99 protein-coding genes (2 of these 99 cut by a window edge) are annotated in these 115,343 nt (G+C 37.8%); 49 read left to right on the plus strand and 50 right to left on the minus strand.

Annotated features, from left to right (window positions below; all coding sequences use genetic code 11):
* Window positions 1–416: the final stretch of an alpha-amylase family glycosyl hydrolase gene (locus WBF63_RS08450; protein WP_424369274.1), read on the plus strand. 1,018 nt of this gene lie to the left of the window's left edge; 416 of the gene's 1,434 nt are visible here — the last part of the coding sequence; its start codon lies beyond the left edge, outside the window; the stop codon is at window positions 414–416.
* A 149-nt stretch (window positions 417–565) separates the two neighbouring features.
* Here WBF63_RS08450 and cmk read toward each other — a convergent pair whose 3' ends face one another.
* Window positions 566–1,255 (minus strand): (d)CMP kinase, encoded by a 690-nt coding sequence (gene cmk / locus WBF63_RS08455; protein WP_424369275.1) that lies wholly within the window; start codon window positions 1,253–1,255, stop codon window positions 566–568.
* Between the two features lie 174 nt (window positions 1,256–1,429).
* Complete coding sequence (gene porQ / locus WBF63_RS08460; RefSeq protein ID WP_424369276.1) at window positions 1,430–2,452, minus strand: type IX secretion system protein PorQ; 1,023 nt, start codon at window positions 2,450–2,452, stop codon at window positions 1,430–1,432.
* Between the two features lie 183 nt (window positions 2,453–2,635).
* Here porQ and WBF63_RS08465 point away from each other — a divergent pair, with 183 nt between their 5' ends.
* Window positions 2,636–3,052, plus strand: coding sequence for a CBS domain-containing protein (locus WBF63_RS08465; RefSeq protein ID WP_424369277.1), 417 nt, complete (start codon window positions 2,636–2,638; stop codon window positions 3,050–3,052).
* Window positions 3,053–3,142: 90 nt separating this feature from the next.
* On the opposite strand, the gene lpxB is transcribed toward WBF63_RS08465, so the two are convergent.
* The 3 genes from lpxB to WBF63_RS08480 form a co-directional block, all read right to left on the minus strand.
* The gene (gene lpxB / locus WBF63_RS08470; RefSeq protein WP_424369278.1) at window positions 3,143–4,255 is read right to left on the minus strand and encodes a lipid-A-disaccharide synthase; all 1,113 of its coding nucleotides are present in this window, start codon (window positions 4,253–4,255) and stop codon (window positions 3,143–3,145) included.
* Between the two features lie 122 nt (window positions 4,256–4,377).
* A complete protein-coding gene (locus WBF63_RS08475) occupies window positions 4,378–6,684 on the minus strand; it encodes a VPS10 domain-containing protein (RefSeq protein ID WP_424369279.1) in 2,307 nt (768 codons plus the stop codon).
* Between the two features lie 106 nt (window positions 6,685–6,790).
* Window positions 6,791–8,413: a tetratricopeptide repeat protein gene (locus tag WBF63_RS08480; protein WP_424369280.1), complete on the minus strand. Its 1,623-nt coding sequence runs from the start codon at window positions 8,411–8,413 to the stop codon at window positions 6,791–6,793.
* Window positions 8,414–8,489: 76 nt separating this feature from the next.
* Here WBF63_RS08480 and WBF63_RS08485 point away from each other — a divergent pair, with 76 nt between their 5' ends.
* A complete protein-coding gene (locus tag WBF63_RS08485) occupies window positions 8,490–8,996 on the plus strand; it encodes a DUF2480 family protein (RefSeq protein WP_424369281.1) in 507 nt (168 codons plus the stop codon).
* Window positions 8,997–9,048: 52 nt separating this feature from the next.
* Here WBF63_RS08485 and WBF63_RS08490 read toward each other — a convergent pair whose 3' ends face one another.
* Window positions 9,049–10,260 carry an endonuclease gene (locus WBF63_RS08490; RefSeq protein ID WP_424369282.1) on the minus strand — a complete coding sequence of 404 codons (1,212 nt, stop codon included), beginning with the start codon at window positions 10,258–10,260 and terminating at the stop codon, window positions 9,049–9,051.
* A gap of 85 nt (window positions 10,261–10,345) precedes the next feature.
* On the opposite strand from WBF63_RS08490, the gene WBF63_RS08495 reads away from it, so the two are divergent.
* From WBF63_RS08495 to WBF63_RS08505, 3 genes are all read left to right on the plus strand, one after another.
* Entirely contained in the window at window positions 10,346–13,195 is a 2,850-nt protein-coding gene (locus WBF63_RS08495; RefSeq protein ID WP_424369283.1) for a carboxypeptidase-like regulatory domain-containing protein, read from the plus strand.
* 29 nt (window positions 13,196–13,224) lie between these two features.
* Window positions 13,225–15,207, plus strand: a complete 1,983-nt coding sequence (locus WBF63_RS08500; protein WP_424369284.1) for a DUF5689 domain-containing protein — start codon at window positions 13,225–13,227, stop codon at window positions 15,205–15,207.
* Window positions 15,208–15,291: 84 nt separating this feature from the next.
* Window positions 15,292–15,726 carry a hypothetical protein gene (locus WBF63_RS08505; RefSeq protein WP_424369285.1) on the plus strand — a complete coding sequence of 145 codons (435 nt, stop codon included), beginning with the start codon at window positions 15,292–15,294 and terminating at the stop codon, window positions 15,724–15,726.
* Window positions 15,727–15,816: 90 nt separating this feature from the next.
* Here WBF63_RS08505 and groL read toward each other — a convergent pair whose 3' ends face one another.
* From groL to WBF63_RS08550, 9 genes are all read right to left on the minus strand, one after another.
* Window positions 15,817–17,445: a chaperonin GroEL gene (gene groL / locus WBF63_RS08510; protein WP_424369286.1), complete on the minus strand. Its 1,629-nt coding sequence runs from the start codon at window positions 17,443–17,445 to the stop codon at window positions 15,817–15,819.
* A 97-nt stretch (window positions 17,446–17,542) separates the two neighbouring features.
* Window positions 17,543–17,821, minus strand: a complete 279-nt coding sequence (locus WBF63_RS08515; protein ID WP_424369287.1) for a co-chaperone GroES — start codon at window positions 17,819–17,821, stop codon at window positions 17,543–17,545.
* A gap of 135 nt (window positions 17,822–17,956) precedes the next feature.
* Window positions 17,957–19,363: an exopolysaccharide biosynthesis polyprenyl glycosylphosphotransferase gene (locus WBF63_RS08520; protein ID WP_424369288.1), complete on the minus strand. Its 1,407-nt coding sequence runs from the start codon at window positions 19,361–19,363 to the stop codon at window positions 17,957–17,959.
* Between the two features lies 1 nt (window position 19,364).
* A complete protein-coding gene (locus WBF63_RS08525; protein ID WP_424369289.1) occupies window positions 19,365–20,105 on the minus strand; it encodes a WecB/TagA/CpsF family glycosyltransferase in 741 nt (246 codons plus the stop codon).
* Window positions 20,102–21,928 carry an asparagine synthase (glutamine-hydrolyzing) gene (gene asnB, locus WBF63_RS08530; protein ID WP_424369290.1) on the minus strand — a complete coding sequence of 609 codons (1,827 nt, stop codon included), beginning with the start codon at window positions 21,926–21,928 and terminating at the stop codon, window positions 20,102–20,104. Before asnB ends, WBF63_RS08525 begins: the two co-directional genes overlap by 4 nt.
* A 2-nt stretch (window positions 21,929–21,930) precedes the next feature.
* The gene (locus tag WBF63_RS08535) at window positions 21,931–23,058 is read right to left on the minus strand and encodes a glycosyltransferase family 4 protein (RefSeq protein ID WP_424369291.1); all 1,128 of its coding nucleotides are present in this window, start codon (window positions 23,056–23,058) and stop codon (window positions 21,931–21,933) included.
* The gene (locus WBF63_RS08540) at window positions 23,055–24,281 is read right to left on the minus strand and encodes an O-antigen ligase family protein (protein WP_424369292.1); all 1,227 of its coding nucleotides are present in this window, start codon (window positions 24,279–24,281) and stop codon (window positions 23,055–23,057) included. Before WBF63_RS08540 ends, WBF63_RS08535 begins: the two co-directional genes overlap by 4 nt.
* Window positions 24,241–25,269 carry a hypothetical protein gene (locus WBF63_RS08545; protein WP_424369293.1) on the minus strand — a complete coding sequence of 343 codons (1,029 nt, stop codon included), beginning with the start codon at window positions 25,267–25,269 and terminating at the stop codon, window positions 24,241–24,243. Before WBF63_RS08545 ends, WBF63_RS08540 begins: the two co-directional genes overlap by 41 nt.
* Complete coding sequence (locus WBF63_RS08550) at window positions 25,259–26,026, minus strand: hypothetical protein (RefSeq protein ID WP_424369294.1); 768 nt, start codon at window positions 26,024–26,026, stop codon at window positions 25,259–25,261. Before WBF63_RS08550 ends, WBF63_RS08545 begins: the two co-directional genes overlap by 11 nt.
* A 486-nt stretch (window positions 26,027–26,512) precedes the next feature.
* Here WBF63_RS08550 and WBF63_RS08555 point away from each other — a divergent pair, with 486 nt between their 5' ends.
* Window positions 26,513–28,333, plus strand: a complete 1,821-nt coding sequence (locus tag WBF63_RS08555; protein ID WP_424369295.1) for a heparinase II/III domain-containing protein — start codon at window positions 26,513–26,515, stop codon at window positions 28,331–28,333.
* Window positions 28,334–28,376: 43 nt separating this feature from the next.
* On the opposite strand, the gene WBF63_RS08560 is transcribed toward WBF63_RS08555, so the two are convergent.
* The 7 genes from WBF63_RS08560 to wecB all read right to left on the minus strand — a co-directional run bounded on the left by WBF63_RS08560 (window position 28,377) and on the right by wecB (window position 38,848).
* Window positions 28,377–29,144 (minus strand): T9SS type A sorting domain-containing protein, encoded by a 768-nt coding sequence (locus WBF63_RS08560; RefSeq protein ID WP_424369296.1) that lies wholly within the window; start codon window positions 29,142–29,144, stop codon window positions 28,377–28,379.
* A 217-nt stretch (window positions 29,145–29,361) separates the two neighbouring features.
* Window positions 29,362–31,200 (minus strand): heparin lyase I family protein, encoded by a 1,839-nt coding sequence (locus WBF63_RS08565; protein WP_424369297.1) that lies wholly within the window; start codon window positions 31,198–31,200, stop codon window positions 29,362–29,364.
* A 7-nt stretch (window positions 31,201–31,207) separates the two neighbouring features.
* Window positions 31,208–33,994 (minus strand): MGH1-like glycoside hydrolase domain-containing protein, encoded by a 2,787-nt coding sequence (locus WBF63_RS08570; RefSeq protein ID WP_424369298.1) that lies wholly within the window; start codon window positions 33,992–33,994, stop codon window positions 31,208–31,210.
* A gap of 4 nt (window positions 33,995–33,998) precedes the next feature.
* Window positions 33,999–35,300: an MOP flippase family protein gene (locus tag WBF63_RS08575; RefSeq protein WP_424369299.1), complete on the minus strand. Its 1,302-nt coding sequence runs from the start codon at window positions 35,298–35,300 to the stop codon at window positions 33,999–34,001.
* On the minus strand, window positions 35,301–36,494 hold the full coding sequence (locus WBF63_RS08580) for a glycosyltransferase (RefSeq protein ID WP_424369300.1): 1,194 nt from the start codon (window positions 36,492–36,494) through the stop codon (window positions 35,301–35,303).
* A gap of 10 nt (window positions 36,495–36,504) precedes the next feature.
* Window positions 36,505–37,725 carry a UDP-N-acetyl-D-mannosamine dehydrogenase gene (wecC, locus tag WBF63_RS08585; RefSeq protein ID WP_424369301.1) on the minus strand — a complete coding sequence of 407 codons (1,221 nt, stop codon included), beginning with the start codon at window positions 37,723–37,725 and terminating at the stop codon, window positions 36,505–36,507.
* Window positions 37,715–38,848 carry a non-hydrolyzing UDP-N-acetylglucosamine 2-epimerase gene (gene wecB, locus WBF63_RS08590; protein ID WP_424369302.1) on the minus strand — a complete coding sequence of 378 codons (1,134 nt, stop codon included), beginning with the start codon at window positions 38,846–38,848 and terminating at the stop codon, window positions 37,715–37,717. The genes wecC and wecB overlap by 11 nt, the downstream gene beginning before the upstream one ends.
* A 165-nt stretch (window positions 38,849–39,013) precedes the next feature.
* On the opposite strand from wecB, the gene WBF63_RS08595 reads away from it, so the two are divergent.
* Window positions 39,014–40,048 (plus strand): hypothetical protein, encoded by a 1,035-nt coding sequence (locus WBF63_RS08595; RefSeq protein ID WP_424369303.1) that lies wholly within the window; start codon window positions 39,014–39,016, stop codon window positions 40,046–40,048.
* A gap of 14 nt (window positions 40,049–40,062) precedes the next feature.
* Here WBF63_RS08595 and rfbD read toward each other — a convergent pair whose 3' ends face one another.
* The 11 genes from rfbD to WBF63_RS08650 form a co-directional block, all read right to left on the minus strand.
* Window positions 40,063–40,842, minus strand: coding sequence for a dTDP-4-dehydrorhamnose reductase (gene rfbD, locus WBF63_RS08600; RefSeq protein WP_424369304.1), 780 nt, complete (start codon window positions 40,840–40,842; stop codon window positions 40,063–40,065).
* Window positions 40,839–41,393 carry a dTDP-4-dehydrorhamnose 3,5-epimerase gene (gene rfbC, locus WBF63_RS08605; protein ID WP_424369305.1) on the minus strand — a complete coding sequence of 185 codons (555 nt, stop codon included), beginning with the start codon at window positions 41,391–41,393 and terminating at the stop codon, window positions 40,839–40,841. Before rfbC ends, rfbD begins: the two co-directional genes overlap by 4 nt.
* Before the next feature lie 82 nt (window positions 41,394–41,475).
* Window positions 41,476–41,994: an OmpH family outer membrane protein gene (locus WBF63_RS08610; RefSeq protein WP_424369306.1), complete on the minus strand. Its 519-nt coding sequence runs from the start codon at window positions 41,992–41,994 to the stop codon at window positions 41,476–41,478.
* 26 nt (window positions 41,995–42,020) lie between these two features.
* On the minus strand, window positions 42,021–42,677 hold the full coding sequence (locus WBF63_RS08615) for an OmpH family outer membrane protein (RefSeq protein ID WP_424369307.1): 657 nt from the start codon (window positions 42,675–42,677) through the stop codon (window positions 42,021–42,023).
* Window positions 42,678–42,733: 56 nt separating this feature from the next.
* Entirely contained in the window at window positions 42,734–45,289 is a 2,556-nt protein-coding gene (gene bamA, locus WBF63_RS08620) for an outer membrane protein assembly factor BamA (protein ID WP_424369308.1), read from the minus strand.
* A 28-nt stretch (window positions 45,290–45,317) separates the two neighbouring features.
* Window positions 45,318–46,067 carry an isoprenyl transferase gene (locus tag WBF63_RS08625; RefSeq protein WP_424369309.1) on the minus strand — a complete coding sequence of 250 codons (750 nt, stop codon included), beginning with the start codon at window positions 46,065–46,067 and terminating at the stop codon, window positions 45,318–45,320.
* An 8-nt stretch (window positions 46,068–46,075) separates the two neighbouring features.
* Window positions 46,076–46,912 carry a DUF6089 family protein gene (locus WBF63_RS08630; protein WP_424369310.1) on the minus strand — a complete coding sequence of 279 codons (837 nt, stop codon included), beginning with the start codon at window positions 46,910–46,912 and terminating at the stop codon, window positions 46,076–46,078.
* 142 nt (window positions 46,913–47,054) lie between these two features.
* Window positions 47,055–47,930, minus strand: a complete 876-nt coding sequence (locus tag WBF63_RS08635) for an NAD kinase (RefSeq protein WP_424369311.1) — start codon at window positions 47,928–47,930, stop codon at window positions 47,055–47,057.
* A 9-nt stretch (window positions 47,931–47,939) separates the two neighbouring features.
* Window positions 47,940–48,605 (minus strand): hypothetical protein, encoded by a 666-nt coding sequence (locus WBF63_RS08640; protein WP_424369312.1) that lies wholly within the window; start codon window positions 48,603–48,605, stop codon window positions 47,940–47,942.
* 95 nt (window positions 48,606–48,700) lie between these two features.
* Entirely contained in the window at window positions 48,701–49,846 is a 1,146-nt protein-coding gene (locus tag WBF63_RS08645; RefSeq protein ID WP_424369313.1) for a DUF3078 domain-containing protein, read from the minus strand.
* A 76-nt stretch (window positions 49,847–49,922) separates the two neighbouring features.
* Complete coding sequence (locus tag WBF63_RS08650; RefSeq protein ID WP_424369314.1) at window positions 49,923–50,495, minus strand: nitroreductase family protein; 573 nt, start codon at window positions 50,493–50,495, stop codon at window positions 49,923–49,925.
* A 46-nt stretch (window positions 50,496–50,541) separates the two neighbouring features.
* Here WBF63_RS08650 and WBF63_RS08655 point away from each other — a divergent pair, with 46 nt between their 5' ends.
* From WBF63_RS08655 to WBF63_RS08665, 3 genes are read left to right on the plus strand one after another with little or no spacing between them, the layout of a single operon-like run.
* On the plus strand, window positions 50,542–51,297 hold the full coding sequence (locus WBF63_RS08655) for a hypothetical protein (RefSeq protein ID WP_424369315.1): 756 nt from the start codon (window positions 50,542–50,544) through the stop codon (window positions 51,295–51,297).
* Window positions 51,298–51,300: 3 nt separating this feature from the next.
* Window positions 51,301–52,257 carry an aminodeoxychorismate synthase component I gene (locus WBF63_RS08660; RefSeq protein WP_424369316.1) on the plus strand — a complete coding sequence of 319 codons (957 nt, stop codon included), beginning with the start codon at window positions 51,301–51,303 and terminating at the stop codon, window positions 52,255–52,257.
* Window positions 52,241–52,840, plus strand: coding sequence for an aminotransferase class IV (locus WBF63_RS08665; protein ID WP_424369317.1), 600 nt, complete (start codon window positions 52,241–52,243; stop codon window positions 52,838–52,840). Before WBF63_RS08660 ends, WBF63_RS08665 begins: the two co-directional genes overlap by 17 nt.
* 9 nt (window positions 52,841–52,849) lie before the next feature.
* On the opposite strand, the gene WBF63_RS08670 is transcribed toward WBF63_RS08665, so the two are convergent.
* Genes WBF63_RS08670 through WBF63_RS08685 form a run of 4 tightly spaced genes read right to left on the minus strand, consistent with a single transcriptional unit; the run spans window position 52,850 to window position 55,495 of the window.
* Window positions 52,850–53,827: a hypothetical protein gene (locus WBF63_RS08670; RefSeq protein ID WP_424369318.1), complete on the minus strand. Its 978-nt coding sequence runs from the start codon at window positions 53,825–53,827 to the stop codon at window positions 52,850–52,852.
* A gap of 52 nt (window positions 53,828–53,879) precedes the next feature.
* Window positions 53,880–54,287: a hypothetical protein gene (locus WBF63_RS08675; RefSeq protein WP_424369319.1), complete on the minus strand. Its 408-nt coding sequence runs from the start codon at window positions 54,285–54,287 to the stop codon at window positions 53,880–53,882.
* Window positions 54,287–54,490 carry a hypothetical protein gene (locus tag WBF63_RS08680; protein WP_424369320.1) on the minus strand — a complete coding sequence of 68 codons (204 nt, stop codon included), beginning with the start codon at window positions 54,488–54,490 and terminating at the stop codon, window positions 54,287–54,289. The genes WBF63_RS08675 and WBF63_RS08680 overlap by 1 nt, the downstream gene beginning before the upstream one ends.
* Before the next feature lie 9 nt (window positions 54,491–54,499).
* Window positions 54,500–55,495 carry an NAD(P)H-dependent glycerol-3-phosphate dehydrogenase gene (locus WBF63_RS08685; RefSeq protein ID WP_424369664.1) on the minus strand — a complete coding sequence of 332 codons (996 nt, stop codon included), beginning with the start codon at window positions 55,493–55,495 and terminating at the stop codon, window positions 54,500–54,502.
* Between the two features lie 763 nt (window positions 55,496–56,258).
* Here WBF63_RS08685 and WBF63_RS08690 point away from each other — a divergent pair.
* The 9 genes from WBF63_RS08690 to WBF63_RS08730 all read left to right on the plus strand — a co-directional run bounded on the left by WBF63_RS08690 (window position 56,259) and on the right by WBF63_RS08730 (window position 66,102).
* Window positions 56,259–57,710, plus strand: a complete 1,452-nt coding sequence (locus WBF63_RS08690; RefSeq protein WP_424369321.1) for a lipopolysaccharide biosynthesis protein — start codon at window positions 56,259–56,261, stop codon at window positions 57,708–57,710.
* Window positions 57,711–57,774: 64 nt separating this feature from the next.
* Window positions 57,775–58,209 carry a dUTP diphosphatase gene (gene dut, locus WBF63_RS08695; RefSeq protein WP_424369322.1) on the plus strand — a complete coding sequence of 145 codons (435 nt, stop codon included), beginning with the start codon at window positions 57,775–57,777 and terminating at the stop codon, window positions 58,207–58,209.
* A 24-nt stretch (window positions 58,210–58,233) separates the two neighbouring features.
* On the plus strand, window positions 58,234–59,259 hold the full coding sequence (locus tag WBF63_RS08700; RefSeq protein WP_424369323.1) for a sugar nucleotidyltransferase: 1,026 nt from the start codon (window positions 58,234–58,236) through the stop codon (window positions 59,257–59,259).
* On the plus strand, window positions 59,252–60,058 hold the full coding sequence (locus WBF63_RS08705) for a DUF4292 domain-containing protein (protein ID WP_424369324.1): 807 nt from the start codon (window positions 59,252–59,254) through the stop codon (window positions 60,056–60,058). The genes WBF63_RS08700 and WBF63_RS08705 overlap by 8 nt, the downstream gene beginning before the upstream one ends.
* Window positions 60,055–61,662, plus strand: coding sequence for a murein hydrolase activator EnvC family protein (locus WBF63_RS08710; RefSeq protein WP_424369325.1), 1,608 nt, complete (start codon window positions 60,055–60,057; stop codon window positions 61,660–61,662). The genes WBF63_RS08705 and WBF63_RS08710 overlap by 4 nt, the downstream gene beginning before the upstream one ends.
* 34 nt (window positions 61,663–61,696) lie before the next feature.
* Window positions 61,697–61,876, plus strand: a complete 180-nt coding sequence (tatA, locus tag WBF63_RS08715; protein WP_424369326.1) for a twin-arginine translocase TatA/TatE family subunit — start codon at window positions 61,697–61,699, stop codon at window positions 61,874–61,876.
* 118 nt (window positions 61,877–61,994) lie between these two features.
* Complete coding sequence (locus WBF63_RS08720) at window positions 61,995–62,603, plus strand: DUF4254 domain-containing protein (protein WP_424369327.1); 609 nt, start codon at window positions 61,995–61,997, stop codon at window positions 62,601–62,603.
* Window positions 62,604–63,025: 422 nt separating this feature from the next.
* A complete protein-coding gene (locus WBF63_RS08725) occupies window positions 63,026–65,854 on the plus strand; it encodes a choice-of-anchor J domain-containing protein (RefSeq protein WP_424369328.1) in 2,829 nt (942 codons plus the stop codon).
* Entirely contained in the window at window positions 65,851–66,102 is a 252-nt protein-coding gene (locus WBF63_RS08730; protein WP_424369329.1) for a hypothetical protein, read from the plus strand. Before WBF63_RS08725 ends, WBF63_RS08730 begins: the two co-directional genes overlap by 4 nt.
* Window positions 66,103–66,728: 626 nt before the next feature.
* Here WBF63_RS08730 and WBF63_RS08735 read toward each other — a convergent pair.
* Together WBF63_RS08735 and WBF63_RS08740 are read right to left on the minus strand one after the other, a co-directional pair.
* The gene (locus tag WBF63_RS08735; protein WP_424369330.1) at window positions 66,729–67,004 is read right to left on the minus strand and encodes a hypothetical protein; all 276 of its coding nucleotides are present in this window, start codon (window positions 67,002–67,004) and stop codon (window positions 66,729–66,731) included.
* A 2-nt stretch (window positions 67,005–67,006) separates the two neighbouring features.
* On the minus strand, window positions 67,007–70,327 hold the full coding sequence (locus WBF63_RS08740) for a T9SS sorting signal type C domain-containing protein (protein WP_424369331.1): 3,321 nt from the start codon (window positions 70,325–70,327) through the stop codon (window positions 67,007–67,009).
* Window positions 70,328–70,752: 425 nt separating this feature from the next.
* On the opposite strand from WBF63_RS08740, the gene WBF63_RS08745 reads away from it, so the two are divergent.
* The 20 genes from WBF63_RS08745 to WBF63_RS08840 all read left to right on the plus strand — a co-directional run bounded on the left by WBF63_RS08745 (window position 70,753) and on the right by WBF63_RS08840 (window position 91,180).
* A complete protein-coding gene (locus WBF63_RS08745; protein WP_424369332.1) occupies window positions 70,753–72,270 on the plus strand; it encodes an oligosaccharide flippase family protein in 1,518 nt (505 codons plus the stop codon).
* A 1-nt stretch (window position 72,271) separates the two neighbouring features.
* A complete protein-coding gene (locus tag WBF63_RS08750) occupies window positions 72,272–73,300 on the plus strand; it encodes a nitroreductase family protein (RefSeq protein ID WP_424369333.1) in 1,029 nt (342 codons plus the stop codon).
* A 42-nt stretch (window positions 73,301–73,342) separates the two neighbouring features.
* Window positions 73,343–73,594: a hypothetical protein gene (locus WBF63_RS08755; protein ID WP_424369334.1), complete on the plus strand. Its 252-nt coding sequence runs from the start codon at window positions 73,343–73,345 to the stop codon at window positions 73,592–73,594.
* A gap of 15 nt (window positions 73,595–73,609) precedes the next feature.
* A complete protein-coding gene (locus tag WBF63_RS08760) occupies window positions 73,610–74,596 on the plus strand; it encodes an acyltransferase (RefSeq protein WP_424369335.1) in 987 nt (328 codons plus the stop codon).
* Window positions 74,593–75,720 (plus strand): polysaccharide pyruvyl transferase family protein, encoded by a 1,128-nt coding sequence (locus WBF63_RS08765; RefSeq protein WP_424369336.1) that lies wholly within the window; start codon window positions 74,593–74,595, stop codon window positions 75,718–75,720. The genes WBF63_RS08760 and WBF63_RS08765 overlap by 4 nt, the downstream gene beginning before the upstream one ends.
* The gene (locus WBF63_RS08770) at window positions 75,720–76,673 is read left to right on the plus strand and encodes a glycosyltransferase family 2 protein (RefSeq protein WP_424369337.1); all 954 of its coding nucleotides are present in this window, start codon (window positions 75,720–75,722) and stop codon (window positions 76,671–76,673) included. The genes WBF63_RS08765 and WBF63_RS08770 overlap by 1 nt, the downstream gene beginning before the upstream one ends.
* Window positions 76,666–77,640, plus strand: coding sequence for a glycosyltransferase family 2 protein (locus WBF63_RS08775; RefSeq protein ID WP_424369338.1), 975 nt, complete (start codon window positions 76,666–76,668; stop codon window positions 77,638–77,640). The genes WBF63_RS08770 and WBF63_RS08775 overlap by 8 nt, the downstream gene beginning before the upstream one ends.
* 70 nt (window positions 77,641–77,710) lie before the next feature.
* Window positions 77,711–78,742 (plus strand): acyltransferase family protein, encoded by a 1,032-nt coding sequence (locus tag WBF63_RS08780; RefSeq protein ID WP_424369339.1) that lies wholly within the window; start codon window positions 77,711–77,713, stop codon window positions 78,740–78,742.
* Window positions 78,739–79,815 (plus strand): glycosyltransferase family 4 protein, encoded by a 1,077-nt coding sequence (locus WBF63_RS08785; protein ID WP_424369340.1) that lies wholly within the window; start codon window positions 78,739–78,741, stop codon window positions 79,813–79,815. The genes WBF63_RS08780 and WBF63_RS08785 overlap by 4 nt, the downstream gene beginning before the upstream one ends.
* Window positions 79,816–81,024: a glycosyltransferase gene (locus WBF63_RS08790; RefSeq protein WP_424369341.1), complete on the plus strand. Its 1,209-nt coding sequence runs from the start codon at window positions 79,816–79,818 to the stop codon at window positions 81,022–81,024.
* A gap of 41 nt (window positions 81,025–81,065) precedes the next feature.
* A complete protein-coding gene (locus WBF63_RS08795; protein WP_424369342.1) occupies window positions 81,066–82,166 on the plus strand; it encodes an EpsG family protein in 1,101 nt (366 codons plus the stop codon).
* A gap of 2 nt (window positions 82,167–82,168) precedes the next feature.
* A complete protein-coding gene (locus WBF63_RS08800; RefSeq protein ID WP_424369343.1) occupies window positions 82,169–83,089 on the plus strand; it encodes a glycosyltransferase family 2 protein in 921 nt (306 codons plus the stop codon).
* Window positions 83,086–84,123, plus strand: a complete 1,038-nt coding sequence (locus WBF63_RS08805) for a hypothetical protein (protein ID WP_424369344.1) — start codon at window positions 83,086–83,088, stop codon at window positions 84,121–84,123. Before WBF63_RS08800 ends, WBF63_RS08805 begins: the two co-directional genes overlap by 4 nt.
* Window positions 84,124–85,074, plus strand: coding sequence for a polysaccharide deacetylase family protein (locus WBF63_RS08810; RefSeq protein WP_424369345.1), 951 nt, complete (start codon window positions 84,124–84,126; stop codon window positions 85,072–85,074).
* On the plus strand, window positions 85,071–86,453 hold the full coding sequence (locus tag WBF63_RS08815; RefSeq protein WP_424369346.1) for a phenylacetate--CoA ligase family protein: 1,383 nt from the start codon (window positions 85,071–85,073) through the stop codon (window positions 86,451–86,453). The genes WBF63_RS08810 and WBF63_RS08815 overlap by 4 nt, the downstream gene beginning before the upstream one ends.
* A 143-nt stretch (window positions 86,454–86,596) precedes the next feature.
* Complete coding sequence (locus tag WBF63_RS08820; protein WP_424369347.1) at window positions 86,597–87,808, plus strand: ATP-binding protein; 1,212 nt, start codon at window positions 86,597–86,599, stop codon at window positions 87,806–87,808.
* A gap of 1 nt (window position 87,809) precedes the next feature.
* Complete coding sequence (locus tag WBF63_RS08825; RefSeq protein WP_424369348.1) at window positions 87,810–88,994, plus strand: glycosyltransferase family 4 protein; 1,185 nt, start codon at window positions 87,810–87,812, stop codon at window positions 88,992–88,994.
* Window positions 88,995–89,249: 255 nt separating this feature from the next.
* Complete coding sequence (locus tag WBF63_RS08830) at window positions 89,250–89,651, plus strand: endonuclease domain-containing protein (protein WP_424369349.1); 402 nt, start codon at window positions 89,250–89,252, stop codon at window positions 89,649–89,651.
* A gap of 312 nt (window positions 89,652–89,963) precedes the next feature.
* On the plus strand, window positions 89,964–90,569 hold the full coding sequence (locus tag WBF63_RS08835) for a sugar transferase (protein ID WP_424369350.1): 606 nt from the start codon (window positions 89,964–89,966) through the stop codon (window positions 90,567–90,569).
* Window positions 90,570–90,577: 8 nt separating this feature from the next.
* Window positions 90,578–91,180, plus strand: coding sequence for an acetyltransferase (locus WBF63_RS08840; RefSeq protein ID WP_424369351.1), 603 nt, complete (start codon window positions 90,578–90,580; stop codon window positions 91,178–91,180).
* A gap of 29 nt (window positions 91,181–91,209) precedes the next feature.
* On the opposite strand, the gene WBF63_RS08845 is transcribed toward WBF63_RS08840, so the two are convergent.
* Window positions 91,210–91,353, minus strand: a complete 144-nt coding sequence (locus WBF63_RS08845; protein ID WP_424369352.1) for a hypothetical protein — start codon at window positions 91,351–91,353, stop codon at window positions 91,210–91,212.
* Between the two features lie 262 nt (window positions 91,354–91,615).
* Between WBF63_RS08845 and WBF63_RS08850 the strand changes: the two genes are divergently transcribed.
* The 3 genes from WBF63_RS08850 (at window position 91,616) to WBF63_RS08860 (ending at window position 96,836) form a co-directional block, all read left to right on the plus strand.
* A complete protein-coding gene (locus WBF63_RS08850) occupies window positions 91,616–92,725 on the plus strand; it encodes a DegT/DnrJ/EryC1/StrS family aminotransferase (protein ID WP_424369353.1) in 1,110 nt (369 codons plus the stop codon).
* The gene (locus WBF63_RS08855) at window positions 92,712–94,637 is read left to right on the plus strand and encodes a polysaccharide biosynthesis protein (protein WP_424369354.1); all 1,926 of its coding nucleotides are present in this window, start codon (window positions 92,712–92,714) and stop codon (window positions 94,635–94,637) included. Before WBF63_RS08850 ends, WBF63_RS08855 begins: the two co-directional genes overlap by 14 nt.
* A gap of 912 nt (window positions 94,638–95,549) precedes the next feature.
* Window positions 95,550–96,836, plus strand: a complete 1,287-nt coding sequence (locus tag WBF63_RS08860; RefSeq protein ID WP_424369355.1) for a nucleotide sugar dehydrogenase — start codon at window positions 95,550–95,552, stop codon at window positions 96,834–96,836.
* 283 nt (window positions 96,837–97,119) lie between these two features.
* Here the strand turns inward: WBF63_RS08860 and WBF63_RS08865 are convergent, their stop codons facing one another.
* Window positions 97,120–97,458: a T9SS type A sorting domain-containing protein gene (locus WBF63_RS08865; protein ID WP_424369356.1), complete on the minus strand. Its 339-nt coding sequence runs from the start codon at window positions 97,456–97,458 to the stop codon at window positions 97,120–97,122.
* Window positions 97,459–97,525: 67 nt separating this feature from the next.
* Here WBF63_RS08865 and WBF63_RS08870 point away from each other — a divergent pair, with 67 nt between their 5' ends.
* On the plus strand, window positions 97,526–99,433 hold the full coding sequence (locus tag WBF63_RS08870) for a tetratricopeptide repeat-containing sensor histidine kinase (RefSeq protein WP_424369357.1): 1,908 nt from the start codon (window positions 97,526–97,528) through the stop codon (window positions 99,431–99,433).
* Entirely contained in the window at window positions 99,414–100,013 is a 600-nt protein-coding gene (locus WBF63_RS08875) for a response regulator transcription factor (RefSeq protein WP_424369358.1), read from the plus strand. The genes WBF63_RS08870 and WBF63_RS08875 overlap by 20 nt, the downstream gene beginning before the upstream one ends.
* On the opposite strand, the gene WBF63_RS08880 is transcribed toward WBF63_RS08875, so the two are convergent.
* From WBF63_RS08880 to radA, 3 genes are all read right to left on the minus strand, one after another.
* Window positions 100,010–100,411, minus strand: coding sequence for an acyl-CoA thioesterase (locus WBF63_RS08880; protein ID WP_424369359.1), 402 nt, complete (start codon window positions 100,409–100,411; stop codon window positions 100,010–100,012). The two genes, WBF63_RS08875 and WBF63_RS08880, sit on opposite strands and share 4 nt — an antisense overlap.
* Window positions 100,412–100,471: 60 nt before the next feature.
* Window positions 100,472–100,672, minus strand: a complete 201-nt coding sequence (locus WBF63_RS08885; RefSeq protein WP_424369360.1) for a dodecin family protein — start codon at window positions 100,670–100,672, stop codon at window positions 100,472–100,474.
* A 68-nt stretch (window positions 100,673–100,740) separates the two neighbouring features.
* Window positions 100,741–102,096, minus strand: a complete 1,356-nt coding sequence (gene radA, locus WBF63_RS08890; RefSeq protein WP_424369361.1) for a DNA repair protein RadA — start codon at window positions 102,094–102,096, stop codon at window positions 100,741–100,743.
* A gap of 95 nt (window positions 102,097–102,191) precedes the next feature.
* Here radA and WBF63_RS08895 point away from each other — a divergent pair, with 95 nt between their 5' ends.
* Window positions 102,192–102,521, plus strand: coding sequence for a hypothetical protein (locus WBF63_RS08895; RefSeq protein ID WP_424369362.1), 330 nt, complete (start codon window positions 102,192–102,194; stop codon window positions 102,519–102,521).
* On the opposite strand, the gene WBF63_RS08900 is transcribed toward WBF63_RS08895, so the two are convergent.
* Genes WBF63_RS08900 through panC form a run of 3 tightly spaced genes read right to left on the minus strand, consistent with a single transcriptional unit; the run spans window position 102,508 to window position 104,730 of the window.
* Window positions 102,508–103,500, minus strand: coding sequence for a lysylphosphatidylglycerol synthase transmembrane domain-containing protein (locus WBF63_RS08900; protein ID WP_424369363.1), 993 nt, complete (start codon window positions 103,498–103,500; stop codon window positions 102,508–102,510). The genes WBF63_RS08895 and WBF63_RS08900 overlap by 14 nt on opposite strands.
* The gene (gene panD, locus WBF63_RS08905) at window positions 103,500–103,850 is read right to left on the minus strand and encodes an aspartate 1-decarboxylase (protein ID WP_424369364.1); all 351 of its coding nucleotides are present in this window, start codon (window positions 103,848–103,850) and stop codon (window positions 103,500–103,502) included. The genes WBF63_RS08900 and panD overlap by 1 nt, the downstream gene beginning before the upstream one ends.
* A 37-nt stretch (window positions 103,851–103,887) precedes the next feature.
* On the minus strand, window positions 103,888–104,730 hold the full coding sequence (gene panC / locus WBF63_RS08910; RefSeq protein ID WP_424369365.1) for a pantoate--beta-alanine ligase: 843 nt from the start codon (window positions 104,728–104,730) through the stop codon (window positions 103,888–103,890).
* A gap of 110 nt (window positions 104,731–104,840) precedes the next feature.
* On the opposite strand from panC, the gene WBF63_RS08915 reads away from it, so the two are divergent.
* The 3 genes from WBF63_RS08915 to glmS are packed head-to-tail and all read left to right on the plus strand — an operon-like array spanning window position 104,841 to window position 109,161.
* Window positions 104,841–105,659, plus strand: a complete 819-nt coding sequence (locus WBF63_RS08915; RefSeq protein ID WP_424369665.1) for a glycogen/starch synthase — start codon at window positions 104,841–104,843, stop codon at window positions 105,657–105,659.
* Between the two features lie 7 nt (window positions 105,660–105,666).
* Complete coding sequence (locus WBF63_RS08920) at window positions 105,667–107,304, plus strand: DUF4270 domain-containing protein (RefSeq protein WP_424369366.1); 1,638 nt, start codon at window positions 105,667–105,669, stop codon at window positions 107,302–107,304.
* Window positions 107,305–107,313: 9 nt separating this feature from the next.
* On the plus strand, window positions 107,314–109,161 hold the full coding sequence (gene glmS / locus WBF63_RS08925) for a glutamine--fructose-6-phosphate transaminase (isomerizing) (protein ID WP_424369367.1): 1,848 nt from the start codon (window positions 107,314–107,316) through the stop codon (window positions 109,159–109,161).
* 23 nt (window positions 109,162–109,184) lie between these two features.
* On the opposite strand, the gene WBF63_RS08930 is transcribed toward glmS, so the two are convergent.
* The 3 genes from WBF63_RS08930 to WBF63_RS08940 form a co-directional block, all read right to left on the minus strand.
* Window positions 109,185–110,888, minus strand: a complete 1,704-nt coding sequence (locus tag WBF63_RS08930; RefSeq protein ID WP_424369368.1) for an Ig-like domain-containing protein — start codon at window positions 110,886–110,888, stop codon at window positions 109,185–109,187.
* An 89-nt stretch (window positions 110,889–110,977) separates the two neighbouring features.
* Window positions 110,978–114,424 carry a M36 family metallopeptidase gene (locus WBF63_RS08935; protein ID WP_424369369.1) on the minus strand — a complete coding sequence of 1,149 codons (3,447 nt, stop codon included), beginning with the start codon at window positions 114,422–114,424 and terminating at the stop codon, window positions 110,978–110,980.
* A gap of 89 nt (window positions 114,425–114,513) precedes the next feature.
* A protein-coding gene (locus WBF63_RS08940) for a phage tail sheath family protein (RefSeq protein ID WP_424369370.1) crosses the window boundary here: on the minus strand, window positions 114,514–115,343 show its 3' portion. The gene runs 382 nt beyond the window's last position; the window shows 830 of its 1,212 coding nt (coding positions 383–1,212); its start codon lies off the right edge, out of view; its stop codon occupies window positions 114,514–114,516.

The following is a 115,343-nucleotide window of genomic DNA, read 5'->3' on the forward strand; positions in this document are numbered from 1 at the left end:
CATTGACCTATATGCTTCCCGGAATGCCTTTGATTTATAATGGGCAAGAATATGATTTCAACCGAAGATTAAAGTTTTTTGAAAAGGATTCTCTTACGCATACCAAAGGTAAAATGTGGCCGATTTATGCGAAATTAGGTCAATTGAAAAATGAACATCCGGCTTTAAACGGCGGTGTGAATAAGGCTTCTTACGAAAGAATTCAAACTTCCGATGACGTCAATATTTTGGCATTTAAACGAGGAAAAGACGGTGAAAAACTCTATTTCATAGCCAATCTTTCCAATTCTCCCAAAGAATTTACAATTCCGATTAAAGGAGAATTCGAGAATTATATGAAGGGAGAGAATTTGAGTTTGGCCGAAGGAGAAAGTTTAGAATTCGGTGCTTGGGAATATTGGATTTTGGTGGATTAAAAACCCCATAACTTTGCCAAAGTTTCGTCATTCAGCACAGACTTTGGCAAAGTTTACCCAAAGCTTCATTCCCTTAATTTCTCAATGGTTTTAAATTAAAATCTCTGCGAAAATCTGCACCATCTGCGGGAAAATTTAAGAGTCAACCTTCACGAACCAAATCGTTCCCGAATAATCTGCAAAACCGTTTCCAGCGTTTGTTGCGGTGTCATATGACCATTATCGACTTCGACGGCATCTGCCGCTTTTTTCAGCGGAGAAACTTCCCTTGTAGAATCCATCAGATCCCTTTCCGAAATATTTTGAAAAACCTCTTCGTAGGTCGCCGGATGCTCAGTTTTGAGTAATTCCTCATAGCGACGAATGGCTCTTGCTTCAGCCGAAGCGCTCAAATAAATCTTCAAATCGGCGTGCGGGAAAACCGTAGTTCCGATGTCGCGCCCGTCCATCACAATTCCGCGCTTTTCTCCCAGTTTTCTTTGCATTTGCACTGCAAAATCCCGGATTTCGGGAATTTTGGCAATGATACTCACTTTGGACGAAACTTCCATTTCCCTGATTTTTTCCTCTACATTTTCGCCGTTGAGATAGATTTCATTTTTTCCGTTTTGCGCATTGAATTCAAAATGAATATCAATAAATTCCAATTGCGGAACCAATTCATATTCGCTCACCAAATCACCTTCTATCATATTGTTTTCCAGCGCATAAAGCGTAAGCGCCCGGTACATAGCACCGCTGTCAATGTGCACATAACCCAGTTCTTTTGCCAAAAGTTTGGCGAGTGTACTCTTTCCGGTGGACGAAAATCCGTCGATAGCAATTATCAAATCACGCATTGAACAAATGTATAAAGTAAAATGTATAAAGTAAAATGTATTTTTTAAATCAAACTTAGAAGTCCGAACCTCGGGTTCACAAATTTAGTGAAAAGAAGAAAAAAGATTTTATCCCGATGAATTTCAATATTACAAGATGTGAATTTCTCTCCTTTGAAGGGGCTAGGGGAGGCTTTAATAATACGGATTACTACGCCAGTAATTACTGCCCTGAATAAGTCGGTCCAGATTGATAATCAGTCCAAAGTGATTGGAATTGGAACCTTTGTAATAATTGGCATGCGCAAATTCAAAACGGAAAGAATTCACCCGAATTCCAAACCCGTAAGTAAGTCCGGCAAAAGTTCTTTGGTCTTCCAGTTTTAATTCATTTCCCCGTTTGAAATTATAGCCCAGTCTGACATTGAATCCGCGTCCGGGAAAAAGTTCACCCCCGATGGAAACGTGGTCAATTACCTTTCGTCCAAAACCTGTTTCCTGTCCGTTTTCATTATACGGCATGGAAATGTCAAATTTCTGAAGGTCATGCAAAGTCAAACTTAATTCCAGCGGAACATATTCCAGTCGATGTGAAATGCCGAGGTTTATCTGCAAAGGAAGTTTCTCCTGAGTGCCGGCATAAGTCTGGAGTTGGGTTCCTATATTTCTCACAGAAAGCGCCACATTTGTATTGTAATCAATATCGTGAAAAACCAATCCTAAATCGGCTGCAATGGCGTGAGAAGTATAACTTTCAATTCGTGAATTGATGTACTTGGCATTTACCCCTACGGTAAAAAAATCGCTTAGATTTCGGGCATATCCTACTACGATTGCCGCATCTTTGGCACTGAAATCACCGGTAGGATTGTCGTTTTCATCATAACCTCTGAAATCTCCATAATCCACATATTGTCCGTGAATAGAGAAAAATTCATCGTCATCGTACTGATAAACCGCAGAAACCGTCCCGAAATTCACATCGGCAAGGTAATTTATGTAATTAATCCCGAGTTGTCCGTGTGATTGTTCATTCATCAGCGCCGGATTCCAATAAGACATATTGGGGTCGCTGTCCCATGCCGATTGTGCATTTCCTCCCAAGGCAGCCTGACGCGGCGAAGTGGTGATATTGACAAATTCGTATACACGCGTTCCGTCTTGGGCAGAAGCCATAGTCGTTAGGATTAAAAACAGAAACACGAGGTTTTTTATCATTCGGCAAAAGTAATAATAATGTAGATAACGGAATTTGTCAAAAATTCGTGTGTAACAATCTTTTTAAGTTAGGAAAAACAAATCTATTTTCAAATGTCGGGGGTCATTCTTTTAAGGTAAAAACTTCAGGAACTTAGTATTGAAAAATAAGAAGAACGAATTATTAATTATAAAACAAATAAAATGAAACAGAGAGTTCCCGTAACACAGATTATGTCAAAAGATTTAGTAACCTTAAATCCTACCCAATCTTTATATGACGCCGAAAAATTGTTTAACAAACACAGCATCCGTCATATTCCGGTTGTAGAAGGCGAGAGAATCGTAGGCGTAATCAGCCGTTCCGATTTATTGAGAATCAGTTTTGCTGATTTGAACGAAAACGAAGAAACTGTGGATTCGGTTGTTTATGATATGTATACAATTCCGCAGGTGATGACCAGAGTTCCGGTTTCCGTTGAGTCAGATGCTACCGTTAAAGAAGTTGCGGAAATGCTTGCTAAACAAAGTTTCCATTCAATTCCGGTTGTAGACAACGGTAAATTGGTAGGAATTGTAACCACAACCGATTTGATTAATTATTTGTTGGAGCAATATTAAAGCACCTTAATTGATCAGGTAAAGAATCTCGTCGAAGCGAATTAGTTCGGCGAGGTTCGATTAATTAGAATGATCGTAGTCAAAAAATAATTAGGCTTCCAGATCCCTCACAATCAATTCTGCCGTCCGCTGCGATGCACCCGAGCCTCCGAGATTTTCTCTCAGTTCTTTGTAATCATTCAGAATTTCAGAACGTTTGGGTTCGTTCAGAATTTTGGAAAGTTCGGATTTCAGGTTTTTTGTATTTAATTTATTTTGAATCAATTCTTTGACCACTTCCCGGTTCATAATTAAATTCACAAGTGAAATATAATCGATGTATTTTACTACACGTTTTCCGATTTCATAAGAAATACGGCTTCCTTTGTAGCAAACCACTTCGGGTGTATCGAGCAAAGCCGTTTCCAAAGTCGCCGTTCCTGATGTTACCAAAGCGGCTTCGGCGCTGCGCAATAAATCATAGGTCTTTCCAAAAACGATTTTCAAATCATTGCCTGCGATTTCGCGGTAAAAACTTTCTTCTTGCGAAGGAGCGCCCGCCACTACAAACTGATATTCGGGAAAATCTTTCGCAACTGAAAGCATAATCGGCAATTTCACCCGGATTTCCTGCTTACGGCTTCCCGGAAGAATGGCGATGATTTCTCGGTCGTCCAGGTTGTTTTCAGATTTGAATTTTTCAGTCGTAAGTTCGGGCAAATCTTTCAAAGCATCGAGTAAAGGATGTCCCACAAAATCGACTTCGTAATCGTATTTCGCATAAAAATCCTTTTCAAAAGGAAGGATTACAAACATACGATCCACAAATTTTTTGATGGTATGAACCCGCCCGGTTTTCCAAGCCCAGATTTGGGGCGAAATATAATAATAGACCTTGATGCCAAGGCTTTTGACGAATTCGGCCACTCTTAAATTAAATCCCGGATAATCAATCAAAATCACAGCATCGGGTTTAAACTCCTGAATGTCTTTTTTACAGAATTTGATGTTTCCCAAAATGGTACGAAGGTTCATAATCACTTCGGCAAAGCCCATAAAAGCCAAATCCCGATAGTGTTTGACAAGCGTTCCTCCCTGTTCCTGCATGAGATCACCGCCCCAGAAACGGAACTCTGCCTGCGCATCTTTTTTTTTCAGCTCTTTCATCAGGTTAGAGCCATGGAGATCGCCCGATGCTTCGCCTGCTATGATGTAGTATTTCATTTAATTTTCTCAAGAAATCAGCGCAAAGCTGAACGAAACAAAGATAATGCGTTTGACCGAAAAATAAAATCAGGCAAACTACAAGAGATTGCCTGACAACAAAATTAACTGAATTAACAAAACTATTGTTTCACTATTTTTTTGGTTTCGGTCTTGCCGTTCATGAGTTTTATGTGAACTAGATAAACTCCTTTTGGAAGGTAAGACAGATTAATTCTTGACGATTTAGTCTCCGTGATTTTCTTTCCGTTCAGGTCGAAAATCACAATATTTTCAACTTCTTTTTCGGAATGAATATTTAAAATTCCTGAAGTCGGGTTCGGATAAATCACAATGTCTGAAAGATTTGTTTCAGGATTGGAGATTCCCATTGTACTCAGATCCAGCGTGTATTGAACCAATCCCAAATCAGGAACCAAGAAATAAGTATCGGCCGAATTTTCATCGTTGAAAATAATTTCCGTCGAAATGGTTCTCATATATCCTAATTCTTCGGTAGAAATTTCCGTCCAGCTTTGACCAGCAGCATTGGAAAAAACGGTTTTGGAATGAGAAGCCGGATAAAAACTTCCGTCTTCAAATCTGGCTGAAGCCACGATTTTCCCTTCTACAAAAGGAGAGAATTCCACGCGGTTCATCGGTCCGTTATCATAAATCTGAGTCCAGTTGTCAGAATTATCATTTGAAATAAAAATTCCTTTTGAAGTCGCTATAGCCAATTGATCAGAATTTAAAGGATTTCTTTTTAAATCATAAATAAAATCATCATTGGTAAGGTTTTCAAGTCCAGAAGAGACATCTGTCCAGTTTTGTCCGCCATCTTCGGTTTTATATACTTTGTTTTCTTGAACGATGAAAAAGGTGTTTTCATCTCCATCATACAGCATAACTTCCACATAACCGAAGGATGGAAGCATTAATTCCTCACTCAAAGGATTTGCGGAATCTGTCAAATCCATTTTTACCAGCATTTCACCGAAGGAAATCAGGGTTTTATCGGGATTTGAAGGCAAACTTGCTTGTGCAATCAGGAAAAGGTAACTTCCGGAATAAACACTGGAAAAGTTTTCGCCATTGTCATCGCTCATAAATAAAGAAGAATTCCCCATCATGGCCGTATTGGAAAAAAACAAGCGTCCGGCTTTGTGCGCATCGGCATAAGCGCCACTTCGGTTCATATTGGACATTTGCCCAAGCGGAAGCAGACCGATCGCATTTTCTTCACCGGTTTCTAAATTCAGATGAACAATTCCATTTCGCAATCCGTAATAAAGATGCTTTTCATCGTTTTGATGAATGTCCATTCGTAGCGAAGCGTTCAGGAAAGGTGATTTAAACTTCTCCAATGTTAATCCGCCATCATTGGAAATGAACGGATAATAATTAGCACTGATGATCACCTGATTTTCATCAAAAGGATTGAAAGAAGCCGAAATTCCATAGTAATAGTCGGTTTCATAATCGGTTCCGGTATAAACATGATTTTCCCAGGTTTGTCCACCGTCGTTTGAAATCGCGACTTCATTTTCTTCCAGAATTAAAATATTTTCATAGTCCGATGGATTGTAAACGATGGAATGAATACTGTTGGTGGAACCGTCTGTCCAACTGATGGGAAGGGCGGTCCAGGTTTCGCCTGCATCTGTGGATTTGTAAAGATTTTGTTCTTGTTCATATCCGAGATAATAAGTTCCCAGGTAAATTTCATTTTCATTTTCGGGATGAAAAGCAATCGCAGAAAAGTTGGTATTCGGGATTTTTTCCGTCCAGCTTTGTCCGCCGTTCTCCGAAATCAAAAGGCCGCCTTCCACCGAATTCGGTGATGCGCCACGCATAATGAATAATTTTTCTGAATCATAAGGCGAAATCGCAACATTGTTTACATTGATATCGCCGTTATCCGGGCCATAATAAACTGAATGCCAGATGGTGCCTCCGTCGGTGGTATAGAAAATTTCAGTAACCAGTCCCCAGTCGATGATTTTGGTGGTGTGAAACAATGCGATGTCTGTATTGTCTTTGGCAAGCGAATAAGATTGCAATAAACTTCCCGGTGCCGGACCAATGGGTGAAACAATCTCTTTCTCGACCTCTTCTGTGGCAAGGTTTAAAATTTCAACCCGGTTGTAAATGGTACCCTCCGCTAAGCAAATGTAGGAAAGCGAAGTCCCATCGCTCGTCAATCGCAAATCTTTTATTGTGATGTACCAATTTTCTTGCGGAACCGAATGAATGACTTCCCAGGATTCACCCAAATCGGTTGATTTGACAATATGGTTGGTAACTGTTCTTCCATAAACGGTATTTTCCAGAGTCGGATGATAAGTTACATCCAAAATTTGTCCGTATTCATAAGAACCGGCGAGTTGAAACTGGGCCTGAAGGTTTATCAGAAACCCAAGTAAAAAGCAAATAAATATTTTCCTCATTTTGATATTTTTAATCCAACGTAAATTTCCTAATTCGGAATTTGAATTGAGGAAAAATAGTTGCGACATTTTGTGACAAAGCAGGTCTTCCTTTGTGACTTTAACATTAAATGCCTGATAAATAGCCAAATAAATTTTCACCGTCAGGCAGGTTTAGTTTTTTACTCAACCTTTCTTTCCGTTTGCGTGTGGACTGCGGTGTGATGTTGAGCAGGGAAGCAATTTCTTTATTGTTGAGGTTCATATACACATAGGTAATAAATCTAATTTCACCCGGAATGAGGTCGGGGTGTTTGGCTTTGAGGCGATTGAGAAATCCGGGATTGGCTTCTTCGAAATGCGTGAAAAAAGATTCGAGCTGGTGATCTGATTTCAACTGTATTTTGAGTTCCTGAAGGTATTTTTTGACAAAATCACTATTGGCAGTTTGCGGATTGGAACTTAATTGTCTGATTACTTCTTCAATTACTTCATTTTTGCTGGAAAGATGAAGGGCGCGTGTGGCGAGTTTTCGGTTTTTCTTTTCGAGTTCGTTTTTAAGCTTTTCATTTTCAAGTTCAGCCAATGCTTCCTGTTCTTTTAATTGTTTTTCGAGTAAGAGGTTTTCATTTCTTTCTTTTTCCAGTTCCAATTCGGCAATCTTTTCTTTTTGCTTGTGTTTGATATGGTTGTTTCGAAAGGCAAGTCCTATTAAAATAATTATACAAAAACCTGATATTAAAATAGTTAAAAGTAAGCTTCGGCTTGATTCGAGTTTTCGCTGACTTTCTTTGAGTTCGTACTGATAATTCTGAATTTCGAATTTTATTTTTCCGTTTTCGTATAAAGCTGAATTCCTTATGTTGTTCAGCGAGTCTTTGGTAAGAATCACCGAATCCTTGTACAAGAGTGAAATTCCGTATTCGTGTTGGGAAGCATAAATACGTGACAGGAAGTTATAAATTTCCAGTTTATCCTGCACATTGGCCGATTCTTTTCTGGCCAGACTCAAATAGGAAATTGCTTTTTTATAATCTTTCATTTCTTCGTAAACCTGCGAGAGGACGAGGTAGATGAAAATTCGGTTTTCAATTTGTCGGTTGCCGGTCAGTTGGGGCAAAACTTCCAAAGCTTGTTGTTCCGCCAAAGAAATATTTTTTTTGAAAAGATTATTTTCTGCGGTTGCCATTTGGGTCATCAGGAAGAATTCTGAATCGGATGGAATTAGTTTTTTGGCTTCCGAAATGAATTTTTCAGCATCCTCTAATTTCCCTAATTTATTGAGGACCAACCCCAAATTGAGCGCATAAAATCCTTTTTTTTCAGGCTGACTTTTCTCGTCGGCAAGTTGATAGGCTTTCAGGAAATATTCGTGTGCCTTTTCATTGTTTCTTTCCTGAAAATAGAGAATGGCAATATTGTTCAGGACGGTCATGATGTTTTTGGTGTCTTCAGATTTTTCGGCGATTTCGTAAGCTTCGAGGTAATATTTCAGTGCTTCGCCAAAATCAATCATCATATAATAATTCGCTCCTATGTTGTTGGTCGCTCTGAAATTCTGTTGAGTCCAATTGTTATTTTCCGCCGCAGATTTGGCTTGTACCAAAAGTTCCAGCGAAGCCGCATGTTCTTTATGGTACATTTTTTCAATTCCCTGATTGATAAGCAAATCACACTCCTTCGGATTTTTGGGTTGTGCCCAAACCGTTTGGATTAAGAGGAAAAACAGAAGTGATGATAATATTTTCAAAGCTTAGTGTGTAGAATTAATTAGTCGGGATTCTTTTGTAACTTTACAATCCCAACAAATATAGAGATTTTTGAAAATGGAAGAGATAGTAAACCGCGTCGCCAAAAGCCCTTTGGTGACCATTGATTTGGAAGAATATTATCCGGAAGGTAGCAGAATGGTTTTTGACCTGAAAAATTTTTTGTACGAAGAATTAATTCTGAAGGAAAAAGACTTCCGCGAGTCTTTGAAAAATCACGATTGGACGCAATATCAGGACGCTTATGTAGCGATGCATTGTTCCACAGATGCGATTATTCCGTCCTGGGCATTTTTGTTGGTTGCGACTTATTTACAGCCTTATGCGAAGAAGATTGTGAAGGGAAATTTATTGGATTTGGAAACTTCTGTTTACCAGGAAATCATTCAGAATATGGACATTTCGCAGTATGAAGGAAAGAAAATTATCGTGAAAGGTTGTAGTAGAAAACCTGTTCCGGATGCAGCTTACATTCAATTAATCGAAAAAATCCAACCGCATATTCAATCGCTGATGTACGGTGAAGCCTGTAGTACGGTTCCACTGTTGAAGAAGAAAAACTAATCTTAGCTCAAAAAATCCGTTCATTTCAAGTGAACGGATTTTTTTTAATTTGTTAGTTTGCCTGTCTCAGCAAAACGGTATAAACCGGGAAGTGGTCTGAATAACCTTTCGCGCGGAAGGTATCTCCGGAGAACATTCTGTAAGGATAGCCTTTGTATTGTCCGTCGGGTTGAACCAAGTGGGCCGGCGAATAAATATCGGTTTTGTACACTTTATAGGAATCAAATTTCTTTTGGGGTTCAATCATGGTTCCGGTAACCAGTATCTGGTCAAAAAGATTCCAGGAATCGCGGTAAGCAAGTGTTCCCATTCCGTTTTTGAACATATTGTACATCAGGTTTACGATGTCGACATCCTTGATTTTTCCTTTGTTGGGAACGGCTTTCATTACTTTGTCCAGGCTCGGGCTTACGGGGTCATCGTTAAAGTCACCCAAAGCCATGATTTTGGCTTTCGGATTTTCTGCACGGATTTCCTCATAAATACCCTTCATCACTTCAGCAGCTTTTTGTCTTCTGGGACGGCTGGCTTGTTCGCCACCACTTCTGGAAGGCCAGTGGTTTACCAGAAAAGTGATTTCTTCACCATCCAGTAAGCCGGTTACACGAAGGATGTCACGGGTATAATCTCTTTTTCCATCACTTCCGTAAATTTCAATAACATAAGGTTTTGCTTTGGTTACTTGAAAGCGGTCTTTTTGATAAATAAGTGCTACATCTACGCCACGTGCATCAAAAGAATTGAAATGTGCGATTCCATAATTGTACTTTTTCAGAGCCGGCTGATTGATGAGATCCTCCACATTCTTTCTGTTTTCGATTTCACAAAGTCCAACAATAACGGGAGCGCTTTGGGTTTCTGCTTTGCCCAGTTCGGCGATAACTTCGGCAAGATTTTTCAGTTTCTGGTTGTATTTTTCCTCTGTCCAAACTTTTTTTCCGCCCGGAGAGAATTCTTCTTTTTGTAGAATCAGCGGACGGATTACTTTTTTCCCGCTAAGGTTGGCGTAGGTATATTCACCTTCAAAAGGTTCTGATTCATAATTTGGAATTTGGTCTGCCGGAATAGAAATATGGTACATAGGATCTTCCGGACTGCGCGTCCCATCTATGTATCCGACCGAAATTTCGGTGTCAAAAAGGTTTTCAACGTTGTAAAAAGCAACAGTTGCAGCCTGAAATTTTTGCTGTGCAGACACATTAATTGTTAAAAATGAAACAAATAATGTTAAGTAGGTTAATGATTTATTAATTTTATACTTCATAATATTTAGTACATTTGTGCCCTCATTTTAAATGCGTAGGCAATTAGAATTTGAAAACGCAAAAGTAAAGATTAAAATTCTTTGAATGGATAAATTATTATTAAGTATGGCATTTAGTGTGATTATGAGTGTTGCACTATGGGGTCAAACAAGAATTTCAGGGATTGTGAAAGATTCCTCGACAGAAAAAGAGCTCTACAATATGTCGGTAACTATTACGGAAACCGGTGAAGAGGTAACTACCGACCGAATTGGTTATTTTCAGTTTGTAGATGTTCCGACCGGAACCTATACCATCAGAGTTTCGGGAGTGGGTTATGTGACTTTGATGCAACAGGTTGTTGTAAGTAATGAACAGCGTATTGATCTGGGTGATCTGAAAATTGATTTCAACCCCAGAAACGAAGAAACAGGAATTATCACACTGACAGAAGACGAATTATCGGCCGATGAATCTTCTTCACAGTCAGCTGCAGGTTTGTTACAATCCTCTCAGGACGTTTTTGCCAGTACAGCTTCTTACGAACTGGGTGCTTATTGGTTCAAAGTGCGTGGATATGACAACAAGTACAATGATGTTTTCTTTAACGGAGTTCGAATGAATAAAATCAACAATGACCGTGTGAATTTCGGTAACTGGGGTGGACTCAATGATGTAACGCGTAGACCTGCAGAACAGACCATTGGGGTTGAACCATCTGATTATGTCTTTGGAGACGTTGGAGGGGTTACTTATTATGATACCCGTCCGTCAACACTTCGTAAAGGAACGAGTTTGGCTTATTCATTTACAAACCGCTCGTACAACCAACGAGTTTTGGCTACCTATAATACTGGTTTGATGGACAATGGATGGGCATTTATGGGATCTGCAGCCAGAAGATGGGCAGAAGAAGGAACCATTGAAGGAACTTTCTATGATTCCTGGGCTTACTTTTTGGCAGCTGAGAAAAAAATTAACGAAAAACACAGTATTGTTTTAAGCGGATTTGGCGCGCCAACTCGCCGTTCGACCAATAGTCCGAACACACAGGAAGTTTATGACCTGATGGGCAAAGATTACAATGCTTACTGGGGATGGCAGGATGGAGAAAAGAGAAGCGAACGCATCAGAAATTTCCACGAGCCTTTGATTACTTTGACTCACCACTGGAATATATCACAGAGTTCTAAATTGATTTCAACAATAGGCTATCAGTTTGGAAAAGATAGCAGAAGTCGTTTGGATTGGTTTAAAGCCAATAACCCTTCTCCGACTTATTACAGAAATCTTCCCAGCTTTTACGCATCTCAAGACGGGGTAACGCAGGAAGAAATAGATCAGAGAATTTGGGAATGGCAAAATGACCAGACAGTTTCACAACTGGACTGGACTGATATTTATAATCAGAACTACAACCGAGGTGAAGGAGGTGCAGCATATGTTTTGGCAGCAGACGTAAATGAAGATCAGATCATGACTTTCTCGACTCGCTTGCAATCTCAGGTATTGAGTAATTTTAAATTGACTGCCGGGTTCAATTATCAAAACACAAGATCTCAGCTTTACAGAGAAGTTCTTGATTTGTTGGGCGGAAATTATTTTGTGAATTATAATGCTTTCCAAAAAAGCTCTTATAACGTAGATGAAGATGAAAACAGAAGAGTTTATGAAGGAGACAGATACCAGTACGATTATGAAATCAACCACCAACGCGGAGAACTATTTGTTCAAGGGGAATTGGCTTTGAATAAATTTGATATCACCTTGGGCATGAAAGCAGCATATACTTCTGTTTTCAGAGAGGGTAATTATCGTCATGAACAGTATTTAGATAATTCAAAAGGAAAAAGTAAAACTTACGAATTCCTTGATTTCGGTACAAAAGCGCAGATTCTATATAAGTTAAACGGTAGAAATTTCTTCCAGTTAAACGCTATGTATGCAACAAATGCTCCTACATCTGACGAAATCTTTCCAAATGCAAGATCCAATGACTATACCATCGACAACCATACTTATTTGAACGCTGCCAGACAAGAAGTAAGAGTTGAGGATGCACATAACCTGAAAAGTTCTCAGATTTTGGCTACTGATTTGAGCTATATCTTACGAGCACCGAGAGTAAAAGGACGTGTAACCGGTTTTTATACCAAATTCATGAACGAATATGAAAAGAACTTTGGATACATTGATGTAAATGATGGTTCAGGTGGTTCAGGAAACTTGTTTGGAGCTGAGTATTTGTACAATGTTGACAAACAGTTCATCGGAGGAGAGTTCGCTTTAGAAGCACAAATTACTACGACACTAACTGTGTCTGCTGTAGCTTCTGTAGGACAATACACTTATGATAACAATCCTACGTACCAAAGATTCTCTGATAGTAATTTTATGGATGGAGATGCTGTTGAAACCAATACTTATACAACATTTGGAGCGACTCAACCGGAAATTGCCTATTTGGAAAATTACAAAATCGCAACAGGACCTCAGCAAGGTTTCTCACTTGGATTGGAATACCGTGACCCAAATTACTGGTGGATTGGAGCCACAGGAAACTACCTTGCAAGTAATTACCTGGATGTAGCTCCGTTTAGAAGAACAACTTCTTTCTTGACTTATAACACAGATGCCGGAACTCAGATTCCTTATCCGCAAGCAAATGATGAAGCTTTGGTAAGAAGCCTTTTGAAACAGGAAAAACTTTCAAACGAGTTTATGTTGAATCTGAATGCAGGAAAAACTTTCCGATTTGGTAAATATTATATGGGAGTGAGCGCAAATGTAAACAACGTTCTTAACAACCGCGATTATGTAACCGGAGGATTTGAACAAATCCGTATCGGAAATTTACCCGAAGCACTTAATCCCAATAATCAGGCAATGTTTGCACCAAAATACTGGTATGACAGAGGTACTTCTTACTTCATAAATGTTTTCTTTAGATTTTAATTAACAACGAACGATATAATTTTTATAAAATGAATACAATTAAGCAAATCAAATTTATAGTCCTTGCCATGATTGGTCTCATGACCCTTAATTCATGTGTGCAGGATGATGATTTCGGACTGCCGCCGGTAGTTTGTAACGAAACTTGGACGGCCACCATGAGCATTACAGAATTGATGACCATGGCAGAGAACTCAGATGAAATTTTGTATTTTAATACTGACCAGATCATTGAAGGTTATGTGATTTCCAGTGATTCAACCGGGAACTTCTTTAAAACAATTTCTGTTCAGGATTCCCCTTCAAACCCAGGGCGTGCTTTGCAAGTAGAAATGGACAGAACCAATTTGTTCAATAATTTCCCATTGGGTTCAAAAGTAAAAGTAAACCTAAACGGACTGCAAGTTGGATTTGACCGTGGCGCGCTGAAAATCGGAGAAGTTTATCAGGATGCAAACGGAAATACACGTGTAGGAAGAATGTCAGATAACAAAGTTGACGGACATGTTGCTATTTCTTGTGATCCAATTTCTACTCTTCAGCCGGTAGTTTATAGTTCAATTTCAGATGCTATTGCTGCGGTAGGAGCTTCAGACAGAATCAATACTTTGGTAACGATTCAGAATGTTCAGTTTGAAGAAACGGGTGTAACTTATGCAGATGCTGCCAACCAAACAACTGTAAACCTTTATTTGGAAGGAGCTACAGAAGAAACAAACAACCAACGTGTAGTATTGAGAAATAGTGGATTTGCAGATTTCGCAAGTGAAGTTGTTCCTTCAGGAAGCGGAAGCATCACTGCGGTATTGAGTGCTTATGACGCAAACAACAACGGTTCAATTACGGTAAGCGAATATCAATTATTCATCCGTGATACAAACGATGTTCAGTTTGACAATCCAAGATTTGGAGATAGTGGAGGTGGAGACCAAGAAGCTTTTGCTTGTTTGAATGAAGATTTCTCAACTTACAATATTGATGTTGAATCTTTCCCTAATTATGAGAACTTGCCAATTCAAGGTACTCGTAAATGGAGAGTAAAAGAATTCAGCGCAAACAAATACATCGAAATCAGTGCTTACCAAGCGACAGGAGCAATCGTTTCTTATTTCGTAGTTCCGGTAAACTTTGACGAAGCAGATAAATTCTCTTTCAAATCAAAAGACGGACACAACAATGGTGACCCATTGAAAGTTTATTATTCTACAAACTATACCATCGGAGGAAATATTTCTACTGCGAATTTGGTTAACATCACTTCTTCTTTCAACATCGCAACAGGCACCACAGACGGATATGCTGCGAACTTTACAGAATCAGGAGAATATAACTTTGGTTCATTGAGTGGAGAAGGCGTTATTGTTTTTGCTTATGAAGGAGGAAACGGGGTAACTACAACCATCCAGATAGACGATATTAAAATTATAGACAATGAAGATCCAAACTGTTCTTCAACCGGCGGTGGCGGTGACGATCCAAACCCACCGGCAGGTGATGCTACGCCTTTGTTTGCAGGACATGATTTTGAAAACTGGGCAAACTTCACGGGAGGTTTAAATACTTTTGGACTTAAACCGTACGCAACCCAAAGTGCAGGTACAGGAATGAACGGAAGCAACTCTTTGAGCATCCAGACAACTCCTACCACTACAGATGGAAATGATTATGTATTTACGACTCTGGCTCAAGCGGGATTACCAACAACATATAGCAGAATTACTTTCTATATGAAAGGTTCTTCAGACAAATCCGTTTCTTTGAATGTTTACAAAGGAAATGGAGAATACTATGTGTTTAACCTTGGAGATTTGACTTCAAGTTCAATCATCGAACCAGCCGGAAACAATCAATATGGTGGTGTGATCAACACAAGTGGCGAATGGGTATTGGTAGAACTTGATTTGAGTACTATTAATGATCTTAACACAGCTGCCGGCGCAAATACATTTGCATTGAAAATCGGTAAAAATGCAAACTACAACCTGCATTTTGACAATTTCACAATCGAATAATTTATTTAAATTCACATAAAAAAACCTCGCTTTGAGCGGGGTTTTTTTCTTTCTTTTTTCTACATTTAATCCTTTAATAATTTCATGAGAATTCTCTTTTTAAGTTTTTTTCTGCTTTATTTCTCTCCTGGCCATGCCCAACAGGAATGGAAAGAACTGGTTTTGATGACCATGACGGGCGGAGAAAATATTTATGAAATAACCATCACCAATCATACCTATGAAATAAAGGTTTATGATATTACCGATGGAATGTCAAAGCGTGAATTTGTGGAATCTTTTACGGACACGACAGAGCTTATAGCTTCTGACCCTTATAAATCACTTCTTCCACTCCAGCAGGGAAGAATGCTGATAACTCAGGGAATGGTAGATGGTAAAAACTATAAACTCTATGATGAACAGGACTATATTGAGGTTTATCTTATGGAAGATAGAGAGGAAATATGGATAAAGACACTTCCCAAATCTGATATGGAAAACCACCAGAATTTTCTAAAACTCGTTCTGAGAAATTAGCCTGCACTAATTCCATTAAAAAAGCGGACATTTCTGCCCGCTTCTCTATTTAAATTTCCCGGCTTCGAGAACCTTAGCCTTCAAAATTTCTTACATCATTCCCGGCATTCCGCCACCCATTGGAGGCATCGCAGGTTCATCTTTCTTGATTTCGGTAATAACCGCTTCGGTTGTAATCAACATTCCGGAAACAGAAGCTGCGTTCTCCAAAGCTACACGTGTAACTTTGGTTGGGTCAATGATTCCCGCTTCAAACATATTTTCGTAGGTATCGTTTTTAGCGTTGTATCCAAAATCAGCATTTCCTTCTTTTACTTTTGCAACTACTACAGAACCTTCACCTCCTGCGTTGATCACAATCTGACGTAAAGGTTCTTCAATCGCTCTTCTTACGATGTTGATACCGGTTGATTCGTCTGGATTTTCGGCTGCCAAATTATCCAAAGAAGAAAGAGCTCGTACGTATGCAACTCCACCGCCTGGGATAATACCTTCTTCAACAGCAGCTCTTGTAGCGTGCAGGGCATCGTCGATACGGTCTTTTTTCTCTTTCATTTCTACTTCAGAAGCTGCTCCAACGTAAAGAACTGCAACACCTCCTGCCAATTTAGCCAAACGCTCTTGTAGTTTTTCACGGTCGTAATCAGAAGTTGTGGATTCGATCTGAGCTTTGATTTCGTTTACGCGTGCTTTGATTTGTGCTTCGTCTCCTGCACCGTTTACGATGGTTGTATTGTCTTTGTCAATCTGAACTTTTTCAGCAGTTCCAAGCATATCCAATGTTGCTCCTTCCAGCGAATATCCTCTTTCTTCTGAAATTACAGTTCCTCCGGTCAGAATAGCGATGTCTTCCAACATTGCTTTTCTTCTGTCACCAAATCCTGGCGCTTTTACCGCAGCGATTTTCAAGGAACCTCTCAATCGGTTTACCACCAATGTTGCCAAAGCTTGTCCTTCAACTTCTTCTGAAATAATCAAAAGCGGACGACCTGATTGTGCAACGGGCTCCAAAACAGGAAGGATATCCTGTAGGTTTGAAATCTTTTTGTCGTACAATAAAATGTATGGATTTTCAAGTTCCGCTACCATTTTATCGGGATTGGTAACGAAATAAGGAGACTGATATCCTCTGTCGAACTGCATTCCTTCCACAACGTCAACTGTCGTATCGGTTCCTTTTGCTTCCTCAACAGTGATCACACCTTCTTTTCCAACTTTAGCAAAAGCTTCTGCAATTAACGACCCGATGGTATCATCATTGTTGGCCGAAATAGAAGCAACTTGTTTGATTTTATCAGAACTGTCACCTACTTCCTGAGATTGTTCTTTCAAGTTACCAACGATTGCCGTAACTGCTTTGTCGATACCGCGTTTCAAATCCATCGGATTTGCACCTGCCGCAACGTTTTTCAATCCTTCGCGTACAATTGCCTGAGCAAGTACAGTTGCTGTAGTTGTACCATCACCGGCTACATCATTGGTTTTAGAAGCCACTTCTTTTACCATTTGTGCGCCTAAGTTTTCGATCGGGTCTTCCAATTCGATTTCTTTTGCTACCGAAACACCGTCTTTGGTAACGTGCGGAGAACCGAATGATTTTTCCAACACTACGTTTCTTCCTTTTGGCCCCAATGTGACTTTAACAGCATTGGCCAATGCATCGACACCTCTTTTTAAAGCGTCTCTTGATTCTACATCAAATTTGATATCTTTTGCCATTTTTATTTTGTATTTAAAGTTTGATGTTCAAAGTTTTACGTTAAATTCAGGAGCAGGAAACCTTGAACTTGAAACCTGAAACCTGAAACGAAATTTTTTAAACGATTGCCAAAATATCGGACTCTCTCATGATCAGGTAATCTTTACCTTCCCATTTCAATTCGGTACCGGAATACTTTCCGTAAAGAACTTTGTCTCCAACTTTAACCGTCATCGGCTCTTCGGGTTTGCCATTTCCGGCAGCAACAACAGTTCCTTGCTGAGGTTTTTCTTTTGCCGTATCGGGGATGATGATTCCCGACGCAGTCTGTGTTTCGGCAGGTGCAGGCATTACGACCACACGGTCTGCCAACGGTTTAATTGTAATTTCTGACATATCTGTAAATTTTTATTTGAAAATTATTTGCTTCTGATATGTCGAAAAATGTGCCAAGCCAGGAAATATGACATTTTTAAAGAGTTAAGAAATCAAACACTGACAACTTGGCATTCAGGTGAAATTTATCCCTACTCAGATTGCATTTTCGTCTCCGAAAATCATCAGTTTTGCTGTTTTATAAATAATAAATAAATCCAAAAGGAAGGACCAGTTACGCACATAATAAATATCGGTACGGATACGCATTTCCATGTCTTTATCACTGTCAATTGCGCCACGGTAACCTTTTACCTGAGCGAGTCCTGTAATTCCGGGTTTAACGTAATGGCGCAAAGAATATCTTTTGATGATCTCAGAGTAAGATTCATTTTCAGATACCATGTGTGGACGTGGTCCCACGATGGACATTTCACCTTTTAATACATTGATGAATTGCGGAAGTTCATCCAGACTTGTTTTCCGAAGTATTTTCCCGAGTTTCGTCACGCGGGGATCGTCACGTTCGGTTGGTTTAATATCATTGAACTTATGAGGTCGCATGGTTCTGAATTTAAGGCAATCAAATTCTTTTCCGTTGAGTCCGTTTCGTTTTTGTTTGAAAAGAATGGGGCGGCCCTGGGAAAAATAAACCATGATGGAAATGAGGGGTAGGAGCCACCAGAGTATGGTGCTGAAAATCAACATAGTAAAGATGAGGTCAAAGGTTCTTTTAATAACTCTATTTGATAGAAAGTCAAGCGGCAGTTTCTTGTATGTAAAAATAGGGAAAGTATCTACAAATGAAATATCTAAATTGGATTGACTTTCAAGTAGGGAGTCAAAAATAAATTTCACTTTTATAAAATTCTCTTCAGCAATTTTTATTATATTATTTACTTCATCATTGTTCATCTTCTTGCCTAATGCCAAATAAATAGCGTCAATATTTTTATGAGTTTTATTGTTGAGAATTTTATATAAAGATTGGGGATTATCTTTTGAAGATGAACTAGTTAAGTGGTTTTCCACTGAAATTCCTAGCTGTGGTTGGTTTTTTATAGTTTTAAGAAAATAATCCGAATTATTATTAGCACCAATAATAATTATTCTTTCTTTGACAATTCTACCAGTTCTTTGATAGAATTTTATTGTATAAAACAAAATCAATTTAATGAGAAAGCTTGAACTTGTTAAAATCAGTATGAAATAAAAAGATTCTTTATTTGTATAAAGATTTTCAGTTTTCAAGCCTGAAATAGCAAATAGTATAATGGAAAAACCAACGATGTGAGAGGAAAATCTTCTAATAAAATCTATGAAGCGTTCTTCAGAAAATTTACTGTAAATTTTTGAATTGCTAGAAATAAATAACCAAGACACTACTATTAAAATAAGAGCTTTGATATGATCTTGGGTGAAGATAATGACAGAATCAAAATTTTTTTCTATATGTGGAAAATGAATGAATAAGAAAATATAAAATAAACAGGTAAGTATAGTAAAGTCTATAACTAACTGTAATATGTTAAGGATTAAATTATGCTTACTTATAGATTTCATCCTATTTTTTGATTTTTGAATTTAATATGAGGTAAATAAAGGAGAGATTACCTATAAGATACCTTTTCCACATTTTTTTGGGTTCCTGAATCAACCTGTAAAACCATTCCATTCCCATTTTTTGTAGCCACACCGGAGCACGACTTACTTTACCAGCAAGGACATCAAAACTTCCGCCCACCCCCATTATAAAGTTTATATCACTAAAGTCTTTACGGTATTTATATAAGAAGTTTTCTTTTTTAGGAGAGGGCATGGCTACAAATAATATCTGCGGATTTGATTGAGCAATAATATTTACAATCTCTGGTTCGTTCTGATTATTAAAATAGCCATTTTGATAACCTGAAATTATGTTTTCACCATATTTTTCAGAATAAAGATCTACCAATGTTTTTACAATCTCCTCCTTCGCTCCCAAAAAATAAACTTTAAAATTTTCTTTTTGAGCCATTTTTAAAACTGCTTCCATTAAATCAATTCCTGTTACTCTTTCTTTCACAGGTTTTCCTAAGATTTTAGCTCCCCAGAGTACACCTGCTCCATCAATGTTTATAATGTCTGCAGAGTTTACGCTATTGCGTAATTCTAAGTCTTTCTGTAATAATACAACCTTGTTGGCATTTATTACGGTATGATGAATTTGTTGCTTTGTGTATATAGCATTTTTTATGATCTCAAGTGTTTGTTGAGCCGTTAAATTATCATAGAAAGTGTTTAAAAATGGAACTCTCTGAATCATAGGTTTATTTTATTTGATTTAAACCAATAAAGAAGGGAAAATAATAGAAAAAGTTGTTTTTCTTTATTAAATCCTGCCTTGTGAACTTTGATTAAGCTTCGGATTTTTTCGAGATTGAAATACTGAGCAAATTCTGGATTTTGATTTAATTCAGAGATCATTAAATCTCCGAGCTGATCCTTAAACCATTGATTAGTTGGGGATTGAAAGCCTTTCTTTTTTCTATTTATTACTTTTGGTGGGAGTATACTTTTTGCAAATTCTTTGTGAATATATTTACCCTGCCCTTTTTTAATTTTAAATGGATAGGGTAGTGTTTCAAGAAAGTTCATGAGTTCATGATCCAAGAACGGGACTCTGGTTTCTATTCCAAAGTGCATGGAAATTTTATCGGTATAAAGCAACAAATCATCTGCTAAATTCATACGACTATCAATGGACATCATTGATTCGACAAGATGTTTCTTTTCACAGTTGAGATCATCATAAAAATATTTTATTTTGGTGTAACTGTTGTGATCTTGGGTATTAATTAGTTCAAAAATTTCTTTTTCGTTGAACAGCATATAAGAATTTTCCAGTTTTTTGATTTTATCCTTTTCTCCGAAAGCGTTTATTGCTCTTGAAATTTTCTCATTTTTTATAAAGGGGCTTATAGGCTGGAGTGACCGGAAGAAGAGCTCAGGGATTTTCTCACTCATAAATAAACCCTTATATCGGGTATAGCCGCCTAAGGGCTCGTCGGCTCCCTGACCCGTTAGAACAACTTTTAAATGCTTTGCCACTTCCATATTTAAAAAGTACATGGGTATGGTAGAGGTTGTTCCTAAAGGTTCTTCCACTATATCAATTATTTTCTCGAAAATTTCTTTAAAATTGTCTTGGTGGAGAATTACTTCTTTGTGTTGGGTGCCTAAAATTTGGGCTGTCTCCTTCGCATCATCGAGTTCGCTTTCACCGCTATGCTCATCAAATCCTACCGTAAAGGATTTAATCTTTTCCGGAGATCTTTTTACCATAAAATATGTAATTAGCGCTGAATCGATTCCTCCGCTGAGAAGTGAGCCAATCTCCACATCTGACATTAATTGTCTGTCTACAGCCTTTTCCAATAATTCACCATATTTATCAACACAACGATTAAATTGAGCATTAACATTAATATTTATAGCTTTTTGGAAAGGTTTTATGGAAGTCGTATGAGAAGCAAGATCATATTCCAAAATATGGCCGGGTCTTAGTTTGAAAATGTTTGAGTAAATTGTATCAGGTGATGGGGAATATCTTAATTTAAGTAATTGGGCTAAATTTTCCCTATTGGTTTCTGTTTGAATCAAACTTTTAATCGGTCTGATTTCTGAAGAAAATACAAGAGAATTGTTCGATACAGAATAATATAACGGCTTTACACCATAGGGATCTCTGGCGAGAAATATCTTTCCCTTGGCCTTATCAAAAAAAGCAAAGGCAAATATCCCATTGAAATTTTCTATAGAATCAATTCCAAATTTACTCAGATAATACAAAATTGTTTCTGTATCGGAATGTCCTTTGAAATTATAATCGGATAAAGAGTTTTTTAAAAATTCATGATTGTAAATCTCTCCATTAAATATAATTAAGTTCTCATTAAGCGGGTTTTTCATTGGTTGGTTTCCAGAAGGAGACAGATCCACGATAGATAGTCTTCTATGCCCAAACGTGATATCAGAATCATTCCATTTCAAAGAAAGTATTTCCCCATGGTCTGGACCTCTATGTTTAATCAGGTCAAGAGTTTCATTTCCAAATGCTTTATTTACAGAACCTAAAATTCCACACATATCTATTCAATTATATTTTTTAAAGCGTCTAATTCTTTTTGTCCCATTTTTTCAATAGATAATTCCTCCATTGAAGACCTTGCGTTTTGGGTTATGGTTTTAAATAAATTTTCATTTGTTGTTGCATTGATAATTTTCTTGGCAATTTCTTGCATTGAATTATCAGAAATACCATTGATTCCATCTTTAACAAATTCAGGAATTGCCGTCACCGGATTACTTATAGTCAGTAGTCCGGAAGCCATTGCTTCGCACATGATGACACCATGTGAGTCAAATCTGGTGGTGGCTATGAATAAACCATAATTGGAAAACAACTCTGGTAGATTTTGTCTTTCTACAAAAGTGCTTTTTATGCTTACACGATCGTTCAATTTATACTTCGAAATTAAATCATGGCATTTTTTCTCAAACTTACCTTTGCCATAAATGGTCAGACTGAATTCAGAGGGAAGGTATCTCATCATTTCAATTGCTAAGTCAAATCCATATTTTATATCCGACAAAGGTCTAATCATGAGTAACTTATATCTTTTTTCAAAAGAGTTTGAAAATTTAAAATGATCGGTGTCTATTCCATTTGGGATGACTTCAAAATGACTTAATTTTTCTTTAAGGACTTTTTCCGTGTGACTTTTCATCCAATTAGATGGAAAGAGGAAAAGAGTATTATCTTTCATAGAAGCATCAGAAACAAATTGCTTCATTTTTAAATGATTCCAAAAGTTGAGATACAAGTATTTTAGAATTCCGCGAAAAGAGAAGCTGAAATCATATAGATATTCCGGGTACTTTAAAATCTCTGACCCGTGAATATATACGGCAAAAGGTTGGTTGTTTTTTTTTAGGTATTGGTAAATAATGTTTCCTCCGTTTTTAATAAAGAAATAGGTGTTTAACAAATGTAAATATGTTAAATCATACTGTCTAGTTCTTTTTATTATTTCTTTACTTGAAAGTTGATGTACCTTAATACCCTCATATTCATAATTGGAGTGAGATTTCGAAGGAACAAATACATCTACTTCAATATTCATTTCTTTGAAATATTTAGCTCTTACATGTACAAACATGTGGTTATAGGGTTGGTTTTTTTGCGGATACCGCGTTGTGATTATTGCTAATTTCATCTCAAAGGTTGGTTTTTAAAGTTGGAAAATAATAAAGCATAAAAAAATGAGAAGAAAATCAACCCAACGCTTCGTCCAAATATGGTTTCGCTTACAGAAAAGAATATTACAATCAGAATAAAGCTAATTGCAATAATGTTTTTGTGGGTATTATATAAAAAGAATAGTAAGGCAAACAAATATACAATCACACCGATAATTCCATTTGATACAAAAAAATCCAAATACTGATTGTGGGCATTGTAATTTTCTCTTAAAGCTAAATCAAAGCCGTTTTTCATGTAAGATTGGTTGTATATGAACTGAGCTTTTTCCTTTCCCACACCAATCCAGTGATTTCCAAATCTGTTATTTTCTTCCCAAATACCCAGCCACCTAGGGAATCTGTCAAAAGTAATTTCACCATCTTTATTTAGGATAGAAGTGATTTTATGGAATAAGTAGTCAAACTTCAGAGATAAGAGAAATAGAACCACAAACAAAACCAGTAGTTGTAATATGGATCTTTTATTAAAGTTGCGCAGAAAGTAATAACATAAAAATAAGACCAGACAAGCAAAAGATATTCTACTGTTAGTCTGAAGTATAAAAAATATAAGGGCTATCAAAGTAAGTCTATATAAAACTTTTTCTGCGCGAAACTTTTGGAATCCTTCGTAGCACATGAGAACTATAATAACTAACACCACCATTACTCCCACATAACTTGGGTGTGCACCAAAAGGTTTTAGTAAGTTAAAATCAGTATAAATCCATTCAAAAAAATAAGTAGCTTGATCCAAAGGATCTCTTTTACTAAGTATATCCAAAAGAATCCGACCCCAACAAATCAAAATTGTGATGATGGTTCCGAAAGTCAACCCAGTGAAAATACTTCCCAGTCTATAATATTTAGTTGGTGTGCTTAAAAACACCAAAGGGAAAATAAAAAGAGGGAGTGCTTTTAGCGCTAATTTTGAGCTTTGGGAAACGTCGTCTGAGAATAGAAAATTTGAGAGAAAAAGTAAGTAAATCAATGTTAGCAATACTAACGGTATAAAATTCTTTTTGATTAAATTCAATTTTTCACTCCAATTGTTAAGTAATAACCAGGCAACCAAGATGGGGTAGATAAAAATTGTATTTATGCTGTTCCACATCGGAAGTGTAAACGCAAAAAGAAATAAACTGACTTCTAAAAACTTATTTGTTTCTTTGTATGATTTCAATGTACCGATTTTCATAAGTATTTTTATCTGCTATTTCATTTAGTAATTTTAGATGCCTTTCTCTCGAAATGGTTGCGTGCTCAGTCTTTTGGATTACATCATCCAAATTATCCCAATCCACATAAAGTTCATAATCTTTACTCATCAGTTCTTTAAGAGGAGCATGTTTTTCTGTTAAAAAAGGAATTTGAAAACTTAAAAAGTCCAAAACTTTAATTGGAAACGTAATATCATCATAAAAATTCCTTGGTCTTGTGTGATAAGCTGCACATATATTGTTTTTCAGTATAAAATCCACTATTACTTCTCGATTGATATGTTGTATTTTAACACTGTCTGGAATATCAAACCTTTCATTTAAATCTTTATCAGGAGTGAGTACAAAAAAATTATAATTACTCCCCAGTTTTATGCTTAATTCTATAAATTTATCAATACCTGAATTTACATACTTTGTTCCTCCTAAAAATAAAACGCCTAATTTCTTATTATAGTCTAAATCTGTCGATGCAAAATCATCCGAGAAGCTCGTAGCAGGCGGAAGGGAAAAGTATTTTCTTTTTGGAAATACTGAATTTTTTTTAAAGAAAACCTCTCCCATTTTACTCGTGGGGAAAGCCATTTCGTCTGCCATAAGGCTGAGAAAGAAATTACTTGCTTTATTAAAGTATTTTGTAATAGACTTTCGGAATCCTTTATATTCACTCGGAAATAATTCAATATAAATATCTCGTATAAAAACGATGACTTTTCTACACTTTAATTTAAGAATCAATAAACTTAAAACATCAGCAAAACCAATTCTGTTACTTGCAGACTCTACATAAATAATGTTTAATTGAGGAGAGCGAAATGCATTTAAGATTTTTTTCTTTTCGATTATCAATTCACCATGGGCTTTGAAAACTCTTTTGAAGTCAGAAATTCGGGAAACCGGCCCGCCATTTATTTTTTTAAGATTTGGGACAATATAAAGCATATTTTTTCTGGTTTTACTTTTCATCTTGAGTAAGGATTAAAAAAGGAATTAATAAATAGAAAAAATAATTAAAATAATGTATAGACAGTAAGTTGGTCAGGAAGAAGAATAAAATAAAGCCTAATTTGGCTTTCATATTTGGAATTTTAAACAATAAATAGAGGTGGGAAAGCAAGAATATCAAAAGCAACGAAATCCCACCACGATGAAAAATGTAATAAAATCCATTGTCTATTTCTTGAAAACGATAAATACCTCTAAAACTTCTGGCAATTTTATTTTCTCGAAAAATTTCGGTGCTAGCACCAAAACCTTTGCCAACAATTGTTTCCAAGGTAGTGTAGTTTTCACTCGCAAATGCTTTTTGTAAATCAGTAATCCTTATTTTAAGACTGCTATATTCCCATGGCCTGAATACATATTTAAGTTTGGTTTGAACCAACTCGGGAACTAAGGAAGATTGAAGATATATTATTCCTCCAATTATTAAAATGCCGATGATTGATAAATATATGGGATTGAAAAATCTTTTTAAATTAACTATTACCAAAAAGATCATTCCTACCGCTATACCCAAATTCATGAAATTAGTTGTAATGGCTATATAAGCCAATGCCAAAACTGCAGAAATTGCAAATTTTAAATCGAATTTTAAACCTCTGTATAAATAGTAAAACCCAATCAAAATAAAGGCAGTAATGGCAGGTCCGTAAACCCTTCCTTTAAAACCGACAGCGTTCTCTCTCCATAAACTTGGTAATAAATTGACATAGAGAAGCATATATATAATAAATACCAGTATGTTGATTATGAAAAGTAACCTCAGGAAATCAATTTTATATCGTTGGTTTATCAACCAGAAATAAAACATAAAAGAAAATATCTGAAATTTTATGTCAATGGTTGGATTGATGTGTTCGTGATACAAACCAATTGTTAGGTAAAATAAATAAACCACTACCGCTACTGCAAAATAAATGGGTAAATTAAATTTAACCGATTTGAAAGACAGATTGGTGAAAATTAATAATACAAATCCAAGCGCAAGAAATACATTATAAGTGTTTGTTCCTTGTAATAGAAAAAGTATGACCAGTAATATTTGTACAAATAATCTCAAGTCTAAAAGTTCTAGCGCTCAATTTCAAATTTCACAAAAGTAAGGTTTTTCACAGAGATAAATTCTTCTATTATTTAATAAATCTATTTTAAGACTTGGTTTCTGTATATTTTTTTAACTTTATAAAAATTTCCCCAAATTAAGATCATGAAAGAAAGTTATTTATTATTTTTTTTATTTCTTTTGATTGCCTCATGTACTTCTCCGCAGGAAAAGAAAGAAAAAGGATTAGAAGAAACTATGGTAAACATTTCCTTAAATGATTCTGTAAAGTACGCCATCAGTTTGTCTGAGTTGAATAAACACATCAAGTTTGAAGAAATTCCCAGAACAGTGCCACCCTTCCTTCCGATACAAATTAAGGGTTATGCTGATAAAATTTTAAAAGATTCTATTATAGCCCTGCATACTTTTAAGCCTTTTTACAAACCTTTGGATGAAATAACATGGAAAGAAAATCCTGAAAATAATACAACCTGGCAGCTTTACTATGAAAATTTATTGTTTGTGTCTTTTTTAAACCACACTTATCAGGATACAAAGGATATTGCCTATCATGAGCAGGCAAAAAAATATGTGAATAACTATATTTCTCACCATCCTTCTTTGGATCAAAAAACATCAGAATATACCTGGTACGATCATGCAACAGCATTCAGGACCCTCCATGTTCTGCAAACAATTGCTGATGAGCTGGAGCTTGATGTTCCTGATGTTGATTTTATTAAAAGGGCATTTGACCATATTTCTCTCAATGTCATTTTTATGACAGATCCGGCTCACTATTCGGTACATAATCATGCTATTATGATGGATCGTACTTTACTTTATCTTGCGAAAATCACAAAATCCAATGCAGATTTGTCAAATTCTTTGCGGAATTTAGCAGCTACAAGGTCACTGGATAATTTTAACAAGATTATTGGCCCAACGGGATTAGCCAGAGAGCACTCAACCACGTATCATATTTTTAATTATAATCTTTACAAATCCATTTTTGACCTTATTGGAAAAGAAAACATAGACCCTTCTATGATGGTAAAATATTTGAGGATGAATGATATTCTTTTGCAATTGGTAAAACCGGATCTGAAATTTCCATTGTGGGGAGACAGCCAGATAGAAATGGTCAACCAGGGAATGATAGAAAAATTCGGGAACGACAAGCGGCTTCGGGACCTTACAAAAAATTATTCTCTTCCTTCTATGGTAAGTTTTGAGAACAACATAGCCACTTTGAGAACCAATACACCCGACAAGGGTTATTTATGTCTTTTTGCGAACTATTATTCCAAAGTTCATAAACATAACGATGATTTATCTTTCATCTTTCAAACGCTCGGCACCGATATTTTTACAGATCAGGGGTATTATGCCTATGACCAAACCTATCGCCCTCAGTTAATATCCGCTTTGGCACATAATACGGTGGTGGTCAATAATTCTGATTATTCACTTGATGGCAAGGATAAATTTTCTAAACTTATCAGTTATACGAGAGAAGAAGATTATGAGATAGTGGAAGCTGAACACAATTTTTATGACGGTATTCTTTTAAGGAGAAAAATAATCTATATCCATCCGAACGTAATTATAGTACAAGATAACAGCGATAATGTCAATTTAACAAAATCCTTAACTCAAATATTTAATTTGGGAGAAAATGCAACGGATATTTCGGTAAATGGTAATTTAGCTAAAGCATCTTTTCCCAATCAAATTTCATTAACGATTCAATCATTAAATGGAGGGGACAAGGTAGCCGTAAAAGACTTTTTCAGGAGTTTGTCTCCCAATAAGAAAACAGATACCAAGCAAATAAATTTAGAAACAAAACAGTCTAACATTACCTCAATTATTACCATTGAGTCGCCTAAATATATAAACCCGGTTGGAAATGTAAGCGTTCAGGGAAATTCGATAACATATTCTAAAAAGGGTGTAAATAAGAAGATAATAGGTTTGTAAGTAATTTTCTGATATGTAAATATTTATGTTCTTTTTAATGTGCCTATCTCTTAATAATTTTCTTTGTTATGACCTTGGAAGGTTTTAAGTGTATTTTAAGTAAATAAGTTCCAGAGTTTAGATTTGCAATATCTAATTTTTCAAAATTAGAGATAAATGTTTTAATATTCTTCCCCGAAAAATCAGTTAGATAAATCCTGTCTATATCTAAATTTTGATAATTTTTCAAAAACACCACACCACTGTTCGGGTTTGGAAATAGATCAATTTCATTCTTGAGTTCAACATCGTTAATACCTAAAAGGCAAGATGTATCTCCTTCATTTTCAATAAATATTGCTTCAGGGTCTACATCAGTCCAGTTGTTTGTGCTGTAATTGCAATCATCTACAAGAATAAAAGGTAAATTAGGATTATTTAGAAAATTCACACTGATAATATTCTGATTATTTCCATTTCGTAAATCTACTATTTCAAAATTACCACCATATAAAACGATCTCTCTTAAATTAGGATTATTTGACAAATCAAGTTCCAATATGGGTGTATTACCACAGTAAAAATATCTAAGATTGGGATTGTTGCTTAAATCTAATGTTGTAATATTTGTATTAGATAGGCTCATTTCACTTAATTGACTGTGAGAAGATAAGTCTATTTCTGATATAGGATTATTATTCAGTATTAAGAATCCTATATTTACATTAGGGTGAAAAAAGATTTCAGTAATTTGGTTGTATGAAAGATTTAAAGAAATAAGGCTTGCGAAATCTTGAAGCCCTTTTAAATCTGAGATATTTACACCAGACATAAATAAACTATTTATACTTGCGATGTTGTCTGTCAGCACATAATCGTCAAGTACGCATCATATCCCAAATCAATAAGTTTTTGTTCAAAATTATCGTCTGGGACATAGGTCGTTTGAGAAATAACAAATTGACAAAATAAAACAGAAGTAAGGATAATAAATAGCTTTTGCATTGCGATAATTTATGATATTGCACAAATGTAATGGAAAAAGGCTTTCATTTAGTGTAAGCATTGTTAAAAACACGCCCTTTTTTATCAACTAATGTAATTTGATAAAGATCGTTTTTAAATAGAGATAAGTCTAATATTATTTCTTTTTTATCAACTTCAGATTTTAAAAGAACTTCTCCGGTATTACTTATCAGGTAAATGTTTTTCAGCTTGGTTTTTGATTGAATGTGAAAAGAATCGGCTGAAGAATTCAACTCAATCTTTACTTTTTTGTCTAAATTTTTTTCCGGCTTTTTAACCTTAATAAAATCAGACCTGCCTGTATTTAAGTGTGAATAGATATCCTTTCCGTTTTCCATACGGGCTGCTTTTACACTTATTTGATACGTTGCATTTTCTTTTGTTCCTGAAATTCTGCTCAGGTTCAGTGAATTTATGTCCTTTCCGTTTCCCGGTATCCATATTTCGTTTCCTGGATTCTGTGTATTGGTTATCTTGAACAAATAATCGGTTGCGCCGGGTAGCGGATAGGCATATATGGTTTCGTTTCGGCGCATTATATAAGGATTGGAAATTGATTTGGAACTATAATAATCTTCCAAATTTGTATTTTCCGGTATCTGAACCTTGCATGATCTGCCGTAATCAAACCCACTGCCATTGTTTAACCGGTTTACAGCTCTCACACTGACTTCATACTTATCATTGGCTCTTACCCAGTCCTGATTTGTTAAATCAATATAATTACTGAAGCTCTTGATTTCGTTGATCTGTTTCTTTGCTTCATCTTTAAAATTGAAGGTATAATAGTTCGAAGGAGCAATTTCATAGGCCTCGAGTTTATATTCCTGACCGGGCGGTAATTCTTTGTTACAGAATTTATCTATCAAAGAAGTTGTAAAAGGTTTGGGTGGATATTCGGTTGTGATTCGGTAGTTATCAATGAGGATAGTATTGTCTGAATCATAGTTTTTTCTATAGTGACCTAATTTTTGATAGTTCTGTTCAATAATTTCAATTCCGTTTTCCACGCGTGTATATAGCAAGGGAACTCCACCAAGTTTTGATGCCTGAGAATTTTCACTGCCTAGCCGCAAATCAGCGTTTACACCTTTTCTTTTATATTGTTCAATGCTTCTGTCATTTATGATTGGCAAATCGTTTATCCACATTCGAATAAATGCAGAATCGCCAACAGTACTCCATTTGATCTGCGTTACAATATGGTTCCATTCTCCAATTTTGATTGCTTTGCTAATGATATATTCCCGATATCCTCTTGAATACGGGTCCTGTGGACATATATCTCCATCGTTACTAGAATTACCCGGTCCATAGGTTGTGCCATATTTTAAATGAAGATCCATTCTTGAGTCTTGACTGAGAGATCCGGGAACTAATCTTAAAGACACAGGAAAAGCTCTTACTTTTCTTATATCATCGCCCTTCAAACAATAAGTAGGAATCCCTTCTCCTGTCTCATGCCACTGCATTATCACATAATAGTTATCTTCGGAAGAAAATAAATTCTTTGTAAATACCTGATCTGCCGGTAAGAAAATGTCCCAACTGTAATAATATTCATCATTATTTTTAATTTGATGATTCAGAAGTGCAATTTCCGATCTGGTTCTGCCATCTGTAGTTACTTTCATTGAAGGGTGATCATTTCCCTCTACAGTAATTACAAGTGAATTTGAATAAAAGTCATAAAAATTTTCAATTTCAATTCTGCTCGATTCCTGTTCTTGTATTTGCCAATTATTAGTAAATGAATAATTTTCAAAAGGTTCATAATATGGAATTTTCAAATTCTGTGCAAAAGAAAAATTTAAAAAAAGTATAAATAAGACCAATGAAAAATTTTTAATTTGAAATTTCATATATGATTCAATTATTTTTGACAACTCTTAAATTCCCAATTTCTGAGTCTCTTTTCAATGTTATACTGATGGTACCTTTGTTTATTTGTTCTGATTTGACCTTTTGATCATTCCAATAGGCGTCATAATTAAATTCGGGATTCAGACATAACAGTACAGTAAAAGGCTTATTGTTTAATTCCAGAAGCCTGAGTCGGGCTTCAAACGCATTAAAATCTTTATTAAAGTCCTTTTCCATAATCCATACATCAAATCCTGTTGTGAACGTCCCTATTTCGTAATAAGAGCTGAACCAGGATAATACCGGTGCAGATAATCCGCCAAACTGATACCATCCTTTGCCCTTCCCTGTTTCAATTGAAAAGTACTCATTGCTGTTGTATGTGTCCTCTGTTTCTTTTTTCCACAGATTCAGCGCTGTATCAGCAATTTCAAAAGCAAAGTCATCCTCACCCAAATCAAGCATTGATTTCCAGATGAACCATTGGTGGGGCATCCACACATGGCCATTCCAGTATCCATCCTTATTATAATAAGGAGCCGATTGGTCTATTGTTGAAAGACCCACATCAGACCAAATCTTTCCTTTTGTCTTCAGGTTTGCCATCATTTTAAGGATCTGCTGATTATTTGAGATTCCTGATATAATCGGACTGATTCCATCCAATCCCATATTATAGTTTGCGTGATTCTCAAACATAAGTTTTGCTTCTGCATTCCCGCTTTCATTATGAATTACATAACTGTAATACCCTGAATCATCATCCCAGGAATATTGATTCAGTGCCACTGCCCATTTATCAATATCATTTTGATAAGTTTCAAAATCCTGTTTGATCTGAAGTTGACGAGAGGCAAGTCTCATGATCTTGGCGATTCGAATAAGATGCGCGGTACTGATAACAGGTGTTACTTTTTTAGTCAGTTTGTTTTCGTGCACAAATTGTTGGGCGGGATAATCATCCCAACCCCCCGAATTATAAAAATAATCCCAAGTTCTGATTAAACCCGATTTTAGATTATTGGTGGTCGATGTTTCGATTTTTCCGGAAAGAAAATCATAATAGTATTTCAACTTTGGATATTCTTCAGCAAGAAAATCCTTGGATTGGGTTTTATTCCAAATTTCCAAAAACTGATAAAATTGGACGGGAAGAGGTGTTCCGTGGTCAATAAAAGCAGACTGCTCCAGAGGGTCGCTTAAATATACATTTAAATTTTCAATGCTCCGTTGGGTATCGAGTTGATTGAGTCCGATACCGATAAAGCCTGAATCCCATGTATAAAGACAATCCCACTTTCTCCCGGGCGCAGAATGTCTGATGTACTGATTTTGAGTATAAATGGGGTAAACAATATTACTCAGCAGCACAGCTGACATTCTTTCCTGACTGAAAAGATATTTTTCTCCATCCGGAACCACATTAAATTTATGAAGATTGCTTTTTGCCTCTTCTTTAATTTCATTAAAGTTCAGGTTTTTAATGTTTGCAAGATTCTCTCTTACCTGATCCAAAGTTCCTGAACTTATATAAGCATGAATTGTCTGAATTGAATTTGATGGAACGTTAATCGGTGAAAGCACAACATCTTTCAGAAATCCATTTTCTGATTTTTTTTCCTGATCCTGAATTCCAACTGATGAATTTGTGTTGAAATCTGAAGGCAAATCTTTTAATTTGAAATCAATTATTTGAGAATTCGGCTGGTCCCAATACAGACCGTAATAAATATCTGAATTTTTATATTTTAAAATGATTGAGTTACTCATTTCCTGATTATCAATAACCTCAGGCACAGGATTCCACTCCACATTTGAAACTTTAACCAAGTCGTCATCTGTCTTGTTAATTATTGCAAATCCGTCAATAACCACTCTATTGCCCGACTGAGCTTCAAATTCCATGATGACATGTTTATCTGTGATTTTCCCCAATTCTTTTTTGATAAAGGTATATTGATTTGAAGATGTCAATTTAAAGGAAGTTCTGACTGTTCCTGAAACCCCAACTTCGGTATCATTTTCGGAATCTGATTTATATCGAATATAAAGTACTGGTTCTGCCAGGTTTTTAGGAATATCAAATTCATATATAACTTTGTCACCTCTACTTTTTGCAAATTCAATTCCATTTCCATTTATTTGACCGTTCTCCCGAACTTCTCCTCTCAGCATTCCGTCATAGGCCAGCTGATTTCTGTGTCCCGGATTTTTATATGTATAAGTTTTATAATCCAGACCATCAATCCAGATCCCATTTTCCGGCAATTCTATTTTTTTAATTAAGATCTCATCTTCTGGTTTGTGAGGAGCCAACGGAGGGAAGTGCATTGAAGAAACCATATGAATCGACATTGTCTTTTCAATATCAGTATTGTTAATCAGATTCATTGTAATCAATCTCGAATCTTCATTCGCAAATGAATAGGAGATGTCCGCATAAACCCGATCTTTCCATTCCAACTCGTGTCTGTATGAATAATATTTTAAATTTGGAGCGGCCTCCCAGATAAAGAAATTTCCTTTCTTCAGCACGTCGGGTGGAGTAGCCTCCTGATTATAAATGGTTGGGAAAACACTCAGGTCATATCTTAATCCCTGATCAATATTGGGGATGTGTGAAATCCCGACATACTTTTTTGTATAGGGGCCCCAATTCGGAAGATTTAGATCATGTGAAATTTGAGAGTCAATATTTATTGCAGAATTATACGCCACATCTTCTTTTTTCTGACAGTTTAAACTGCATAATCCTATAACCAATAAAAGGAAAAAATTAATAACCCATTTCATAATGTTACTTTTTTTGAATATATCTGCGAATTTCGGCATAATTGCTTTTTGGGACCAAAGAAAATATAAATTCACTTAAAGAAGCGGGAATCATCTTTTGTATTAAAAAATACCAACTGGGAACAACCAGTATAATCATTCCCAATGTAATCAGGATTGCAATCCAAGTTGTTGAATACTGTGCTCCAATGAAAATTAGAACAGGCATAATAATTAATGTAAACAAATTCCAATAAAATTCCAGATGTGTCTTTCCTGTCGCAACAACAAGACTGCCCACAGGATTTCCGAGGGCTCTGACATACATATAAATACTCAAAATCCTGACCAGCGGCACAATTTCCGAATAGTTATTACCATAGAATAATTGAACCAAAATCGGTGCAAAAATAAAAATCAATAAATATGCAACAAAGTTGACCGATGAAACCAAATTAATCAGCTTTAAATAGTTCTCTTTCAAAACATGCAAATTACTCTGAATTTTTGCCAATGCGGGTGAGGCTACTTGAGTCAGAATCGGATTAATTATCTGAGCCGGTCGGTATACCAGTTGTTTTGCAAGGCTGTAGCCCCCCAAAACTTCGGCTCCAAAAAATTTACCAATCAATAAAATATCCAAATCTCTGTTAAAGTAATTTAAAATCTGGGAGCCTACCTGAAAAATTCCGATCTTTAAAAAGCTTTTGGTTTCTTTAAATTTAAAATGAAATTGGATCGGATGTGTTTTGAAACCGGTAATGAGATAGGCAAAACTAACGATGATATAATTCAACAGCAATGAATAAATTAAAGACAGAATACCAAATTCTTTTATGGCCAAAACCACAGCTGCAACCAGTGAAATAACTGCGGAAATAATCTCAATAACAGCAATCCTTTTAAAGTTTAAATCTTTCTGTAAAATGGTTTTAAATTGTCGGCCAATCGCAACAATTATAATGCTTGCACCTGTGAGAGGAATAAGTTTTCTCAATATTTCCTCATCATAAAAATCAGCTATAAATGGGGTAATTACTAATATAATCAAATAAACCGCAATCGAAAAAATAAAATTTATCCAATATAAACTTGAATATTCATTTTTTGAAATTTTTTGTTTATGCAAAATGGCAATACTGATTCCCATGTCCATAAACAAGTCGACAAAGCCCATTACAAAGGTAATAATGGCCATCAGTCCAAAATCTGATTTGTCTATTAGCCTCGCGAGAATTGAAATCTTCAACAATGTGCAAATTGTTAGAATAAGCGTGTTGAGAGTGGTCCATTTGACTCCTTTTATCGCTTTTTGCTTAATAGACATTTAAAAGTGAATTATTTTTTCAAATTTAAGCAAGAAATCATTCGCCAAACTACCAAAATCGTTTCCAGAAAGATTTTGTTTCAGTTCTTTCAATTTTGAATTATTATTTAACAATTCCAGAAGGGTTTCAAACAGTGACTCTGTACTGTTTTCAGCTATAATCCCGTTTTTTTCATTTTGAACAAACTCAAGCGAAGCCGGAAAATTCGTTGTAACAACCGGTGTACCTAAAAGTAAGGATTCGCTGAGTACCATTCCCTGTGCTTCATAAGAAGATGTCAGGACAAAAATATCAGCATTTTTGATATATGGAAAAGGATTGGGTTGATAACCTTCAAAAACCACGTATTTATTAACCCCAAGAATCTCTTTTTCTTTTAATAAAGTGTTTAGATCCGGTCCATTGCCGATTATATGCCATTTGAACTCAATTCCTTTTTCAATCAGTCTTTTTGAAATTTTCAGGATTCTGTCAATTCGTTTTTGTTGGTTATCTATCCTTGCAACTGTAACGATTTTTACCATTTGAACTTCATCTTTATAAGGATTAAATTCATCAGCTTTAATTCGCAAAGAGTTACCATCAATGTAATTTCCCAACAAACATGATTTGGAAATAAATTCTGGAGCCAATTCTTCAAACCGGTTCTTGCAGCTGTTCGAAACATTTACAACCTTGTCAAAACGAGCATATTCTTGCAAGATATAATCTCTGGTCATACCTAACCGATCTATGTCATTATGAATCCAAGCAATCTTCTTTTTTGCAGTTACAACCTTCTGAACAAAATAGTTTGAACCTAAAAAAACATGGTTTAGGGGAATATCATTTGAAAATGAAATGGCAACATCATAATGATCTTTAAAATAAATATTACGAATCACTAATTTTCTCAAATAATTAGTTCCGATAATTTTTTCCAGTACTTTCAAAAGAATATAAATCACCAGCTTAGGAAACTTATAAAAAAACTTAGCTTCTTTAAAGTTTATAAATAAGCAGCTTAATAAAAAGGAATAATGGATTTTCGTCTTAGTACCTAAGTCTCTATATTTATCAATTAAAATGGGGTTAAACAAAAATAATTCTATTTCGTGTGTCGAGTTTTCTTTGTGTAAGACATCGATCAAATTATACAAAGAAGCCGATATCCCTCCGATTTTCATATGAGGATTTACAATTAGTACTTTCACACAAAGAAATTTATTTTTTTACCCCACAAAAATCCAAAACAATTTTCTCATCTGAGATTTCCAATTCAGAAAATTCTCTATGTGCTACCAAAAATGCAATGATGTCTGCTTTTTCTGCTGCTTCCTTGTAACTGGTTATTTTGAAAACATTGTGTTCTTCAATATTGGGTTCGACTATGAAATATTCTTCATCATTGGCGTCCTGTAAAACCCTTTGGACAATGTATTTTGCAGGCGATTCCCTGAGATCGTCAATATTGGGCTTGAATGCAAGTCCCATCAGGGCAACTTTGGGTTCACGATTATGGGCAAGTTTAAACTCTTTTTGAGCTTGTTTAATCTTTTCGGCACACCAAAAAGCTTTGTGGTTATTTACTTCTCTTGCTTTTCCTATGATTCTGGATTCCAGCGGATAATCCGAAACAATGAAATACGGATCCACTGCAATACAGTGTCCGCCTACGCCACAACCGGGTAGAAGAATATTTACCCTCGGATGTTTATTGGCCAACTCAATCAGTTCCCATACATTGATTCCCGCTTTATCGCAGATCAGCGAAAGTTCATTGGCAAATGCAATCTGAACATCCCGTGATGAATTCTCTACTAACTTACACATTTCTGCTGTCCGGGCATTGGTTTTATGTAGGTCGCCTTTCACAAACTGTCGATAAAATGCAATGGCTTTTTCGGCTGATTCTTCATCAATTCCACCAATTACACGATCATTATGAACCAACTCATACATTACATTTCCGGGTAGAACTCTCTCGGGGCAATAAGCCAGATAAATTTTATTTTTTAATTCTGGTCTTCTTGTATAAATCAATTCCTGCATTTTTTCAGTTGTGCCGACCGGAGAAGTAGATTCTATGATGTACAAATCACCTTCTTTCAATAAGGGAATGATTCCTTCCGTTGCGGCCTGAACATAAGAAATATCAGGTTCATGGTCGCCCTTGAAAGGTGTCGGAACCACAATCAGGTAAACATCTGCAGAAACCGGGTTTAGATTTGCCTTCAGAAAACCATTCTTTACCGCATCTGCTACCGCAAGATCCAAATCGGGCTCAACTATATGGATTTTCCCTTCGTTAATGGTGTCCACAACAGTTGGATTAATATCAACCCCTAAAACTCTTGTTTTATTTTGTGCAATGAGAGCAGAAGTGGGAAGTCCGATGTATCCCAGTCCGATGGTTACTACTTCCGGATTATAATCAGTTTGCATGGTCAAGTATAAATTTTACAATTCTTTCGCTGGCTTTTCCGTCGCCATATGGGTTATGTGTTTTGCTCATTTCGTGGTAAGCATTATTGTCTTTTAATAAACGTTGTGTTTCAGAAATTATTTTTTCTTTGTCTGTTCCTACTAAAATAACCGTACCTGCAGTTACTGCTTCCGGCCGTTCGGTGGTGTCCCTCATTACCAGCACAGGCTTTCCTAAACTAGGAGCTTCTTCCTGAACGCCTCCACTGTCGGTAATGATTAAGTGAGATTTTTCCATCAGCCAGATAAAGGCCGGATAGGCAAGAGGAGAAATAAGCAAAATATTTTCTATTCCTGATAAAATCTTATACACGGGCTCCTTTACATTTGGGTTCAAATGTACAGGATAAATGATTTGAACATCCGGATTTTCCAAAGCTATTTGTTTGAGTGCTTCGCAAATTCGTATAAATCCATCACCGTGATTTTCTCTTCGGTGACCTGTAACCAGAATAATTCGTTTATCGGGTTGAATTAAATTTTTCAAATCTTCGATTTCCTTATCTTTAAAATCAGGAGTATTTACCCTTTCAATTCCAAACATCAAAGCATCAATTACCGTATTTCCTGTCACACAGATTGCGTTTTCAGACTTCGATTCTTTTACCAAATTATTCTTTGATTGTTCAGTAGGAGAGAAATGATAATTTGTCACTACCCCGGTTACTTGTCGGTTCATTTCTTCGGGAAATGGAGATTGTAAATTGTGAGTCCGTAACCCGGCTTCCACATGACAAACTTTTGCCGAGCTATAAAAAGACGCAATGCTGGCGGCCATCGTAGTCGTGGTGTCGCCATGAACATATACATAATCCGGATTAAATTCTTCAAGTATGGGTTTTAATCCGAGGATGATGTCCGAAGTCAGATTAAATAAATTTTGATTGGGACGCATAAGGTTCAAATCAAAATCAGGCTTTATTTCAAAAAAGTCCAAAACCTGATCCAGCATTTCTCTATGTTGCGCAGTTATACAAACTTTGGTTTGAAATTTATCAGAATGCTTAGCGAATTCATGAACCAAAGGTGCCATCTTAATGGCTTCCGGCCTGGTGCCAAATATAATTAAGTTTTTAATTTTCATTTTTAAAGAACAATGGATTGCAAATGTAAGACTTTGCAACTTAATCCCACAATAAGCTAGTTGGTTGTGTGTTTATAACATGAATTTGATTTTTCTTAATGAGAAATACAATACAATTTTTAAGATCCTACAATAAAAGTTATATTTACGCAAAATTTCTCTTTTATGAACAAGGATGTGCCTAACAACAATAATTCAAACGATGAAGTAGACTTGATTAGATTACTGGATTACTTCAAAGGTGGTATTAAATCCATATTCAGAAAGCTTTGGCAACTCATTGAAGTTTTTTTGAAATTCATTGTGTTGATCAAAAAAAACTGGCTGATTGTTTTGGGGATAACCGCTGTAGGTGCAATCTATGGTTGGTACCTGGATAATTTTTCAACAAGTGAGAATTTAACCTATGAAATGATTGTACGATCAAATCCTATAAGTAATATTGAGTTGTATGCTTTCTCTTCCGAGGTAGATAATCAAAAAGCGATTAATTACAAAAGTGAGGGTATTGACATGATCAAAAGACTGAATGTGAAAACCATGTCAGTTACCCCTTTAGAAAGAGAAGAAGATGTAATAAACAGTTACTTTGACAAAATCGAGAGTGCTGTCATGCGAAATGATATGACAGATACTCTCTATTATCACTCATTCGAAATAGACGGTCACAAGGGGAAAATGGAAAATACCGACTATTCTCTTCAAGCTATAAAACTGAAAGCGCCAGAAAACACTTCGCCAGATTTTTTGCAAAAGGAATTATTGAATTATCTAAATAATTTACCAGGAGTAGAGGCAGAAGTCCAAAACAAATTATCAATCTTAAAAACTTACGAGAAAGTTTTAAAACAAAATCTTGATAATATAGATTCGGTGATGGCTTCCAGAGCCAGTCTTAATAAAAATTCCGGCCTTGCAGGTGCAGAACAACTACTTGTAAATACCGCATCCAGAGGAAATGTTGAGGCGGATTTATTAAAATATTCAGAGGCTCTGAGTAAAAAATTATATGGTACACAGAAAAAGATAACTGAATATGAATCGGGAATCAGTGTGGTTTCGAATCTCAGACATGTGAAAGAGAAGGGTGTTATGGACAATAAGTTTATCAGATACGCAATTCTTGCTTTCGGATTGTCTTTATTGATTATACTGCTTATAGAGTTCAATAAGTATTTGAACAAGTATCAAAAAGCATAAAGCATTGAATTTAACTACCCCAAAACACTCCACATCGGTCGTTTGGCCGGAGTCGGATACTGAGAAGTAGGGATGGGATTTATCTGGGTTTTAAACCCGTTTTCTTTTGCGATTTTTTGTGCAAACTCAAACCAGGACATCTGTTCCGGTCCTGCAAAATGCCGGATTCCGTATTGGGTGTCATTTGAAAGGATGAGGTGGTGAATGTAGGCCGCCAAATCATTTGCGTTGGTGGGTTTACCAATCTGATCTGAAACCACATTCAACTCATCGCGTTCCGACATCAGCCGCATCATGGTTGTATAGAAATTTTTACCGTACTGCGAATAAACCCAGGAAGTTCGGATGATAATAGATTTTGGATTTATATCCATCGCCCAGCGTTCACCTTCCAGTTTTGATTTTCCATAAACATTGATCGGGTTGGTTTGATCGTCAGGGAGATAAGGCTCCTCACTTTCCCCGTCAAAAACATAATCAGTGGAAATATGGATAAGCGTAGCATTCTGTTCGGCACATTCTTCAGCAAGAAATTTCACCGCATCGGCATTGGCTTTAAAAGCATTTTCAGCATCGGTTTCAGCCAGATCCACCGCGGTATAAGCCGCACAATTCACGCAGAAATCGATTTTATTTGAAAAGAAAAATGTTTCTACGATTTCTTTTTGAGAAACATCGAGCTGGGAACGATCCAAAAAGAGAAACTGATGACGGGAAGAAGGGTTTTTCGCCACATAATCCTGCAAACATTTTCCCAATTGGCCGTTAGCGCCCGTCACCAAAATTCTTTTCATATCGTGAAGGGATTTAAATCATCGAAATTCTTTGCATTTTGGTCTTTTTCAGAAAGAATCATCTTTTCTGCAGGTACTTTCCAGTCGATGTTCAATTCCGCGTCCAACGGATTTACACCATCTTCTGAGTCTTTATCATAAAAAGCATTGCATTTGTAATAAACGACTGCTTCTTCACTTAATACCGAAAAGCCATGAAGAAAGCCGGCCGGAATGAACAACTGTTTTTTGTTGTCCTCATTTAATTCGACCGAAAAAGATTGTCCATAGGTAGGTGAATCCTTTCTCACATCCACTGCCACATCCAGTATGCGTCCACGCAGTACACGCACCAGTTTAGACTGAGCAGATTCTCCGCGTTGCATATGTAAACCTCTGACTACGCCGTATTTCGATTTGGACTCATTGTCCTGAACAAATACCATATCAATACCGGTGGATTGCTGAAATTTTTCCTGATGATAGGATTCAAAAAAATAACCTCTTGCATCTTCAAAAACAAGTGGTTCAATCAGAAAACATCCCTTTAGTTCCGTTTCGGTAAATTTCATTTTTCTTAATTAAAGTCCGAATTTAAAAAGAAAAAGCCGTTTTGTAAAAACAATAACGGCTTTTTAAGTTTTTCGGGAAAGATTATTTAATTCCCAGATCTTTTTTCACATCTTCAGTGATATCCACTCCGTTTGAATAGAGTAAAAGAGATTTCTCCATTACATATTTCAAACCTTTTGCAGCCGCAACTTTATTGATGGAGTTTTTAACTTTGTCTTCAATTGGTTTTAACAAAGATGTTTCTTTTTCTCCCAACTCTTTTGCAGCAGCTTGCTGGTAAGCACCCAAAGCTTGTTGTTTGGTCATGTAATCTTGTTGCTGTGCTTCAAGCTGTGACATCATAGCCTGGATTTCTGCCTGAGATTTTCCTTCTGTTTTAGCTTGAACGTCTTTTTCAATTGCCATAAGAGCATCCTGCTGTTTTTTGATTTCAGTCTGGTGTTTCTGAACCAAAGCATCTAACTGAGAATCTGCGCTGATTTTTTCAGGAAAAGTAGTAAGAATATCTTCTACATTAACAACCCCGAAATCTTGAGCAGAAAGGCTGATGCTTCCGATCAATAAAAAGCTGAATGCAACAAATAATTTCAAATTTTTCATTCTGTTTATAATTAATTTAGTGTTTATTATTTAACTGACTGTCTTGAATCGGCTTTGGAATTTCCTTTGGCCGAATTTGGACGAGTGTTTGAGCTTCCCGATTTTGATGAACTTGATCCTTTGGATCCCGAACTGGTGTTGGAAGACGAACTTCCTTTGGACGGTTTTTCAACCGCATTGGGGTTTAATTGCAAAAGGACTTCGCGGCTGATGTCAAATTTAGGATCTGTGTAAACCATAATCAGATCACTTCCTTTATCAAAAATGAAACCGTAATTTCTTTTTTCTGCCACTTCTTTTACCGCAATCCAGATTTGATCCTGAATTGGCTTTACCAAAGATCTTCTTAGTTTGATCAAATCTCCGTCTTGTCCGTATCTTTTTTCCTGAAGTTGCTTGATTTCGCGCAGCTCTTTGTCGATTTCTTCCTGCTCTTTTCTTATTTGCTCTTCGGTCAGAAGCACTTTTTCATTCAGAAAGTCTGCCTGTCTTTTGTTGACACGTTCCTGGCGGTTCTGAATGTCACGGTTCCACTGTTCGGTCTGGGTTTTCAGCATTTGCTGGGCATCATTATAGGATGGAAGATTTTCCAGAATATAGTCAGTGTCCACATACCCAAATCTTTGTGCCGACAAAGGGAGTGCCGCCCCGAAGATCAAAAGTGTTAATATGAAATTTTTCATAGTGATGTCGTTTTATCGAAAATTATGCCATATAACATTCAGCAAAAATACATTTTTTAAAATTGCTGACCAATAATAAAATGCGTTTGCCAACCCGAGGGTTCATTGCTGTAAATCGGTTTGTCAAATCCATATCCAAAGTCAAATCCAAGCATCCCAAAGGCAGACATGAAAATTCTCACGCCAAGTCCTGCCGAACGTTTCAATTCAAAGGGTTTGAAGTCTTTGGTGTCAAGCCAGGTATTACCTGCTTCTACAAATCCTAGGGCAAATATTTTTGCCTGTTGTCCCATGGTAATCGGATAACGTAATTCTAAAGTGAATTTGTCGTAAACGCTACCTCCTCCGGAAGGCGTAATGTCTGCTGCCGTTCCTCCCGATTGGGTGGCGTCATCATATCCGCGTAAAGGAACGATTTCACGTCCGTCAAAACGGTTACCCATCAGACCGGTTCCACCCAGATAAAATCTTTCAAAAGGAATGGTTCCTACTTTGGAGTTGTATGTGCCCAGATAACCAAATTCTCCACCTACTTTCAATACTAGCTTCCCTGCAAGTTCTTTGTACCAGTAAGCACGTCCTTTTATTTTATAGTATTCCAGCCATTCAAATTTCTCCAGATCGTCCATTGTCGAATAATCTTTTCCGTTTAGTATGGAATATGGGGGTGTAACAGTTAGCGCAAGACTCATTTCTGAACCGTTTTGCGGGAATATAGGATCCGGTCCGGCCGAATTACGCGTCAGACCAATGGTATAGTTGAAGTTGTTGGCAGAACCGTTTTCGTACTGCAATTCTCCTACAGTCAGTGCGTAATTATCAAAGTTATAACGCTGATAGGAAAGGGAGTGCGATAATCTGAACCAGTCATCGGGCCATGTCAAAAGCTTGCTCAGCCCTACATTGGCCCCCAGGATGTTCAGAGCGGCTTCCTGTCCATACATATCACGGTAATTGTATCTTGAATAATAAATCGAAGTGGACAGTGCTGTCGGACGTTTTCCGCCAATCCAGGGTTCGGTAAATGAGAAACTGTAATTCTGATAACCTCGTCCGGCTTGTGCACGTAATGATAGTGACTGACCATCACCCATTGGAACCGGCTTCCAGGCTTCTTTGTTGAATAAATTTCTGACAGAGAAATTACCAAATGTCAAACCTAATGTTCCCAGAAATGTACCTGCTCCATAACCTCCCTGTAATTCCACTTGGCTGGAACTCTTGTGTACAAGTTCCCAGTTCAGGTTGACAGAATTGGTATCAGGATCGGGCTGAATATCAGGATTGATTTGAGTCGGTTCGAAATAACCCAAAGCTGCCAGTTCGTACAAGGTTCTTTTGATTTCTGTTTTGGAGAATAAATCACCCGGTTTGGTTCTCAACTCACGCGCAATTACATGGTCATAAGTAACATCATTTCCGCTGAAAGTCACACGGTTGTAAGAGGCAGGCTCGCCTTCCATGATTTTAATTTCCAGGTCAATGGTGTCATTTTTTACATTTTTTTCAATCGGGAACATCTGAGAGAACAGATAACCACGATCCATGTACAATGTCTGGATGTCGTCGTCCTTTTCAGAACCACTGATTTTTTTCTGAATGCCAACTGCATCATATCGGTCTCCTTTCTGATAAGAGAAAACTCTTTCCAGGGCTTCGGTACTGAATACAGAATTTCCTGTAAAAGTTACATCACCCAGATAATAAGGTCTTCCTTCTTCCACCTGAATTTTGATGGCAATGTTTTTGGGGTCAACACGCATCACAGTATCGGAAACGATTTTGGCATCGCGGAAACCGATGGATTTGTATTCATCCACCACTTTTTTCAAATCTTCCTGATATTTGGAAGGATTGAATTTTGAACCTTTAAAAAAGTTGATTGACTTTTTCTTGGTGTTTTTCATCGCTTTCCTTCTCAATTGACCATCACGAAGCTCCTCATTTCCTTCAAAATCTATGCTTTTGATTTTTACGCGTTCACCTTTATCAACGTTGATTGTCAGGTTGACTTTGGAAGGATCATCTTCAGTTTTTTTCTCAATAAACTCAACTTTTGCATCAGGAAATCCTTTTTCCAGGAAGTAATTTTTAATGGAATTTCTGATTTGATTTTTTAAGTTATTTGTAATCTTAATCCCGGGGTCTAATTTATGTTCCTTAGTGAAATCTTCTCTTTTACTCTTCTTTAAACCCACAAAATTAGGTTCTACCAATTCGGGTAAACCAACTAAATGTAATCTCAGGTAGATTTTATCACCTTCGGTTTTAACCACGTATAAATCAACGTCTGAAAAAAGATTTTGTCTCCAGAGTTTCTTCAACGCATTGTTGATTTTAGTTCCGGGGATTTCGATTTTTTCTCCCAAACGCAATCCTACAAACCGCATCACCTGATTTTTGGTAAATTTGGTTTCACCGCTTACTTCAAGGTCAGCAAGCATATAAGTTTGGGGGTTGGTATAACCCGCTTGTGTAATATCTTGTGTAGGTTCAGGAAGGGACTGTACAGTATCAATAACGACAGAATCTTTTACAATTTGTAAGGAATCTTCCTGCGCAAAAATAATTCCGCCTGAAATCAAAAATAAAATGGCATATAAATTCCTCATAATCACTCTTTTTCGCATATCTCTTCTACTATTCTGTTTTGATTTGTTCTCCCGTTTTGCCGTATCTTCTTTCTCTTTTTGAATAATCTTCCAGCGCTTCCATGAAATGTTCTTTTCTGAAGTCAGGCCAGAGGACATCTGTAAAATACAGTTCGGCATAGGCTATCTGCCACAGCAAAAAGTTGCTGATTCTGTATTCGCCGCTCGTACGGATGAGCAAATCCACATTGGGGATGTTTTGGGTGTATAAATTCTCTTCAAAAATCTGCTGATCTATTTCCTCCGGATTAAGTTCGCCTGACTTAACTTTTTTGGCAATTTCACGGCTTGCATGAAGGATTTCGTTTTGTGAACCATAATTAAGTGCAATGACCAGCGTCGCTTTGGTATTGTCTTTTGTAAGGTCTATGGCGTGCTGAAGCGGCTTTGTGGCATATTCGGGCAGCGCATCGGTTTCACCGATGACCAGCAGGCGGATTCCTTTGTCGTGAAGTTCCTGAATTTCAGCCTCGATGGTTTTTGCCAGTAATTTCATCAAAAAGGAAACTTCCAGTTTTGGACGTTTCCAGTTTTCACTCGAAAAAGCAAACAGACTCAGATAGGGAATTCCCATATCGCCGCAAGTTTCAATTGCAGCCCGCACCGATTTGATGGCATTCTGATGCCCAAAACTCCGGTCAAAACCCTGTTTTTTAGCCCAACGTCCATTGCCGTCCATAATGATGGCAACGTGTTGCGGTAAGTTGTAAGGATGTGCTGTATCTCTCGGTTGATTCATGTAAATGATTAGTCACAATAACATGGAGGTCGTCCAAATGTATAGGTTAGTGTAATGCCCGTAAAGACATACCAGTCGCTGTTGGACATATTTCCAACCTGACGGGATTTGATGATGTTTGAGTGTATGTTGTTGACATCCTGCTCGTTAATTCCGGGCTCTGCAGTGAAAGTAAAATCGCTTTCATCAGCATAACTGAAGTCAAGATTGTCTGTTGATGTATAGCGGAAACCAACTTCTGCGGAAATCACAAAACTCCTGCGGTATTTGTATTTGTATCCAACTCCGAATGGTAATGTGAAATTAGTTTCTTTTTGTGTTTTGGAGATAAGTTCACTCTGGGTTGTTTCCGGTTGGACGATAACACCCAGATCATCTCTTACAAAAGTCGTGTTTACACTATAGGTCGGTTTATCATACATAAATGCACCAACACCTCCGAATATATAAGGCGAATGTTTACGGCCGTGCTCATCATTGATGTCAAAAAGGTTGTATTCAAAAACCAATGAACCTTCAATTATATTGTTTTTATAAGCGTAATTTCTTTCTTTTTTGTATTGCTCAGGCGCACTGGCATCAGAACCCACTACACGGCTGAAAATACCATTGAAACGCACGCCCATATAAGGATTGAAATTGAAACGGTAAATGGCTCCTATTGCAAATGGCACTCTGTCCATCAGCTTTTCTGAACCATAAGAAACCGGAAATGGATTGATATAATTAGATTTTCCGATGTCCCCGATTACGTTTGCCCCTCCGGCAAATATCCCGATTTCGTGTCTTTGTGCCATTGACAAAGAGAAAAACAACCCCAGTGTTAAAATAAGTAGATTCTTCATATTATTTTATAAGAACAGTGTGCAAAAAATTGAACGGAAAAATATGAAAATTGTTGCCCACTTTTTCTAATAAGCGACAAATATAATCAAATCTGCTTGGTGGGTATATGCTTTAACAAAAATTATGAAAAAATTCTAATTTTTAATTCCTTCTGTCAGAGCCCCAAAACATTTTATCACGCAGTGTCATCAGATATGTTTTGTCATGGGGTTCTACAATCCTGATATTAAAATTTGCTTTTTTTAACCTTAATTTCACATCTGTTGACAAAGGTTTGTTGCGCGCATCCAGCGAAAGGAAGTATTCGCCCACCCGGCTGTTGATCTTCAGATCCAATACGGAATCATCGGCAATCATATAGGGACGCACATTCAGATTGTGCGGAGCAATCGCAGTCACAATAAAAGTATCGGTCCCCGGATGAACAATAGGTCCGCCACAGCTCAGCGAATAACCGGTGGAACCCGTGGGAGTGGAAATAATCAGCCCATCAGCCCAATAGGAATTCAGGAATTCCCCGTTTACAAAGGCATCCACCGTAATCATACTGGTGGTTTCACGGCGGGTAACCGTAATCTCATTCAGGGCAAATGGAAATTCTATTTCAGCATCTTCGGTCTGAACTTCAATCAGCGAACGGCTACTGATGGTATATTCCCCGTTAAGTATATTGTCAAGGCTTTCAAAAAGATATTCCATATTGAGGGTCGCCAGAAATCCCAGCCGCCCCGTGTTTACCCCCACAACGGGAATGTTTTTATCCTGAATGATCGTTGCGGCACTCAGAATGGTTCCGTCACCGCCAAATGTGAAAAACATATCAATCGACTCCTGTAAATCTTCATAACAACTGAAAACTTCAGAAGGCAGGGACATAGAAAGCTCGCTTTCAAGAATGTCTCTGAAAGCTGCTTCCACGGTATATTGAATGTTTTTTCTTTCCAGTTCTGCAAAAAGCTCAACAAAGAATTCTTTTTGATCTTCAGAGGCCTTCAAACCGTAAATTGCTACTTTCATCCAAAAAAATTAAATATCTAAATATTTCATCAGCAAATCGAAACGATCTTTCATCAGATCTTCTTTTTCATCATTGAAGAATTTATGCAGTACCGTATAGTTAAACCGCTCAAATGTTTCACCGACTGAAGTAAGATTATCAGAAATCAGTTTGAGTGTAATCCTGATTTTATCGTCCTGATAGCCGGTTAGAAACAAACCGATGATGCGTGCATTATTGCTTTCCGCAATTTTGGCTATTTCGCTGATGGAGAATTGCTTCTGCGAAACTTCCACTACCATGATAGCGCCCGGTTCAGAAATGAAAGGCATGGTTGAAAGCCCCGAAATCACATCGTCCATCATCAGCATTCCCAAATACTGACGTTCGGCATTCAGAACCGTCAGCACATTGGTGTCGTAATTATGAAAATTCTGCACTGCATCCAGCAGTGAGCCGTTTTCGGTCATATAAAAGAATTCACTGAAATCCCGGAGATCTGAAAGTAAAATACCGGGTTCATGTTCGCTCAGAGTCTCCCGTGAGAGGCTTCCCGCAAAACTCAATCCTTCAAAAACCGGGATATGGCTGAGTCCATAGGCGTTAACCAATGCCAGACCATGTCCCACGGTCTGATTCAGTTTGGGCGGAATGAAATCCTTGCTTATATAGTCGGTTACCAACATCTCGTACAAAGATAGATATTAAGTAGAAAGTACAAAGCATTATGTAAAATCTAAATTCGGGAGCTGAAATGAAAAACGCCCTGATTTATCAGAGCGTTTCATCTTTATTCTTCTTCTGAAGTTTCCTCAGCTTGTTCGGTCAAATCCTGCAGAATTTCTTCTGCTTGTTCCACTTCCTGAGTGGCTTCCTGTACTTTTTGCTGAGCTTCTTCCAGCTTCATATTGGCCGCATCAGCCGCTTTTTGCGCTTCAATTACCGCATTGTTCAGATCTTCCAATGTTGGAGGTGGCGGAAGATTTATTTCTTTCATTTTCAGTCTTTCTGAATTGTTGAATTTATAGGAAAGTCCAACGCCTAGTGTTTGTTTCAACTGGGTTTTTTGAATTTGATCTTCATCATAAAATAAGTTGACAGTAGCCTGAGCAGAAATAAAACTATTCACTTTTAAATCAAGGACGCCTTGGTAAGCGATGTCCATATTTTGCGGAGTTCTTAGATAATTGCTGTAAATCCCCAATCGATTGTCATAAGAAATATTGTCCCAAATATTGATTTTATAACGTGCACCCAAAAAAGCACCAAATTCGTAAAAATAAGAATCACCATCTGCTTTCAAACCAAAACTTCCGGCATATTGCAAATCGCGGTCTTGCACAAAAGTAAATCTGGATGTAAATGGATGAAAGTTTACCTGAAAATTCTCATTGGGTTTATAATCCACCCCCAGACCGAATGACAAATAGCCGGGTGCCATAAAAGTTGAAATCTTTTTGTAATCGCCAGAAATGCTATCTTGGATATTGTAGTCAAAACCATCAGTGAACTGGGTTTTGAAATTGGCAGATGCCGCAAAATAAAAATGTCTGATGAACTCATAACCATAAGAAGAAGTCAGATCAATCACGTCATTGGACTTGCGGTAATCTTCTCCTTCGTTTCTCAAAACACCATAGTTCATCAAAACGCGGTTGTCCCAGATATGACGTCCGCTCGTAAGGTTAAATTCATAATCGATATTGGCCGTAAGCGAATAAGAATTCACACCACCCGCAATCCAGTTTGAAAAAGCCGCCTGATTGAACTGAAGCGAATTGGTTCCGCTGATGTACCAACCTTGAAGACGGTCTGCATTCGGTTTTTCTTTTAAATATTTCCGACTGGTAATTTGAAGATTACCACTGTCGTCAATGGTTTGTGCAGATGCAAATGAAAATCCGAGAAGGATTAAAAAGAAACCAACTTTTTTCATTGTTTTATTTTTAATTTAATTTTTTCAAGTTAGAATTTGGGCCGCAAAAGTACATAATCTTACCGAAAAGATGAATCTATGACGCTATAAACTGTACTTTGTTTTCAATCGGCTGGCGAGAACTCTCATGCAAATCTCCTTTTCTTTTGCCCATGTAAAAAATACCATAGCAATTCTCATCTTCTTCCAATTCTGTGAATTCATTCATTTTGGAAATGGCCCCGGGCGAAGACCAATAAGAACCAATTTCCATAGAAGTACACATCAACCACATATTCTGAACCGCCATTGACGTTGCGGCGAGTTCTTCCCATTCCGGTAGTTGATGGGAAGTTTTCATGCAAATCAAAATAATCTTATCTGAAAGCAAACATTTTTCAATGATTCCTGCTTTTTTTCTTTCATTTTGGGCTTCTGGTAAAGTCGTTTCCTGGTATTTTTCCAGCATAAATTCGGCAAAACGCTTTTTGACTTCGCCTTGAATCACTTTGAAACGCCAGGGTTCGGTACGTTTGTGGTTGGGCGCCCAATTGGCAGATTCAAGAATCAGATTCAGTTCTTCTGAAGTGATTTCTTCTTGACTGTATTGAGTTGGCATCACCGAACGGCGTGATTTTATTAGGTGTAATAATTCTTCGTGATTCATCATAAAACTATATTTTTACAAATGTAAACCAGATTAAGCAAGTATAAAAATGGCAACAATAGAACAGGCAACCGTAAACGAAAGAATCCAGAACGGATACAAATTTGATTTTGGAAAATACATCAGCGACGGATTTGAAATATTCAAAAAAGAATGGCTTATGTTTAGTCTTTACGGACTTGCCAGTGTGATTTTGATGGTGGCTTCTTTCGCTACCCTTGTTGGTGCACTCTTCTTTATTTTTCCATTGTACCTGGGATTTTCGGTGGCTGCGGTGAAAGTGGAAAACGGAGAAAAGCTCGAATTCAAAGATTTCTTCGGTGCCTTTAAAAATTACGACAAATACGTTTTGCTTGCAATCTGTTATTTTGCCGTTTTCATGGTGCTTTACCTTCCTTTTATATTTCTTTTTGTATTTATGGATGTTGGAGTGGAATATTTCGATTCAAATATTTCCGGCGGATTCATGGGAATTTTCATGATGCTTTATTATGTGTTTTTTTATGCCGCTATTTATTTTATTCAAGGCTCAATGATTTTCACGCCCTATCTGATTCATTACGGAAATTATTCCGCAGTAGAAGCGATGAAAACTTCGTTTAAACTGTTTCGTAAGCAAATCTTAATGATATTGTTGTTTGTTTTTGTCATCGGAATGCTTTCCAGTATTGGTTATTTGGCTTGTTTAATTGGTATATTTGCTACAATGGCTGCCGGAATGCTTATGCAGCATGCGATGGTGAAAGACATTTTGATGCAGTCTTCTTATTCGGAAATTGACCAGATCGGAAATCCCGGAATTTGACCCATGCTTTGCGGACGAGAAATTTTTGAGAAAATGAATGAATTGGGTTCTAAAAGAATTCCTTTTCTTTTTCTGATTGACTTTCTGAAAACAAAAGGAAAAATCATCCCTTTAAATGATTTTCAGAATGAAATTCAATTCGAAATTCAATCTGAAAACGAAAAATTAAAATCTGAAATTCAATTCAAAAAATACCCGATTTCATTCGAAGAATACCAGAAGCAATTCCAAATCGTTCAGGAAAATATTTTACTCGGAAATTCGTATTTGACCAATTTAACCTGTGCTACGCCGATTGAAATCAATTTAAGTCTGGAAGAAATTTATATATATTCACAAGCCCGGTACAAACTTCTCTGGAAAGAGAATTTCGTATGCTTTTCGCCCGAAACCTTTGTGAAAATCCAAGACGGAATGATTTATTCCTATCCGATGAAAGGCACTATCGATGCTTCGGTCGAGAATGCGGAAGAAAAAATTCTGAACGACCCAAAGGAAAAAGCCGAACATTACACCATCGTGGATCTCATCCGAAACGATTTGAGCAAAGTTGCCAAAAAAGTGTCCGTTCCTAAATTCCGTTATCTGGAAGAAATCAAAACAAATCAGAAAACACTTTTACAAGTAAGTTCAGAAGTTAGGGGAGAATTGCCGGATAATTTTCATGAAAAACTCGGCGATATTTTTGATGAATTATTGCCGGCTGGTTCCATCAGCGGTGCCCCAAAAGACAAAACCGTGGAAATCATCCTCGAAGCCGAAATCTACGACCGGAATTTTTATACCGGCGTTTTTGGGGTTTTTGACGGAAAAAACCTGGACAGTGCAGTAATGATTCGGTTTATTGAACAAAGCCAAAGCGGATTGATTTTTAAAAGCGGTGGCGGAATTACGCACCAGAGCAGTGCCGAAGACGAATACCAAGAAATGATTGATAAAATATATGTCCCGATTAATTGAAACTTTGTGTATCCAAAACGGAGAAATCCGCAACTTGGAATTTCATCAGAAAAGGTTGGATCGCTCCCGATGGAAACTCTTCGGCTTGGACGACGAAATTGATTTGGAAGTTCTCATCAAAACCAATCTGAAAGATATTTCTCCGACAGAAAAACGGAAATGCAGAATTATTTACGGAGAAGAAATTGAGTCGGTTGAGTTGATTCCTTATCAAATCAAACCCATTCATTCGGTTCGTTTGGTGGAAAACAATGAACTCGAATATCCTTTCAAATTCGCTGACCGTTCTGCTTTTGAACTGATGAAAGATTCGGTAACCGAGGACGAAATTATCATTGTAAAAAACGGGCAAATCACCGATACTTCTTATTCAAATCTGTTGTTTTTTGATGGAGAAAAATGGATTACGCCGATTTCTTATCTGCTCAACGGTACTATGCGCCAAGCTCTTTTAAAATCCGGAAAAATCATAGAAGATGAGGTAAATCCCAAAGATTTAAATCGTTTTTTTAAATTCAAACTCATCAATGCGATGATGGATTTGGATGAAAGTCCCGAATTGGATGTTTCCATCATTTCTTAGCTGTGAAACTTAATAATCAGGTAAAATATCATCCTCTGTAAACGGTTTTCCATCAGGCCCTAAAGTTCTTAAAATAAAAGTGCTATCTCTGTTTTCGTAATAGATTTCTCGAATTTCTAAGTCGGAAAAAGGATTTAAACTTGTTTCGATTTCAACCAAAATGATAAAATTGGTTTGAATTTTCAGGGAATCTAAAGTATCAGGAAATTTTCCATTTTTAAGTTTATAGTAAGCCAATTCTTTTACGATTTGGTTTAAATTGTTTTTATTACGGTAAGTGTCTGAACCTGTATTTTTCCCGGTGTTGTCCATAAAAAAGAGAAAACACCAAAAGGTTATCCCTGAAAAAATAAAACTTAAAATACCGATCAGGAAATTTTTGAGATGTCTATCAAAAATTCCTCTGGCGAAAAACACAATCCCGAAAATAAACCCAATCAATGGAATGAAACTATACCAAATTAAAGTTCTTCCCATTTCACTTCTAAAAGGTTTGATTTTTTCCTTAATGATGGGTATGAATTCTTTATTCTCGTTGGTTATTGAATTATTTTTTATAAATAAATAAGTTCCATCGGTGAAAATCAAATAAGTAAATTCTTTACGATGAATTAGATTTTTAATCTCTGTCCAGGTTTTTTGGATTTTCTTATCAGAATTTATCTTTTGTAATAGAATGCCTTTTTCCAGAACTTCAACATTCAAAACGGTGTCGGCACTTTCTGTTTCGGTCCTTTTTAATCTTCGAATGGACTTTAAATATTTTATTCCCCAGAAAAAAAAGATTAACAAACCAAAAGAAATCACCAAAGCGATAATAAATACAGATAGATTGAAATCTGCGTCTGGTTTTGGTGAAGCAAAACTATAGGCAATTATCAGTGAAAAGAAAAAACTAATCAGTAAAACAGGAGGTAATAAATAAAGAAAATAACCGCGAAGCGATTTTTGATAGTCCTCTTTTTTTATTTGGAATTTGAAATTCAAGATGGCAGTTTTAGAAGTGCAATTTAATATTATTTTAGACGAACTTCTAATATCACCCCAATCTCTCCCTTAATTTTTCAATGTCTTCCTTCAGCTTCTTATGTTCCTCTGTTGGGAATTCAAAGACATCTGAATGTTCATTTTGAATTCTTTCGATGATGGACAAACAGTTTTTGGCCTGCTTTAAATCATCGGTTTTTAAATAGGCAAAACCTGCTTGTACGAACATTCTCAATTGGAAATTCTTTAATTTTTCATCCAGGAGTATGGCATCGCGCTTCTCATCGGGCAATAAGAGATTGTCCATCTCATCGGAATGCAAATCATAATAAGTTTTCAGAATTTCGTCAAATACGCCCAAAAACTTTTCGGTTTCTTTTTCATTGTCGATTTTCATTAAACGAGCAATGGCATTGAGCATTTGCTCGATTATTTTGGAGATGAAATCCCTGCGTAGCATTATTTCCTTAGATTTTTATTGAGAATGGAGGCCGCCAGAAAAATCCCGATCAATTCTACAAACATCCCAATGATAATCAGGTTGTTTCCGGTGATCCATCCGTCGGAATATTCGTTTAGTTTTAGGATAAATCCGGCAACGACAAGCACAAGTCCGAGGATAATTATGGTAAGTCCGGCTACTATTTGAGGTGTAAATTTCATGAATTCTGATTAACTGAGTTTATTGGCCAATCTTGCAAAAACTTTGGCCGGTTGTTTTCCGTCGTAAAGGATTTTATGGACAGCTGCCAGAATAGGTGCTTTTACTTCCAGAACTTTTTTGAGCTGGTAAACACTTTTGGTGGCATAATATCCTTCGGCGACCATATTCATTTCTACGATGGCCGATTTCACGGTATAACCTTTCCCGATCATACTTCCGAACATTCGGTTTCGGGAGAAATTGGAATAGCCCGTTACAAGTAAATCTCCCAAATAAGCCGATTCTTTTACATCTCTTTTGATAGGCGAAATATGTTGGGTGATCCGGTTCATTTCACGTGTGGCATTGCTCATCAAAACCGCTTGGAAATTATCGCCATAGCCCAAAGCATGTGCGATTCCCGCAGCGATGGCGTAAATATTTTTAAGCACAGCGGCATATTCGGTTCCGAAAATATCCTTGGAAATATTGGTTTTGATAAAGTTGCAGGCGAGTCCTTCGGCCGCCATTTTGGCTTTTTCGGGATCTTGTGCCGCAATGGTCAGATAGGAGAGACGTTCCAGCGCAACTTCCTCGGCATGACAGGGACCACTGATGACACCAAAATTCTCATAAGGAAGATTGTATTCTTCATGTAGAAATTCCCCAACAATTTTAAAATGTCCGGGGACGATACCCTTGATGGCCGAAACCACAAATTTATCGTTCAAAGAAATTTTCAAATCTTTCAGGCAGGCTTCCAGATGAATGGAAGGAACGGCAAGAATCAGCCAGTCCGAATTTTCAACAAGTTCGTTGATATCCGTTGTCAGTTGAAGTTGTTCCGGGTTGAATTCCACAGAACTCAGGTAATTCTGGTTATGTTTATGTTTGATGAGGTAGTCTTTGGTTTCTTGATTCCGGACCCACCAATTGATGGTATCATGGTTTTTGCAGAGCATTTTGGCAATAGCCGTAGCCCAGCTTCCGCCTCCTACTAATCCTACTTTTGGTTTGGACATGATTAATCTTTGTTTTGCAATGGGTCAAAATTAGTAAAAATTAAGGTAAGAATCTCTGAGTCCAAATCTGAACTTGCAGAAAGATTACACCCCTAAGAAAAGTATCAAGATTTGAGTATTAAGTATTAAGACGGCCTGCTTCGTAGAGTTTCAAGTTATTTTACACATCCAATTGAACATCCCTGATTAGTGCTAACCGTTTTTAACCTCCCTCTCAATCTTCCCAACCCACCATCCCGGTTTACGATCACCACCTTTGAGCTCATCACCTTGGAAACACAAAAATTTTTAAATAAATCGTTTATTTAAAAAGAGGTAATAGGCATTTCACATGGATAGGGAAATTTGATATTAAGAGGAGATTCTCCGGTGGAGAATCGGATAAAGCGAAGCACACCTTGATTTTTTGTCACTTTTGCATCAAGACATTTGATTCCGATAGTCCCAATAGTCCCGATAGCTATCGGGATCCTAATCGGTATAAGAAAAAAACCTTCCACTGGAAGATTTATCTAACGAACATTCCAACTCGGATTTTGATAGTTTTACCCTAGCCCTAAAGGGAACCTATCAAAATCCTTCAGAAACCACCCTTTAGGGCCGGGGTAAAGTTTCTGAAGGACTTTCTTCTGATCATCCTCCTAAAAACCACCCTTCCAGCCACAACATCTATTCTCTATGTTCTATTCTCTATACTCTAACCCCGCACCCAACATCCCACACCCCACCAACAAAGATTTTTCCAATTCAAAAAGAAAACGGAATTTTGTCAAAACCAAAAAGCCGGAAATTGTACAAGAAACTTCTAAGCGAAACGGTCATATACGGAATCGGTTCTATCCTGCCAAGGTTGATCAACTTTGCGCTGATGCCTTTGTATGCCGATAAAATCGATGCGGCCGAATTCTCCAAATTCGCCCAGCTTTATTCGCTCGTTGCCTTTGTAAACATCGTACTCACCTTTGGATTTGAAACAGCTTATTTCAGGTTTTCGGCCGATAAAAATCTGTCGGGAAAAGTATTTCATACTTCCTTTTGGTTTGTTTTTGCCAATGCGCTGACCTTCCTGCTGGGAATGTATATTTTCAATGTTCCCATTGCTGATCTTTTTGATTATCAGGACTATCCGCAATACCTCAAATATTTCGCATGGATTGCATTCTTTGATGCCATCTGTATGGTGCCTTTTGCTTTTCTGCGGTTTACCAATAAACCGATTAAATATTCGGCCATCAAAGTTTTTCAGGGGGTATTTCAGACTTTGATCATTCTGGCATTTTTCTATCTGATTCCGGAAAGTTTTTTACAAAGCATCGGGATGAAGGAAAGAGTTTCTTATCCTTTTATTGCCAATGTCATTGCTGCTTTTTCCGGCATAATTTTGCTTTCGCCCATACTGAAACATCTGAGGTTTTATTTCAATTGGGAATTATTCAAAAAGATGTTTCGCTATGCCTATCCTATTATGCTGGCGGGACTTGCGTTTACGACCAATGAAAATCTGGACAATCTCCTGCTCCGTGACATGGTCGATGAAGCCGAAGCGGGTGCCTATGCCGGATGTTATAAAATTGCTACCCTTATGATTTTGATGGTAACAGCTTACCGAATGGGAGTGGAGCCTTTCTTTTTCAAAAAAGCTCAGGAAGAAGACGCTCGTAAAACCTATGCTGATATCATGCTTTACTTCGTTATTTTCTGTGGATTTGCGGTTGTGGCTTTGCTTGGAAATTTATCCTGGATTAAGAAAATCATTCTTCCGAATTCCGAATATTGGGTTGCTTTACAGATTGTACCGATTATTGTCATCGCCAATTATTTCTTTGGGATTTATTATAACCTTTCTACATGGTACAAGGTGACCGACAAAACCTATGTGGGAACCGTCGTTTCTTGGGTGGGCGCGGGACTGACCATTGTGCTGAATCTGGTTTTTATTCCCATCATCGGATTTATGGCATCGGCCTGGGCAACTTTGGCGGCCTATGGCACTATGATGGTTATTTCCTATTTTTGGGGTCAGAAATCTTATAGGATTCCGTATAAATCCAGAAAGATTTTGTTGTATATGACGCTGAGCGTAGGTTTGGGGCTTTTGGGATATCATCTTCTGGACAATAATTTTTGGATAGGTAATTTATGCGTAATAATTTATCTTGCGATTGCAATTTTTATCGAAAAAAAGAGTTTGAATTATATCCGAAATCAGAAATCCTGAGCCGGATTCTAAAAAGAATTAGAAATAAACAAAAATAGTGATTCCTTTGGATCAGAATATAAATATGAAAATCAAAATAATCAATACTTCCAATCATCCACTTCCGGAATACAAAACACAGCTTTCGGCCGGAATGGATTTATATGCGAATTTATCGGAACCTCTTACTTTAAAATCTTTGGAGCGCAAACTGATTCCCACGGGATTATTCATCGAACTCCCTGCCGGATTTGAAGCCCAGGTGCGTCCCCGAAGCGGAATGGCTTTCAAACACGGGCTCACTGTTTTGAATTCACCCGGCACCATCGATGCGGATTATCGCGGTGAAATCGGAGTGATTCTCGTGAATTTATCAGCGGAAGAATTCACTGTTCAGGATGGGGAAAGAATCGCACAGCTGGTAATTGCCAAACATGAAACCGCCGAATGGCAGGAAGCTGAAATCCTGGAGGAAACCACCCGGGGCGAAGGCGGATTTGGAAGTACAGGAAAGAATTAATCAATATTAAAACATAAAACAGAAATGAAAATAATCATACCTATGGCCGGAAGAGGTTCTCGTTTAAGACCTCATACATTAACAGTTCCAAAACCTTTAATTCCAATTGGTGGAAAACCGATTGTACAAAGACTGGCAGAAGATATTACCAAACTTTCTGATCAAAAAGTAGAAGAAATCGCTTTCATCATTGGTGATTTCGGTGCGGAAGTAGAGCAACAACTTTTGGGCATAGCCGAAACTTTGGGTGCGAAAGGAAGTATTTACCATCAGGATGAACCGCTGGGAACGGCGCATGCCATCTGGATGGCCAAAGATTCACTTTCGGGACCGGTTGTGGTGGCATTTGCCGATACGCTGTTCCGTGCCAATTTCCATTTGGATACCAATTCAGACGGAGTCGTTTGGGTAAAGAAAGTGGAAGATCCGAGCGCTTTTGGGGTGGTGAAACTGGATGCTTATGGCGTGATTGAAGATTTCGTGGAGAAACCAAAAGAATTCGTTTCAGATCTGGCGATCATCGGGATTTATTTCTTCAAAGACGGAGAAGGTTTGCGCGAGGAAATCCGTCACATCATGGAAAATGACATCCGCGGAAACGGTGGTGAATACCAATTGACAGATGCCTTGGAGAATATGCGTGCCAAAGGAAAGAAATTTACTTTGGGTCCGGTGGACGAATGGATGGATTGCGGGAACAAAGCAGTTACGGTGCAGACCAATGGCAAGATTCTGGGATATGAAAAAGAAGAATTTGCCAATATCCCTTCTTCAGCAAAAATTACCAATTCACTTATTATTCCGCCTTGTTTCATCGGCGAGAATGTAGTGATTGAAAACTCCAAAATAGGTCCCTTTGTATCATTGGGCAACGGTACAAAAATTGTAAACAGTAATATTGACAATAGCTTAATTCAAGAAAACAGCGTCATTGACCATGGAAATCTTACAGGTTCAATGATTGGGAATCACGCCGAATATTATGGTGTTTCAAGAAACATCAGCCTGGGTGATTATTCTGTTTTGGATTTTAAAAACAAAGATGAGTAAACCAATGAATTTTAAATATCTGTTCCTGACAGCCTTTCTTTTTGTAATAGCTTCTTGTAGTACACAAAAAGGAGCAACAGGCACGAGTGCCGAAGAAATGAAAACTTCAGCAATCGTGAAGAATGCGCTGGCACAAAAACCCAGATTTGTTCACCTGAGTATCAATTCGAGAATCAATGCCGATATTGACAATACTTCGGTGGGACTGAATGGGAAAATCTACATCAGAGACGGACAGAAAATATGGGTAAATGTTTCAAAATTCGGAATCAGCGCTGCTCGTGCCCTAATAACACCCGATGGTTTCAAAGCCTATGAAAAATTGGAACGAACTTATATCGACGGAGATTTCTCTTATTTCAATAATCTCCTGAAAGTAGATTTCATTGATTACGAAAAACTTCAGAACCTTTTGCTCGGACAAATATTTGTGGATATGAAAGCTTCGGAATTTAATTCGGAAATACAGGGAAATAATTATGTCCTGACTTATAAAGAAAATGACCGGATTGAACGAAGCCCACAGGAAGGGAAATATGTCCAGATTTATACGCTGGATTCAAATTTCAGATTGATGAATGCTTATCTGAAAGATCCTGCATCACAGATGGAATTAGAGATTTCCTATGGCGGATGGCAGAAAGTCGGGACACAGTTTTTTCCTAAAAATGTTAAAGTTTTGGTAAAAGACAAAAAAACGCAACAAGTAGAACTCGAATACAATAATTTTACTTTTGAAGAAAGCCAGACACCTTTTGAAATTCCTTCCGGTTACAAACCTAACAAATTGCTAAAATGAGAAAACGACTGTTTTTCACTTTTTTGTTTACCCTGATTTTTGCCGGAATGGCAAGTGCTCAGATTACGGAGCAGGAATTAAAAGAACAAAAAGAAAAATTACAGAAACAAAACAATGCACTCAAGAAAGATATTTCTGAGTTGAATAAGGATTTGCAGCGCAACCAGAGCGAGTCCAAAACCTCATTGCTCTATATCAAAAACCTGGACAGTAAGATCAATGCCCAGACCAAACTCGTCAGCGGTTTGAACAAGGAAAAAAGATATATTGAAGATGAAATCTATCTTACGCAATTGGAAATCAACAAATTGAGCCGTGAGTTGGTGGAGTTGAGAAAAGAATACAAAGACATCTTGGTCAAGGCTTATAAAAATAAATCCGTAGAAAATAAACTTCTTTTTGTGCTTTCGTCAGAAAGTTTGGGGCAAGCATTCCGACGGATTAAATATTTGCAGAGATATTCGGATTATCAGTTAGGCAAGGCCGATGAAATCATGGCCAAAACCAAGGACATAGAACGTGAAAAGGCAGCCCGTGAGAAATCCAAGAAAGAAAAAGAATCAGTCATTGCACAACAATCTGTGATTGCAGATGAATTGAGCAATGAAAAAATTGCCAAACAAAAGGTAATTGAAGAATACAAGAAAAATGCTGGAGAGATTACAAAGATGATTGCGGCCAAACAGCGCGAACAAAAAGAGATTGACTCGGAGATTAAAAACATCATTGAAGAAGAAATCCGTCTGGCCAAAATCAGGGCAGAGAAAGATAAAAAGGCATGGGATGCAGCCGCCAGAACCAATACGATTGCAGCTTTCCAGGCTTATCTGAACGAATGGCCGACAGGGGATTATTCGAATTCAGCCAGAAAAAACATAGCCCAGCTGGAAGCGGACAACAAAGGTTGGCAGACGGCGCGTGGGAATCACACAAAGCAGGCTTATCAAACTTATTTAAAGAATTTCCCACAAGGGCAATTTGCCTCCACTGCACGCATTGAAATCACCAAATTTGAAGCAGCCGAAGAAGCAGCCAGATTGGAGAAAGAAAGAGCAGAAAGGGAAGCTGCAGCGGCCAATAAGCCGATTGAAGAAGTGGTGGTCAAAGAAGTGGAAAAACCAAAGCCGGTGGAAAATCCGGTGCCGGAAGCACCGAAAACGGTTTATGCCGAAAAAAGTAATTCTGCTGAATTGTCGGGCGAATTTGCCAGCAACCGCGGAAGGCTTCCATGGCCGGTAAGCCGCGGTCAGATTGTAGGAAAGTTTGGGCCGGGGAAACATCCGCTACTGGGACTTGATGTAAATAACGACGGTGTGGACATCGCTACTAACAAAGGAACCTTTGCGAGAGCGGTATTTGACGGTGAAGTTTCACAGGTAATTTCCATTCCGGGTGGAAACCGTACGGTTCTTTTGCGTCATGGAAATTATTATACGGTTTATAATAATCTATCATTCGTTTCGGTGAAGAAAGGTGACAAAATAAAACGCGGTCAGGATCTGGGAAGAATCTATACCGATGAGATGGGCAATACCATACTCAACTTCCAGGTAAGAAACGGATCCAATACACAAAATCCGGAATCTTGGTTGGGTGGTAATTAATTTTCAGTAAATTTGTAGTCATAAATTTAAAGTCATGGGAAAATTAGGTGGATGGGAAATATTGATAGTCGTTCTGGTCATCCTGCTTTTATTTGGAGGAAGAAAAATTCCTGAGTTGATGAAAGGACTTGGTTCCGGAATCAAAGAATTTAAAGATGCGACCAAAGACGACGACTCGAAAAAGGCGGACAGCAAGACTGAAAACCCTCAATAAATCAATTATTGAATTATAGTAATGAATAAAAGGTAGATTAGTTCTGCCTTTCTTTTTATTCGGTTAACCAATATTGGGAATTTCTTTATGGGAATTTCCTTCATTCAATCAGAATCATATGAAGTTTACAGAAAAATCCTGGGAAATATTCAACCAAAGCATCCGCGATTACCATATCACTAACGATGTAAACGCGCAAATCAATAATCCTTACAGCGAGTCCGACCTCATCGAACATTTACTGTACAAAAAGAACTGGATCGATACGGTTCAGTGGCATTTAGAAGACATCATCCGCGATCCGGAAATCGATCCGATTGAAGCAGTTCGCATCAAAAGATGGATTGATAAATCCAACCAAGAGCGTACCGATATGGTAGAATATATTGACAGTTGGTTTCTGCAGAAATATGCAGACGTTGAAATTCAGCCAGACGCCAAAATCAATACGGAAAGCCCCGCCTGGGCAATTGACCGTTTCTCTATTTTATCCCTGAAAGTTTATCATATGAACGAAGAAGCCAACCGTACAGATGCTTCTCCGGAACATATTGCCCAATGTCAGGCCAAATTAAACGTACTTCTGGAACAACATAATGATCTATCCACAGCGATTGAAGAACTGATTGAAGATATAGCAGCCGGACGTAAGTACATGAAAGTCTATAAGCAGATGAAGATGTACAATGACGACGAATTGAATCCGGTCCTCAGAGGAAGGAAATAGAACTTAGAGGTTGAATCCGAAGATTTTGATAGATTTCCTTTAAGAAAATCAATTTCCCTTTCTAAATCATTCCCCCAAAACTTTTCCCCTGCCCTAAAGGGTGGTTTTGGGCGAATAATCAATTTCCCAGAAGATTTTGATAGATTCCCTTTAGGGCTAGGGTAGAACTATCAAAATCTTTGACAGCCCTTCTCCTCCAAGAATCTTCACAAAGTAAATGTTAAGAAATCATCAATTATTCAAATTATTTCGTAATTTAGTTAATCTAAAGCCTGATCCTTACTTTTTGCCTTCCTATGGCAAATTGAGTCTTTCGTTTACTGCTCTTTTATTGTAAACAAATAATCCCCTTTTTTTTAGTCAGTCTTACGGACAGCTTTTGCTACCCTGCCATGGACGTTCTCTTTACTAAAACTCGTATTATGAATTCAGAACTAAGTTTTCATCAAAAACTCTACCTTATCAAAAAAGTCTGTTTTGGACTCCTCTTTTTATTATTCATAAACCCCAGAACAGAAGCACAGCTTTTAATACAAGAAGGATTTGATGATAAAAATAACATGATACTAAATGGTTGGAGCTTTTACAATCTCAGCAATCCTCTTGGTGCAACAGATTGGTTTCAGGGAAACCCAACTGTTTTTCCTGCTCATCTTGGAGATTTTACAGATTCATATATAGCAGCTAATTATAATAATACAACAGATGGCACTGGAACCATCAGCAATTGGATGATTACGCCTGTATTAAATTTGAAAGACGGTGACCGAATTTCATTTTATACCCGCAAAACAGCCTCAGCATACAATGACCGTCTTCAGGTAAGAGCCAGCACAGGATCTGTCACTGTACCGGTCGGACCAACCGGAGTGGGCTCTTTTACAAACCTGTTACTGGATATCAATCCTGACTATGACTTAAGTTATCCCACGGTATGGACTCGCTATGAAATTATAGTTTCCGGAGTGGGCAACACTCCGGTAGCCATGAACATCGGATTTCGTTATTACGTAACATCGGCAGGTCCTTTGGGATCAAATTCAGATTATATTGGTATTGATACTTTCAAAGTTGACAGGGCTTTGGAAGATTGTGAAGAGATAGAGATCTTGTCTAATGACCTTGAAAACGGTTTGGTTTTCCAGGGAGAAACAACTCAAAGGCTCGCAACCGATATTCGCGTAGGTGATACCGGCTTAACTGTTTATGGAATTGCACCAACGGTACTAGATTATGCCACTTATTTTAACTTTCAAATTTATACTGAAAATGCAGGACTTCCCGGCACTCTGATTGCAACTCGGACGGGCATTATTTTTGGAGAACAGCTTACCGGTAATAATTTTGGTTATGATTTTGTGAAATATACGGTTGGTTTTGATACACCATTAAACCTTAACCCCAATACCACTTACTGGATTGAAATAGAATCAGACGCATTTGCATGGGAATTTACAGGAAGCCCAGCATGGGGTGCCGATGCATTTGCCAACACAAATACTTCCGGAGTCTGGAGATCGACAGATGCCGATGAACTCGTATTTCATCTGGTATGTGAACCTCTGGCCTTCATTTGGGACGGTTCGGAAAGTACAGACTGGACAAACCCTCAGAACTGGACACTGGAAAAAGTTCCGACGATCGAAGGAGATGTAATTATTCCAGCGGGGGTTCCTCATTTTCCTGAGATAGAAGTCACAGATGCGATAGCCAAAACGCTCGAAATAAAACCTTCTGCCAAGATTGCTATCAATGCGAATGCTGCACTTACAATTGAAGGTGCCATTATAAATAATGCTTCGGCAGCTAATTTCATCGTCGAATCCGACGCCAATCTCCTTCAGATTAATCCTGTATCCAATACCGGTGAAATCACCCTCGAGCGGGAAGCGAGAGTGCCCTTTGACCAGTACAACTATTGGGCATCACCCGTAGTTGATCAGGAACTCTATCAGCTTTATCCCGATATCCCTACCAACAGGATTATGACCTATAATACCTGGGACGATTATTTTACCATACTGACGACCTCATCCAATCCTACTTCGGACTTCGGAATCGGATATTCCATCAAGGGTTCCAGTAGTATGCATCCCGATGTCACCGCCACTTTCGTGGGAGTACCTCATAATGAATCCGCCACGGCTTCCCAGAATACCATCACCCTGGCAACGGATGGCAATCGTTTCAACCTCATCGGGAATCCCTATCCGTCCAATCTCAATCTGGTTGAGCTTTATAATTTCGGAAATAATTCAGATGCCTTTGAAGGATCTTATTATTTCTGGGATAATACCAATAATACTATCCTTAACCAACAAGGTTCGGGATACATGGGTAATAATTATGCCATTTACAATGCTAGCTCAGGTGGCTTAGCAGCAGAGGGTGGCAATACTGCCAAAATCCCCAATGGAATTGTAAAACCCGGACAAGGTTTTCTGGTTCAGGCTCAAACCGGTACGCCCAAACAACTTGAATTCTCTAATTCTATGCGCACCAGCGATGTAAAAATCAATCCGCTTGATGGTGAAGCACCTTATTATAAAAACAATACGCAGGACGGCGATCGGGAAAGGGAGGACAAATTCTGGCTCGATATGGTCAGTCCCGGCGGTATGCACATTCAGATTTTACTAGGCTATTTTGAAGAAGCTGAAAACAGTTTAGAGAGATTCGATACAAAGGTTCTCAATGAAAATGTATCGGACAATCTTTATACCCTGAGTGAAGATACCTTTAAACTCAGCATTCAGGGAAGAAAAGGTCCCTTCGGAACGGAAGATGTCGTCCCGTTGGGAGTTAAAACCTTCAGTTCTGGCCTCTATAAGATACGGCTGGTTCACAGAAGAGGTATTTTTATAAACCATCAGGATGTTTACCTCAAAGACAAATATTTGAACAATATTCATAACCTCAGCGAATCGGATTATGAGTTCAAAACCCGAAGCGGAATCTTCAATGACCGCTTTGAGATTCTCTATAACCCCGGAGATTATAATCCGGCAATTGAGAACCAGATCAGCATTACCCAAGGAAACGGGCAGATTATCATTCGCGCCAATGAGAAAATAAACGAAGTCAGTATCTACAACCTTTCGGGTCGGATGATCTATCGGAATGCCGATGTGAATGCTCCTAATCTGAATATACCTACCCATGATTGGACTGAGAGGATTCTTTTCTTACAGTTGAAAACAGCAGGGGGAGAGATAATTTCAGAGAAGCTAATCCTAAAATCAGGATTATGAAAGGGCTTATCATATCAGTACTTCTGGCCGGGAATTTAGCATTCGGACAAAACTTCTTTGAGCAGTACGATGAAGGGGAATACCCGGTGGAGTCTCAGACATTTTTTCAGGAGACAACTTATCAGGATTATAATCAGGAAACGGGTTTTGACTTTTTTAACCGGGCGTATGAATATTCGGAGCCCGATATAGAAGTGGATGCTGGAAACCCCGGTGATCCGGTAGAAAATCCTTCTACTTGGACTTGATGACATAACTAGAATTGAAGCAGGTGGACAATATGAGAGCAATTTGATGAGACTGTTTAACCAATGAAAATAACTTTTAGCTTCTATCAAACTTTCGTGCTTCTATGACAGTGAAGTATTAAATTCAAGTTTTCTGCATCTAATGAAGTTTAGTGCTGAAAATCCCAACCCGCTATCACCAAGTTTAAGAACAGCTCCCTCCCAAAAAAAATACCATCACTGATAACAGCGATGGTACCTCCTAACTAACCTAATCCTGGAAAAGTAGATGCTTTTCCGTAGTGCAAATTTAGGGCAATAGTTAAGCTATGACAATACCAAGATCTTGGTATATTCACTTTTCATAAAATCATTCCGATTTTAACTTTTTTTATTCTTTCGTTTTTAACCTTTAAAATTAAATGGCAATCTATACAAATTAAATCCTTTTAATTCCCTGTAACACAGCTAGATAATTTTATTTCGTTTTTAAAATTTACTACCTGTTTTCTTCCATGGACAGACTTCATCTTCACGCATGAAGTCTGAAAACCTGTTAAAAATCACAAGCATTTTTTATCCAAAACCTTGTAAAACCTTGAAATCCAAAAAAAACTCAAAATCCCTACATGAAAAACCTCGCTCTTTTAGGCCAGATTCTTCTTTCTTTTCTGTATAAAATATACACCTATCAAAGCACCGCACAAAGGCAGCAAAGCCAACCAATCATCAATCGGTAGGGGCGGGTCTCCGGGACCACCGGGACCACCCAAGGCATAAGTAGCTTGGTCGGCTTCATAATGGTGTTGTGCAAAAAATTCAATGTTTTGGGATGGCTCTTCCGTTGTCTCAAATTGGCTGAAAGCTTGTGCTAAACATAAAACCGTAGCCAATAAGAACACTGTACTCAGTATACTTTTCATTATTATTTTAGAATAAATTTTTGCGTTACAACTTCCCCCGTTTCGGTTTGAACCCTTACTACCACAATTTGTTTGGAAAAAGCATTCAAGGGGATCTTGAATTCATTTTGATTGATATCGCTTCTTTGGTAAATAGACCATCCGGAAAGGTTAAATACCTCAACACCGGTAATAGCGTCTATACTGGAATTGACCACGATATGATGATCAATTTTCTGCAGATCAATCTTATTGATAGGATTCTCAAATGCAGTATCAGTAAAAGAACCTTTCGCAAATACGATTTCAAAACGATCATTAAAGGTTCCTGCCAAACCTTCATACTCATAATGACCTTGTGATAAATTATGGGTGACATGGAGATATTTATCTTTTAGGTAAATCTTTTGTCCATTAAATACCCCCTCTTTTTCATGAAGTGAAATGATGTATTTCCCATCAGAGAAATGCTTAACACCCAGCGGAATGACATCATATAAGTTCATAGGGTGTTCCAGAGCTTGGATAATTAATTTTTGATCATCCAAAACGGTATAAATGGCATCTGAACCTTCAGAAAAAACTTCAACATCAAAATCTTGCTCGAAACCATCTGTTGCACCCGGTATATAAGCGATCAACGTAGTATTGACCTGATGATCATAATTAGTAAGCGTTAACCAGAAGCGGTCTCTTTCTCCTCCAAATTTTTGATAAAAAGTACCGGAGTTCGCTGTTCGACGCATACTGTTCTTGAAGATGATTTCATCACCATCGCCTTCGGGTTTCACCTGAACGATAAATCCTTGGGTAGATTTGATTGTACCATCTGTAACAATAGGGGAATTGGCATCATAAGTACCGGGAACGCCCCCTGAACCCGAATTGTAAACCGCATAATTGCTTCCATAATACCCCGATCCTTGCTGGTGTGCAATGTAAACATTGTTTTGCCAGAAGAAAACTGTCGGAAAAACACCGGGATTAGACGTTAGGAAGTCGTCGGCGTGGATATTGGAAGGATATGGATTTCCAATCAGATTATAACCATTCCCATCTGCTGATTTTATAAACTTCAGATTTTCTTGGTCATATTGGGTACCATTATGGGGCACCCCGGTAAATTGATAGGTTTTATTGTAAGGGTTGGGTAATCCATCCTCTGCACGGATGGCATAGCCTTTACCGAATTCAAAATTAGATAAATGATTGACCGGATAAAAATAATCATCGGACTCTTCATAGCGATAAAAACGATTATTCGGTGTATTTGGAGAAAAAGCTTTCAATTGCTGTCCGCTCACCGGTGAGCTCCAATAAATATAATCCATCCCGCTAACCAGATTATTCTTGACGTTGCTGACATGACGGTTGACAATGATATTACCGCTGTTTACCGCATCATCTTCTATTTGCACCAGGTTGGAATTGGTACGCACTTCCAAAACCCCACCTTCCTCAACTATGATTTTTCCTCTTACTTGTAGAAAACTAGGATTGGACTCGGCTCCTACATTAAGCCTACCTCCGGCTTTTACTTCACATTCACAGATTTCCAATCCGGTAGCTTGAGGCACATCATATGTTCTTCCAGAAGGAATCACCATTCTTTTATTGGCATCAGGTGTGCCATTAGTCCATCCACTAGCCGTTTTTTCCGTAAACTCAGAATTTTTTACATCTATTCGTACATTGTCTATAATCCAAATACGGCTATCACTAGACGTTGTGGCTACTATACGAAATTTCAACGTGGGGTCATTGCTTATTTTAGATGCTGGGATATTTAATCTGATTGTTTGTACACGGTTTAATCCACCTTGCCCGTTTGTAATGGTAGTGGATGAGCCTGAATACACCTTCTCATAATAATTAGTTCCGGAAAGGGGGTCGTCAATGACGTAATTATATCCGCTATTGTTGTTTCGACCCCTTAAAATCACTTCATCAGTCCACGTTCCATTGTGTTCCACCTGTAGTGTAATAGTACTTGAGTAATCAGGGCCACTACTGGAACCTTGTAAAGTAGAATACGCTCCAATATTAAAAGCAATACTCACATCTTTCAAGCCCGATACATCGATTCCATTCGTACCTCCAAATTCTACGGTTCGACTTTCACCACGGGTAATCCAAGCAGACTGATTATCATTAGGCGGACCCGGCGAATAGGTAGGCAAGGAAATAATGTTTGGGTTTCTGGGATACAGGTCATTCCCGGAAGCTGTCCCGCTAATAATCCAGGAAGAATTAATATCGGATGGTAGCGTGGGGTTCGATATTAATGGGTTGATTTCATTTACCACATAGGGGGTTGTAAACAGAGAACAACTCGCACCTTGTCCCATTACTTTAATGATATAAGGGCTTTGGTTCCCGTTGGAATTGATATGAATTTCAGCGGTTCTTAATCCATCACCCGTCGGAGTGAACCTTACTCTGAACTGTCGATAAAAACCTGTAGTTGTAGAAGAAGCATCAGTAGTGGGTTGAACCGTAATTGGTAGGGCGGGCTGATTAAATATTTCAAAATCAGACGCATGAGTTCCGGTAACACTAATGCTGTTGATGGTTAAATTAGGCGCACCCGTGGTGTTGCTCACCAGATTGCGTATTCTAAAGAAACTGCTCGGGTCAGAATATCCAACCGTAACCGCATTTCCAAAATCTGTATCATAGGCTATGGAGGCTTCAACATTATGCGGCAATGGAGTATTAGTATTTCCATTGGCAAAAACACTAATGTTGGGCGTCCCTTTTTCAATCCTTAAATTGTCTATACGGAAGGCAAAGCTTCCCCAACCTCCTCCTTGAGGACGTATTCTAAACCGTACTTCTGTTTGGTTTTCTGATGCAGGAGGAACAGGAATAGATGCGCTTGTGTTTCCCTCCCATGTGAAAAAGAATAGGTTTCCAGCACTCATGGTTGCAGAAGTTCCAATCTGTGTCCAAGTCGTTCCATTTGAACCACTATCAGATTGGACAATCCATCTTCCATTAAATGATAAACCAAGACTAATTGCCACAAGATTAGCATCAAACTTTATACTCATATTTGACTGTCCTGTAGTATTAATCCTAAGTTCTAGAAAGTCGTCTGTATTGTCAGTCTGTAACCTGTAATTTCCATTTAACTGATAGGTTGGAATGCCTCCGTTATCAGTAAAACTGAGGGTAGTAGGAGGTGTTTGAACCACTGAGCCATCGAGCGTATAATGGTTTAAATTTTGGTCGTTAAAATTATAACCAACTAAGGTAGTTTGTTGAGCAAGAACCAAGCTCGATAGATATAAAAATACCGTTAAAGCCAGCGGAATATACCGCATAGGGGATTGTAGTTTCATAAGAAAAGGGATTAGATTATTTTACTTAGGATAAAATAAAGGATACAAAAAGATTACGGAAAGGGGTTAGGTGTCCTGTCCGCTATATTGTATTTCTAAAGGATAGTGTGAGATCTTGAGGAAGATAGATTTAGTCATGATGGATTATAATTAGAATGGAGTTAAGGCTGCAAATATATATTTAAATTTAAAATAAAAAAACTTTTTTTCAGAATGTCTTAACATTTAGCGAATTAGATACGGCCAAACAAGTCTAGCCTACAGGCTTCTTATGGGTTTTCTGTGAGAATTTTAAATTTCTTTAACATGTCTTTTCGTTTAAAGTCCTTTTGAAGTTATAGTTGCATAAGGTGGCTAAATTAACAGCCCGCTAACACCTCCACAATAAAAATTGGGTTAATTTTGCAGCTTCTAATAAGCTGTTATTGTCAAGCTCCAAAACCATAGCAAAAAACACTTTGTTCCTGTATTTCCGGATGATTCTGGTAATGGGTGTATCTTTGTTTACTTCAAGGATAGTACTTCGAGAATTGGGAGTGTCGGATTATGGTGTATACTCTCTGGTTGGTGGAATTGTAGCCATGTTTGGCTTTTTTAATGCCGCAATGTCCTCTGCTACCCAAAGGTATTTATCTTTTGATATTGGGAAGGGCGATCAAAAAAAACTAAGAAAAACCTTTAGCGCAACCCTAAGTATTCATGCTGGGATTGCTTTATTGGTTCTGATTCTAGCTGAAACGATTGGTTTATGGTATGTGAATTATAAAATGGTTTTTCCACCGGAGAGGAATTTTGCCGTGAATGTTGTCTATCAGTTTTCTGTTTTTAGCTTCTTATTGGGGATAATTCAGGTGCCTTATAATGCCTTGATCATCGCAAGGGAGCGTATGAATGTCTATGCCTACGTCAGTATTTTGGAAGTGATTTTGAAATTGATTATTGTTTTTATGCTTGTCTATTTCGGAAGCGATAAACTGATTACTTATGCCATTCTTACGTTCGTAGTTTCCTTTATCATCAGGGTAATCTATCAGGTATATTGCCGAAAGCATTTTAAAGAAAGCAAGTATAAATTTGAATACGATAAGGAGTATTATCGGGAGTTGATGAGTTATTCGGGATGGAGTCTATTTGGAAACATTGCAGCTGTTGCAAGAGGTCAGGGGATCAATGTTGTGCTTAACCTATTTTTCGGAACTGTGGTAAATGCAGCTTATGGAATTACGCTTACAGTGCAAGGAGCGGTTCAATCTTTTGTGACCAACTTTCAGGTAGCTGTTAACCCCCAAATCATTAAAAACTATGCAAAGGGAGATTTAAATGCGATGCAATTATTGATTTTCAGGTCTTCTAAACTTTCCTTTTTCCTGTTTTTTATTTTGTCGTTTCCTATCATTTTAAATACGGAGTATATCTTGAATCTATGGTTGACCGTAGTGCCAGAACATTCCGTCATATTTATACAACTTGCTTTTATTTATCTGATGATTGACAGTATATCCTATTCACTAATTATAGCCGTACAAGCCACAGGAAAAATCAAAAATTATCAAATCATTATAGGAACTTTAATCTTCTTAAATCTTCCCATTTGTTATTTAGTTTTAAGGATGGGCGGGAGTCCTGAAAGTGTATATTTCGTGCTGATAGCTGTGACTTTTCTTACGCTTCTTTTCAGAATGTTTTTTGTGAAGAATTTATTAGGATTTAAACCTATTGTATTTATAAAAAATGTGATTTTTCCAATTGTACTAACGGCTTTATCAGCCATAGTAACACAAGAAATTTTAAAAAATTTATTTATTAAAACACAAGCTACAAATTTTGTAGAATTTATCGCTCAGAGTATATTATATCTGTTAATTGCCGGAATGGGTATTCTTTTTATTGGTATCAAACCAAATGAAAGAAAAGCCTTGATTACCTTTGTTAAAAAGAGATAAAATGGATAGAATAAAAAAAATATTAAGACCCTTATACTTGTGGTATTTTAACTTTTCTGGAACTAAAATTGGAAAAAGATGGTATTTGATTTCGAACTTTTACAATGATTACCGGCTTTATAAAAAATATGCCACAGCCTTTTCCAAAGAGGATCTAAAAAACAAAGAAGCCGATTTGATCTTGAATTATCATTCACTTGAAAAAGGAATGTTATTCAAAAAGATGAAACCGGGTTTTGCCAAATACAGGATTCTAAATCTCCATAAAATATTAAAGGATCAAGATATCATAAAAAATGTCCATAGATCCCAGATCAAAGTTGGCTATCAGGTAATTTGTAAATACTATGAATTACATAAAGAAAAAAATCTGGATATCTCTGAGTTTTATACAGAAGCCCAATATGATTTTTATAAGTCAGTGTTGCAAAACGGTTATGATGATTGTTTTTCAGGTATTTATTCTTGGAGCAAAAATGATTTTTACCAAGATGTTCAATCCAAAGGCTTTGCGGATTTTGCAAAATCAAGGCAGTCTATCAGAAATTTTACCGGTGAAAAAATAAGTCATGAACGCATTAAAAATGCTATCGAAATTGCCAATACCGCTCCCTCTGTTTGCAACCGACAAGCATCAAATGTTTACCTCATTGAAGATAAAAACAAAATAGATAAACTATTGGAGGTACAGGGTGGATTTGTAGGTTATACCGAAAATGTACAACAACTGCTCATTGTCACAAACGATAGGAAATTTTATTATACAGTAGGTGAACGCAATCAGTTTTATATAGATGGTGGTCTATATTTGCTGAACTTATTGTACGCACTTCATTATTTAAAAATAGGAAATTGCCCAGCGAATTGGGGAAAAACAAAAGAAGATGAAGAACGATTGAAACCGATTATAAATATACCGGAGAGTGAAAAAATTATATGCTTTGTTCCCATTGGAGAGGCGGTTGAGAATTTTAATACCACGCTATCTAAACGCAGACCTGTCGAGGAAACATTAATTGTAATAAAATGAAAAAGAAAATTGCTATACTCACGCAGCCTTTAGGGCATAATTATGGAGGAATTATTCAAAATTATGCTTTGCAAAAGAAAAAGATTTTTAACAAATGCCCCAATTGAATACAATATTGTTCAAAAACAAAGGAGAAAAATGCGTAGAGAAAGTTTAGAAGTGTGGTTGAAATATAAAGATTATAAGAAGTTTGAAGATTATATGGAACCTCTTAAAAATAATCTGAATAAAAAAACTCTTTGGTACCACCGTATTCAACTTGTAAGAAGAAAATTAGGATTAAAAACCATTTAGATTAAAAGCAAAATAGTGGAAAGAATAAAGTATTATGATAGTTTAAGGGGAATAGCTATTATTGCTGTTGTATTTATTCATTGTCTGTCTTATCAAGACTCTTCAACTTTGGAGTTGTCCGTTCTATTCAGACAGGTGATCAATTTTGCAGTTCCCTTATTTTTAGCAATATCCGGATTCTTTATAGTTGATAAGAGTGTAGAGAATAGGAAAGACTATTTTAATTTTTTGAAAAAGCAAATTCCTAGAGTTTATATACCTTATCTCGTATGGAGCTTGATTTTTCTCGTAGTCAATGTATTTATATTTAATTCAGATTCATTATTTGGAATGTTGAAGAAAATAATTGTTTTTCAATCTGTTCCAATTTTTTATTATGTAGCATTGATTATCCAGTATTATATTTTGTTTCCAGTTTTTAAGCTAAACATTAAAAAATGGATTTGGATTTCAATTATTTTAAGTTTGTCTGCAGCAGTTACGACCTTCGCATTAAAGGCTAAGTTTAATATGACATTCCCATTAATTATATATGCAGGTAATTTTTTAACATGGATGATGTTTTTTGTCTTAGGAATGTATTTGAAAAAGCATAAAATTCAATTTAATAAAAATCTTTTAACATTATTGATTATTGTATTTCTTGGTTTGTCTTATTATGAAGTTTATTTCCAAAACAATCTTATTTCAAATATCAGAGAAGCGGTTACGGCAGTTAAAATAACCAGTTTTATCTATTCAGCGTTAATTATTATTTTCTTACTTAATTATCAAAGAAAATGGACAATTTTTTCAGATTTGGGTAAAGTGTCCTATGCTGTTTTTTTAATGCATATATTGTTTCTGAATTTAATAAGGACAACTGCTAAAATAGTGGATGTACATTCTAATTTCTATACAGAAATTTCTATGGGGATTATCACCATTACTATCTGTTATGGAATCTGTTTAGTGGTGAGAAAAATAAACCCATCATTGTCATATAAATATCTAGGTGTATGAAAAAGAAAATCGCTATACTCACTCAACCTTTATTACTCAATTATGGAGGCATTATCCAAAATTATGCTTTGCAGAAAGTATTGAAGGATTTGGGGCATGAACCTATAACTATCAACCGTAGGTATAATAAAAACAATTGGCTGGATTTAAAAATCAGGCTCTATCATTTTCTTAAAAATACAGGTCATATTCATGCTGATGAAAAACAATTAAACCTGTTTTTTCAAAATAATTTAGCCTTTATGAAAAAACATATCCGGTTATCGGATAAAATCAATTCAAACAAGGAATTAAAAACTTTCATGAATCGAAATCCTTTTGATGTTTATATCGTCGGTAGTGACCAAACCTGGCGGCCTAAATATTCGCCCAATATCTATGAATATTATCTAGATTTTCTAGAAGGAAAAGAGAGGAATGAAAAAAGAATTGCTTACGCCTCTTCCTTTGGTACAGACGAATGGGAATACACAATGGAAGAAACTGAAAGAGTAAGTGAATTGGTCAAAGAGTTCGATGCGGTTTCCGTAAGGGAAAAATCCGGTGTAGATTTATGTGAAAACTATTTAAACACAAAGGCGGAATGGGTGTTGGATCCAACCTTATTGTTAAATGCTTCAGATTATATAAAAGATTTGGATTTAGGAAGAAATACCACCGGAGAAAATAAATTATATACCTATGTTTTGGATCGTTCAACCGAAAAGTTGGAATTCTTAGATAAAATCTCGAAGGATTTGAAGTTGGATTTAGCAAATAGTCAGCCCATGAGAAAGCCCCATGAATTTCGAAAAGGCTCTCAATTGGAAGACTTTATCAATCCACCTTTGGAAAACTGGTTAGCGGGTTTTAAAAATGCGGATTTTATAATTACGGATTCCTTTCACGGAACGGTGTTTTCTATCCTTTTCCAAAAACCCTTTATTAGTTTAGTGAATAAAGAAAGAGGTGCATCAAGATTTGAATCCTTTTTAAGTGCTTTGGGTTTAGAACATCGTATGCTGTACCATACAAAGGGTTACAATCCCCAAATCGCCCAAGAACCAATTGATTATGAAAAAGTCAACCTGAAATTGGAAGAATTAAGAAAGAAATCCTTTAATTTTTTAAAAGAAAATATATAATGCCAAAAGTTTCCGTCATCATCCCCGTTTACAATACCGAGAATTACCTTCGGGAATGCCTTGACTCTGTACTTGTCCAGACTTTTACAGACTTCGAAGTCTTACTCATCAACGATGGCTCAACAGATGGAAGTGGGAGGATTTGCGATGAATATGCTCAGAAGGATTCAAGGATTAAAGTCTTTCATAAGGAAAATGGCGGGGTCAGTTCAGCACGAAATGTAGGATTGGACAATGCTAAAGGTGAGTGGATTACTTTTGTGGATAGTGATGATTGGATTGGTGTAAATTTTTTTTCTTGTTTTGAAAACTCAATTTCTAAGAATGTTGATTGGATTTTTCTAAACATTAATAAAAAAAGAAACAAAAATGAAGATGTTAAAATCGAGTTTTATACCACTGCTTTAAAGAGATTTGAATTCTTAAATAAGTATCAAATACATCCTCATTTCTTTGGACCTACAGCGAAATTTTATAAAAGGTTAGTTATTGAAAACAGTGGTTTAAAATTTGATGAAAAGCTTAGTTATGGTGAGGATAACCTTTTTAATTGTGAGTTTCTGTTAAAGGTAAAATACATTTACCTACATGGTCAACAGTTTTATTACCAAAGAGTTGTGGAAGATAGCTTAAGTTCTGCGAGGCCATACTTACCAAATGATAAATACAAATATGAAAGATTATATGAAGTTTTAGAAAAATTAAATCTTCCATTTGATATAATAGAGAAGAATATATACCCCTCAGTAAGCCGTTATTTCAATTCAATTATTCATTCAGATAATAATGTTTGGAGAAAATATTTATTATCTCATAGATTATTAAAAAAATATAAAAAAGCATTTATAAATGATTTAAAAGAAAGCGATGGTCGTGGTAAATATCTTTCTCATTTATTAAAATACAATCTATATTTTATTTTTGTTTTTATTTTAAATCTAAAGAATGAATAAACTAAGCATTCTAATTGCCGCCTACAACGTAGAAGCATTTATTGAAAAATGTGTTCTGTCTTGTTACGATGACAGTTTATCTGATTTATATGAAATTATTGTTGTGAATGATGGTTCGACAGATAGTACTGCAAATGTATTGGATAAATTAAAAAATTCAGTCAAAAATCTTCATGTTGTTTATCAAGAAAACTCTGGTTTGGGAATAGCAAGAAATACTGGAATTAAAAATGCAAAAGGTGAGTATTTGTGGATGATTGATGGGGATGATTACGCAACTAACAATGCTGTAAAATTAATACTTGACAAGATATCAAGCAAAGAAGATATATATGGGTTTAATTTCAATATAATCACTGAAAATAACAAAGTGATAAAAAAATACAAATCAAATTTTATAAAAGAAAAACAAACAGCTTCTGAATATTATTTAAATCATTACGAAGACAGCTATACTTTTCAATATATTTTCAAGAAAAATCTTTTTATAGATAATGATATTTTTTTTCAATCAAGAATCAATATGCAAGATTCTGAAATTTTACCAAAAATAGTATTTAGAGCAAAGAATCTTGTTTACACAGATGAATGTATTTATAATTACGTTCAACATAAAAATTCTTATACAAATACAAGTAATGCTGACAAACGATTAAATTATTTTAAATCAATTATTGCAGTTGAAAATTCATTGTTAAGCTTTGGTGAATTAATTAGAGAAAAAGATAGTATTCTATTTGAAGGCATTCAAAAGAAAAGAAATAGTCTTCATAAAATCGTCTTTAATCATTTGATTTTCTTTTCATATTCAAAAGCTGGATTGATTAAAATTATAAATTATCTAAAAGAAAATAAATTTTACCCTCTTAAGCATAATGCAAAGGGAAAATTTTTATGGATTAAATATGGTTTAAATAATTTCCCAGTATTTACTAAAAGAGTGATTGATTATTATTTAAAACAATAAACTATATGACCCTCCTCTACATCACAAACATATTATTAATTAGAGAACCATCAATATCATTTTAATAGATATGTCAGAATCAATATCTTTACAAAAATCCAATCAGCTTAAATCCATCGCTATTTTAATGATGCTTTTTCTGCATCTTTTTAATCGTGATTATAGTGGATTGTTTGAGCCTTTGATATTTATGGGACAGAATCCTTTATCCTATTATATTTCATTGTTTTGTGATGCCTGTGTTCCCATATTTGCTTTTGTAAGTGGTTACGGCTTGTATTATAAATATTCACAAAACCATTCAACATTCAAAAAAGACAATGTAAATCGACTGAAGAAACTTTATATCAATTATTGGATTATTATCATTCTGTTCGTAGTTTTATTGGGTTATTTATTGACAGAGCCGGGCTACCCAGGAAGTCTTACAAAATTTATTCTTAATCTTTCTGGATTAGATCCTTCCTACAACGGAGCTTGGTGGTTTTTTACAACCTACGTGTTTTTTGTTTTAACGTCAAGTTTCTGGTTTGGTTTACTAGATCGGATTAATCCTTGGATTTATCTTTTCGCTTTCCTCATAATTTATCTTATTGCGTTCTACTTTAGAATTTACCAAAGTTCTATTTCTGATAATTCTTTTTTAAATTATCTGCACAGGCAATCTGCTTTATATTTCTGTACGTTATTTCAGTTTATGTTGGGCGCTTTTGCCCTCAAATACAAGTGGCATCAGAAAGTATCATTACTTTTTTCCAAGATAAAAGGACGGAATTTTATAGCATGTGTAATTATTGGACTTGCTATTATTTTCCATGGTATCATTCCCAACTTTGTAGTTGCTCCCTTTACAGCACTTGTATTTATTTTCATGTTCTTACAATTGAATTTATCACAATACATCAATCGGACTTTGGATTACTTCGCACCGCATGCGACCAATCTGTGGCTCATTCACATGTTTTTTTATATGATTTACTTTAAAGATTTTGTGTACAGTTTTAAATATGTACCCATCATATTTATAGTTTTAATCGGCTTGTGTTTAGTAAGTTCGTATTTAGTTAATTTTGCAAATCGTTTTATTCAAAAAAGATTATGACCCTCCTCTACATCACAAACGGCATCAACGGTTCCGGGGGACTTGAAAGGGTCTTATCGGTCAAGGCTTCCATGCTTGCAGAGGAATATGGTTATGAGGTGAGTATTTTATGTTTAAATGATACAGATCTCAATCCTTTCTATGAATTCAGTCCCAAGATAAAACTGAGTTCCATATCGGTTAATGGCAATCCGATTTCTTATTTCTTAAGTTATAAAAAAGGAATACAAAAATTTGTAAATGAATTCCAGCCCGATGTGATTTCAGTGTGTGATGATGGGTTGAAAGGTTTTTTTTTACCTAAAATCATTCGAACAAAAGCCAAATGGATTTATGAGCGTCATGCGTCCATTCAATTAAATACCGATAATTCACTAAAAGGGCGGCTTCTTAAAAACTTAATGCATAAGCAGGTTACTAAATTTGATCGATTTGTAGTATTGACACCTGGCAATATCAAGGAGTGGGGAAAGGAAAATGTCATCGCCATTCCCAATCCTTTGAGTTTTGGGTCTTCGGTTGAAAATCCTTTGAGTCAAAAAAGGTTGATAGCGGTGGGTAGTCATTCATTTAACAAGGGATATGATTTATTGTTGGAGGTTTGGTCAAAATTAGAGAAAGAATTTTCGGACTGGCGATTGGATGTGTTCGGAAAGAAAGATCCTCAGGAAACCTATGTAAAAATGGCGCAGGAAATGAACCTGAAGAATTTGCGTTTTCATGATCCGGTCAGGGATATTCAAAAAGAATATGAAGGATCCTCTATTTTGGTTTTGCCTTCGCGCTCCGAAGGTTTTGGTATGGTATTGATAGAAGCGATGGAATGCGGAGTTCCTTGTGTCTCTTTTGATTGTCCCTCGGGTCCGGGGGATATTATTTCGGATGGGGAGGATGGATACTTAATCCCGGAATTGGATACAGTAGAAATGGAAGAAAAATTGAAGAAATTGATGAAGAATGAGACTTTGAGAAACGCAATGGGTAAAAAAGCAAAGGAGAAGGCTGAAAAATATTCTGCATCGGAGATTGTTCAGCAATGGGATGAATTGTTTAATACATTAAAAGCTCAATAAATGCAAAAGAAACGCATTTTCATTACTACGCACACATTGCGTTTGGGCGGTGTAGAAAGGAGTTTGATAGGTTTATTGAACACGATTGATTATAATCGATTTGAAGTAGATTTATTTCTCTTTCTTCATGATGGCGAAATGATGCCTTACATTCCTAAGGATGTGAATTTATTGCCCGAAAACAAAACTTATGCGGGCTTGATTTCATCGGTCAAAGACAATCTCAAATGGGGCAATTTGAATTTATTATTTGCCAAACAAAAAGCTAAATCCCAAGCCAAAAAATTCATCAAAGAAAATAATATTCAAGCGCAGAATTTGGTGTATGACAATTATTTACAAAAATACAGTTTGAAACATTTACCAACAATTACTAATCAAACCTATGATTTGGCGATTAGTTTTTTAACACCTCATTATGTTACAGCTCATAAGGTAAATGCGCGTAAGAAAATCGCTTGGATACATACCGATTATTCTTTTTTTGAATTTGACAAAAAGGCTGAGTTAGAAATGTGGTCAGCTCATGATTACATTGCTTCTATATCGGACAATTGTACCGAAGGTTTTTTAAAGCAATTTCCAGAATTGGCTCCGAAAATTGTATTGATAGAAAATGTATTGGACACTGAATTTTTGAAAGCGCAGGCGGATGAATTTTCAGTTGAAGCTGAAATGCCAACAAAAACAGATGAATTCAAACTTTTATCCGTAGGAAGGTTTACCCACGCCAAAAATTTTGACAATGTAGCTGAAATATGCAAACACTTATTGGACGAAGGATTTCAAGTCAAATGGTATTTGCTTGGTTATGGAGGAGAAGAAACAAAAATCAGAGCGAGCATTCAAGAACATGGTATGGAAGAACATGTCATCATCTTAGGGAAAAAAGACAATCCTTATCCATACATGAAAGCATGTGATGTGTATTTACAGCCTTCGCGTTTTGAAGGTAAAGCAGTAACCGTAAGAGAGGCACAAGCATTAGGCAAACCAGTCATCATTACCAACTTTGCAACTTCCAATAGTCAATTAGAAAATGGAATAGATGGTGTCATTGTGCCTATGGAAAATCAAGCTTGCGCAAAAGGAATTAAAAATCTGTTAGAAAATGAACAACTAAGAGAAGAATTGAGTAGGAATTGTGGCGAAAAGGATTACAGCAATCAATCCGAAATCAATAAATTGTATGTTTTAATTGAATCATAGTATCTAAAGAGTGGCAGAACAAATTTATATACATTTGTCCTATGTTTGACTGGATTCCACTACCAATATATACAGACCTGTTTTACCATATTATGCTGGTCATAACATTATTTGTGGGTATCCATGCAATATCATTTGATCTCAGAAATAAAAAAAGGATTACAGAATTCAGTTACATTGGTTTTATTTTAGTGATTTTCGTAATTTTATATATGGGATTCAGACCTGTGAGTGGAAGGTATTTTGGAGATATGTCGACATATAATTCAGCGTATGCTAATTTGCAAGCAGGAGGAAAAATTGAGTCTAAAAAAGAATTTCTCTTCCATTATTTTATGTGGTTTTGCTCTCAATTTATTTCTGCTAAACAATTTTTTTTGCTCGTTGATATACTCTATATTCTCCCTATGTATCTGTTTTCCAAAAAATACTTTCAGAAGTATTGGTTTTTTGGCTTGTTTATCTTTTTTGCATCTTTTTCATTTTGGGCAGCCGGTACAAATGGTTTAAGGACAGGATTGGCTACTTCTTTTTTTATATGGGGCCTTTGCTATTATGGAAACAAAAAGATATTAATGTATTTCCTTTTTGTATTGGGTTTTTTAATGCACAATTCCTTAATTATTACAATTTCCGCTTTTGTTGTGGCAATATTTTTAATAAGAAAACCAAAGTATATCTTTTTTATTTGGATGTTGACTATACCTCTATCGCTTGCAGGGGGGTCGGCATGGGGTGTGTTTTTTGAAAATTTAGGTTTATTTGAAGACAGAACGAAAGGCTATTTAACTGGAGGGGATATATATATGGATCAATTTTCGAAAACGGGATTTAGATGGGATTTCTTGCTTTATAGTTCAACGGCTATCATAGCCGGATGGTATTTTATAATTAAGAAAAAGTTAGAAGATAAATTCTATATACATTTGTTTGGAATCTATGCGATTGCCAATGCTTTCTGGATATTGGTCATTGAAGCGGCTTTTAGCAATCGATTTGCCTATTTATCTTGGTTTTTAATGGGAGCTGTGATTATTTATCCTTTGGCTAAATACGATATGATGAAAAATCAATATAAGGTATTGGGAGCAATCGTATTTTTGTATTTTATGTTTACCTATTTTCTCAATGTAGTTCTATAGTTATGAAAAGTCTTACTGTTTTTACTCCCACTTACAATCGCGCTCATCTATTGCCGAGGCTTTATGAAAGCCTATGTAGGCAATCCTGTGGTGATTTTTTATGGTTGGTCATTGACGATGGTTCGTCCGATGGCACCGATGAATTGGTTAAAAAATGGCAAGCTGAAAAAAGAATTCCTATTGAATACCATTTTAAAGAAAATGGTGGAATGCACACAGGGCATAATATGGCAATTAAAAACATAAAAACTGAATTATGTATGTGTGTGGATTCAGACGATTATTTAAATAATGATAGTATTGAGCTTATCTTAAACTTGGTAGACCAATACAAAGTCTTAGAAAATGAAAATCTTGCAGGTATTATTGGTTTGAACGAAACACCCAATGATAAAATAATAGGAAATCCATTTCCAGAAGATTTTTTAACTAGTAAGTATCAAGACATAGCTTATATACACAAGGCTACGGGTGATAAAAAAATTGTTTTTAAATCTAAGAACTTAAAAGAACTCGATGCATATCCTACTTTTCCACCTGAAAAGTTTGTTCCATTATATCATCCTATACTTTTGGATGCAAAGTATGATTATCTCTGTTTTAATAAAGTGTTTTGTGTAGTTGAATATCAAGATGATGGTTCAACTATTAATATTTACAATCAATATTTCAAAAACCCTAAAGGATTCAGGCATTCAAGAAAAATTGAAATGCTAAATTATAAAAACACATCTCGAAAATTTAAAAGTGCAATTCACCAAGTTTCTTCTAATCTTATTTTAAAAGAAATAAATTTAATTAGAGAATCACCCAATATTTTACTCTCTACTTTTGCAATTCCTTTTGGAATCGTATTATACCTATATACTTTAAGCAAGAGAAATACGAAAAGAAATATTAATCGTTATATAATAGAAAAGTGAAACTAGAAATACATAATATAACCCACGAGAATAGTTACCAATTTAAAGATTGTTTTGAAAAAAACGGTTCTTCTAAATTCATAGAAGTAATCAATTGGCAATTTTTAGAAAATCCCGTTGGAGAGCAATACGTAGATATTGCACGCGATGTGGAGAAAAATACGACGGCAGCCATTTATGCCATTTCCCCTGTGAAATTTAAAATTGACAATCTAGTAGAGGTTGGATCCCAATCGTTGGATACCATGACCGATGCAGATTACCGTGGACAAGGTTTGTTTATTAAGCTAGCAAACGATGTGTATCAAAAAGCTTCCACAGACAATGTGAAACTTGTATATGGTTTTCCCAATGGGAATTCCATTCATGGTTTTTCGAAAAAATTAGAGTGGCACGTATTGGATCCGGTTCCTTTTTTAATAAAACCTTTAAAAACAAGCTATTTCACAAAAAAGATAAAACCACTTTCTTGGCTTCCTAATATTAATATTGCTACAAAATATTCGATTTCAGGCAATTTTAGAATTGTAGAAAACCAAGAATTTCCCCTGGAAGTGAATTCCGTTTGGCAAGAATTCTCAAAAGATATAAAAGTGTCTGTTCATCGGGACAAAGAATATTTGGATTGGCGATATATTCAAAAACCTTTAGAGAACTATACCATCCAACATATTTATCATTTGGAAAAATATGTAGGTTTTATCGTTTACTGCACCAAAGAAAAACATGGAGGTAAAATCGGATATATTATGGAATTGATCTACAATCCTAAATTCGAAGAAGCAGGTTTAGACTTGGTGAAAACAGCATGCAATGCAATTATTGCAGAAAGCGCAGATTGCATTTTAGCATGGTGCATGACTCATTCTCCCAATTTTTCTGCTCATAAAAAAACAGGCTTCTATAATTTACCCGAAAAATTCAGACCCATAGAATTGCATTTTGGAGCGCGCTCATTTGATTCTCGCTTAGACCACATTATATACAACCGTTCCAATTGGTATTTAAGTTATTCAGATTCAGATACAGTTTAAATGGCAGGAAAGTTTGTTATATCATTAGATTTTGAACTTCATTGGGGTGGAGCGGAGGTATGGGATTTGATTACAATGAAAAATTACTTTCTCAATGCTCGTAGTTCTATTCCGTCAATTTTAAATCTATTCAAAGAAAATAATGTGAGAGCCACGTGGGCAACAGTTGGGTTTCTTTTTGCAAAGGACAAAAAACAATTGCTTCAATTTTCACCAGAATTAAAGCCCTCCTATCGGAATTCCAAACTATCATACTATAATTACTTTCACATAGTAGGCGAAAATGAAAAAAATGATCCGTTTCATTATGGAGGAAGTTTAATCGAAAAAATCATTAGTACTAACGGTCAGGAATTAGGAACACATACATTCTCACATTATTATTGCAACGAAGAAGGGCAAAGTGTCAAAGAATTTGAAGCTGACCTACTTGCCGCACAATCGATTTCTAAAGAAAACTTTGGTGTTAATTTAAAATCTTTAGTGTTCCCGAGAAATCAGTATAATAATCTTTATTTAGATGTGGTACGAAGGCTGGACATTGCTGTAGTTCGATCTAATCCCGATGTTTGGTTTTGGAAAAAATCCTATGGTAAAGTAACCTCTTTGCTCAGAGCAATCGACACGCTTTATCCAATAAGTAATTCGCTAACATTTAATGAAGCAAAGATAGTTAAGGAAGAAGTTGTGGAGTTGCCTGCAAGCAGATTTTTTAGACCTTATAGTATCAGAGAAAAATTAATCCAACATTTAAAAATAGAAAGGATTAAAAGTGAAATGTTATACGCTGCCCAAAGCAACCGATGTTACCATCTTTGGTGGCATCCTCATAATTTTGGAGTTTACCCCCAAGAAAATATATCTCAATTAAAAGAAATAATTATTTTTTATAATCATTTGAATAAAAAATATGGATTTCAGTCTAAAAATATGAGTGATTATATAGAATGAAAGAAAACCTCTATAAAATACTCCCTGATTTCCTACAATCTGCCATGGTATCTTTGTACAATATCAGGGCGTATAAGATTCGCTATGGGGGTGAGTATAAGGCTTTTCGTAAGAAGTTTTTGAGCAATCGAAATTTGAGTCGTCAAGAGCTTTTAAGTCTTCAAAAAGCAAGATACCATGAGTTTGTTCTGCATAGTATTTCTCATTCAAGTTTTTATAAAGAATTATACCATGGAATTTCAGAACCAGAGGAATTGGTGAACATTCATTTACTCCCTATCCTTTCAAAAGAGGATTTGAGAAAGAATATTGATAAAGTCAGCATCCAAACAGCTGAAAAACTTGAAAAATCCAAAACCGGAGGCACAACAGGCAAGTCTTTGGAAGTAAAATTCAGACCGGTCAATACGCAGGAACGTTTTGCCATGCTCGATGATTTCCGTTCACGTTTTGGTTATGAACTGGGAAAAAAAACGGCTTGGTTCTCTGGGAAAAGCCTTTTAACCCCAAAAGATTTAAAAAAGAATCGTTTTTGGAAAACTGATTTTATTTACAAAGTCCGGTATTATTCTACATTTCATATTAAAAAAGAATATTTAGCCTATTATATTGAAGATTTGATTCGGTTTTCTCCTGAATATATGGTAGGTTTTCCGTCTTCAATATTGGAAATCGCTAAATTCGGTCTTGCTCATGGTTATGAATTTCCTGCTAATACGATCAAAGCCGTTTTTCCGACAGCCGAAACCATCACAGCCGAAATGCGTCACAACATTGAAGGGTTTTTCAAAACAAAAATGTATGACCAATATGCTTCATCAGAGGGAGCACCATTTATTTTTGAATGTAAAAACGGAAACCTTCATTTGGAACTTCAGAGTGGAGTTTTTGAGGTTTTGGATACAGAAGATCGTCCCAGCAAATCGGGGCGGCTTGTGGTTACTTCTTTTACCACCGAGGGAACGCCTTTGATTCGTTATGATATTGGGGATTCAATCATCTTAGAAGATGAGGATAGAACTTGTACTTGTGGAAACAATAATCCCTTGGTAAAAGAAATACTGGGAAGGATTGATGATTATGTTTATTCGCCCGAAACGGGGAAAATTAATTTGGGCAATGTTTCCAATACCTTAAAGGATACACATGGGATCATTCGTTTTCAGGCCATTCAGGATGAGCTTAATAAAATCAAACTAAGAGTCATCCGGGATAAATCCGAATACACCCAAAAAGTTGAAGAGAAATTCATTCAGAATTGGCGTGATAGAATTGGCGATAAGATGGAGTTGGACATAGAATATGTGGATGAGATAGCCGTAGAAGCGAGTGGTAAATTTAGAATCGTCAAAAACAACATCAAGCATCTCATCAAATAAAATTGAAACAATTACAAAACCCAAACTCATCCGCATCCACCACCATTTTGGTTTCTTAAAAAATAGTTTCTAAAAGTTTTTGCGCTTACACCCATAAAAACTTTAAATAAAAACTTATCTTTGCGGTTATAACCTTAATTAAAATGATTTTAAGACCAACCTATACTAATGCCATTATTCCTTTTATCGACAAGCCCCAGATAAAGATTATTACCGGAATTCGGCGTTCTGGAAAATCGGTTGTGTTGCGTTTGCTTAAAGAAGAATTACTACAAAGAGGTGTCGAAGAAGAGCAGATTATTACGATTAACTTTGAGAGTTTTGCATTTATCGAATTGACAAGAGCCCAAAAACTTTACGAATTTGTAAAAGAAAAAATCAAAAGTTCACAAAGATATTATCTTTTGTTAGATGAAATTCAAGAGGTGGAAGATTGGGAAAAAGCCGTCAATTCTTTTATAGTGGATTTTGATGTAGATGTCTATCTTACAGGTTCTAATTCCCATTTGTTATCTTCAGAATTGGCGACTTATCTGGCAGGAAGATATGTTGAGATTCCAGTTTTTACACTTTCTTATAAGGAGTTCTTGGATTTCAGACATCATTATTTTAAGGAAGAAAATACGGCTAATTCTTTTGTGCAGTATCTTCGTTTTGGAGGTTTCCCTGTGATTCATACAGCCAATTATCCTGATGAAACGGCTTATAAAGTAGTTTATGATATTTATTCTTCCGTTATTTTGAGAGATACTGTGCAACGTTATAAAATCAGGGATATCGAACTTTTGGAACGGGTGATTAAATACGCTTTTGATAATATCGGGAATACGTTTTCGGGTAAAAATGTTGCTGATTTCTTTAAAAGTCAACAACGTAAGGTGGATGTCAATACGGTGTATAATTATCTGAACGCTTTAGAGGGTGCGTTTATCCTGTATCGTGTTCCTCGTTACGACATCAAAGGCAAAGAAATCCTGAAAACCCAGGAAAAATTCTATGTAAGCGATGTTTCGATTATCTACGCTTTAATGGGCTATCGGGACAGAATGATTTCGGGAATTTTGGAAAATATTGTTTTTCTGGAACTCAAACGTAAAGGATATAAAGTCTATGTTGGGAAATTGGACGCTACCGAAATTGATTTTGTTGCAGAAAAACGAAACGAAAAAATATACGTACAGGTTGCTTACAAATTAGAAAATCAGCAAACCGTAAACCGTGAATTTGGCAATCTTTTGGCTATTGATGACCAATATCCAAAATATGTCGTAACAATGGACGAGTTTTGGAAAGATGATATCGAAGGTGTAAAACATCTTCACATCACAGATTTTTTGTTAAAAGAAATAATATAAAATGTCTAAACCCAAACTCATCCGAATCACCACCATTCCACTGTCTTTGAGGGTATTACTCAAGGGGCAGTTGAGGTTTATGTCGCAAGAATTTGAAGTAGTCGGTGTGAGTTCAGCGGGTTCCGATTTGGAAGAAGTTCATCAAAACGAAGGAATTCGGGTAGAAGCCATTGAAATGACCCGTCAGATCACACCGGTTCAGGATTTGATTTCACTATGGAAACTGTACCGTTGGCTGAAAAAAGAAAAACCCCAAATCGTTCATACCCATACACCCAAAGCCGGAATTATAGGAATGTTGGCCGCTAAGCTCGCCGGTGTACCCCATCGCTTGCATACCGTGGCAGGACTACCGCTTATGGAGGCGACCAGCAAAAAACGCATCCTCCTGGACTTTGTGGAAAAGCTGACCTATGCGGCAGCCACCAAAGTTTACCCCAATTCAAAAGGACTTTATGACTTCATTCTCGAAAACCAATATACCATAGAATCCAAACTCAAACTCATTGCCAATGGCAGTTCCAATGGGATTGATACCACTTATTTCCGTCCTGATGTAATTGTGGAAAAAGAAAAAAATGAGTTGAAAAAAGAACTCGGCATCGGAGAAGAGGATTTTGTATTTGTATTCGTCGGACGACTGGTAGGCGATAAGGGCATCAATGAACTGGTTTCTGCCTTCTCACAACTCACAACTCAGAACTCAGAACTCAGAACTCATAACCCAAAACTCAGAACTCATAACCCAAAACTCTTACTAGTCGGCCCCTTGGAAACAGACTTAGACCCTTTAAAACCTGAAACTATAAAAGAAATAGAATCCAATCCCCATATAGTATCCGTCGGATTTCAAAAGGACGTCCGTTCCTACTTTGCAATCAGTGATGCCCTAGTTTTTCCCAGTTACCGCGAAGGATTTCCCAATGTAGTCATGCAAGCCGGCGCCATGGGATTACCGGCCATCGTTTCGGACATAAACGGATGCAATGAAATCATTGTCGAAGGAGAGAATGGTACCATCATCCCCCCCAAAAATGCAGAAGCGCTTTATACCGCCATGCAGAATATCATGAACGACAGCAGCTATTATAAGCATTTAGCCGCCAACGCTCGTAGGATGATCAAATCCCGCTACGAACAAACTGTAGTCTGGCAGGCGATTTTGGAGGAATACAGAAAACTCTAGGTGGTTGAGTGATGGGTGTTGAGTGATGGGTGTTGAGTTAAGTGTTATGAGTTTTGAGTTGCGGATTTAGAACCACCACTTCGACGGTGTTGAGTCTAAAAATGCAATTATCAAAATCCTTCAGAAACCACCCTTTAGGGCTGGGGTAAAGTTTCTGAAGGATTCATTTCTGATTATTCGCCCATCCTTTGGTTCCCATAGGTTTAGGGGAAAGATTTTAAAAGATTTTACTAAATTCATTTGAAAAATATCAGGATGAAAAAATCAAAGTCTAATCTTTACCATGATCATAGCATGTTTAAGGGTGCTCCTCCTGAATCATTTGAAAAAGCCAAAACGCTTCGCAACAATATGACACCGGCTGAAATGAAAATATGGGATATATTGAATAAAGGAGAATTCCGGCATTATAAATTCAGAAGACAACATCCTATAAATATTTACATTGTCGATTTTTACTCCCATCCTCTTAAATTAATTATTGAGGTCGATGGCGAATACCATAACCTGGCCTCCCAGATTGAGAAAGATTTGGAACGATCAGAAATATTAAAGTCACATGGATTAAGAATAATCAGATTCACAAATGATGAAGTTCTGAATCAAATTGAAAAAGTCAAAGAAACTATCTTAAATTCAATTCAATCCCGAAAATAAATACCTTATAGTCAAGATAGTCCCGATAGCTATCGCGACCTAAAGGGCAATTGTCAAAATCTTCTTTCGCTATTGATTATTCGCCCAAAACTATTCTTTGGCCCCGATGGCTATTTAAACTTTTGATTGCTTCGTCGTCGTACCTTCTCCTCGCAATGACTTAATGGTGTGTGATTGCTTCGTCGTCGTACTGTCATTGCGAGCATAGCGAAGCAACCGCAATTGCAGGTAGAGGTTTTTTCTTTTCAAAGATTCTTCGAAGCATTTTCTATTATTAAACCCAAATCTTTATAAATTTGCCAAGGATAAATCATGTATAAAAACTTCTTCAAACGCTTCATCGATTTTCTGCTAGCCCTTTTGGGATTTTTGCTGCTCAGTCCGGTATTTTTATTGGTTTGTATTGGTCTTTGTTTTGCCAACAAAGGAAAGCCGTTTTTTGTACAGCATCGACCCGGAAAAAACGAACGCATTTTTCAAATCATCAAATTCAAAACGATGAACGATAAAAAGGATGCGCAAGGAAATTTGCTCCCCGATGCGGAACGACTGACGAAAATAGGTGCATTCGTGCGGAAAACCTCCTTAGATGAAATCCCTCAATTGATCAATGTAATAAAAGGCGATATGTCACTCATCGGACCCAGGCCGCTTTTGGTGCAATACCTTCCCCTTTACAATCAAGAACAGAAAAGACGACATGAAGTCCGTCCCGGTATCACAGGCTGGGCACAAGTCAACGGCCGAAACGCCATTTCATGGAAACAAAAATTTGAGTACGATGTATGGTATGTGGATAATATCTCTTTTGCACTCGACATCAGAATCCTTTTTCTTACATTAAAAAAAGTATTCATCAGAGAAGGAATTTCGCAGGAGGGTCAGGCGACAATCGAAGTATTCAGAGGAAATCATTAAATTTGATTATGTATTTATTTGGCGCAAGCGGACATGGAAAAGTAGTAGCAGAAACGGCCGAATCAGCCGGAATGAAAATCAGCGGATTCATTGATGATAATCCGGCTTTGATAAATGTCTGGGACTATCCTGTATTGCGGGAAATCCCGCCCGGAAACCCTGAGGTATTTCTGTCCGTCGGAAATAACCTGACCCGTAAAAAACTTTCTGCGCGGTTCCCTGATTTGAATTATCCTGCCATCATCCATTCCGCTACTTCGGTATCGCGTCGTGCATCTCTGGGTGAGGGAACGGTGATTATGTCGGGTGTTTCGGTCAATGCCGATGTCCGGATAGGCCGACATTGTATATTAAATACCAATTCATCGGTGGACCATGATTGTATAATTGGAGATTTTGCACATATTTCGCCCAATGCAGCGCTGGCCGGCGATGTGAAAGTAGGAGAAGGAGCACATATTGGAATCGGCGCTTCAGTTATACAGGGAATCAGCATTGGCAAATGGGCTGTAATTGGTGCCGGTGCAGTAATTATCAGAGACGTCCCCGATTTTGCAGTCGTTGTCGGCAACCCTGGGAAGCTTATTAAGTTTAATGAAATCAGAACTTAGATAGAATTCTGGATTTCGGTCAACTTACTTCAGGGCCTTAAAGCCCTCAAACTATAACCTCCAGAATCCATCCCGTCACCCCTGAGCATTTGATCCCGATAGTCCCGATAGCTATCGGGATCGGGATAAGAAAAAAATCTTCCGGTGGAAGATTTATCTAAAAGAATATTCATAACAAAACTATGAAATCCTTCAGAAACCACCCTTTAGGGTCGGGGTAAAGTTTCTGAAGGATTCTCTTCTGATCATCCTCCCAAAATTACCCTTCCCCCGGCATCTATTCTCTATATTCTATCCTCTACGTCACCCTGAGCTTGTCGAAGGACCATCCCCAACACCCCACACCCAACATCACATCCCCACAATCTCAAAAAAAATATACGATTTTCACATAACAAAACGTTGTATATTTGTAGCGTACTCGTAACTACTGAAATGAACCTAAAAAAAATATGGCTGTCCTCTCCCCACATGGGCGGCAGCGAGTTAAAGTTTATCCGGGAGGCATTTGACACCAATTGGGTGGCACCCCTGGGCCCTAATGTGGAGGGATTTGAAAGGGATCTGGAAGATTATCTGGGTGCCTCGTCTCATGTGGCTGCACTGAGTGCGGGCACGGCCGCTTTACATCTGGCACTGATTATGGCAGGGGTAAAGCAGGGAGATGAAGTAATTTGTCAGTCCATGACCTTTTCGGCTTCAGCCAATCCGATTGCTTATCTGGGTGCGACCCCGGTCTTTGTTGACTCTGAACGCGATACCTGGAATATCTGTCCCGAAATGCTGCGCAAAGCAGTTGAAGACAGAATTGCCAATGGAAAGAAACCAAAAGCCATCATCGCTGTACATCTATATGGTATGCCTTATAAACAGGATGAAATACAGGAAATTGCAAGCCGATATGAAATACCGGTGATTGAGGATGCCGCCGAAGCTCTTGGCAGCACCTGGCAGGGACAGAACTGCGGTACCCTGGGTGATTTCTCCATACTTTCTTTCAACGGAAATAAAATTATTACCACATCGGGTGGAGGTGCTCTCGTTACCAAATCCCGGGAACATAAAGAAAAAGCAGTTTTCCTTGCCACACAGGCCAGGGACAATGCCCCCCATTACCAGCATTCTGAAATAGGATATAATTACCGGATGTCCAATATAGTGGCCGGAATCGGAAGAGGTCAGATGGAAGTTCTGGATCAGCGTGTGGCAGCACGCAGAGCCAATTTTGAATTTTATCGTTCTGAACTTTCCGGCAAAAACGGTATAAGTTTTGCCAATGAACCCACCGGATTTTTTTCCAACCGATGGCTCAGTTGTATTCTGACGCCCTCATTTGAGAGAAGGGAAGAAATTCGCCTGAATTTACAGGAGAAAAATATTGAGTCAAGGCCCCTCTGGAAACCTATGCATATGCAGCCGGTTTTCAGCAGTTGTCCCAGATATGTCAACGGAACAGCCGAAGACCTGTTTGAAAAAGGGCTTTGTTTACCGAGTGGATCAGATTTAAACCAATCAGACTTAATTAGAATCATTGAAACCATTTAATTCACCTTTTTTAAGTTATAAGCTTAAAAAAAACCTGCAGAAAGAAACACCCCGATGGCTGGTGCTCGCCATCGACCTCTACATTACGGTCAATACCTATGTGGTGACTTTTGGTTTGTTAAAACTCTTAGGGATTGGCAGCGATCTGAGTTTCTATCAGGTCATGGTGTATCAGGTGCCCACAGTTCTTTTACTGTCCTTCCTGGCCTTTCTGATTACTTCTTCTTATAAGGGAATCGTTCGCCATACGGGATTTAAGGATATGCTAAATGTGCTGAAAGCCAATACGCTATACACCATCTTCATCATCCTATTTTCCTGGACCCTTTATGAGACCCATGCCGATCCGGTTTATAATCCGGGGAAGGCGGTGATATTGGTTCATTTTCTTTTAAATACAATGGCGCTCTCTTTTCTGAGAATTCTCTATAAAGGGCTTTATAATTATTATGTAATGGGGAACCGCTACAAACGCAAAGTGATGATTTACGGAGCGGGTGATTCGGGTGTGATTACTTATAATGCTTTGAAGAACGATGAAAAAAGCCGTGTGACCGTGTTTGGTTTCATGGATGATAAACGTAAAAAGACCGGGAAGAAAATCAATGGTGTGACAGTGTACAATCCGAATGCGGTTACCCTTGAGTTCGTGGAGAAACACAATATTACCGAGATTATTATTTCGATTCAGAATCTTCCTCCGGCCCAATTGACAGAGATAGTCGATAAGTTTGCGGATTATCCGGTGACGCTGAAGATTGTACCGGCGGTTAGTACCTGGCTGAAGGGTGACCTGACAGCCCAGCAGATCAAAGAGATACGCATCGAAGACCTTTTGGGAAGAAAGCCTATCAAGCTGAACAATCAGGAAATACGGAATGAAATCGAAGGTAAAGTGGTGCTGGTAACAGGTGCTGCGGGTTCCATAGGAAGTGAGATTTCGCGTCAGCTCATGGGTTATCCGTACAAACAACTCATCCTCGTGGATCAGGCGGAATCGCCTTTATTTGAACTTCAGCAGACTTCCCGTAAGCTGAATGGGGAGAACTGTGATTTTGTGATGGGGGACGTCCGCAACAGCGAAAGGATGGAGGTGATGATCCGTCATTATCGTCCCGATATTATCTTTCACGCAGCGGCCTATAAGCATGTTCCGCTGATGGAGGAGAATCCTTACGAAGCGGTAATGGCCAATGTAAGGGGAACCAAAACCGTAGCCGACCTGGCAGTGAAATACGATGTGAAGAAATTTGTAATGGTTTCGACCGATAAGGCGGTCAATCCGACCAATGTGATGGGAGCGACCAAACGACTTGCGGAATTATATGTGACACAGCTCAATAATCAGTACGATACGGGATTTATTGTTACGCGTTTCGGGAATGTACTGGGTTCGAACGGATCGGTGATTCCTACTTTCAAACGTCAGATAGAAGAGGGAGGTCCGCTTACCGTGACCCATCCCGATATAACCCGGTATTTCATGACGATTCCCGAGGCCTGTCAGCTCGTATTGGAAGCGGGCGCCATGGGCAAGGGGGGAGAGGTCTTCGTGTTTGATATGGGGGAATCGGTGAAGATATTTGATTTGGCCAAAAAGGTCATTCAGCTGAGTGGATTGAAATATCCGCAGGACATAGAGATTAAAATCACGGGACTTCGTCCGGGTGAGAAGATTTATGAAGAATTATTGACGAGTGATGAGACGGCGATCAAAACCCACCATCCGAAAATCATGATTGCCCGGGTTAATAATACCACCCCCGGATTCAAAGAAAAAATCGATAACCTTCTGAAGATTCAGGCATCGGACAGCCCGATGGAGACCAATGTAATTCTGGTATCCATGATCCGTGAACTCGTACCGGAATATCAGCCGAATAATTCGGTGTATGCAGGGAAGGAGTCCTGAGGCAAAGGGTTTTGTGTTTTTGAGTTATGAGTTACGAAGTATTTTACTGTATTATGGTAAAAAACACCCGCAGATGACGCAGATGAGCGCAGATTCAGAATTTTATCCCTTGTATTGAGAATTTGACAAAGTATTTGGGTCGGTTGAAGACCTTTGGAGTTCTGTGTTGCGAAGTATTTTACTGTATTATGGTAAAAAGCACCCGCAGATCGAGCAGATGAGCGCAGATTCAGAATTTTATCCCTTGTATTGAGAATTTGTCAAAGTATTTCGGTCGGTTGAAGACCTCTGGAGTTCTGTGTTTTTGAGTTATGAGTTGCGAAGTATTTTACTGTAGTATGGTAAAAAACACCCGCAGATCGCGCAGATGAGCGCAGATTCAGAATTTTTATTCCTTGTATTGAGAATTTGACAAAGTATTTGGGTCAGTTGAAGACCTTTGGAGTTCTGTGTTTTTGAGTTATGAGTTGCGAAGTATTTTACTGTATTATGGTAAAAAGCACCCGCAGATCGCGCAGATGAGCGCAGATTCAGAAATCTCATCCCTTGTATTGAGAATTTGACAAAGTATTTGAGTGAGTTGAACTCCTCCGGAGTTCTTTATTAGCTTTTCAAATCACCCCAGGCTGCGCTGGGCTTGCCCGGGGTTATGGAAGTTAAACTCCTTCGGAGTTCGGGTTTTGCATTTCGAACTTCGAACTTCGTATCTCGGATATCCCGCATCCATCCCCACCACTCAAACTCTCAAACTCCGCCACCTTCACACAGCTGAACTTCCATCTTCCATCCCCGGTCACACTGAGCGGATTCGAAGGGCCATCCTCCAACACCCAGACCTCGATTAATTAAGTCAGAATTAACATCAAATTAATTAATTACCTTAATTTTGTAGACTTTTAAGAAAGTCTGAGAATGAAAGATATAAAAATTGCCGTCATAGGACTGGGTTATGTAGGTTTACCTTTGGCCCGTTTATTTGCAACGAAATACAACACCATTGGTTTTGATATCAATGAAAACCGGATCATGGAACTGAGATCGGGTGTGGACAGCACCCTGGAGGTGGAAGATGAAATCCTTCAGGAAGTTCTGGTGGATAATCCCGGACAAGAAAAAGGCCTTTATATCACCAGTCAGCTCGATGAATTAAAAGACTGCAATTATTTCATCATTACCGTTCCCACCCCGGTGGACAAAAACAACCGTCCGGATTTAACGCCGTTGCTGAAAGCAAGTGAGACGGTGGGTAAAGTAGTTTCGAAGGGTGATATCGTGATTTATGAATCAACGGTTTATCCAGGAGCTACCGAAGAAGACTGCATCCCGATTGTGGAAAAAGTATCGGGACTGAAGTTCAATGTGGATTTCTTTGCGGGTTATTCGCCTGAAAGAATCAATCCGGGTGACAAGGAACATACGGTTGACAAAATCCTGAAAGTTACATCGGGTTCCACGCCTGAAGCCGGTGAAAAAGTCAATGAGTTATATAAATCTGTCATCACGGCGGGAACGCATCTGGCACCGGCCATAAAGGTAGCCGAAGCGGCCAAAGTAATTGAAAATTCGCAGCGCGATATCAATATTGCTTTTGTCAATGAGCTGGCGAAAATATTTAACCTGATGGACATTGATACCCATGCTGTTTTGGAAGCTGCCGGTACCAAATGGAATTTCCTTCCGTTTAAACCCGGATTGGTGGGTGGTCACTGCATAGGGGTGGATCCTTATTACCTGGCACAGAAAGCACAGGAATATGGTTATCATCCGGAAATCATACTAGCCGGAAGACGTCTGAACGATTCAATGGGTGAATATGTGGCTTCGCAGGTGGTGAAGTGCATGATAAAACAGGGAATCAAAGTTAACGGCGCTGAAATCCTGATGTTGGGTGTGACTTTTAAGGAAAATTGTCCGGATGTAAGGAATACCAAGATTGTGGATGTTATAGCCTCTCTTGAGGATTATAAGACAGAGATTACCACTTATGATCCTTGGGCGAATCCTGAGGAGGTGAAGCATGAATACGGTATCACATCGGTTAAGGATTTAAATGGTCAGCAAAAGCGTTATGACGCCATTATTCTGGGCGTTGCACACAATGAATTCCAGGACCTGGACATCCACTCACTGAAAAAAGATAATGCAGTGGTTTATGATGTGAAGGGGATCCTCAGCGGCGAAATTGAGGGTAGGCTTTAAGGCCGGAGTTTAATTTCTTTATTAATTATTGCATATTAAGATTCTGGAAGCAAGCCTTTGGCTGAACTATGATAGTAGGTCAGGGAAATATAGGCATAAAAAAAGCAAGCTTTTACGCTTGCTTTATGTTACTTGTGTAACCAACCTAAACTAAACTAATCTCTTCAAGACCTGAAGATTTTTTAATTTCTTGAAATATTCCGCTATACCGATGCGATTTGTATGAGGAGAATATTTTAATAATGTTATAATTTCTTGTAAAAATTAGAATAATTAAAATAAATTATTGTTTGATGAATGTGTTAATTTCTTCTTGACCACTCTCAGAAATAACTGCAACGTAGTATAGACCTTGTTGAAGCCCGTTGATATTAACTGATGTGTTTTCTGTAGCAGAAATTTCCGCAGATCCGATCAGGTTCCCCTGGTTATCAAAAATTTCTACTCCGGCTATTTTTTCTCCGGCAGATGTGATTTCAACCTGAGTTTCTGAAACCATTGTCACATCAGGAAAGAACGCTTTGCCACTGCTTCCGTTACCGATACGGATTCCATTGCTTTGTTGTGCAAACAAAAAGCCTGCGGCGAATAATAAAAAAAGGATAGATAGTGTGTGTCTCATAATGGTACAAAGATATTTATAACAAAATAAATAAAACCTACCAAGATTTTGGTATTTTTACCTCGAAATGAGAAATTTAATCTTTTTCTTAATTTTGATACTCCCTGCTACTTTGTTGTCTCAAAGCAATATAAGCGATATTGAGAAAAATTACCAAAAGTACAGGGAAACAGTTCAGTCTAATCCTGACTCTGGTCTTATCTACATTAAAAGAGCCAAAGCACTGAATGAGATTGTGAAAAGCCCTTCCTGGGAAGCCCGTATTTATTATGGAATCGGCTATTGTTTCATTGTAAAACAGGAATATGAGAAGTCTCAGGAGTACTTCAGAAAGGCTATAGAATATGCCCGTGAAACGGATGATTTCAATACTTTAAGTAAGGCTTATAATCAGATCGGACAGACTTATTCGTTTGAGAATGATTTTAAAAATGCGCTGAGTAATTATCATAGTTCCTTGAAAATTTCAGAGCAAAAAGAAGAGCTTAATGATAATACAATTGCGGTTCTTTCCAATATTGCAGACCTTTATATTTTGCAGGAAGATACCGTTAGTGCGAGAAGGTATTATTACCAGGCTCAGAAAATCGGTGAGGGTGATGGTAAGAAACCAAATCTGGCGGCTGTTTACAATAATCTGGCGGTTTCCTATATGAAAACCAATATTGACAGTACGGAATTTTACCTTAACAAAGCACTTCAGATTCAGGAAGAAAACCATAATTATCATGGTCAGATTATGGCCAAGATCAATCTGGCTGTTACTTATCTGAACTTTAAATCTGTGCTAAACTATTCCACCTCACTTCGGTATCTGCGTGAGTCACTTGAGCTGAGTAAAGCCATTGATAATGTGGAGGCGGAATATTTCAGTTATTACTACCTCGGGAAGTATTATGAACAGGCGGAATCTGATTATAGAACTGCACTGAGTTATTATCAGGAAGCGCATAATATTCTACGCAAGGGCTATAAGAATGACTACACCATTGAATTGTATGAGAGTTTATCAAGGGCTTATTCGACTCTTGGTAATTTTGAACAGGCTTATCATTATCAGAAAATACAGCAAAATCTTCAGGACAGTATTTTCAGCGTTGAAAAAAACAAACAGTTTCATGAAGCCCAGACAAAATTTGATGTGGAAAGGAAGAACAACCAGATTCAGTTGTTGAACAAGGAAAAAGAAATTCAGAAGGGTAATAACCGTTTGATTTTCATTGGTTCTATTTTGTTGATTGTACCCTTGTTGTTCCTGGCTGTTTTTTACAGGCAGCGCATGAAATACCAGCAGACCATTGGCGAACAGGACAAGATGATTTTTGAAAAAGAGCGGGAAGCCATCCGTGCCAGAAACCTCATTGAAGGTCAGAATCTGGAGCGTGGCCGGATTGCGAAAGAACTGCACGATGGTGTAGGAGGTAAGCTTTCAGCGATAAAAATTAAAATGGATCAGCTCAATACGACTTCAATCCAAGATCCGGAACTGGGTGAATGCATCCGCCAGCTGGAAGATGCTTCTAAAGAAATCCGTGTGATTTCACATGAATTAAATGAAAATAAAATAGATAAATTAAATTTCGTAAATTTATTGAATCATTTAGTGAAAGAATATAGATTTTATTTTACTGGCGAAATACATCTGAATATCTATCCGGAGACCAAGTTTGAGCAAATAGAAGGTGTTGAAAAACATTATTTGTACCGGACGATTCAGGAAATTCTATCCAACTGCTTAAAATACGCCGAAGCCGAAAACATCTATATAGATTGCACTTTTGATTCGGGTTACCGACTCATTGTTGAGGATGATGGGAAAGGATTTGACCTTTCCAGTGTAAAAAAAGGTATGGGTCTGGATAATCTACACAAACGAATCAAAAGTTTAAAAGGCAATTTACATATTGACTCTGTAATCGGAAGGGGATCGTCTTTTATTATTGAAATACCGCAGAATGGAACAGAAAATACATAGAATTGGTATTGTCGATGACCATCAGTTGATTCTGGATGGTCTTGAGAATCTTTTAAAAAGTGAAAAAAGCTACGATATTGCTTTTGCCATGAACAACGCCCGTGAAGCTCTGGGATTGATGGAGGAAGCTCCGGTGGATCTGATTGTTACAGATGTTGCCATGCCGGATATGAATGGCGTGGAATTCATTAAAAAAATTAAAGAAAAATATCCCAAAGTCAAAGTGCTGGTACTAAGTACCTATAAAACTGATTTGATTGATGATGAAGATGTAGATGGCTATCTGCTCAAGGAATCTTCAAGTCAGACTATACTCAAAAAAGTAAAGGAAATCCTTTCCAATAAGCCCAAAAGTATTTACATTGATGTGGCTAAAAACTATCATAACCTTTCAAAACGGGAAAAGGAAATAGTTGTTGAAATCGGTAACGGACTTTCCTCGGAGCAAATTGCAGATAAATTAAATCTGAGCTATTATACAGTAGAAACTCACAAGAAAAACATCTACCTCAAACTCAACGTAAAAACCACTTCTGAACTCATCAAAAAGGCGATTCACCTCGGCATCATTATGAACTAAGCCTTTTTATTCATTTTCAGGCGGTCTTCTACGTACTCAATCTGAGTTTTGTTGTGAGGTTTGGGTTTTCCTTCTTCGTCGAGATTGACCATGGTTATTTTATCCACCGTAATGATGGTTTCATGGGTCATTTTGTTTCGCACTTCACATCTTAGTATCAGCGAAGTTCTTCCGAATTTCACCACATCCATCCCGATTTCAATCACATCGCCTTCGCGTGCTGAAGCCATGAAATTGATTTCCGACATAAACTTGGTCACCACGTGTTTGTTGTCGAGCTGGATGATGGAATAAAGCGCTGCTTCCTCGTCAATCCAGGCCAGAAGCTTTCCTCCGAACAAAGTTTTATTGGGATTTAAATCCTCGGGTTTTACCCATTTTCTTGTATGAAATCGCATGTTTCTAGATTAAAAAAACGCTCAAATAAATTTGAACGTTATAAAAATTCAAAGTTCAATTTAATTAATTTCAAAAGTCACTTTCAAAGTAACCCTGAATTCCGAAATATTTCCATCTTTGACCGACATACTCTGCTCTTTTACCCAAACAGATTTGATGTTTTTGACGGTTTCAGAAGCTTTTGCTACTGCAATTCGGGAAGCGTCTTCCCAACTTTTTTCTGAACTTGACATAAGTTCAAGTACTTTTAATACAGCCATTGTTTTTGATTTTTAGTTAGACATTTAATTTAATTGAGGATTACAATTTAACTAAAAAATGCCGGAAATCAAAATAAGAGCTTAATCAGATCGTTGACTTTTGAAACCGTTTCGACCCTAATCTGGAAGTCATTTCTCTTGATTTTATTATACTTCGAAATAAAAATCACATCATAACCCAATTTTTCGGCTTCCAAAATCCGCTGTTCTACACGATTCACTGCACGTATTTCGCCGCTCAATCCTACTTCGCCCGCAAACAAACAATTATCGGGTAAAGTCACATCCATATTGGAAGACAAAATAGCGCAAATCACCGCTAGATCAGTCGCGGGGTCATCAATGCGGATTCCGCCGGTTATATTGAGGAATACATCTTTTGCGCCCAATTGAAATCCGGCGCGTTTTTCCAGAACCGCCAGCAGCATATTGAGTCGTTTGGTGTCAAATCCCGTAGCCGAACGTTGGGGCGTGCCATAAACGGCCGAACTGACCAGTGCCTGAATTTCAATCAACATCGGACGGACGCCTTCCAGGGTTGCCGCGATGGCATTTCCGCTGAGGGGTTCATCTTTTTTGGAAATCAGGACTTCTGACGGGTTTTTCACTTCGCGGAGTCCGCTGCCCATCATTTCATAAATTCCCAGTTCGGCAGTGGAGCCAAAGCGGTTTTTCTGGGCGCGAAGCAAGCGGTAAATATGGTTCCGGTCGCCTTCAAACTGAAGTACGACATCCACCATGTGTTCCAAAATTTTCGGTCCGGCAATTACGCCTTCTTTTGTGATATGTCCGATGAGAATCACCGGTGTATTGGTTTCTTTTGCAAATTTAATGAGTTCCGAAGTGGTTTCTCTGATTTGTGAAATGCTACCGGGCGAGCTTTCCACATATTGTGTATGCAAAGTCTGAACAGAATCCACCACGATTAACTGCGGTTGGATTTCCTGTGCATGTCGGAATATTTTCTGGGTATTGGTTTCGGTCAGAATGTAACACTGATCGGTATGAATTCCGATTCTTTCGGCTCTTAATTTGATTTGCGAAGCCGATTCTTCTCCCGAAACATAAAGTGTTTTCACGTTTTTCAGATGAAGTGCGATTTGCAACATCAGGGTGGACTTCCCTACACCTGGTTCACCGCCTACCAGCACCACCGAACCGTTGACGATGCCGCCACCCAGTACGCGGTTTAGTTCTTCATTGAGCGTATCGATGCGTGTTTCGCCGGTTTCGGAAACTTCCTTTATGTTTTGTATGCTCGGCTTTTTGGAGTCGTCGGATTTCCATGTTTTTTTTTCTTCGCCTTTGTCGATTACTTCCTCGGCAATTGTGTTCCATTCGCCACAGGCTTTACATTGGCCCATCCACTGGCTGTATTGAGTGCCGCAATTCTGGCAATAAAAAGTAGTTTTGACTTTGGCCATAAAATCTTTCTGATTGAATAAGATTCAAAGGTAATTAAAGAAATTTGTTCCTGAAATTCTGAGGGTTTATTATCTTTAAGATTAAAATATAAAAGATGAAGAAAACAGAACCGAAGTCCCAAAATGGATGTTTGTTTAATGTTCTGGCAGTGGCTGCGAGTATTTTAATTTGTTTTTATACGAGTTTGATTTTGGCCAATACGTTAAGTTCTGTCTGGGACATCGAAACCGGCGGAAGTATATTCATAGGAGAAAGTGAATTTATAAGTTTTTTTCTGTTCTATCCGATTGTGACTTCTGTATTGGCGCTCATTGTTTATTTATTACGAAACAAATTAAAAGCTATTTACCGTTCCGTACTTATTAGCTTGTTGGTTCAGTTTATAATTGCACTGATGATAATAATCTTTTTTAGTGCGCTTTAGAGCTTCGTGTTTTCCCTATGAAATAAATCGCCAAAAATCCGAAGATTAAAATCGAAATAATTTGTGCGAAATAGAGCATCAGTCCAAAGTAATTTCCAACTACTCTGCCTTCTTCTGCCGTTTGTCCTTGTGTGAGATAAATCGCAGCAAAAGCAATGCTCATCACATAAGGATAACCCAATCCGCCGACTGCGGGAAGTATCATGCCCAAAGCGCCGGAAACGATTAAGAAAAATCCTTCTCCCAGTCCGAAATGGGAAGTTTCGGGAAAGGCAAAAATCACTACATAGGTCATCAAAAAGTAACAAAACCAAATAGCGAAAGAATAAAATATGAAAAGCCAGCGCTCTTTTAAATGTAGAATTGATTTAAATCCTTCCCAGATTCCTTTCATGAAAACTTCGATTTTTCGGTAGAGGCTAAATCCTTTTAAAGTTTTGCGGAAAGCGAGTAGGACCAGAAAAATCAGAATCAAAACTCCGAAAGCGATGCCGTATTTTCCCAGTTCGGGTTTTTCGGTAAAAGAGAAAAAGGAAAAAAGGGTTTCTGCATTGAAAATCAGGGTGAGTCCGAAGAAAATTCCCAAAAAGATAACATCGATTACTCTTTCCAGTACGATGGTTCCGATGGATTTATCGGCCGGTACTTTTTCCATTTTGTAAAGAGAAGTTGCCCGGGCAATTTCTCCGCTTCGGGGAATGGTAAGATTGGTGAAATATCCGAGTGAGATAGCCCAGAAAGCACTTTTGGTTTGAATTTCATGTCCGATGGGTCCCAGCAGGAGTTTCCATCTTGCGGCACGAAGCCAATAGGAAAGGATGCTCAGCACCATAGAAAGGATGAACCAGAAATAATTAGCACGGCGCGCGGCTGATTGGAGTACGTTAAAATCAGTTTGTCTGAGTGTCAGCCAGATAAATATGACTGCGAGAAGGGCTGCAGCAATGATAAAAACAAACTGGCCGATTTTGGACTTCATTAATCCAGCCTGTTGGTTTCTTCGTTGGGAAATATGATGGTCGGCTTGAAGTTTTGAGCTTCTTCAATTGTAGCCAAAGCATATCCGATGATAATTATAGTATCACCGACCTGAACTTTTCTTGCAGCAGGACCATTGAGGGTAATTTCTCCGGCGCCACGTTTTCCTGCGATGGTATAGGTTTCGAAGCGCTCACCGTTCTGAAGATTTACGATATGCACTTTTTCTCCCACGATCATTTTGGCGGCATCCAGCAAATCTTCATCGATGGTAATGCTGCCGATGTAATTTAAATCTGCACCTGTAATTTTTACGCGGTGAATTTTTGAACGAACAATTTCTATCATCATAACGGGGCAAAGGTAAGCAGTTTTGAGAAAATCTGTTTTAATTTAAAGACATATTGTCAATCAGGCGGATATCACCGGCAAAAGCAGCGATAAATCCGCGTATTTTCACTTCTTTTTCGACTTCTGAAACCGGAAGTAAATGGGCTTCATCGGCAATTTCAAAATATTCTAGTTCCAGATGTGTTTTTTTAAATTCTTCCGAAACAAAGGTTTTGGTTTCTGCTACGGTATGATTTTTCAGAAAGGATTTAGCTTCTGAAAGAATTTTATTTATAATGACTGATTCTTGACGCATTTCGGGTGTGAGCCGCATATTTCGTGAGCTCATCGCCAGTCCGTCTGACTCTCTTTTGATCGGAACCGGAATGATTTCAACCGGCAAGTTAAACTGTTTTACCATTTCCTGAATGATTCTGAGTTGCTGGAAATCCTTCTCACCGAAATAAGCCCTGTTGGGTTGAATGATTTCGAAGAATTTTTTAACCACTGTGGCAACGCCGTCAAAATGTCCCGGCCGGAATTTCCCTTCCATCTGATTTTCCAGTCCGTGGAATTGAAAAGTTTCGGAAATCTGTCCTTGCGGATAAATCATTTCGACCGAAGGGATGAAAACCGCATCTGTACCCGCAGATTCCAGCAAGGCTATGTCGGTTTCTTCGGTTCGCGGATATTTTTTCAGGTCATCGGGATTATTGAACTGAGTGGGATTAACAAAAATACTTACGATGGTAAAGTCGTTTTCTTTTTTGGATTGATTGACCAATGAGATATGTCCGTCATGCAGGGCGCCCATAGTCGGTACAAAGCCAATTGTTTTGTTTGATAACTTCAAATTGGTGATAAAGTTTTGGGCTTCTCCCGGTTTTCTTAAAAGAATCATTAATTGGTGTTAAATTAATCTAAAACAAGGCAAAAGTAATATAAGTCCACTAAATCTAGTATAAAATTCGTATCTTTGTGCACTATTTCAAGAAATTAAAGAGTTTGGATATGGATGGAAAGCGCATATTGTATGTAACTACAGAAATGATTCCTTATTTTCCTGAAACCCCGATGTCACAGCAGTCTTTACGCATACCGAAAGCCATGAGTGATAATGGCGCGGATGTAAGGATTTTTATGCCAAGATTTGGGGTGATAAATGAAAGAAGACATCAGTTGCATGAGGTAATTCGGTTGTCGGGTATGAACCTGATTATTAATGACATGGATCAGCCTTTGATTATCAAGGTTGCATCGGTTCCGGGAGAGCGTCTGCAGGTTTATTTCATTGATAATGAGGAGTATTTCAAACGTAAGGCTGTGTATTCAGACAAAGACGGGAAATTATTTTCAGACAATGATGAACGGGCGATTTTCTTTGCCAAAGGGGTTCTGGAAACAGTTAAAAAACTAAACTGGAAACCTGATGTGGTTCATGTTTTGGGTTGGATGTCCAGTATGGTTCCGGCTTATTTAAAAGATTATTATGCCGAAGATTCTTTCTTCAACGAAGCGAAAGTTGTAGTTTCTTTGTTTGATAATCAATTTGATGGAGAATTGAGCAATGAGATTTCCCAGAAACTGGCATTTGACGGAATCAATGGTGATATTTCAAATTTCCTGAAAAAGCCTGATTTTGAAGCCATAAATTTATCTGCTTTGAAATATGCGGACGCAGCGGTGAAAGGGGAAGAATTCATTCCTGAGTCCATTAATAAATATCTGCAGACAGAAAATATTCCGGTTATGGAGTATTGCCCGGAAGAAGGAATCGGGGAAGCGTACAATATCTTTTACGCTGAAGAGTTAATGAATGAAAACTTATAAATAATTGATGAAAAGATTTTTCAATCTGGTTGCAGTAATTCTTCTGTGTGCAACTGCTTTCACGGTTTTTTCCTGTGAAGATGATATTTCAGATGTAGGTAGCGGTTTGTTGGATAGTGGCTCATATGCGAGTGTCCAATACGTAGATATCATTTCTTATAATACTAATAACGACTCTATCCGTTCAGACGAGCAGGTTTTACAGAGCGGCGTGCTGGGTGTTTTTGAAGAGCCGGTTTTCGGACGTACGAAAGCCCGTTTTATTACTCAGGCGAGAATGACAAGTTTCAATCCTGATTTCGGTGAAAATGCTGAAATGGATTCTGTGATTTTGTCCATTCCGGTTTATTATAAATCCGATGAATCGGATGTAGAAATCGATACTACTTATATTTACCTGGGTGAAAATGAATCGCCAAGTGATACGGCAACCATGCGGATTTCCAGAACTTATAAACTGGATTCAATCTATGGGAAGACCGATTTGCAAATGACGCTTCAGGTAAGAGAAGTAGCCGAATATCTTTATTCGCAAGATTCAATTTATTATTCCAATTCATCCATTGCACCTTGTCAGGGATGTCCCAACATCAATCAGATTGATGTTTTTCCCAATGTGATAGGTTCAGGAGTGGTTAAGAATAAAGTGACTACTCATCAGATTAAAAAGAAAAATTCAACATCGACAGATATACCGCCGATTGCATTTCAGATTAAACTGGACAAAGATTATTTCAAACAAAAATTTATTGATAACCAGAATTCGTCTGATTTGAATGATAATTCTGCCTTTATCCGAAACTTTTTCCGCGGAATTGAAATCAGTGTACTGGAAGACCAGGGATTTATTTTTAATTTCCAGCCGGGTTCATCGGCCTTCAACCTGATTATGTATTATCATTATGATAATCCCGAGGAAGGAGAGGACGAACCGGAACATCTGGACAAAATGTATGGATTGAGTTTTGCTTCGTATTGGAGCGCACCTCAGGCGGGATATAATGTTCAGGTCAATCAGTTTGATCACAGCAACCGAAGTGTTCAGTTTGTAAATGCTTATACAAATCCAAATACAACCCAGGGAGATTCCAGACTTTACCTTGCCGGAATGGACGGAACCAAAACCGTGATTAAAATCGATCAGGAACAGCTGAATCAAATCAGACAAAATGTTTTGAACAATGATTGGGCGATAGTAGGCGCGGAGCTGAATTTGTACATTGACGACAGCCACAACCTGAAAACACCGCCTTATTTGTTTGCGTGGAATAATTACCGTGATGGAGATTCTTGGAAAAACATTAATTTCCCGGATATTTCATCGTTCTACAACAGTTATCCACTTTCAGTTCAATTCAATCCGATGTATAATTATGCAGATAATCCTAAGATGTACACCATCAGAATTACAGATTATATCAAGGATATTGTAGAGAAAAACGAAATATATGAAGACGGCTCTGTTGTACTGAGCATGGGTAATTTCCTTTTGAGCCCATCTAGCAGTTATACAGGTGTATTGAGTACGACCGATCCATTTCTTAATAACAGAAGTTTTAACCCTTACAGGGTAGTATTGCACGGAAGTAATTCCGAAAATCAGGATAAAAAATTGCGATTAAAAGTTTATTACACTCAAAAATAATCTAAAACTATGTGTGGAATAGTTGGTTACCTTGGGCATAGAGAAGCCTATCCTATTATCATAAACGGGTTAAAACGACTGGAATACAGAGGATATGACAGTGCAGGACTTGTTATCATCGAAGATGAAGATTTTGGTTTGGTAAAGACCAAAGGAAAAGTTTCAGACCTGGAAGAAAAGTCAGGAAGTCTGAATAACGGAGCCACCATCGGAGTAGGACATACGCGTTGGGCCACTCATGGTGTGCCAAACGATGTGAATTCACATCCGCATTTGTCAAATGACGGTAACATCGTTTTGGTTCACAATGGAATCATCGAAAACTACGATACCATCAAAACCGAGCTGATGCAGAAAGGTTTTGTTTTTCATAGCGAAACAGATACCGAAGTTTTGGTAAATCTGATTCAGTATTTCAAAAATTCTGAAGATTTAACCTTGACCGAAGCGGTAAGATATGCTTTGAATGAAGTCATCGGTGCTTATGCCATTGCCGTTTTGGAGAAACATAATCCGAATGAAATCGTAGTAGGGAGATTGGGAAGTCCATTGGCAATCGGAATTGGTGAAAACGAATTCTTCATTGCGTCTGACGCTTCTCCATTCCTTCAGTTTACGAAGGAAGCCGTTTATTTGGACGATGGTGAAATGGCGACGGTCACTCTGGGTAAAGAAGTTGATATCAGAAAAATAAAAGATAACCTTCCGGTGACGCATGCCGTACAGGAACTCCAGTTAAACCTGGAAGAAATCGAAAAAGGAGGTTATGAGCATTTCATGCTGAAAGAGATTTATGAGCAGCCCAAATCCATCCGTGACACTATGCGCGGACGTCTTTTGGTGGACGAAGGCATCATCAAAATGGCTGGAATCTGGGATCATCAGGAACGTTTCCTGAATGCCAAACGAATCATCATTGTGGCTTGCGGAACTTCTTATCATGCCGGGCTGGTAGCCGAATATTTAATCGAGGATTTGGCGAGAATTCCGGTGGAAGTGGAATATGCTTCTGAATTCCGATACAGAAATCCGATTATCAATAAAAGAGACATCGTAATCGCTATTTCCCAATCTGGTGAAACGGCCGATACGCTGGCGGCGCTGAAACTTGCCAAAGAAAAAGGTGCTTTCATTTACGGAATCAATAATGTGGTGGGTTCGTCCATTGCGAGAATTACAGATGCCGGTTCTTATACGCATGCCGGACCTGAAATCGGGGTGGCATCGACCAAAGCCTTTACCGCTCAGCTGACGATTCTTTCTTTGATTGCTATCAAATTAGGAAAACACAATGGTAACCTGAGTAATGAAAGATTCAATGCACTCATCAGTGAACTGGATGGAATTCCGGAACTGGTTCAGGAAACATTGGAATCTACCGCAGAAAAAGTAATCGAAATCTCAGAAATTTATAAAGACGCTCCAAATGCGCTTTACCTGGGAAGAGGTTATAACTTCCCGTCGGCGCTGGAAGGAGCTTTGAAGCTGAAAGAAATTTCCTATATCCATGCAGAAGGTTATCCGGCTGCAGAAATGAAACACGGACCGATAGCATTGATCGACGAAAATATGCCGGTGGTGATTATCGCAACCAAAACCGGTCATTACGAAAAAGTAGTGAGCAATGCACAGGAAATTAAGGCGAGAAAAGGACAAATCATCGCTGTGGTCAACAAAGGCGACAGTGAAGTGAGAAGAATTGCGGATCATGTAATTGAAATCCCGAATTCTTCTGAAGAATTCAGCCCGATTTTGGCAGCTATTCCATTGCAATTGTTGTCTTATTATATCGCAGTTAAATTGGACCGAAACGTGGACCAGCCGCGTAATCTGGCGAAGTCTGTAACCGTAGAATAAGTAAAATAATCAGAAATAAAATATCAAGGTAAATCCTCTTCTGTTTCGGAAGGGGATTTTTCATTTTCATCCATTTCAATCAAAATCTCTTCCTGTTTAGCAGGCAAAACCCAGGTTTCATCCAAGTCCCATAAAACCCGGACATTGATCAGAGACGGATAAACAAAAGCCTTTTCGGGTTGTTTTTTGGTAAGGAAATCTCCGGTATCCCAAAAACCGTTTTCGTTTTCGTCCACCAAAATTTTGAAATAATAATTTCCTGCTGTGAGATGATTGTAGTCAAATTCTATTGCAGTGGTATATTTTTCATCCAGAATTTCGTCTTTATCATTCAGTAATTGAATCCAAAACGGATGTTCCGGTTTGTTTTGCAGGCGGAGTTTGAGATTCCCGAAATCGTTTCGGGTTCTGGTTCTGAGGTCAAACTGAATTGTATCATTGGTTTTGCCAAAGAAATCGCTAACGGCATCGGGCAGAAGTTCCACACGATAAGTGGAGGAAAGTTCAACCGGAAAATCAAGCGTAAAACTGTTTTCATCTTTCAAATCAGGAATCAGCCGGACAGGAAGTTCAAGGGAGTCTTTTAAAACCGTCACCCGAGATGAATCCAGATAGACAACCGGATAATTAGCAGTAAATCTGAGCTTTCTTGAAGGTGCAATTTCCAGTTTGGATTTTCTGTCAAGCGAAAGTTTATGTTGCTTTCCGTTTGAATAAACCACCGAAATCGTATCGGTCTGTTCTTGATGTTTTACTGCGAAATTAATTCTTTTGGAATTTTCTGCGATGGAATCCACTGCCGGATTGAACCAGAAATTCAGGGAATCACTTTTGGGTTCATAAGAAATTTTAGACGTATTAAATTCAAAGTCAACCGGTTCTATTTCAACCGTTTCTGGTTGTCCGTTGAAACGAAAAACGATATGACCATATCCTTTTTGTTCGGCTTTATCGGCACGATAAGGTGGAAGCTGATTAAATAATTCAATGTTTATTTCCTGATTTTCAGTTAATTCTACATGATTATCAATAAATCCGAATTTTTCTTTTCCCAGGTCAAACTGCATATTCTGAACTTCATCATCAAAGGCAATCATCTGGTATTTTCCGGGACGCAGATAATTCAGGTTAAAATTATTGGCAGAATCGAGGCGTGAAACATAAAAAGGTTTTTGCCGGAAAACAATGCTGTCATTATAAGTTGAATCAATATTAAACAAAGCCACAACCAGATTTTGAGGTTGTTTTCTAAGCCCGGGAATGTTTGCTTTCCCCGAAATCTTCAGAGAATCAATATAATCTCCGGTCGAGAACACATATTGGAAATAAGAGAGTTTATTTCCTTCATTATTGTCCTGAATAGCATTCCCGAAATTGATGTTGTAAGTAGTGTTTTCCTGCAAAGGTTCATTGAGTTGAATACGGAGAGAGCGGTTGGCTGAACCAACCGGTGCAAAAGTAGCAGTGCTGCCCAAGGGTGGCGAAACTACAATATTCTGATTGGGTTCTTTCAGGAGGATGAATTCATCGAAATCGATTTTTATTTCTTTGAGGTTTGTAGGTACATTCAGTGAAAGTGTATCGGGATTTGCACTGAGAAATTTAGGTGGTTCGGTGTCTTTGGGTCCACCACTTGGCGTTCCTTGTCTTGCACAGGAAAAAAGAATCAGAATACTAAAAATAATTGTTAAAAACCGCATAATGAAATTCTGCTGCAATTTAGTCAAAAATCAATTTAGTGGGAGTGGCATCCTGAATTATTGGCAATAAAAAAGCTGCCGGTTACCCGGCAGCCTTATTCAAAATTAAAATTATCTTATTTTTTAACTAATTTTTTAACCACAGTTTGTTTTTCACCTACAATCTGAAGCAAATAAGTGCCGGTTGGCAAAGATTTGATGGAAACCGGATTTTCTGCAAGTGAATTATTCAGATTCACTTCCTGAATTAGTTTTCCGGACATATCCAGAATCACAACTTTCTGAATGGTTTGTTTCGTTTTGTTGGCAATTACCACTTGATTATCGGCAGGATTCGGATAAATGCTTATCAGATTGCTGAATCCGGCATCGGAAGTACCCATCAGTTCATCGACCGTTACTTCAAAAGTACAAGTGGCGGTATTGCCCGAACTGTCCTGAACTGTAAATGTGATGGTATGTGCACCGATTGCAAGTTGAGTTCCCGGCGCAGGATTTTGGGTTTGATTTGAAACATCCGAACAGTTGTCAACTGCAGTCACAGCGCCATCTGCCCAATAGTCAGGAAGAGTGTAAGTGGCTCCCGGCTCTACCTCAATGGTGGTATCTTCCGGGCAGATGATTTCCGGTGCTACATCGTCTGTTACGGTTACATTGAACGAACAGGTTGATGTATTGGTTCCGTCGTTTACTTCAAAAGTATTAACAGTAGTTCCTACAGGAAATTCGCTTCCTGACGGAAGTCCGGCGATTTGTGTCACCACAGGACTTGGTGTATAAATACCTTCGATTTCAATGTTGTCTATCCAGATACCGGTATTGCTGACACTGATGTCGCTGCCCATTCTCCATCGGAACATCAGATTTTGTCCGTCAAAGGAAGAACTTAAATTGATTTCTACCGGGATAAATCCGTTTGAGTTTCCTGACCAGGCTTGTCTTCCTGGTAATGGATTGCTAAATCCTGTGCTCAAAGTACTGTTGTAAGCCCCTGTAACAAAGGTTCCACCTCCTGATAAAATATCGGACCAGGTAGATCCGCCGTTGGTTGAATATTCCAGAACGGCACCGTCATATCCGCTTTCTGAATTATAATAAATATCGAATTTCAATTTTGGAGACGAACTGTCTATCAGATAAGAAGGAGAGGTAAGTGAATTCAGACTCACCGTCGAAACATCAGCTGCAAAAACTGAATTCGGACTGGAAGAAGATTGTGTGCTTACGGTCACCCAGTTATTGGTTGCCCCTGTCTGATTACTTGTAGTCCAGCCATCGGGCAGGTTAGGAGTTCCCACTGAATCAAAGTTTTCACCGTTTGCAAAGGTACAGGTAGTCATAGCTGCCGGCATTGCGTAGTTCACAATCGCCGAACAGGCATCACTGCTTGCCGAAACTTCAATATCTGCAGGGCATTCAACCATCAGACCCGGTGTAACTTCAATCTGATCTGTATCAGAAGAAGGAGGTGCGCAGGAAGTTTCAGGAACCGAATAGGTAATGGTATGAACGCCTACTCCGGCTGCAGCAGGATCAAATGTATAGGTCATACCGTTTCCGTCGTCGGTCACACCCGGCCCGCTGTAAACACCGCCCAGAGGTGTTCCGCCTGATAGTCCTGTCATAACGGGCGTTTCTATACATACATCATTGGGTGCGATAAATTCAGCTTCGGCAGAAGGTGTGTCAAATGCTTCCACTCCATCGTTTGTGCTGCCTGATGAACCCTGGCTTGCACTTACGCCCAATCCTCTTCTGGCAAAAACATCCCAGATGAGACATTGATTGGCACCGCCATACAAAAGAAAATCAGCTTCCAGAATAGCATCTCTACCGTCCACAAATCCGGGACTGCAAGGTTGTAGTTTCAGTGCTTCTACAACCAGTGTCATGGCAATGTTGTTTCCGCCAGTTCCATTATAAATATCGGCATCAAAACCATATTCGTCGATCAAAGCCCAGGTGAGATCCCACAACATTACAGCCCATACGCTTCCTACTCCGTGAGGAACGGCCGCAGTCTTGATGCTATTGTACGTATGCGGATTTACGGTCATATCGGTCGAATATTTATAAGCACGGATTCCGGGTCCGTTTGGTCCTTGTCCAAATAAATAGGTTCCGATTCCGCGGGCGTCAGTTCCCTGATCACCTTCTTGCATGGTGAGCATTAAACCGAACCAGTCACTCCAGCCTTCTCCCATTTGTTCATTGTTCCAAAGACAACTGCTCGTTGCAGGTCCTCCTGTCAGACGGGTAGAAATTCCATGACCGTATTCGTGGGTAATTACCACATTATCAAAATCCCCGTCTTTGTTTCCGCAGACATACATCTGCATCGTAGGATTGCTTCCGTCGGCAGGTGTAGCGAAGTTTGCGTTACAGGTTCCGCTTCCATCCTGAGCTTCTGCTCTTACGTAGTCGTTACCAAGTCCGCCGTTTCCATAATTGTTTTGCTGAAAGTTTCCGCTTACTTCATCAAATCCATATTCATAAAACACATCGTGTATGATATTGTTCCAATAAAACAAATTGGTGATAGCAGCAGCTTCGTATGGTGTGCTGTTTGAATAATTCTGATCAAAGGGATAATCAAACACCAGCGAAGAGCCCGGATTGGGCTGGAATCCCTGATTATTTCCGTCTTCATAGGCATTTACATTATTTCCCCTTGTGGTGGTATACTCGGGTCCCTCTACACCGTTGGTGTCATGCCAGCCAAAAGGAGATGCATTTAAATTCACTGCATCATCGGCTGATACCAATGCCCGCGATCCGAAATAAGGACTTTCCACTGGCATTGGGAAAACGTTATAAACGCCCGTCAGCAAAAGAGATGAATTTACCTGCGGCATGTTTTCCTTGTGATAATGCCAGGTTTCATGGTTTTCCTCATGTGTATGCCCGAAATCACAAGAGTTGACGTAACTTCCTTTGTTAAGTACCTGTCCTGTTGAAGCACTGACACGTACCTCATACCATTCGCTGATTTGCATGGCTTCAATGGACAGAGTCCAGGCCAGTTCGAGCTGACCATCGTCGGTGAGTACATAAACCAGTCGCGCCGGGATATTGCTCAGAGCGAAACCTCCGTTGCTGAGAAGTGTTTTTCTGTCAGGAGTAAAATCCTGTGAAACCACGCTGAAGGCGCCCGTTGCTGTATAGCCCAGATGAGCAAAGGCAGCTCCGGCAGCCTGTGCAGCTGAAATCTGTGGTGAGGTTGCTGCGTTTACAGCACGTTTTTCGAGGCTGTTTAAGAAGCTGTTTTTGACCGATGAAATCTTTCCGTCACTTGAAAGATGTAAGGAAGATTCGGTACCGATGATTTCAAGATCATTAAATTTCTGACGCATATATATATGCTGTGCACCGCTTTTTTTGCTTCTGTGAAAATCAGTGAGTTCATAAGATATGTCACCGCTTGAGAGGATTTTACCTTGTTCGGATTTTTGTATTGCCTGACGAATTACACTGTCATCCGGCCGGCTGGAAATCTGAGCAAAAAGGCTCGATCCCGTCAATACAAAACCCAGGAAACTGAGTCTAAATAAATGTTTTATCATATGTGATGTTAATTAAAGATATGCTAATGTAGAGAAAAATTTAGTAGAAAATTTATTTTAAGTTTCTCAATTTCAAATCTAATCTGCATTCAGGTGAAATTATATTCTATCGTGATTGTCAGAAATTCGGCAGGTCTTAAGAGGGAAATTCCGGCTTTTAAAATTAATTTTCCTGCATCAATATCGCTCTGACTCATGGTTTGATTGAGACCACAACGAACGTAAAAAGCATCTTCGGGTTTTATGCCTGCCAGAGAACCGTTTCGCCAGCAGAGATACAAATAATTTTGAATCACTGTTTTTAGCCCCATCCAGAGAGGAACGTCATTTGCTTCTTTAAGAACCCATGCAGTGGAATTCATGATATTTTTATGAATGAACATTCTGAAACGGGTGACGTTGATATATCTCCATTCGGCATCGTTTCCTGCGAGCGTTCTTCCACCCCAGACCCGGATTCCCCGACCCGGGAATTCTCGAATTGCATTGATGGACTTTCCCGAAATTAAATCCACATTAAGCTTTTCCTGTTCCCTGGCTGTAATCTGTCGGCTGAGATCCCAGACTGCGCTGAGCGAGAGGCTGCTAGGGGATTTCCAGACTCCCCTGTTTTGGTCGTTCTGGCAGAATATACCCGCAACTGCTCCTGAAGGTGGGATTTCAATGACTTCTTTGCGGTAACGGTAATTTGGAGTGGTCGAATGAATTTGAAGCCAAGGCGTATAGGCAGCGCCGTATTTTAAGTTTTGGGTTCCCAGATGTTGCCGGAAGTTTTCAATGCCTTCCCAGAATCCCAAATCATCGGTATGATTTTTTATGTCAAGGATGCAAAAACGATGGAGGTGCTGACTGCATTTTGTCAAAGCATATCTTTGAACTTCTCCCAGGTCTGAATCACTCAGGCAAACTGCATCGGGAA

Origin of the sequence: Moheibacter sp., assembly GCF_049672845.1 — a bacterium.
Lineage (GTDB): Bacteria > Bacteroidota > Bacteroidia > Flavobacteriales > Weeksellaceae > Moheibacter.

Excerpts from the sequence above, each read along its gene's own strand:
- cmk (WP_424369275.1), bottom strand. The coding sequence starts at position 1,255 with ATGCGTGATTTGATAATTGCTATCGACGGATTTTCGTCCACCGGAAAG.
- porQ (WP_424369276.1), bottom strand. The coding sequence starts at position 2,452 with ATGATAAAAAACCTCGTGTTTCTGTTTTTAATCCTAACGACTATGGCT.
- WBF63_RS08465 (WP_424369277.1), top strand. The coding sequence starts at position 2,636 with ATGAAACAGAGAGTTCCCGTAACACAGATTATGTCAAAAGATTTAGTA.
- lpxB (WP_424369278.1), bottom strand. The coding sequence starts at position 4,255 with ATGAAATACTACATCATAGCAGGCGAAGCATCGGGCGATCTCCATGGC.
- WBF63_RS08475 (WP_424369279.1), bottom strand. The coding sequence starts at position 6,684 with ATGAGGAAAATATTTATTTGCTTTTTACTTGGGTTTCTGATAAACCTT.
- WBF63_RS08485 (WP_424369281.1), top strand. The coding sequence starts at position 8,490 with ATGGAAGAGATAGTAAACCGCGTCGCCAAAAGCCCTTTGGTGACCATT.
- WBF63_RS08490 (WP_424369282.1), bottom strand. The coding sequence starts at position 10,260 with ATGAAGTATAAAATTAATAAATCATTAACCTACTTAACATTATTTGTT.
- WBF63_RS08495 (WP_424369283.1), top strand. The coding sequence starts at position 10,346 with ATGGATAAATTATTATTAAGTATGGCATTTAGTGTGATTATGAGTGTT.
- WBF63_RS08500 (WP_424369284.1), top strand. The coding sequence starts at position 13,225 with ATGAATACAATTAAGCAAATCAAATTTATAGTCCTTGCCATGATTGGT.
- WBF63_RS08505 (WP_424369285.1), top strand. The coding sequence starts at position 15,292 with ATGAGAATTCTCTTTTTAAGTTTTTTTCTGCTTTATTTCTCTCCTGGC.
- groL (WP_424369286.1), bottom strand. The coding sequence starts at position 17,445 with ATGGCAAAAGATATCAAATTTGATGTAGAATCAAGAGACGCTTTAAAA.
- WBF63_RS08515 (WP_424369287.1), bottom strand. The coding sequence starts at position 17,821 with ATGTCAGAAATTACAATTAAACCGTTGGCAGACCGTGTGGTCGTAATG.
- WBF63_RS08520 (WP_424369288.1), bottom strand. The coding sequence starts at position 19,363 with ATGAAATCTATAAGTAAGCATAATTTAATCCTTAACATATTACAGTTA.
- WBF63_RS08525 (WP_424369289.1), bottom strand. The coding sequence starts at position 20,105 with ATGATTCAGAGAGTTCCATTTTTAAACACTTTCTATGATAATTTAACG.
- asnB (WP_424369290.1), bottom strand. The coding sequence starts at position 21,928 with ATGTGTGGAATTTTAGGTTCTGTAAATAAAGCATTTGGAAATGAAACT.
- WBF63_RS08535 (WP_424369291.1), bottom strand. The coding sequence starts at position 23,058 with ATGAAATTAGCAATAATCACAACGCGGTATCCGCAAAAAAACCAACCC.
- WBF63_RS08540 (WP_424369292.1), bottom strand. The coding sequence starts at position 24,281 with ATGAAAATCGGTACATTGAAATCATACAAAGAAACAAATAAGTTTTTA.
- WBF63_RS08545 (WP_424369293.1), bottom strand. The coding sequence starts at position 25,269 with ATGAAAAGTAAAACCAGAAAAAATATGCTTTATATTGTCCCAAATCTT.
- WBF63_RS08550 (WP_424369294.1), bottom strand. The coding sequence starts at position 26,026 with ATGCTTCTCTATGTCAATTTATTACCAAGTTTATGGAGAGAGAACGCT.
- WBF63_RS08555 (WP_424369295.1), top strand. The coding sequence starts at position 26,513 with ATGAAAGAAAGTTATTTATTATTTTTTTTATTTCTTTTGATTGCCTCA.
- WBF63_RS08560 (WP_424369296.1), bottom strand. The coding sequence starts at position 29,144 with ATGTCTGGTGTAAATATCTCAGATTTAAAAGGGCTTCAAGATTTCGCA.
- WBF63_RS08565 (WP_424369297.1), bottom strand. The coding sequence starts at position 31,200 with ATGAAATTTCAAATTAAAAATTTTTCATTGGTCTTATTTATACTTTTT.
- WBF63_RS08570 (WP_424369298.1), bottom strand. The coding sequence starts at position 33,994 with ATGAAATGGGTTATTAATTTTTTCCTTTTATTGGTTATAGGATTATGC.
- WBF63_RS08575 (WP_424369299.1), bottom strand. The coding sequence starts at position 35,300 with ATGTCTATTAAGCAAAAAGCGATAAAAGGAGTCAAATGGACCACTCTC.
- wecC (WP_424369301.1), bottom strand. The coding sequence starts at position 37,725 with ATGCAAACTGATTATAATCCGGAAGTAGTAACCATCGGACTGGGATAC.
- wecB (WP_424369302.1), bottom strand. The coding sequence starts at position 38,848 with ATGAAAATTAAAAACTTAATTATATTTGGCACCAGGCCGGAAGCCATT.
- WBF63_RS08595 (WP_424369303.1), top strand. The coding sequence starts at position 39,014 with ATGAACAAGGATGTGCCTAACAACAATAATTCAAACGATGAAGTAGAC.
- rfbD (WP_424369304.1), bottom strand. The coding sequence starts at position 40,842 with ATGAAAAGAATTTTGGTGACGGGCGCTAACGGCCAATTGGGAAAATGT.
- rfbC (WP_424369305.1), bottom strand. The coding sequence starts at position 41,393 with ATGAAATTTACCGAAACGGAACTAAAGGGATGTTTTCTGATTGAACCA.
- WBF63_RS08610 (WP_424369306.1), bottom strand. The coding sequence starts at position 41,994 with ATGAAAAATTTGAAATTATTTGTTGCATTCAGCTTTTTATTGATCGGA.
- WBF63_RS08615 (WP_424369307.1), bottom strand. The coding sequence starts at position 42,677 with ATGAAAAATTTCATATTAACACTTTTGATCTTCGGGGCGGCACTCCCT.
- bamA (WP_424369308.1), bottom strand. The coding sequence starts at position 45,289 with ATGAGGAATTTATATGCCATTTTATTTTTGATTTCAGGCGGAATTATT.
- WBF63_RS08625 (WP_424369309.1), bottom strand. The coding sequence starts at position 46,067 with ATGAATCAACCGAGAGATACAGCACATCCTTACAACTTACCGCAACAC.
- WBF63_RS08630 (WP_424369310.1), bottom strand. The coding sequence starts at position 46,912 with ATGAAGAATCTACTTATTTTAACACTGGGGTTGTTTTTCTCTTTGTCA.
- WBF63_RS08635 (WP_424369311.1), bottom strand. The coding sequence starts at position 47,930 with ATGAAAGTAGCAATTTACGGTTTGAAGGCCTCTGAAGATCAAAAAGAA.
- WBF63_RS08645 (WP_424369313.1), bottom strand. The coding sequence starts at position 49,846 with ATGAAAAAAGTTGGTTTCTTTTTAATCCTTCTCGGATTTTCATTTGCA.
- WBF63_RS08650 (WP_424369314.1), bottom strand. The coding sequence starts at position 50,495 with ATGATGAATCACGAAGAATTATTACACCTAATAAAATCACGCCGTTCG.
- WBF63_RS08655 (WP_424369315.1), top strand. The coding sequence starts at position 50,542 with ATGGCAACAATAGAACAGGCAACCGTAAACGAAAGAATCCAGAACGGA.
- WBF63_RS08660 (WP_424369316.1), top strand. The coding sequence starts at position 51,301 with ATGCTTTGCGGACGAGAAATTTTTGAGAAAATGAATGAATTGGGTTCT.
- WBF63_RS08665 (WP_424369317.1), top strand. The coding sequence starts at position 52,241 with ATGTCCCGATTAATTGAAACTTTGTGTATCCAAAACGGAGAAATCCGC.
- WBF63_RS08675 (WP_424369319.1), bottom strand. The coding sequence starts at position 54,287 with ATGCTACGCAGGGATTTCATCTCCAAAATAATCGAGCAAATGCTCAAT.
- WBF63_RS08680 (WP_424369320.1), bottom strand. The coding sequence starts at position 54,490 with ATGAAATTTACACCTCAAATAGTAGCCGGACTTACCATAATTATCCTC.
- dut (WP_424369322.1), top strand. The coding sequence starts at position 57,775 with ATGAAAATCAAAATAATCAATACTTCCAATCATCCACTTCCGGAATAC.
- WBF63_RS08700 (WP_424369323.1), top strand. The coding sequence starts at position 58,234 with ATGAAAATAATCATACCTATGGCCGGAAGAGGTTCTCGTTTAAGACCT.
- WBF63_RS08705 (WP_424369324.1), top strand. The coding sequence starts at position 59,252 with ATGAGTAAACCAATGAATTTTAAATATCTGTTCCTGACAGCCTTTCTT.
- WBF63_RS08710 (WP_424369325.1), top strand. The coding sequence starts at position 60,055 with ATGAGAAAACGACTGTTTTTCACTTTTTTGTTTACCCTGATTTTTGCC.
- tatA (WP_424369326.1), top strand. The coding sequence starts at position 61,697 with ATGGGAAAATTAGGTGGATGGGAAATATTGATAGTCGTTCTGGTCATC.
- WBF63_RS08720 (WP_424369327.1), top strand. The coding sequence starts at position 61,995 with ATGAAGTTTACAGAAAAATCCTGGGAAATATTCAACCAAAGCATCCGC.
- WBF63_RS08725 (WP_424369328.1), top strand. The coding sequence starts at position 63,026 with ATGAATTCAGAACTAAGTTTTCATCAAAAACTCTACCTTATCAAAAAA.
- WBF63_RS08730 (WP_424369329.1), top strand. The coding sequence starts at position 65,851 with ATGAAAGGGCTTATCATATCAGTACTTCTGGCCGGGAATTTAGCATTC.
- WBF63_RS08735 (WP_424369330.1), bottom strand. The coding sequence starts at position 67,004 with ATGAAAAGTATACTGAGTACAGTGTTCTTATTGGCTACGGTTTTATGT.
- WBF63_RS08740 (WP_424369331.1), bottom strand. The coding sequence starts at position 70,327 with ATGAAACTACAATCCCCTATGCGGTATATTCCGCTGGCTTTAACGGTA.
- WBF63_RS08750 (WP_424369333.1), top strand. The coding sequence starts at position 72,272 with ATGGATAGAATAAAAAAAATATTAAGACCCTTATACTTGTGGTATTTT.
- WBF63_RS08755 (WP_424369334.1), top strand. The coding sequence starts at position 73,343 with ATGGAGGAATTATTCAAAATTATGCTTTGCAAAAGAAAAAGATTTTTA.
- WBF63_RS08765 (WP_424369336.1), top strand. The coding sequence starts at position 74,593 with ATGAAAAAGAAAATCGCTATACTCACTCAACCTTTATTACTCAATTAT.
- WBF63_RS08770 (WP_424369337.1), top strand. The coding sequence starts at position 75,720 with ATGCCAAAAGTTTCCGTCATCATCCCCGTTTACAATACCGAGAATTAC.
- WBF63_RS08775 (WP_424369338.1), top strand. The coding sequence starts at position 76,666 with ATGAATAAACTAAGCATTCTAATTGCCGCCTACAACGTAGAAGCATTT.
- WBF63_RS08780 (WP_424369339.1), top strand. The coding sequence starts at position 77,711 with ATGTCAGAATCAATATCTTTACAAAAATCCAATCAGCTTAAATCCATC.
- WBF63_RS08785 (WP_424369340.1), top strand. The coding sequence starts at position 78,739 with ATGACCCTCCTCTACATCACAAACGGCATCAACGGTTCCGGGGGACTT.
- WBF63_RS08790 (WP_424369341.1), top strand. The coding sequence starts at position 79,816 with ATGCAAAAGAAACGCATTTTCATTACTACGCACACATTGCGTTTGGGC.
- WBF63_RS08795 (WP_424369342.1), top strand. The coding sequence starts at position 81,066 with ATGTTTGACTGGATTCCACTACCAATATATACAGACCTGTTTTACCAT.
- WBF63_RS08800 (WP_424369343.1), top strand. The coding sequence starts at position 82,169 with ATGAAAAGTCTTACTGTTTTTACTCCCACTTACAATCGCGCTCATCTA.
- WBF63_RS08810 (WP_424369345.1), top strand. The coding sequence starts at position 84,124 with ATGGCAGGAAAGTTTGTTATATCATTAGATTTTGAACTTCATTGGGGT.
- WBF63_RS08815 (WP_424369346.1), top strand. The coding sequence starts at position 85,071 with ATGAAAGAAAACCTCTATAAAATACTCCCTGATTTCCTACAATCTGCC.
- WBF63_RS08820 (WP_424369347.1), top strand. The coding sequence starts at position 86,597 with ATGATTTTAAGACCAACCTATACTAATGCCATTATTCCTTTTATCGAC.
- WBF63_RS08825 (WP_424369348.1), top strand. The coding sequence starts at position 87,810 with ATGTCTAAACCCAAACTCATCCGAATCACCACCATTCCACTGTCTTTG.
- WBF63_RS08830 (WP_424369349.1), top strand. The coding sequence starts at position 89,250 with ATGAAAAAATCAAAGTCTAATCTTTACCATGATCATAGCATGTTTAAG.
- WBF63_RS08835 (WP_424369350.1), top strand. The coding sequence starts at position 89,964 with ATGTATAAAAACTTCTTCAAACGCTTCATCGATTTTCTGCTAGCCCTT.
- WBF63_RS08840 (WP_424369351.1), top strand. The coding sequence starts at position 90,578 with ATGTATTTATTTGGCGCAAGCGGACATGGAAAAGTAGTAGCAGAAACG.
- WBF63_RS08845 (WP_424369352.1), bottom strand. The coding sequence starts at position 91,353 with ATGAATATTCTTTTAGATAAATCTTCCACCGGAAGATTTTTTTCTTAT.
- WBF63_RS08850 (WP_424369353.1), top strand. The coding sequence starts at position 91,616 with ATGAACCTAAAAAAAATATGGCTGTCCTCTCCCCACATGGGCGGCAGC.
- WBF63_RS08860 (WP_424369355.1), top strand. The coding sequence starts at position 95,550 with ATGAAAGATATAAAAATTGCCGTCATAGGACTGGGTTATGTAGGTTTA.
- WBF63_RS08865 (WP_424369356.1), bottom strand. The coding sequence starts at position 97,458 with ATGAGACACACACTATCTATCCTTTTTTTATTATTCGCCGCAGGCTTT.
- WBF63_RS08870 (WP_424369357.1), top strand. The coding sequence starts at position 97,526 with ATGAGAAATTTAATCTTTTTCTTAATTTTGATACTCCCTGCTACTTTG.
- WBF63_RS08875 (WP_424369358.1), top strand. The coding sequence starts at position 99,414 with ATGGAACAGAAAATACATAGAATTGGTATTGTCGATGACCATCAGTTG.
- WBF63_RS08880 (WP_424369359.1), bottom strand. The coding sequence starts at position 100,411 with ATGCGATTTCATACAAGAAAATGGGTAAAACCCGAGGATTTAAATCCC.
- WBF63_RS08885 (WP_424369360.1), bottom strand. The coding sequence starts at position 100,672 with ATGGCTGTATTAAAAGTACTTGAACTTATGTCAAGTTCAGAAAAAAGT.
- radA (WP_424369361.1), bottom strand. The coding sequence starts at position 102,096 with ATGGCCAAAGTCAAAACTACTTTTTATTGCCAGAATTGCGGCACTCAA.
- WBF63_RS08895 (WP_424369362.1), top strand. The coding sequence starts at position 102,192 with ATGAAGAAAACAGAACCGAAGTCCCAAAATGGATGTTTGTTTAATGTT.
- WBF63_RS08900 (WP_424369363.1), bottom strand. The coding sequence starts at position 103,500 with ATGAAGTCCAAAATCGGCCAGTTTGTTTTTATCATTGCTGCAGCCCTT.
- panD (WP_424369364.1), bottom strand. The coding sequence starts at position 103,850 with ATGATGATAGAAATTGTTCGTTCAAAAATTCACCGCGTAAAAATTACA.
- panC (WP_424369365.1), bottom strand. The coding sequence starts at position 104,730 with ATGATTCTTTTAAGAAAACCGGGAGAAGCCCAAAACTTTATCACCAAT.
- WBF63_RS08915 (WP_424369665.1), top strand. The coding sequence starts at position 104,841 with ATGGATGGAAAGCGCATATTGTATGTAACTACAGAAATGATTCCTTAT.
- WBF63_RS08920 (WP_424369366.1), top strand. The coding sequence starts at position 105,667 with ATGAAAAGATTTTTCAATCTGGTTGCAGTAATTCTTCTGTGTGCAACT.
- glmS (WP_424369367.1), top strand. The coding sequence starts at position 107,314 with ATGTGTGGAATAGTTGGTTACCTTGGGCATAGAGAAGCCTATCCTATT.
- WBF63_RS08935 (WP_424369369.1), bottom strand. The coding sequence starts at position 114,424 with ATGATAAAACATTTATTTAGACTCAGTTTCCTGGGTTTTGTATTGACG.